Raw genomic sequence first — 114,452 nt, forward strand, 5'->3', positions numbered from 1 at the left:
CACGGCCGTAGGCCAATGGATGGCTCCGCAACCGATTGTTCCATCCCTGATGTTCGCTGCACGTCAGCGCAGCCGCCGTACGACCAAAGTACTACCGCCGATTCGTCCTGTGCCAATTGACCCTGTCGTGGGCAAGCAGGACTCTTTGTCTGTCTTTCCGGGAGAGAGCACCTCATGAAAGGGTTTTCCAAACTGGGCTGGGCGGTACTCGCTCTGCTCGGCGCGTTCTGTCTGGGCACCGTGGCGCTGCGCCGCGGCGAACACATCAATGCCCTGTGGATCGTCGTCGCGGCGGTGTCGCTGTACCTCGTCGCCTATCGCTTCTACAGCCTGTTCATCGCCAACAAGGTGATGCAGCTGGATCCGACCCGGGCCACCCCGGCGGTGATCAACAACGATGGCCTGGACTACGTTCCGACCAACAAGCACGTGCTGTTCGGCCACCACTTCGCCGCCATTGCCGGCGCCGGCCCGCTGGTCGGCCCGGTCCTGGCCGCGCAGATGGGCTACCTGCCCGGCCTGCTGTGGCTGGTGGTGGGCGTGGTGTTGGCCGGTGCGGTGCAGGACTTCATGGTCCTGTTCCTGTCCAGCCGCCGCAATGGCCGCTCGCTGGGTGACCTGGTAAGAGAAGAGATGGGCCAGGTGCCCGGCACCATCGCGCTGTTCGGTGCGTTCCTGATCATGATCATCATCCTGGCAGTGCTGGCGATGGTGGTGGTCAAGGCGCTGGCCGAAAGCCCGTGGGGCATGTTCACGGTGATCGCGACGATGCCCATCGCGATCCTGATGGGCGTGTACATGCGCTACATCCGCCCCGGCAAGATCGGCGAGATCTCGGTGGTTGGCCTGATCCTGCTGCTGGCCGCGATCTGGTACGGCGGCAAGGTCGCCGCCGATCCGGTCTGGGGCCCGGCCTTCACCTTCACCGGCACCCAGATCACCTGGATGCTGATCGGCTACGGCTTCGTCGCCTCGGTGCTGCCGGTGTGGCTGCTGCTGGCCCCGCGTGATTACCTGTCGACCTTCCTCAAGATCGGCACCATCATCGCGCTGGCCATCGGCATCCTGGTGGTGATGCCGGAACTGAAGATGCCGGCGCTGACCCAGTTCGCCGCCAGCGGCGACGGCCCGGTGTGGAAGGGCGGCATGTTCCCGTTCCTGTTCATCACCATCGCCTGTGGCGCGGTCTCCGGTTTCCATGCACTGATTTCCTCCGGCACCACGCCGAAGCTGCTGGCCAATGAAGCGCACATGCGCTACATCGGCTACGGCGGCATGCTGATGGAATCGTTCGTCGCGGTGATGGCGCTGGTGGCGGCCTCGATCATCGATCCGGGCATCTATTTCGCGATGAACAGCCCGGCGGCGGTGATCGGTGCCGATGCGGCCTCGGCCGCGCACTACATCACCAACACCTGGGGCTTCACCATCACCCCCGAGCAGCTGACCGCGACTGCGGCGGCGATCGGTGAACCGACCATCCTGCATCGTGCAGGTGGCGCGCCAACACTTGCGGTAGGCATCGCGCAGATCCTGCACGAAGCGATTCCCAGTGGCAGCGACGCGATGATGGCGTTCTGGTACCACTTCGCGATCCTGTTCGAAGCGCTGTTCATCCTCACCGCGGTGGACGCCGGTACCCGTGCGGGCCGCTTCATGCTGCAGGACCTGCTGGGCAACTTCGTGCCGGCCCTGAAGAAGACCGAATCGTGGACCGCCAACATCATCGGTACCGCCGGCTGCGTGGCGCTGTGGGGCTACCTGCTCTACACCGGCGTGGTCGATCCGTTCGGCGGCATCCAGACGCTGTGGCCGCTGTTCGGCATCTCGAACCAGATGCTGGCCGGCATCGCATTGATGCTGGGCACGGTGGTGCTGTTCAAGATGAAGCGTGACCGCTATGCATGGGTGACTGCGGTACCGGCGGTGTGGCTGCTGATCTGCACCACCTACGCCGGCTTCATCAAGATCTTCGACAGCAATCCGGCACAGGGCTTCCTGGCACAGGCACACAAGTTCCAGGCCGCGCTCGCCAGCGACACCATCACTGCACCGGCCAAGTCGGTGGCGCAGATGAAGCAGATCGTGGTCAACGCCTACGTCAACACCGGCCTGACCGCGCTGTTCCTGCTGGTGGTGGGCGCGGTGCTGGTGTATTCGATCAAGACCATCCTGGCGGCCCGCCGCAATCCGCAGCGCACTGACCGCGAGACCCCGTACGTGGCGCTGAAGCCGCATGAAATGGTGGATCAGTGATGAGTACCCAACTGGTTCCCGCCGGCCAGTACCAGGCGCACCGCCGCATCTGGCGGCGCCTGGTGCAGACCGCACGACTGTGCTGTGGCATTCCTGATTACGACAACTACGTCCGGCACATGCTGGAAAAACATCCGGACCAGGAGCCGATGGACTACAAGACGTTCTTCCGCGAGCGCCAGGAAGCGCGTTATGGCGGACGCAACGGTGGCCGCTGCTGTTGAGGGTCCGGTTCAACAGCGCTCGAATGACGTTGAGTGGATCCACGCCATGCGTGGATGAAGCCTGGCAGATATCGAGTTGAGTCCGGGGTCGGATCCGTTTCCTCCGGGAAACGGATCTGACCCCTTCCTTGTTCATGGATACCCATGAAATGCATCCACGCATGGCGTGGATCTACGGAAGCATGACGCCAGGGCGGTCCGAACTCAGCCGGTGGCCATCCACTTCAGGATCAGGCCGGTGACGTAGGCCAGGCCCGTGCCGGTGGCATAACCCACCGTACCCAGCAGCACGCCCACCGGCGCCAGCGTCGGATGGAACGCCGCCGCCACCACAGGGGCCGAAGCGGCTGCGCCGATGTTGCCCTGCGAACCAATGGCGAAGAAGAACAGCGGCGCGCGCAGCAGCTTGGCCACCACCCACAGCACCAGCACGTGCGTGGCCATCCAGATCGCGCCGAGCAGGAACAGCCACGGCCGATCCAGCAGCGACAGCAGGTTCATCTGCATGCCGATGCAGGCGATCAGGAAGTACAGGAACACCGTGCCCAGCCGCGAAGCGCCTGCCGCTTCCAGCCGGCGCGCACGGGTGAAGCTCAGGCCCAGGCCCATCGCCGTGGACAGCAGGATCACCCAGACGAACTGGCTGTCGAGGCTGAACTGGCTGGCCCAGCTGACATTGGCCTTGAACCAGCCTGCCAGCGGCGCGGCGATGGCATGGGCCAGGCCAACGCCGCCCAGTGCCACGCCAACGATCACCATCAGGTCGGTCATGCTGGGAATGCGCGCGTTCTGCGCCTCGTAGGCACTGATGCGCGCCTTCATCTCGTCGATGGCACGGGTGTCGGCACCATTGCGGGTGTCGATCTGCTGTGCGCGGTTGGCCAGGAACAGCAGGATCGCCATCCACAGGCTGGCACAGGCCACGTCAACCACCGCGAACTGGCCGAAGGTGGTGGCATCGGTGCCGAACACCTCGCGCATGGCGACCATGTTGGCGCCGCCACCGATCCAGCTGCCGGCCAGCGCCGCCATGCCGGCCCAGGTATCACCGGCCACGGTTTCCGGATGGATCAGCTTCATCAGCTGGAACGAAACGATGGCGCCGAGCATGATGCCGGCGGTACCGGCACAGAACACGATCAGCAGTTTCGGGCCGAGCTTGATGACGCCTTTCAGGTCGATCGACAGGGTCAGCAGGACCAGCGCGGCCGGCAGCAGCACGTCACGCGCGACCGGGTTGTACAGCGAGGTGTTGTGGCCATCGATGACACCGGCGGTGTTGTAGACGGCGGGGATGAAATAGCACAGCAGCAGGGCCGGCACCCAGGCGAAGATCTTCTTCAGCAGCGGGGTTGGACCACTGGCGGCCCAGAAGATCAGGGCCAGGGTGGCGGCAATCAGGCCCAGTCCAACGATGTCGTTGCTGATCAGGGCAGTAGCGGGTTCGGTCGGCATGGGATCCTCTGTCGATCGAAAGAGCGGAGAAAAAAAAGCGCCGCATAAGGCGGCGCAGATCGAGATTAACATTGTCTTCACGCCCGGTCATGCTGCAGTGCCGACACCCCCCATCCCGTCAGGGAGCCCACTCATGCAGCTTGGTGCCTTTTCGGTCAGCCTCTCGGTGAAGGATCTCGCGGCCTCCCGTGCCTTCTACGAAGCCCTGGGCTTCTCGGTCACCGGCGGCGATCCGGCACAGAACTGGCTGGTGATGCGCAGCAACGGCACGGTGATCGGGCTGTTCCAGGGCATGTTCGAGGGCAACCTGCTGACCTTCAACCCCGGCTGGGACCAGCACAAGCAGGAACTCCCCCACTTCCAGGATGTGCGTGAGCTGCAGGCAGAGCTGGATACCAGGGGCATCGAACTGGCGGTCCGCACCGATCCTGATGGCCAGGGTACGGGCTATCTGCAGTTGGCCGATCCCGACGGCAACGTGATCCTGATCGACCAGCACGTGGCGCGACCGAACGGGCGTTGAAGCGGACAGCCATTGCCTGGGTGGGCGTCGACCTTGGTCGACGAACGGCATGCCAACCAAGGTTGGCATCTACCAGAGCACGCCCAGCCACCGCCGGGGCATGCCAACCAAGGTTGGCATCTACCAGAGCACGCCCAGCCACCGCCGAGGCATGCCAACCAGGGCTGGCACCTACCAGAACACGGACAGCCACCGCCTGGGTAGGCGTCGACCTTGGTCGACGAACGGCATGCCAACCAAGGTTGGCATTTACACGAACGGCCGGATCAGCGCGGTCGCGAGGCACTGAAATCGAGCGTGACACGCGTGCCACGCGGCTCGCAGGGCTGCAACTGCAGGGTCCATCCGAGGTGCTCGCACAGCCGCGCGATCAGATCCAGTCCGATGCCGCCGCCACGATCGGCGCGTTCGCCACGGGCCATCCGCGCATGGATCGCCGCGATCTCCTCCGGGCTCATGCCATGTCCCGGGTCCTGCAGGGTCAGCACCGCCGATGAACTCAGGCCCAATTCGATGTGGCCACGGCCACTGTTCTCGATGGCGTTGCGCAGCAGGTTGCCGATCGCTGCCTGCACCACCGCCAGCGGCGCGACGATGTCCACCGGTGCGGCCTGGATGCCGATGCTCAGGTCCTTGTCGCCCAGCAGGTGGCGATGGTCGTCGACGATCTCCGGCAGCAGCTGGTCCAGCGCGATGCGCTCGGCACGCGCCGCCAGTCGCGCCGGATCACGCGCCAGCACCAGCAGCAGTTCGATCAGCTGCTCCACGCTCTGCGCGGTGCGCAGTACCCGCTGCATCTGCTGGCGCGCGCGCTCGGGCAGGCCCGGTTGCTCCAGCGCCAGTTCGGCGGCACCGGTCATCACCGCGATCGGCGTGCGCAATTCGTGGCTGGCGGTGCTGATGAAGACCCGCTCGCGTTCGACGAACTGCTCGTTGCGGTCCAGGTAATCGTTCAGCGCATTGGCAATGGTGTGCAGCTCTGAGCTGCCGCGCGGGTCGACCTCGATGCGCTGCCCCTGCACGCCCGGCCTGAGCGCGGCGATGTGTTGTGCCAGCAGGCTCAGCGGACGCACCATCCGCTCCATGCCGAACGAAGCCATCAGCACGGTAACGAAGATCATGATCACCCCGGCCAGCATCACCCAGCGCGTGGCGAACTGTTCCAGGTCATGGAAGTCGGAGATGTCCAGTACCAGCGCGACCCGTCCCATCGACTGGGTTTCACGCACCATCACCGCCGTCTCGCGGCCCTTGACCATTACGCCGTCGTGCAGCCCTGGATGCAAGGTACGCAGGCTATCGGGAAGGTTGACCGCGTCGAAGCGGTACAGGCTCAGCGTGTCCGAATCCTGCCAGCGATAGTGCGGTTCGTGCTCGACATGCTCGACGATGCTGTCGAGCTCGGAGTTGAGCAGCGCGCGCCAGGCAGCATGCTCGGCGTGCTCGTGCACGTAGTTGCCGACGCTGAACACCGCGATCGACAGCAGCGCCAGATAGCCCAGCAACCACCACACCACGCGCCGGTACAACGGCCCCGGCTTACGCGCCCTCATCAGCATTCCTGCCGGCGTCGGCACCCTCCACTACCGCCAACCGGTAACCCACACGCGGCAGGGTGTGGATCAGCTTCTCGGCAAACGGACCGTCAACGCTGCGACGCAACTCGTAGACATGCGAACGCAGCAGGTCGCCATCCGGCGGCTCGTCGCCCCACAGGGCGAACTCCAGCTGCTGTCGCGTCACCGCACCCGGGCTGGCCCGCATCAGCACTTCCAGCAGTTTGCGGCAGGCCGGGTACAGGTGCAGCACCTGGCCCTCACGCTGGGCCTCCAGCGTCGCCAGGTCCAGCACCAGGTCGCCCACCTGCAGGCGCTTGCGCGGGTTGCGGCCCTGCGCACGCAGCAGCAGCGCTTCCAGCCGCACCTCCAGCTCGGGCAGGGCGAACGGCTTGGTCAGGTAGTCGTCGGCACCGGCGCGGAAACCGGCGATCTTGTCCGGCAGTTCATCGCGCGCGGTCAGCATGATCACCGGCACCTCCGACGCGTGTTCGGCACGCAGCCGGCGCAGCACTTCCGGTCCCTCCATGCGCGGCAGCATCCAGTCCAGGATCACCGCATCGTAGGGGTGGCTGCCGGCCAGGTGCAGGCCGGTGATGCCATCCGGGGCCACGTCCAGCACATGCCCGCGCGACTCGAAATAGTCGAACAGGTTGGCCACCAGCTGGCGGTTGTCCTCGATCACCAACAGACGCATGCACGAAACATCCACGGAAGTTCGTACCATGGTAGCGCCGCCCATGTCGGAATGCGGTCGTCCCGCCCCCTTCTGACGCTTTTCCCACCCCCGCCACCTCAGAATGGCCGTTTTGCTCCCGGAGCCTGCCGTGCCCGTAGCCCTGCCCCGCCGTTGGCGACTGCCCCTGTTGTGGCTGCTGATCATTGCTGCATTGGCAGCGGGCATCGGCCTTCGGCAGCCGCAGCCACCGGACGAGCCGCGCTTCGTGCTGGCCGCACGGACCATGGTCGAGAGCGGGCAATGGCTGCTGCCGCATCGTGGCAGCGAGCTGTATGCCGAGAAACCACCGGTGTTCATGTGGCTGCAGGCGGCCGCCTACGAGGTGGTCGGCAGCTGGCAATGGTCGTTCCTGCTGCCGTCATTGCTGGGCGCCCTGCTGAGTCTGTGGCTGGTGTCGGATCTGGCACGGCGGCTGTGGTCGCCGCGGCATTCCATCTATGCCCTCGCGGCGCTGTTCTGCACCCTGCAGTTCGGGCTGATGGCCAAGCGTGCGCAGATCGACATGGTGCTGGTGGGGATGACCACCGTCGCCCTGTGGGGCTTGATGCGGCACCTGTGCGAACGTCGCAACCTGCCCGCGTTGTGGCTGGCCGGTTTCGCCGCCGGTGTCGGCACGGTGACCAAGGGCGTGGGTTTCCTGCCGCTGCTGCTGGTGCTGCCCTGGTTCGGCTGGTGGCTGTACCAGCGCCGTCGCGGGCACCGTGTGGAGGGTCCGCACCCGGCAACGCTGCTGTGGTTGATCCCGGCGTTCCTGCTGGGCGTGGGCGTGTGGCTGGCGCCGCTGGGCTGGGCCCTGCTGCATACGCCCAGCGCCGAACTGCAGGCCTACGCGCACGAGCTGTTGTTCAAGCAGACCGGCACCCGCTACGCCAATGCCTGGCACCACCGGCAGCCGGCCTGGTACTACCTGCAGGTGATCCTGACCCTGTGGCTGCCGGGCAGCCTGCTGCTGCCGATGCTGTTCAAGCCCTGGTGGCGCCGCATCCTTCGTGGCGATCGCCGCCAGTGGCTGCTGCTGGGCTGGGCCGTACTGGTACTGGTGTTCTTCAGTGCCAGCCCGGGCAAGCGCGAGGTGTACCTGCTGCCGATGCTGCCGGCGATGGCACTGGCCGTGGCGCCGCTGCTGCCCGGCCTGCTGCGCCGCGTGTGCGTGCGCCGCTACCTGTTCGGCTACAGCGTGGTGCTGATGCTGGCCACCGGCGTACTCGGCGTGATGCTGATGACCGAGCACCCATGGGCGTTGGCGCAACTGCAACGCCGCGCCATGCCCGAGACGTTGCTGCCGGTGCTGGGCGATGGCCTGCTGACCTTCGCCATTGCCCTGGCCACGCTGATCGTGTGGCTGCGGGTACGCCGTGCCGCGACGCTGGTACTGCTGACCCACGGCATGCTGTGGATGCTCTACGGCCTGGTGCTGATGCCTGCACTGGACCCCTTCGCTTCGGCGTCGGCACTCATGCGCCGGGTGGGCGCGCGGATCGGACCCGACGCCGAACTGGCGCTGGTGGCCTGGCGCGAGCAGAACCTGTTGCAGGCCGACCGGCCGGTGCGCGAGTTCGGCTTCAAGCGGCCCTGGGCCGAGCAGTGGCACGACGCCGGCCCGTGGCTGGCCGAGGCACCGGGCAAGCGCTGGCTGCTGGTGCTGGACGATGCGATGAGCCCGTGCGTGGACCCGAGCAAGGTGATCGATATCGGTATTGCCAACAGGAATCGCTGGCAACTGCTTCCCGGTACCGCGTGGGACGCGGAATGCCACGCCGAACGGGCCGGCGCGACCGCTGAAGAAGACTGAACGCTGACACGTGCCGGGCAAGCATTAACCCGGCACGAACGAGCGTCCGACCCTTCTCCGACATCCAGGTGACGAGCATGGCCGCGGATTCCCGACCCGCCCGTTCCCAGCATGCCCGTCCGTCCCCTTGATTCGGTAGCGCCGCTTGCGACATCGCCACTGGCGTCAAAATTCGCCGTAACTCACCTCTGGCTGCCTGTCGCACTCGGTCTGCCCGTGTTTACGCTGCTGATGGGTTTCGGCGGCGACCAATGGGTGGCCGATCACCTGTTCCACCTTGAGGGTGGCCATTGGGCGCTACAGGACGTCTGGGTCACCCGCACGGTGGTGCACAAGGCCGGCAAGTGGCTGAGCACAGCTGCTGCGCTCGTGGCGATCCTGCTGTGCTTCCACCACTGGCGAAAGGGTCGCGATCGCACCCTGCGGTGGGCGCTGCTTTATGTCGTGATTGCCATGGCCCTGGGCACAGGTGTGATCTCCCTGCTGAAGTCGCTGGTGCCGATGGAATGCCCCTGGGACCTGCTGCGCTACGGTGGCCACCAGCCGTTCATCGGGCTTTTCACGGCACGCCCCGCAGGCATGGCCGCACAGGCCTGCTTCCCGGCCGGCCACGCCAGCGCGGGCTATGCATGGTTGTCCCTGTACTTTTTCGCCTTGCTGTGGCGCCCTTCATGGCGCTGGGCCGGGTTGTGGATCGGCCTTGGCACCGGCCTGGTATTCGGCGTGAGCCAGCAACTGCGGGGCGCGCATTTCCTTTCGCATGACGTTGCTACTGCGTTGATCTGCTGGCTGCTTTCGCTGGGCCTGTATCTGATCGTCAAACGCGTCCTGGCCCGCCGTCAGCTGGACCGTCCCCACCGCCAGGAGGCAAACGCATGAGTGCATCGGTCCAACGCCCCGCCCGCCTTCCCGCGTTGGCGAACCTTCGCCGCTGGCGGCCGCAGCTGTCCACCGAAGCACTGATCGCACTGACCAGCCTGTTCTTCGCAGTGGCCGGCAACGGCCTGTTCTGGCACAGCGCGATGGCCAGCCATCCGGGCAGCCTGCGCTACGCGCTGTCGCTGCTGCTGTTGCTGCTGGGTGCGCACGGCGTGCTGCTGGGTATCCTGGTCTGGCGCTGGAACGCCAAGGTGGTGATCAGCCTGTTGCTGCTGGTGACCGCATTCGCTGCGCATTACATGAGCCGTTACCACATCTACCTGGATGCGGACATGCTGCGCAACGTGCTGGCGACCGATCCCAAGGAAAGCCGTGAGCTGATGACCGTGTCGCTGCTGTGGCCGGTGTTGTTGCTGGCAGTGCTGCCGATGGCGGTGCTGTGGCGCGTGCAGCTGCGCCGCCGCAGCTGGGGCCGCAGCCTGCTGTGGCGCCTCGGCTTCCTGGTGGTGGCGGCGGTGACTGCGGTCGGCGGCGCGTTGATCTCGTTCCAGGACGTCTCGGCACTGATGCGCAACCAGCGCGAAGTGCGTTACCTCGCCACCCCGGCCAATGTGCTGCTGGGCATGCCGCGTGCACTGCGTGGCGACAACCCGGTACAGCGCGCACCGAAGTTGCCGATCGGTACCGATGCCAAGGCCACCCCGCGTGCCCCTGCCAGCAAACCGCGCCTGCTGGTGATCGTCATGGGCGAGACCGTGCGCGCGCAGAACTGGGGGCTCAACGGTGGCCGCAACACCACCCCGGAACTGGCGCAGGCCAGCGTGATCAATTTCCCGGACATGCACTCGTGCGGCACCAGCACCGAGGTTTCACTGCCGTGCCTGTTCTCGCCATGGGGCCGGCACGACTACGACGAGAAGAAGATCCGCGCGCACCAGTCGCTGCTGCACGTATTGAACCGTGCCGGTATCGCGCCGCTGTGGCGTGACAACCAGTCCGGCTGCAAGGGCGTGTGCGAAGGCCTGGACTTCCAGTCATTGTCCGATGCGACCACCCCGGGCCTGTGCGCTGACGGCCGCTGCATGGACGAAATCCTGCTGCAGGACCTGGCCACCCAGGTACGTGCAAAGCCGGGCGACCGGGTGGTGGTGCTGCATCAGCTGGGCAACCACGGCCCGGCCTACTTCGAGCGCTACCCGCCCGCGTTCCGCCGCTTCACCCCCACCTGCGATACCCGCGACATCGGCCGCTGCTCGCGCGAAGAGATCACCAACAGTTACGACAATGCCGTGCTGTACACCGATCACTTCCTGACCAAGACCATCGGTACGCTGCAGGGCATGCAGGACTACGACACGGCGATGATCTACCTGTCCGACCACGGCGAGTCGCTGGGCGAGAAGGGCCTGTTCCTGCATGGCGTGCCCTACGCCATCGCCCCGGCCGAGCAGACCCGGGTACCGATGACGATGTGGTTCTCACCGGGCTTTGCCAGCAGCCGCGGGCTGGACCTGCAGTGCGTGCGCAAGCGTTCGGCGGCCTATACCGATCATGACAACCTGTTCCCGTCGGTGCTGGGCCTGATGCAGGTGAAGACCTCGCTGTACGAGCGCGACCGCGACGTGTTCGCCAACTGCGAGGGTTGAGGGTTGTCCGGCAGGGCTTGCAGCCCTGCACCCGCGGTAGTGCCGGCCGCTGGCCGGCAGCCTCGACAGCAACAGCAACAGCAGAAGCTGGCTATCCGTGGGTTGGCGGGGTGGGTCCGGTTGCGGGGGACGCCGTATATACATTCCTGTAGGCTCGGTCGCGCCATCCATGGCGCTCACGCCCCCGCAACCGGACCCACCCCGCCTTCGACAGTTTTCCGCGATCTGATGGAACGGCCTTGGGGTCAGATCCGTTTTCCGGAGGAAACCGGATCTGACCCCAGATTCATTTCGATACCTGACAGATGTGTCGACCAAGGTCGACACCCACCAACAGCCGCAGCGATCTGTCAGAGGTGGGGTGTCAGCCGCATGGATGCGGCTGCCAAGCCTACAGGGACGTACTTGCGGCGTCCCCGCACTCCGACACCGCCCCGCCAAACCACGGAATACCCGCTTCTGACGTTGACGTTGCTTGAAGGCTTCGGCAGGTGCAGGGCGCAGCCCTGCCGAACCCAACCGACTTCCGCCACTTGCGGTGGCAGCGACGGCCCACTAGCCTTCGGCCGTCGTTCACCACCCAAGGACCGCCCGTGAAACACCGTCATCTCCTGCTGGCCTCGGCAATCGCCGCCGCCACGCTGGCCCTGGCCGCCTGCAAGAAGGAAGCTGCCCCAGGCACCGATACCGCCAGCAGCAGCACCCCGGCCGGCGAAACCGCCGACCAGTTCGTGGCCCGCATCAATGCCGAGTTCAAGGCCGCCTACCCGGAGATGACCTCGGCGCAGTGGCTGTCCTCCACCTACATCAACAGTGATTCGGAACGCATCGCGGCCAAGGCCAACGAGCGCTCGCTGACCCAGCTCAACAGCTGGATCGAACAGGCCTCCACGTTCGACGGCAAGCCGATGAGCGAGGACAGCAAGCGCGCGATCCACCTGCTGAAGCTGATGTCCTCGATGCCGGCACCGCGTGACCCGGCCAAGCTGGCCGAGCTGACCCAGATCGCCACCCGCATGGAAGGCAGCTACGGTGCCGGCAAGTACTGCACCGATGCCAACGATCCCAACTCCTGCCGCCAGCTGGGCGAGCTGGAGCAGGTGCTCGCGCGCAGCCGCGACTACGACAAGCAGCTCGATGCCTGGCAGGGCTGGCACAGCACCACCAAGAGCATGCGCGGCGACTACCAGAAGTTCGTCGGCCTGGTGAACGAAGGCGCCAAGGGCATGGGCTTCACCGATGCCGGCCAGATGTGGCGCAGCGGCTATGACATGCCGCCGGAACAGATCGGCCCGGAAACCGATCGCCTGTGGGAACAGGTCAAGCCGATGTACGAGCAGCTGCACTGCTACGCACGCGGCAAGCTGGACAAGACCTACGGCAAGGACAAGGCCGAAGTAGGCAACGGCCTGATCGCCGCGCACCTGCTGGGCAACATGTGGCAGCAGGACTGGTCGAATCTGTGGGACCAGCTGGAGCCGTATCCGGGTGCCGGCAGCCTGGACATCACTGCAGCGCTTGAAAAGCAGTACCAGACCAACCTGAGCGCGGCGCTGGCCAAGGCCGGCAAGGATGCCAACGTAGCGGCGCAGTACAAGGCGCAGCGCGAGGCCGAACTGCGTACCGCCAAGCAGATGACCGAGCGCGCGCAGGACTTCTACGTGTCGTTGGGCATGCCGTCGCTGCCGCAGTCGTACTGGGAGAAGACCCAGTTCATCAAGCCCGACGATCGCGACGTGGTCTGCCACGCCAGCGCCTGGGACATGAACATGGAAGGCGACGTGCGCACCAAGATGTGCATCAAGCCGAACGAAGAGAACTTCACCACCATCTACCACGAGCTGGGCCACATTTATTACGATCTGGCCTACAACCCGCTGCCGCCGCTGTTCCAGGGCGGTGCCAACGATGGCTTCCATGAAGCGATCGGCGACACCATCGTGCTGGCGATGACGCCCAAGTACCTCAGCTCGATCGGCCTGGTCGATGCACCGACCGAGAGCCGCGAGGCAGTCATCAACAACCAGATGCGCATGGCGCTGTCGGGCGTATCGTTCCTGCCGTTCGGGCTGATGATCGACCGCTGGCGCTGGGGCGTGTTCGATGGTTCGATCACCGCCGACAACTACAACAAGGCGTGGTGGGACCTGAAGGCCAAGTACCAGGGCGTGGCTCCGGCCAGCACCCGTGGCGAGGAGCTCTTCGATCCGGGCGCGAAGTACCACGTGCCGGGCAACACCCCGTACACCCGCTACTTCCTGGCGCGCATCCTGCAGTTCCAGTTCTACAAGGGCCTGTGCGACGCGTCCGGCTACAAGGGCCCGCTGCATGAGTGCACCTTCTACGGCAACAAGGAAGCCGGCCAGAAGTACTGGGCGATGCTGAGCAAGGGTGCCAGCCAGCCGTGGCAGGCCACACTGAAGGAGCTGACCGGCACCGACAAGCTCGATGCCGGCCCGATGATCGAGTACTTCACCCCGGTCAACGAGTGGCTGAAGCAGCAGAACGAAGGCCAGATGTGCGGCTGGCAGGCCAACGCGGCCCCGGCGGCAAAATGAAGAAAGGGGCGGGTCCGCGAGGATCCGTCCCTTTCCGGTAGTGCCGGCTGCCGGCCGGCAACTACGCGATGAAGACCCAACGGGCAGCCGGCCGGCGGCCGGCTCTACCGAAACAGCAGTCAAAGGCCAGATGTGCGGCTGGCAGGCCAACGCGGCCCCGGCGGCGAAATGAAAAAGGGGCGGATCCGAAAGGATCCGCCCCTTTCCGGTAGTGCCGGCCGCTGGCCGGCAACTGCACGGTGGAAATCCGTCTGGCAGCCGGCCAGCGGCCGGCTCTACCGCAACAGCGGTCAGCTGTTCTTCTTCGCGGCCATCGCTGCGGCCAGCTCGGCCTTGAATTCCTCGAAGGTCTGGCCCTTCTCCTTCGCTTCGGCCTGCGCGGCATCGCGCAGCGCATCGGAGTACATCAGGCGCACCGGCGTGCCGTTGCGCTCGTGCAGTTCACCGGCCTGCATGATCAGTGCCAGCACCTGCGCAGCACTCTCGCTGTGGCCAGCGATGCGGCCGTCCATGCCCAGCACCCATTCGCCGTCACGGCGCACGACACCGGCCAGCAGGGTGCGCTGCGCATCGCGCAGCTCGGCATGCGGTTCCACCGGCGATGCCTGCGCGGCGGCCTTGTTGGCGGCCTGCTTTTCCTGGCGACGGCGCTGGTCGCGGCGGGTCTTGGAGCTGGTGGACATGGTGCGGTACCGCTGCGAAGGGGGGCGCAAGGATAGCGCACCCCGCCCGCAGCGCTGCTTCACGCGTGCTCGATCCAGTATGGTCAGTCCAGCACCTTACCGTGCCGCCAGTAGCCCATGAAGGTGATCGCGCGGCGGTCCAGCCCGCAATCGCGCACCAGGTGGCGGCGGATCGCCATCACCGCCCCCGCCTCGCCGGCCACCCAGGCATACAGCGGCCCGGCCACGCAGGTGTCGGCCTGCTCCCAGAGGATCTGCGTATCGACGTCGATCTCCTCCAGCGCATCGCCAGCAGCCACGCTCGAGGTCGCTGACAGCCGTTCCTGGACCGCCTGCAGCAGCGGCTGGCCATAGGCGGCCTGCCCACGCGGCAACCACACCAGCTCGGCGGTGCCCGGCGCTTTCAACGGCACCGCATCGCCGGCCTGGGCCACTTCCAGCAACGCCAGCGTGCGCGGCGGATCAGGCATGGCCGCCAGCTCTTCGAGGATGCCCGCCACCGCAGGCAACGCCGTTTCATCGGCCACCAGCAGTACCTGGCCGACACCGGCCGGTGGCTTCCACTCCCAGCCTTCGCTGCTCTCGGCACAGTCGGCATCGGGGGCCAGCAACACCACGCGATCGCCCGGCCGTGCATGCATGGCCCAGCGCGAAGCGGGTCCGGTCACCCCGTGGATGACGAAATCGACATCGACCTCGCCCTGCTCGGCACGCAGCTGGCGGATGGTGTAGGTGCGCATCGGCGGGCGCTGATCGTCCGGCAGCGCCCGGTAGCGCGGGTACCAGTCCTCGCCGCTGGGGACCTGCGGCAGGTCCTGGCCGGGCAAGGGGAAGAACACCTTGATCCGCTGGTCCGGGCCTTCGGTCTTCATCCGCGCCACGTCGGCACCAGTGAACACCATGCGGTCCAGGGAAGGGGAGAGAACGCGGCGCTCCTTCAGCGCCACCTCGAACAGGCGGTAGGTCTGCTGCGCAGCCATGGGGGAACCTCATGCAACGACATCGGATTGGCTGGCTGTCGTGCACCCGTGCACCGGCTGGCTGGAGTGCCCAGCCTAGTCCGGTGGTTTCCCGTCGCAAGCGCTGCCGGCGTCGCGGCCTGCCCTACCCCTGCACGCTGCTCAGTGACCCGTGCAGACTGCCTGCGCCGCACGTTCACGCTGGTGTTCCCAGTACCAGAACACGAAACCAGCACCGAAGAACGCAGCCTGGCCCAACGCCAGGTGCAGCGGGCTGGCGCTCAGCAGCGGCGATACCACGCCGGCCACCACGGTGCTGATCATCAGCTGCACGAAGGCCTGCAGCGACGAGGCCAGGCCGCGCTGGTGCGGGTACATGTCCAGCACCGCCAGCGCCAGGATCGGGAAGATCAGCGCCATGCCCATGCCGCCCAGGAAGATCGGCAGCACCGCCCACGGCAGCACGAACTGCGGGGCCAGCGCCACGTAGCCGACGTTCAACAGCACCGACAGCGCGCACAGGCCGAAACCGATGGCGACCTGGCGGGTGGGCGTGGTGTGCCCGGCCATGCGCCCTGACAGGAACGAACCGGTGGTCATGCCGCCGATGGTGGGGATGAACAGCCAGGCGAAGCCGCCCTCGCCCAGATGCAGGTGCTGCATCACGAACACCGGCGCCGAGGAGATGTACAGGAAGATGCCACCGAAGCCGATGCTGCCGGCCAGCGCCAGGCGCAGGAAGCGCGGGTTGAAGCCGATGCGCAGGTAATCACGCATCAACGTGCGCGGCGACAACGGCACGCGCGCTTCAACCGGATGGGTCTCCGGCAGGTAGCGTGCAGTGGCCGCCAGCAGGACCAGCCCGAACACCACCAGGAACCAGAAGATCAGCGGCCAGCCGGCGCCACTGAGCAGGATCCAGCCGCCGATGATCGGTGCGATGGCCGGGGCGATGCCGAACAGCATCGACACCTGGCTCATCAGGCGCTGCGCGTCGTGGCCATGGTAGAGATCGCGGATCACCGCGCGGCCAACGATCATGCCGACACCCGCCGACAGGCCCTGCAGCGCGCGGAACGCCAGCAGCGTGGTCAGGTCGGTGGACAGCGCGCAGCCGACCGAGGCGCCGACGAACACCACCAGGCCACCGAGGATCACCCACTTGCGGCCCCAGGCATCGGACAGCGGGCCGTGCGCCAGGCTCATCAGGCCGTAGAACAGCAGGTACACGCTGATGGTCTGCTGCACCGCCACTTCGTCCACCGCCAGGCGCTGGGCCAGCTGCGGGAACGCCGGGAAGATGGTGTCGATCGAGAACGGACCGAACATGGCCAGACCGGCGAGCAGCAGGGCCATGCGGCGGGTGGAGGGAGCAACAGCGGCGGTCATGGGGAAGGCGTCCGGCAGGGCCATGCGCGGCACGCACGGCGGGCGCCGGTCCCCTTCTGCAGGGACGGCGCCAGATGAATTCGGGTATCCGCCCATCATAGGTGGGGATTGCGCCCGATGCCATGCAGCGGTGCACAAAACGCACGACTGGGCCATCGGCCATTCAGGCGCGGCGGCCATGCCTGGAGGCGGCCGGCGGGCCCGCAACGGGCTATAATCAGCGGGCAACACGGTGGGAGAAGCGGAACACCGCTGCCGAAGGCGCAACGCCCGTAATCGCTCAGGCCCGATACCACCCGTAACAGAACTCTGGAGAGACCGGTTCGATCCGGCGCCGAAGGGGCACGAAGCTGCGGTCCGCCGCGCTTTTAAACTCTCAGGCAAAAGGACAGAGGGGCGCCCCGCAGACCGCCGACCGGCGGCTTGTGCCCGTGCGTGTGCCCTTTCCTGACGGATCCTTCGCCATGTCCCAGAACACCCCTTCCCTGCGTGAGCTCGAGCACCACAATGCGTTCGTCGAGCGCCACATCGGCCCCAACGACGCCGAGATCGCGCAGATGCTCGATGTCGTCGGCCACGCGTCGCTGGATGGCATGACCGATGCCATCGTACCGGCCAAGATCAAGTCGCCGGCGCCGCTGGCGCTGCCGGAGTCGATGACCGAAGTGCAGGCACTGGCGAAGATCCGTGCGATCGCCGACAAGAACACCGTGCTGCGCAGCTTCATCGGCCAGGGTTACTACGGTACCCACACGCCGAACGTGATCCTGCGCAACATCCTGGAAAACCCGGCGTGGTACACCGCCTACACCCCGTACCAGGCGGAAATCTCGCAGGGCCGCATGGAAGCGCTGATCAACTTCCAGACCCTGTGCGCCGACCTCACCGGCATGGAAATCGCCAACGCCTCGCTGCTGGACGAAGCCACAGCCGCCGCCGAAGCGATGACCCTGGCCAAGCGTTCGGCCAAGTCGAAGTCGGACACCTTCTTCGTGCACGACGCCGTGCACCCGCAGACGCTGGAACTGCTGCGCACCCGCGCCGAGCCCATGGGCATCGTGCTGCGCGTGGGCACTCCGGCCGAAGCGCTGGAAGCGGAAGCCTTCGGCCTGCTGCTGCAGTATCCGGATACCTTCGGCCAGGTCGGCGACTACAAGGCACTGGTCGATGCCGTGCACGCGCGCGGCGGCCTGGTGGCCGTGGCCACCGACCTGCTGGCCCTGACCCTGCTGGCCGCTCCGGGCGAATGGGGCGCGGACATCGTGGTCGGCAACAGCCAGCGTTTCGGCGTGCCGTTCGGCTTCGGTGGCCCGCACGCCGCCTTCATGGCCTGCCGTGACGCCTACAAGCGCTCGATGCCGGGCCGCCTGATCGGCGTCTCGATCGACGCGCAGGGCAACCCGGCCTACCGCCTGACCCTGCAGACCCGCGAGCAGCACATCCGCCGCGAGAAGGCCACCTCCAACATCTGCACCGCACAGGTGCTGCTGGCGGTGATGGCCTCGATGTACGCCGTTTACCACGGCCCGGACGGCCTGACCCGCATCGCCCGCCGCACCCATCGCCTGGCCTCGATCCTGGCCGCCGCGCTGCGCAACGCCGGCGTGCAGGTCGGTGGTGACTTCTTCGACACCCTGCATGTCACCGGCGTGCATGCCGATGAGATCCACGCCAAGGCACGCGCCGCCGGTTACAACCTGCGCGCGATCGACAGCGACTCGGTCGGCATCAGCCTGGACGAGACCGCTACCCGCGCCGACGTGGTCGCGCTGGCCGCCGTGTTCGGTGCCTCGCTGGACGTCGACGCGCTGGATGCCAGCACCGCCGACGCGCTGCCGGCCGGCCTGCTGCGCCAGTCCGCGTTCCTGACCCACCCGGTGTTCAATACCCACCACAGCGAGCACGAGCTGCTGCGCTACCTGCGTTCGCTGGCCGACAAGGACCTGGCGATGGACCGCACGATGATCCCGCTGGGTTCGTGCACCATGAAGCTCAACGCCACCGCCGAGATGATCCCGGTGACCTGGCCGGAGTTCTCGCAGATCCACCCGCTGGTGCCGGCCGACCAGGCGCTGGGCTACAAGGAACTGATCGACACGCTGGAAGCGATGCTGGTCGAATGCACCGGCTACGACGCGGTCAGCCTGCAGCCGAACTCCGGCGCACAGGGCGAGTACGCCGGCCTGCTGGCGATCCGCGCCTACCACCGCTCGCGCGGCGAAGGCCACCGCGACATCTGCCTGATCCCCGATTCGGCGCACGGCACCAACCCGGCCTCGGCGCAGATGTGCGGCATGAAGGTGGTGGTCACCAAGACCGATGCCAACGGCAATGTCGATGTGGAAGACATCCGCCTCAACGCCGAGAAGTACAGCGACCGACTGGCCGCGATCATGATGACCTACCCGTCCACGCACGGCGTGTTCGAGGAAGAGGTGGTCGAGATCTGCGAGATCATCCACAAGCACGGCGGCCAGGTGTACACCGACGGCGCCAACATGAACGCCCTGGTCGGCGTGGCCAAGCCTGGCAAGTGGGGTTCGGACGTTTCGCACCTGAACCTGCACAAGACCTTCTGCATCCCGCACGGCGGTGGTGGTCCGGGCGTGGGCCCGTGCGCGGTCAAGGAGCACCTGGCCCCGTTCCTGCCGGGCAAGCTGGGTGACAACGGCCCGGTCGGCATGGTCAGCGCGGCCAGCTTCGGCAGTGCTTCGATCCTGCCGATCAGCTGGATGTACATCGCGATGATGGGCCGCGAAGGCCTGCGCAAGGCCACCCAGGTCGCGCAGCTCAACGCCAACTACATCGCCAAGCGCCTGGCCCCGCACTTCAAGACCCTGTACACCGGCCGCAACGGCCTGGTGGCACACGAGTGCATCCTCGACGTACGCCCGCTGGAGAAGACCAGCGGCATCGGCGCCGAGGACGTCGCCAAGCGCCTGATCGACTTCGGCTTCCACGCCCCGACCCTGAGCTTCCCGGTGGCCGGCACGCTGATGGTCGAACCGACCGAGAGCGAATCGCTGCACGAGCTGGACCGCTTCATCGACGCGATGATCCAGATCCGCGAGGAGATCACCGCGATCGAAGACGGCCGCCTGGACCGCGAGGACAACCCGCTGAAGAACGCGCCGCACACCGCCACCGCGGTGACCGCCAGCGAGTGGACCCACGCCTACCCGCGCGAACTGGCTGCCTTCCCGCTGGCCAGCCTGAAGCAGAGCAAGTACTGGCCGCCGGTGGCGCGCGTCGACAACGTGTACGGCGACAAGAACGTGATGTGCGCCTGCATCCCGGTCGATGCCTACAAGGATGATGAAGTCGAGGCTTGATTCCTCGCGGCATCGGTAAAGAGAACGGCCCGCGCAAGCGGGCCGTTTTCATGAGGGCGGGTAGACCAGGGTCCACATCCACGGTAATCCCGATCACGGGTCCGGCATCTGCCCCAGGCTCAACTGCCACGACACGCCGAAGCGATCCTGCACCCAGCCGTAGCGGTTGCTGAAGTCATAGTCGCCCACCGGCATCAGCCAGTGGCCGCCCTCGCCCAGCACGCGCGCGGCGCGCTCGAACTGCTCGGCGCCGGAGCACTCGACGAACAGCGAGATCGACGGGCTGAAGGTGAAATCGTGCACGTCCAGGCTGTCAAAGCACAGGTAGTGGGTGCCACCGAGCAGGAAGATGGCCTGTCGGACCTGCCCGGGCACGCCGGCACCGGCGCCGTCCGGATGGCGCTGCATTGCCAGTAGGCGGAAATCGGCGAAGGCCTCGGCGTACAGGGCCAGGGCGGCCTCGGCCTGGCCGGTAAACATCAGGAAGGGGCGACTGCGCAGCATGCGGTACTCCCGGTCGACGGGCCGATGACGGCCCACACGATCAGCATGGCACGGCAGATGTGCAGCCCCCGTGGTAGTGCCGGCCGCTGGCCGGCAGCTTCAGTCACGCCTCGCGCATGCGCCGGGCGATGGCGCTGCTGGCGGCGATCGTGGCAGTCAGTGCCACCATCGACAGGAACTGCAGGCGGGTGTGCGACTCGCTCAGCAGCAGGCCGAAGATCAGTGCCAGGATCGCCAGCGCACAGACGGTCAGCCACGGGAATCCGGCCATGCGGAACGGCAGGCGGGTGCCGAGGCGGTCGGCCCGGCGGCGCAGCACCAGCTGCGACACCAGCGACAGCGTCCACACCAGCAGGCAGGTGGAACCGACGATGTTCAGCAGCACCGGCAGTACCCGGTCCGGGAACAGCAGTTCCATCACCGTGGCGGCAAAGCCGAACAGCACGCTGGCCAGCACGGCGATCACCGGCACCTGGCGCGGGTCGGTCCAGCCGAGCACCGCCGGTGCCTCGCGGCGCTGCGCCAGCGAATACATCATGCGCGAGGCGCCGTAGAGGTTGGCATTGAGTGCCGACAGCAGTGCGATCACGGCGATCAGGGTGATGGCCGTACCCGCGCCCGGGATGCGGGCGATATCCAGCACCGCAGCGAACGGCGACTTCAGCGCCTCGCTGGTCCACGGCACCACGGCGATGATCACGCTCAGCGAGCCGATGTAGAACACCAGGATGCGCCAGGCCACGGTGCGGATGGCACGGGCAATGCTGCGCTCGGGATCTTCGGTTTCGGCCGCAGCGACGGCTACGATCTCGGTCCCGCCAAAGGCAAAAACGACAACCAGCAGTGCCGCGCCAATACCGGCCAGCCCCTTCGGCGCGAAGCCGCCATGCTCGGTGAAGTTGCTCAGGCCCGGCGAGGTCACCTGCGGCAGCCAGCCCATCAGCAGCGCCACGCCGATGGCGATGAAGGCCAGGATCGCCACCACCTTGAGGATGGCGAACCAGAATTCGAACTCGCCGAAGTTCTTCACTCCCAGCAGGTTGATCGCGGTGAAGAACAGCATGAAGGCCAGCGCCGCCATTGGTACCGGTATCGCCGGCCAGACCGTGGCAAGAAGCCCGGCCGCGCCTACCGCCTCGGCGGCGATCACGATCACCAGCTGCACCCACCACAGCCAGCCCACGGTGGCGCCGGCGGTGGCTCCCATGGCATCAGCGGCATAGACCGAGAACGCGCCACTGGTCGGCTTGGCCGCCGCCATCTCGCCCAGTGCGTTCATCACGATGATCACCAGCGCACCAGCGACCAGATACGACACCAGAACCGCCGGGCCGGCCGCCTGTACACCCACGCCCGAGCCGAGGAAGAGGCCGGCGCCGATGGCGCTGCCCAGGCCCATCATGATCAGCTGGCGGGGCTTGAGCGAGTGCCCGAGGCGGGACGGCGAAGCGGTCGGAATCGAGTTGGGCATCGGCAGGGCTGGCGGCGGCTACAGGGGCGACACCTTACCCTGTCCCGTGCCCACGGGGATAGGCACAGCGCAGCAGGCGGCTCAGGCCAGCGCCGGCTCGCCGACGTTGCCACCAATACGGGCCCGGTAGGCGCGCGGCGAGAAACCGGTTTCAGCCTTGAACTTGCGGGTAAAGGCGCTCTGGTCGCTGAAACCGCAGGCCTGGCCGATGCAGGCGATGCTGTCGTCACCGTGCAGCAGGTGCATGGCCATCTGGATCCGCAGTCGGGTCAGCACCTGCTGCGGGGTCATCTGGAACACCTTGCGGAAGCTGCGCTCCAGCTTCGACAGCGAGAAGCCGGTGATGTCCAGCAGGGTCTGCATGCGCACGTTCTCGGCGTAGTGCGCATTGAGGTGGGCCAGGGCCAGCCGCAGCTGCTCGTATTGGGTGCCCAGGCTGTCCTTCTGGCCGAGGTCGCGGGATATGCCGATCAGGCCCTCGATGGCCCCATCGACCACCAGCGGGCGCTTGCAGGTCAGGCACCAGCCCGGTTCGCGGTTGGCGAACAGGTGCAGCTCCATCAGGTTCTCGATCACCTCACCGGACAGCACGCGGGCGTCCTGGTCGACGTAGTCCGCGCTGAGGCCGGTCGGGTAGATTTCAGCCGCGGTACGCCCGATCACGTCCTTGCGCGCGCGCAGGCCCAGCCGCCGCAGCATGGTCTGGTTGACGTGGGTGTAACGCCCCTGAAGGTCCTTGATGAAGAACAGCACATCCGGGATGGCGTCGAACAGGGCTTCGATGTCGGCGGGCTCGACTCGCATGGGGCAAGCATACCCGAGCCTGCTTTTGCCTGTACGTTCACCTTTGCCGGACCTCGGTTTAACGGGCTCGGTTCCAGTGTCGTGGTTCTCTTTCAGATCATCCGGAGCCAACGTCAATGGCCGCCAGCAAGCCGACCGGCAAGCGCGCAACCACCCACGCTGAAAACCAACACCGGGGCAACGGTGATGAACTGCACCAGCAGGCCGGGGGCAGCCATCCGGTGATGACCACCGATCAGGGCATCCCGGTGGCGGACAACCAGAACTCCCTGCGGCAGGGAACCCGGGGGCCCACGCTGCTGGAGGACTTCATCCTGCGCGAGAAGATCACCCACTTCGATCACGAACGCATTCCCGAGCGCATCGTGCACGCACGTGGCAGCGCAGCACATGGCTACTTCGAATTGACCCGATCGCTGAAAGCGCATACCCGCGCGCGCGTCCTGACCGAAGTAGGCGTGAAGACACCCGTGTTCACCCGCTTCTCGACGGTAGCCGGTGGCGCAGGCTCGGTGGACACCCCGCGCGACGTGCGCGGCTTCGCGGTCAAGTTCTATACCAAGGAGGGCAACTGGGACCTGGTCGGCAACAACATCCCGGTGTTCTTCATCCAGGACGCCATGAAATTCCCGGACCTGGTGCACGCGGTGAAGATGGAACCGGACCGTGCCTTCCCGCAGGCGGCCACGGCCCACGACACCTTCTGGGATTTCATCTCGCTCATGCCCGAGTCGATGCACATGATCATGTGGGCAATGAGCGACCGTGCCATTCCGCGTTCGCTCCGCATGATCGAAGGCTTCGGCGTGCACAGCTTCCGCCTGCTGAACGAGGCAGGTGAGTCGACCTTCGTCAAGTTCCACTGGCGGCCGAAGCTGGGCATCCAGTCAACGGTCTGGGACGAAGCGCTGAAGCTGCAGTCGGCCGACAATGACTTCCATCGCCGTGACCTGTTCGAGGCCATCCAGCGCGGTGACTTCCCGGAATGGGAGCTGGCAGTGCAGCTGTTTACGGAAGAAGAGGCCGACGCATTCCCGTTCGATCATCTGGACCCGACCAAGATCATTCCCGAATCACTGGTGCCGTTGCAGGTCATCGGCCGCATGGTGCTGGACCGCTGGCCGGACAACTTCTTCGCCGAGACCGAGCAGGTGGCGTTCTGCCCGGCCAACGTGCCGCCCGGCATTGACTTCAGCAACGATCCGCTGCTGCAGGGGCGCCTGTTCTCCTATCTGGACACCCAGCTGCTGCGCCTGGGCGGCCCCAACTTCCACCAGATCCCGGTGAATGCTCCGAAGTGCCCGTTTTCCAATCATCAGCGCGACGGGCACATGCAGATGCAGGTGCCCAAGGGCCGGGTGGCCTACGATCCCAGCTCGCTGCAGGACGACACACCACGCGAGACCCCGAGCGGCTTCCGTAGCCACGCCACTGCGGACGACGGTCGCAAGGGGCGGACCCGCGCGGAGAGCTTCGCCGACCACTACAGCCAGGCGCGCATGTTCTTCCGCAGCCTTGAAAAGCCGGAACAGGCCCATCTGGCATCGGCGCTGGTGTTCGAGTTGTCCAAGGTGGAAACGTTGAAGGTGCGGGTGCGTACCGTCAGCCACCTGCGCAATATCGACGACTCACTGGCACAGCGAGTGGCCGACGGGTTGGCGTTGCCTGCACTGCCCGACCCGGCGCCGACCGCTACTCCAGTGCGGGACATGCCCCCCGCCCCCGAAGTGCGGGTGATTGGTCGCAACAAACCCACCCTGCAAGGGCGCTGCATCGGCATCCTGTTCGACGAAGGCTCCGACGCGCGCTTGATTGCCAGCCTGAGCAAAGCGGCCCGGAAGGCAGGTGCAAACGTGAAGCTGGTCGCACCAAAAGTGGGAGGCGCCACGCTCAGTGACGGCAGCGTACAGGCCGCCGATGGGCAACTGGCCGGCACGCCATCGGCCGTGTTCGATGCGGTGGCCGTGGTGCTGAGCGTAGAGGCATCAAAGGCGTTGTCGAAAGAGAGCGCTGCCCTTGAGTTCGTCAGCCAGGCGTGGGCGCACCTGAAGGCCATCGCCAGCGACGCGGGCGGCCAGGCGCTGCTGAAGGCGGCAAGGGTCGGCAACGACGCCGGCATCGTCGAAGCGGAAGACGCCAAGGCATTCCTGGCAGCGACCGCCACCCGCCAGTGGGCGCGCGAACCCAAGCTGCGCCTGCTGGCCTGACTACAACAACAGGAGAACTGTCATGCCCCGTGGTGACAAATCCGCATATTCCGATAAACAGAAGCGTCAGGCCGAGCACATCGAGGAAAGCGAGCGCGAGCGCGGTGCCAGCGAAGGCACGGCCGAGCGTATTGCCTGGGCTACCGTGAACAAGCAGGATGGCGGCGGCAAGCGTAGCGGCAGCGCACGCAAGGGTACGAAGAAGGCGACCCGCAAGACGGCTGCGAAGAAGGCGCCTGCCAGGAAGTCCGCTACAAAGAAGGCCACACCCAAGACGGCAGCGAAGAAGGCACCTGCGAAGAAGGCGGCGGCAAAGAAGGCACCGGCTCGCAAGACAGCCACAAAGAAGGCGACAAAGAAGACGGTGGCCAAGAAGTCCAGCACTCCCGCCTCGCGTAGCGCTGCGGCGAAGAAGGCAGCGAAAACCCGTGCGGCAAAGAAGACCGTGCGCAAGGTGGCGGCGAAGAAGGCAGCACGTACCCGCGCGCGGGGCTGAGTCCTTCGATCAGGGCGACAGCGTCCTCATCCACGCGGCAACTTCGGCTGCGGCTGCGTCAGCGCGTGCCTGCAGCAGCAGATGCGGTCCTTCCAGCGAAACATGCCGGGCATCCGGCAAAAGGGCCTGCAGTTCTGCCACACTGGGTGGCCACAGCAGGCGGTCATGGCACGCGTGCAGGCACAGCGTCGGCACGTCGATTGCCGGCAGCAATGCGCGTACGTCGACGCGCAGGGTCGCTGCGGCGCGTTGCCGCAATGTGGCCGCCGGAATCCGGGCCAGCACATCGCGCAGCATCGACAGGTGCTCGCGGGTGCGCCACCGCCCCAGCAGCAGGCGCGCAAGCAACGCCACGGGAGGCAGAGGCCAGGCCGGCGTCAGCAGGGCTGCGCTGGCTGCCGGCAATGGCACCGGCCGACGCGCAAAGGTCGCGGCAAGCACCAGTCCGCGCAGCCCGGCGGGCTGTCGCGTGGCCAGTTCAACCGCCAACGGGCCCGAGAAGGACTCGGCAAGCAGGATGAAGGGATGGCCGGGCAGCTGCGACCACAGCCGTTGGGCCAGCGTGGCGTGATCCTGCCCTCCCTGCGCAGGCAGCGTAATCGCCTGCGTCGTCAGCCCATGAGCCTGGAGTGTTGACAGAAACGGGAACGACAGCCTGCCGGAGCCATCCAGGCCGGGCAGCATCAGCACGTGCTGCGGCGTGGGTGATGCTGAATCACCGCCCGGCTTTTCCTCGCTCCCGATTCCCATGTCACCTCCTTTGCTGGCAAGCATCGCCCACATCGGCAGGCAACGGTAGCTCTGCTCCGGCTCTCCTGCTGCTTTGCCGGTCAAGGTTGAGCGATACTCCCCGCTCTGCCGCGGGACGCGGCTGCCAAGGAGAGCCTCTGATGCGATGGACCTACGCGCTGGCCATGATGGTCATGATGGTCATGATGCTGCCACTGAACAGTTCCGCCAACGATGGCTGGATAAACGGGGCAGGCAAGGCGATGCCGGAGACCGATGCCATGAAATCCAGCGGTGGCTTTGCGGCATCGCTGCTGGTCACCTCCGATGCCGACTGGCGGGCCAAGTGGGAAACCCCACCGGAGACCACTCCCGGTTTTACCCAGGCCGACGAAGTCCACCCGGGCGGTGAATTGTTCCTGCTGACATTCCTGTCCAACCCACAACTGGATGAGAACCGCGTACCCAAGGTGCACTGCGATCTGCGCATGCTGCGCCCGGACGGCAGTACCAGCATCGACGAACGCGATGTTCCCTGTTTCACCGCTGCCCTGCCCGGCCCGCCAACCCTGTTGTACATGACCAACCTGCACCTGAAGTTCGTGGCCGAGGCCAGTGATCCGAAAGGCACGTGGACTGCGCAGGTGGTGGTCAGGGATCTGCTGCGGAATGTGAGCCTGCCTCTGCAGGCTCACTTCGACGTCCGTTGAACGGAGGCATGCGGATGAAGATGCGGCGATTACTGAGCTGGACCGGTCTTGCGCTTTGCGTGGTCTACCTGCTGTTGACCGCATGGCTGGTTCACGGCGCGCAGTCGGATGCGGACCCGAAGGGGGCCTATATCCTGATGTCGCTCCCCATCACCCTGCAGTCTGCTGCATTCGATGCCATCGGCGCAGGCAGCCTGCTGTACGGCAAACCCTGGTCGACCGCGTATGCAGTACTGGTTCCGCCAACACTGCTGTTGCTGTACGCAGCTGGCTGGTTGATCGAACGCGCCGCGGGCGGCCGCTAGCCAGCGGCACCGACCGGTTGCGTGCATGCGGTGCCCTGCATGCGGGGCATCGCGATGCAGGGCGTCATCCAACATCCAGTCGCAGGTTGCTTACGCCGCCTGCGCAGGCACGATGGGCATGCGCGCGCCCTGCTCCACCTTGAACACCGCCACCGACGTGGTCAGCGCATGCGCCTGTTCTTCCAGCGCGCGGCTGGCGGCAGTGGCTTCTTCCACCAGCGCAGCGTTCTGCTGGGTCACCTGGTCCATCTGCACCACCACCTGGTTGACCTGCTCGATACCGGCGGCCTGTTCCTTGCTGGCCGCTGCGATGTCGCTCATCAGCTGGGTGGTGCGCGAACTTGCCTGGGCTACGCGCGCGATCGCGGCTTCCGATTCGACCGTCACTGCCAGGCCGCTCTTCACCTTCGCAGCGGCATCTTCGATCAGTTCCTTGATCTCCTTGGCGGCGACACCGGCACGCTGCGCGAGCGTGCGCACTTCGCTGGCAACCACGGCAAATCCACGCCCCTGCTCACCTGCACGCGCCGCTTCCACCGCAGCATTCAGCGCCAGGATATTGGTCTGGAACGCAATGCCGTCGATCACCGTGGAGATTTCCGAGATGCGTGCCGAGGACTGGTCGATCTCACCCATGACCGAGGCCATCTGTGCCATCGCCTGCTCGGTCTCGCGCACGGCGGCACCGGCCGCATGCGCTTCACTGTCGGCCTGACGCGCCAGCTCGGCGTTCTGGCGCACGGTGGAGGTCAGTTCCTCCATCGATGCGGCCGCTTCTTCCAGATTGGCTGCCTGCTGCTCGGTGCGGCGCGACAGATCATTGTTGCCGGCGGCCAGTTCCTGCGCCGCGTTGTTGATGCTGTCGGCAGCCACCTGGATGCCACGCACGATGCCGGTCAGCTGTGCGGTGGTGGTGTTGGCATCGTCGCGCATGCGTGCGAACACGCCGTCGTACTCGCCGTCCATGCGTGCGGTCAGGTCGCCGTGCGAGATCGCGCGCAGCACGTCGGAGACATCGGCGATGCTGGCCTGCGAACTGGCCATCATGCCGTTGAGATGTTCGACCATCGCCTTGAACTGGTACTGGAACGCAGCGGCATCACCACGCATGCTGAAATCACCAGCGCGTGCGGCGCGGGCCAGTTCATCGATCTGCGCGTTGATCGCCATCAGGCTCTGCTTCACCGCGGCCAACGTACGGGTCAGCGTGCCCTTCTCGCCCGGGTAGTCGGGCAGGTCGCGGCTGAGGTCGCCGATGGCGTAGCGCTGCATCACTTCGGCCATCAGCAGCTCCACCTGCACGTGCGATTCGACCAGGCTGTTGGTGGCCTGCACCATGCGACCGAAGTCACCGGGGAATGCACTGGCGTCCATGCGATAGCGGATCGCACCGGCCTCGTGCTGTTCGGCCATCTGCAGCTGCGCGCCGATCGCCGCCTGCACGCTCTGGCGCACGCTGGCCATGGCTTCACCCAGCTGAGTCAGTTCATCGCGGCCACCAAGGCGGAACTCCTGGTCCAATTGTCCCTTGGACAGGCGCTCGGCCAGGTTCACCGCGCGGGCCAGCGGACCGGTCAGGCTGCGGCCGATCATCACCGAGGCACCAATGCCCACCAGCAGCGCGACGCCGCCCAGCACCAGCAGCTGCAGCAGGCTGCGCTCACCCAGGCGGATCGCCTCGGCGGCGGCATCACGGCTTTCCTTCTCTTCGAAGTCCACGCCATCGGACAGCGCCTTGTTCCAGCCGTTTGCCGCTTCCTGCACGGGGCCCAGGGTCAGCGCTACGGCGCCCGGGTAGTCGCCCTGCTCCATCAGTTCGCTGGTCTGCTTGTTGAGCGGGCGCGCAATGGCACGCTTGGCGGCGATGGTTTCAGCGATGGCCTTGCCGTCGGCGTCGCTGGGCAGCGCCTGGTAGGCGGTCCAGCTGGCCTCGTAGCGCTTGACCAGATCGGCGATACGCTGCTCGTCGTGGCCGCGGTCATCGCCCTGGCGGATCAGCATCTCGCGGCGCACCACCATCATCTGGTTGTTGGCATCAAGCATCTGCGACAACAGGCGCACCTTGGCTACGCTGACGTCGACCACCTGCTGCATCGCGCGCTTCTGCACGACACTGGCGGTGGCGCCGGTGGCCACCACGGCGGCAACCAGCAGCAGCAACAGGCCAAAGCCCAGCCCAAGACGCCAGGCAACCCTGACGTTCCTCAAGTAGTTCATGGGGGTATCCAAAACGGGGGGATGCGCCCTTTTCGGCGGCCCGGCAGGCAATCTTGATCGCCGTCCGTCGACGGCGTCGGCCACCGTTCACCTTGGTGAGCCCCCTGCGCAGCAGCACCTGCGCGCTGGACACGGCTGCAATACCCATGGCTGCTCATGCGGGCATCAGATCCCTTTCACGGTGGCTCGGCGGCCGCTGCGGGCAAGGTGGTGGCGTGACCTGCTGGAGATCCCAATGCCCTTGCCCGTGTCCCGATCCACCCTGCTCGCTCTCTCGCTGCTTGCGTCGCCAGCCTTCGCGCAGGCGCCGCCGCCCGAACTACCCGCCCCCATTGCCGAGAAAGCCGGGCCGGATGTGGCCCAGCGCTCCGCCCTGCACGCCCAGGTGCTGCTGGATCGCGCGAATTTCTCCCCTGGCCAGATCGATGGCGAAGTGGGCAGCAACCAGCGACGCGCGGTGTCGGGTTTTCAGGCGGCGCATGGGCTGACCGTAACCGGTGAACTGGATGACGCTACCTGGAAAGCTCTGCAGGCCGATACGATCGAGCCGCTGGTCAGCTACACGCTGACTGCTGAAGATGTCGCCGGCCCGTTCCAGCCCATACCGAAAGGGCCCGCCGCCCAGGCCAAGCTCACATCGCTGGGCTACGGCAGTGTGGAAGAAGCCCTCGGCGAGCGCTTCCATGCCTCCCCTGGGCTGATGAAAGTGCTCAATCCTGGCGTGGACCTGACCAAGGCTGGCAGCCGCGTCCAGGTACCCAACATCGCACTGGCCGCATTGCCGAAGGCGGCGAAGATCGTGGTCGACAAATCCGACTCCACGCTGCAGCTGCTGGATGCGCAGGGCAAGGTGATCGCACAGGTCCCGGTGTCGTCGGGCAGCCAGCACGACCCGTTACCGATCGGCGAATGGAAGATCCTGGGCGTTTACCGCGACCCGCCGTTCCACTACAACCCGAAACTGTTCTGGGATGCCCGCAAGGGCGAAAAGAAGGCCACCCTGCCACCGGGTCCGAACAATCCGGTCGGGCGGGTCTGGATCGATCTGTCCAAGCCGCATTACGGCCTGCATGGCACGCCCGAACCCGGCCATGTGGGCAAGACCGAATCGCATGGCTGCGTGCGCATGACCAACTGGGATGCGCTGCGCGTGGCCGATGCCGTGGATACCTCGGTACCCGTGGTGATGCAGGAGTGAGCCGATGCGCCTTTCGCAACTGATCGTGCTGGGCGTTCTGCTGGGGCTGGGTGCAGGCTGGTGGCTGCACCGCGATGCGGGTGATCCGGTACCCGCCCCGCTGCCGCAAGCGCAATCGGCACTGGCAGCGGCGCCGGCGAAGGAATCTGTAGCGACACCCGCAACAGCCCCACCCGCCAACACCGCGCCGTCGGCCGCGCAGACTGCGGATGCACCATCCGGTCTGCTGCTGCCGGTGCAGGGTATCCAGGCGTCCCAGCTGCGCGATACCTTCACCGATGCCCGCAGCGAAGGACGCGTACACGATGCGATCGACATCATGGCCGATACCGGTACGCCGGTGCTGGCGGTGGCCGATGGAACGGTGGAAAAACTGTTCGACAGCGAGCGCGGCGGCTTGACGATTTACCAGTTCGAGCCCAGTGGGCGCTGGTGCTACTACTACGCGCATCTGCAGCGCTACGCCGATGGCCTGGCGGAGAAGCAGGTGATCAAGCGCGGAGAGGTGATCGGTTACGTGGGCAGCACCGGTAACGCCAGCGCCGAGGCTCCGCACCTGCACTTCGAAGTGCACGTGTTGGGCCCGGAGAAGCAGTGGTGGAAGGGCGAATCGATCAACCCGTATCCGCTACTGAAATCGGCTGCTTCGATGCCCGACGCTGCCAACGCCGCAAGGTGATGGTGAATACCGCCAAGGCAGCCCCCGGAATCAGCAGGAACAGCGCGGCCACCTTCCAGAAAAAGAACGGCCACAACCACACATAGTCCAGGTCGGTCAGCTTCAGCACGTCCATCGGCGGCAGCAGTTCCACCGAGGCCGTGCGACCGGCCAGCGCCGGGTCGACCTCCAGCACAGTCAGCCGCAGCCAGGAACGGCCGCGCGGCAGCGCATCCCCTCGGCCATAACCGAAGTACGAGGCGGCAAATCCAGCAGGTTCAACCGATTCCAGCGCGCGGGTGATGCCGGAACCCGGCACGCCCGAACGCGTTTCGGCGCGGAAGTCGGTCTGATCTGTCGGGGTTTCCACGCGCAGGCGCACCTCAGGATCGATCGCCGTGGAAGTACCGTCATCCGCGTAACGCAGGCGCAGCCGCAATTGGTCATCGATGAAGCGGTAGACCGTGACCTCGGCCGTCGCACCCGGGCTCAGCACCAGAGGCAGCACCTGCGTGCGTGAGGCCATGTGGTTGGCGATCGCGCCCAGCACCAGCACCGCGCAGGCAAGCACCCACAGGCTCCACAGCACCCACAGGGTGATCCGCACCACCGTTACGCCCTTCACGCTGACATCCGGGTCATCACGTCATTTCCCTGCTGGCCGTGCCGACACAGTAACGAAAAAGCCCCGCTTTCGCGGGGCTCTTCCTGTCACCTACGCCGGGCAGCGCCCGGCGCTACCTCAGGCGAACGGATCCTGCAGGACCATGGTGTGGTCGCGGTCCGGGCCGGTGGAGACGATGCTGATCGGGCAACCGGCCAGCTCTTCCAGCGAACGCAGGTAGGCACGTGCGGCCGGCGGCAGGTCGTCCCAGTTGGTGATGCCGTGGGTGTTCTCGCTCCAGCCCGGGAACTCCAGGTACACCGGGGTGCAGTCTTCCCAGCCCTGCGCGTCCAGCGGCGCGTACTCGGTGCGCTTGCCGTTGTATTCGTAGGCGATGCAGACCTTGAGCTTTTCCATGCCATCCAGCACGTCCAGCTTGGTGATGCACAGGCCGCTGATGCCGTTGATGGCCACGGCGCGCTTCAGCGCGACGATGTCCATCCAGCCGCAGCGACGCGGACGGCCGGTCGAGGCACCGTACTCGGCGCCGCGGTCACGGATGCCCTGGCCGACTTCGTCGTCCAGTTCGGTCGGGAACGGGCCGCCGCCGACGCGGGTGGCGTAGGCCTTGGCGATGCCCAGCACGTAGTCGATCGAATCGGCGCCGACGCCGGAACCGGCCAGTGCACCACCGACGGTGGTGTTGGAGCTGGTGACGTACGGGTAGGTGCCGTGGTCGATGTCCAGCAGCGCACCCTGCGCGCCTTCGAACAGCACGCGCTTACCCTGCTTGCGCAGGTCGTGCAGGATGCCGGCCACGTCGGACTTCATCGGCTGCACGTATTCGCCGAAGGCCAGCGCTTCGTCGAAGGTCTTCTGGAAATCGACCGCATCGGTGTTCAGATACTTGGTCAGCACGAAGTTGTGGTAATCCAGCGCGGTGCGCAGCAGTTCTTCCAGCTGCTTCGGGTAGTGCAGGTCGGCGATGCGGATGCCGCGACGCGCCACCTTGTCTTCGTAGGCCGGGCCGATGCCACGGCCGGTGGTGCCGATCGCCTTGCCGCCGGCAGCGCGCTCGCGCGCCTGGTCCAGGGCGATGTGGTACGGCATGATCAGCGGCGCGGCCGGGGAGATCTTCAGGCGCGAACGCACTTCCACGCCGGAGGCTTCCAGCTCGGCGATTTCCTTCTGCAGCGCGGCCGGCGAGATCACCACGCCGTTGCCGATCAGGCACAGCGCATCGTCACGCAGGATGCCCGACGGGATCAGGTGCAGGACGGTCTTCTTACCGTTGATGACCAGGGTGTGGCCGGCATTGTGGCCGCCCTGGAAGCGCACGACGGCGCCGATTTCCTCAGTGAGCAGATCGACGATCTTGCCCTTGCCTTCATCGCCCCACTGGGCACCCAACACTACGACAGACTGACCCATGACGGGCTCCTCATATGTTGCGGCCATCGGGGCCGCGGACGGTTGAACCGTGGCGGGGCTGGCCAGCACCTGGAGGGCGGCTCCAAACGGGGAGCAGCCGGCGATGGAAGGCCCAGACACGGAAAAAGCCGAACGGGGAGGCCCGTCCGGCTTTTGTGCATTATCCGGGTTTCCGGGGTCGGGTGCCACCTTTCCGACGGACGGCTTCACCGGCCGGTCAGCCGCCCCGCCCGGTCGTGTCGGCCGTTGGCCGGCAATGCCAACCAAGGTTGGCATCTACCAGAGCCGGGCCACGCATGCACCGGCCGGTCAGGCGCTTCCCGGTCGTGCCGGCCGCTGGCCGGCAATGCCAACCAAGGTTGGCATCTACCAGAGCCGGGTCACGCATGTACCGGCCGGTCAGGTGCCTCCCGGTAGTGCCGGCCGCTGGCCGGCAATGCCAACCAAGGTTGGCAGCTACCAGAGCCGGGCCACGCATGTACCGGCCGGTCAGGCACTACCCTTTCAATGCCGCGCCCACCACAGCAGGCTCAGGCCGGCCAGCAGCACCAGCCCGCCGAAGCTGCGCAGGGCCGGGCTGGGCAGGTCCAGCAGGCGCTCGGCCATGCGCTTCCAGGCGAACGGGGCGACGAACAGGAACAGGCCTTCCAGCACCGCCACCAGGCAGACGGCGGCGAACAGATCTTTCATGGGGGACTCCGGAAAAAGCACGGGGCCCGGCATCTGGCCGGGCCCCGTGGGGTACTGCCCTGCGACCTCAGCGGTCGTTCTTCAGGTACTGCAGGAACGGGTCGTTCTTGTCGAGCACGATCACGCCGTTGCCGTCGGTCATGGAGCCACGGTAGGCCTCCAGGCTGCGGTAGAACGCATAGAACGACGGGTCGGCCGAGCCGGCCTTGCCATAGATGCGCGCCGCATCGGCGTCGCCTTCACCGCGCAGGCGCTGTGCATCACGCTCTGCCTCAGCGATCAGCACGGTGCTGTCACGGTCGGCCTGGGCGCGGATGGTCAACGACTGCTCCTCGCCCTCCGCACGCAGCTTGGCCGCTTCCTGCTTGCGCTGGGCGCGCATGCGCTCGTACACGTCATTGATCACCTGGCTGTCGGTGGGCAGGTCCACCTGCTTGATGCGCAGGTCGATCATCTGCATGCCGAGGCCGGCCACCGCTTCGTTGATCCCCTTCAGCTGCTCGGCGATCAGCTCGCTGCGGTCGCCGGAGACCAGCTGCTGCAGGGTGCGCGAGTTGATCTGGTTGCGCAGCGAGTCGGTGATGATCGGTGCCAGGCGGGCATTGGCGATGCGCGGATCGCCACCGGTGGCACGGAAGTAGTCACCCACGTTGGAGATGTAGCCGATGGCGAAGAAGTCGACGCTGACGTCCTTCTGCTCGGCGGTGAAGTAACGCGCCGGGGCGGTGTCGAGCACCTGGAAGCGGCGGTCGAAGACCTTCACCGTTTCCACCACCGGCACCTTGAAGTGCAGGCCCGGCTTGATGTCCGAACGCACCACCTTGCCCAGGTTCAGCACCATGGCGGTCTGGTCCTCACGGACCACGTACACCGAGCCAAGCAGGCCCAGCACCACCGCCACGATCACGGCGATCCAGATAGGACTCTTCATCGGCTGCCCTCCTCACGGCCGCTCGGTCGCCCGGTCGGGCGGCCCACCGGCCGGCCCGGATCACGGGAAGCTTCCGCCGCTGCACCCGGCAGCGACGGCATCACCACCTCCGGATTGGTCACTCCCGGCGGGGCCGAGGTGGTGGGACGGGTATCGCCGGTCATCGGCACGTAGATCAGCTGGCGGCCATCGCCACCGATCACCTTGCGGTTCTCGCTCAGCACCTGCTGCACGGTCTCCAGCCACAGGCGCTTGCGGGTCACTTCCGGGGCGTCCTTGTACTGGGCCTGCAACAGGCTGAAGCGCTGCGCGTCACCCTCGGCCTTGGAGACCACGGCCTGCTTGTAGCCTTCGGCGGTGGTACGGGCGCGCGAGGCCTGGCCTCGGGCTTCCGGCACGACCTTGGCGGCATAAGCCTGGGCTTCGTTGATCAGGCGTTCCTTGACCTGCTGCGCACCGTTGACCTCGTCGAAGGCCGGCTTCACTTCTTCCGGCGGACGGGCGTCCTGCAGGGTCAGGCCGGTCACGGTCAGGCCGGTCTTGAACGCCTTCAGCAGCGCCTGCAGGCGCTCCTCGGCGGCCACGGCCAGCGGGCCACGGTTGTTCAGTACCGCGTTGAGGTCGGCACGGCCGACTTCCTCGCGCACCGCGCTCTGCGCCGACTGCTCCAGCACCTGGTTGGCATCGACCGTGCCGAACAGGTACTGCTGCGGGTCGTCGATGCGGTACTGGACGTTCAGCGAGACGTTGACAATGTTCTCGTCACGGGTCAGTACCGGCACCTGGATCGAGAAGGTCTTGATCTCGGTGGCATTGACCTTGGTGACCGATTCGATCGGCCACGGCAGCTTGAAGTTCGGGCCGGGCTGCAGGATGCGCGAGAACTGGCCGAAGCGCAGCACCACGCCACGCTGCTGTTCGCCGATCAGCTGGAAGCTGGAGAACAGCACCAGCAACACCACGGCTGCAACCACCCAACGCATGATGCCACCGTCGAACAGGTCCTTCAGCGGCCCGGGCAGTCCGCCCCAGCCACCACCATTGCCACCGCCGCGCGACCCGAAGGGCCCGCGTCGATTGTCCTCGGGGCCTTGTCCGCCCTTGTTGCCGCCGGGTGTATTCCAGGCCATGCACGCTCCATCAAGATTTGGGCTGCGGCGCGGGCCCTTCCCGCACCACCAGCCGTGAAACCATCACCGATCATACAAGATGGGGCGGATCGGCAGGATCGAAAGGGGGGCAACGGGGTAAGGTGGCGTTTTCCTCGAAGTCAGGCAACGCCGATGGCCCCCACCACCCCGTTCACCGCCTTCCGCATCGAAAACGACGACGCCGGCTACCGCAGCGGCCTGGCCCAGCTCACTGTCGACGACCTCAACCCCGGCCAGGTGCTGATCCGCGCCCAGTGGTCTTCAGTCAACTACAAGGACGCGCTGGCGGGCACCGGCAAGGGCAGGATCCTGCGCCGCTTCCCGCTGGTCGGCGGCATCGACGTAGCCGGTACCGTGGTCGCCAGCACCGACCCGGCCTGGCGTGAAGGCGATGCGGTACTGGCCACCGGCTGCGGCCTCAGCGAGACCCGCGATGGCGGCTACAGCCAGTATGTGCGGCTGGAGTCGAGCGCGGTGATCGCGCTGCCGGCCGGGCTGAGTGCCCGCGAGGCAATGGTGCTGGGCACCGCCGGCTTCACGGCGGCGCTGGCGCTGCTGCGCCTGCAGGACAACCGGCAGACCCCGGAGCTCGGCCCGCTGGCGGTCACCGGCGCCAGCGGCGGTGTGGGCGCGCTGGCGCTGTCCATCTTCAGCCGTGCCGGCTATACCGTGCACGCGGTCAGTGGCAAGCCGGAGCAGTCCGACTTCCTGCACGGCATCGGTGCCGCCGAGGTGCTGCCACGCTCGGCGTTGGCCGATACCGGCCCACTGCAGTCGGCCCGCTTCGGCGGGGGCCTCGACAATGCCGGAGGCGACATGCTTGCCAGCCTGCTGGCGCAGACCGTGCCCTACGGCAGCGTGGTCAGTGCCGGCCTGGCCGCCAGTCCGACGCTGGACATGACGGTGATGCCGTTCATCCTGCGCGGCGTGTCACTGCTGGGCGTGTCCTCGGCCAATGCACCGCGCGGGCTGCGCGAAGAAGTGTGGTCGCGGCTGGGCAGTGACTGGAAGCCGCAGCAGCTGGACCGCATCTGCACCGCCGAAGTCGGCCTCGATGGCCTTCCTGCCGTGTTCGAACGGATGCTGGCCGGCGATTCGCTGGGCCGCACCGTGGTGCGGATCGACTGAACGTCGCAGGCAGGCGACGGACGGCAGATGCGCCCCTCCCGCCAGTAATGGGCCCGCACTACACTGCGGGCATTACATGGGGAACAACATGGCACGCATTCTGATCGTCGACGACTCACCGTCGCAGCTGTTGGGGATACAGCGCATCGTCGAGAAGCTCGGGCACCAGATCCTGACCGCCACCGATGGCGCCGCCGGGGTCGAAACCGCCAAGGCCGAGCTGCCCGACCTGGTCCTGATGGACGTGGTGATGCCGAACCTCAACGGTTTCCAGGCCACGCGCACCCTCGCCCGCGACGAGGCGACCCGGCATATTCCGGTGATCCTGGTGACCACCAAGGACCAGGACACCGACCGCATGTGGGGCATGCGCCAGGGCGCCAAGGCCTACATCACCAAGCCGTTCTCGGAAGACGAGCTGTCCGAGGTGCTGGAACGGGTGTTCGCCGGGCAGGGCTGAGACACGCGCGGTAGTGCCGGCCGCTGGCCGGCAACCACGCATCACCGTCCCGGGCAATGAAGTTGCCGGCCAGCGGCCGGCACTACCTTCAAATGGTCTCGCCGAAGGCCTTGGCCAGGTTCCGGTACGCCTTCTTCTGCGCCTCGTCAGTCGCGGCCGGGGCCACGATCTCGATCTCGACGATCTGGTCGCCCTCCGGATTGCCTGGCAGCCCACGGCCACGCAGGCGCAGCTTGCGGCCAGCATCGGAATCGGCCGGAATCTTCAATTCCACCGCTCCACCCAGGGTCGGCACGCTGATGCTCGTACCCAGCGCGGCCTGCCACGGCGTGACCGGCAGCGTGTAGAGGATGTTGCGGCCATCGACCTCGAACTGCGGGTGGGCGGCGTATTCCACTTCCAGCAGGAGGTTGCCGCCATGGTTGCCCTGCCCGGCCAGCCGGATCACCTGGCCTGGGCGGATGCCCTTGGGCACGCGCACGTCCAGCTGCTTGCCGTTGACGGTGATGCGCAGGCTGTCGCCGCTGTAGGCCGCTTCCAGCGGAACCGACAGCTTGGCGCGGGTGTCGCGGTTGGGCGCGTGGCCCTGGCTGCTGAAGCCCGGCCCCGGACCAGCGCCACCACCGCCACGCTGGCGCGCGAACAGGCTCTCGAAGAAGTCGCTGAAGCCGCCATTGGGGCCGCCACCGCCGAATACTTCCTCGAAATTGAAACCGCCAGCACCACCATAGTTCGGCGGCACGTTGAACTCCTCGCCCGGGCGATAGCCCTGCGCGCGCAGCTGGTCGTAGGCCGCGCGCTTTTCCGGATCGCGCAGCGCCTCGTAGGCCTCGTTGACCGCTTTGAACTTGTCTTCGGCCCCGGCCTCCTTGCTGACGTCCGGGTGGTACTTGCGTGCCAGCCGGCGGTAGGCGGTCTTGATCTCCGCCTCGCCCGCGCTCGGTTCCACCCCCAGGGTGGCGTAGTAATCCTTGAATTCCATCCAGCTACCTCGATCTGCTTCGGCCGCGCCGGTGGCGCCGCCCCGGGTTCATTCTACGCGCCGGCATGCTACGCCGCCCCTCGTGCGGCCACGGTGAGGCCGACTGATCCTGCGCAATGCGACTGCCATCCCCATGCGCCACGCTGTGGCTGGAAGCCCCCGCCGCAAAGCCTGAAGATGGGGCCTGCACACGGGTTTTCCAATGTCTTGACGCCCCTGTCCCATCCGGCCCACTAGCCTGCCCCAGCAAGGAGTTCCCCATGACCATCCATGTCGGCGACCGCATTCCGGAAGTGACCCTCAAGCGCATCCGCGAGGGCATCGAAACGCTCGATACGCATTCGCTGTTCGACGCACGCAAGGTGGTGCTGTTCGCCGTGCCCGGCGCGTTCACCCCGACCTGCTCGGCGCGCCACCTGCCCGGCTACGTCGAGAAGTTCCAGGCGTTCCGCCAGCGCGGCATCGACGTCTACTGCATGGCCGTCAACGACCCGTTCGTGATGAAGGCATGGGCCGCCGACCAGAGCGTGCCCGAGGGCCTGCTGATGCTGTCCGACGGCAATGCCGAACTGACCCGCGCGCTCGGCCTGGAGCTCGACGCCAGCGCCTCGGGCATGGGCATCCGCTCGCGGCGCTTCGCGCTGTACGTGGTCGATGGCGTGGTGCGTGCGGCCTGGATCGAGCAGCCGGGCCAGTTCGAGGTGTCTTCGGCCGAATACGTGCTGGAGCACCTGCCTACCTGATTCCCCACCGCAAGAGGAAACGGCCAGCCATGTCCACCAAGCCAGCCAAAGCCGCAAAGCCCGCCGCCAGGGTTCCCGGCATCAGCGACCGCAAGACCCTGCGCGAACGCGCCCGGCGCAACATCGAAGACGGTGCGATCACCGACAGCTACAGCGCCGACCGCAAGGTCGTGATCAAGCTGCTCAACGATGCACTGGCCACCGAGTACGTATGCGTGCTGCGCTACTACCGGCACTACTTCATGGCCAAGGGCATGCTGGCCGACGCGGTGAAAGGCGAATTCCTCGAACATGCACAGCAGGAACAGGCGCACGCCGGCAAGCTGGCCGAGCGCATCGTCCAGCTCGGCGGCGAGCCGGACTTCAACCCCGACACGCTGACCGCGCGCTCGCATGCCGAGTACAAGGAAGGCAGCGACCTGCGCGACATGGTGCGCGAGAACCTGGTGGCCGAACGCATCGCCATCGACAGCTACCGCGAGATGATCAACTTCATCGGCGACCGCGATACCACCACCAAGCGCATCCTTGAAGAGATACTGGCGCAGGAAGAGGAACACGCCGACGAATTCGCCGACCTGCTGGATGGGTGGATCGGGGAATAGCGGCCCCGCATACGCCTTGGTAGATGCCCACCTTGGTGGGCGCATTTATCGCGTGCCAACCAAGGTTGGCACCTACCAGAGCACTGCGGTGTCGTTGGCGTTGGACCGCGCGCCGACCAAGGTCGGCATCTAGCGGAGAACGTTGAACCGCACCTGCGTCCACGCGCCATCGGCCGCCAGCGCGGTCAGGGTGTGTGCGCCCGGCTCGGCGAACTCGCGCTGCATCAACTGCGCGCCACGGGTCTGCGCGATCCAACGGCCATCCAGCAGCCAGTCCACCGCCTGCTCGCTGCCCAGCGCGCGCAGCTGCAGGCGCACGCCATGTTCGGCATTGGGTGCACGCGCCAGTGCAGCGCCATCATTGAGGCCATCGATGTGCAGGGCCACGCTGGCCTCACGCCCGTCGTCGCGGCAATCCGGCGACAACGCCGGCAACTGCGAGGCAGCGCGCGTGGCCTTGGGCAACCACGGTGACAACAACGCCGGCCAGCGCGCGATCTCGCGTGTCACCTCCTCGTGTGACGCACGGCAATCGGCCGACACACGCAGTCCGGTCCGCGCGTCTGCCAAGTAACGCTGCCGCCCCGGCTGCCAGCGCCGCGCCTCGCGCTCGGGGAAGGTCGGTGGTGCCGCGCCGTCCAGCAGATAGGCCGACATCCGCCGCTGGCACAGTGCCGTCGGCAGGCCTTCGGCGCGTTCGCCGGTGGGCCAGCAGATATCTTCCTGGCTGACACTTGCCGGCATCGGTGCAGCAGCCGAATCCCCGCGCTGGCGCGGCAGGCTGTCCACCACTTCGAACATCAGCGGCAGCGCGGTCACCGCGCCGTACTGGCCCGGTAGCGGTGTGCCGTCCGGCCGGCCCACCCACACGCCCACGGTGTAGTGGCGCGTGCTGCCGATCGCCCACGCATCGCGGTACCCGTAACTGGTGCCGGTCTTCCACGCCACGCGCGGGCGGCCACCGACATCGAAGGTGCCGACGCTGTAGCCCGGGCGAGGGTTCGATTCCAGCATCTCGCGCACGATCCAGCTTGCGCCCGGCGAGGCCAGGCGCCGCTCGATCATCGGTTCGTCATCGGTGTAGCGCACGCGTCCGGCAATGCCGTTGCGGTTGAGCGCGGCGAACGCACCGACCAGATCTTCCAGCCGCGCACCGGTGCCGCCCAGAATCAAAGACAGGTTGGGCGTGCTGCCCGGCGGGAAACGCAGCTGGATGCCGGAGTGCGACAGGCGCGCGGCGAAGCGCGCGGCCCCGACCCGCTGCAGCAGGTCCACCGAGGGCACATTGAGTGACAGCCGCAATGCACTGGAGGCACCAATCGGCCCATTGAAGGCCATGTCGAAGTTGCCGGGCCGGTAGCTACCGAAACTCTGCGGCGCATCGACCAGCAGGCTTTCCGAATGGATCAGGCCATCGTCCAGCGCCATCGCATACAGGAACGGCTTGAGCGTGGAGCCCGGCGAGCGCCAGGCCTGCACCATGTCGACGTGGCCGAGCCGCTGGCGGTCACCAAAGGACAACGTACCGACGTAGGCACGCGCCTGCAGAGTCTGGTTGTCGACCACCAGCAAGGCCGCCGAAGTACGCTCGGGCAGTGTCGAGAAATAGCTCGCCACGCGTTCTTCCAGCGTGCGCTGCAGGCCGATGTCGATGCTGCTCTGGATGCGCGCCTGGCCCGGATGCGCCGAATGCAGGCGCTGCGCCAGCAGCGCGGCGTGCAACGGAGGTCGCAGCGAGCGTGCCACCACGTTCTCGATGCGCGCATCCTGCACTTCCTCCGGCGTCCACGCGCCCAGTTCGGCCATGCGTGACAGCACCTTGTCACGCGCTTTCTGCGCGGCTTCCGGGTGGCGGTCCGGGCGCAGCCGGCTCGGTGCCTGTGGCAGTACCGCCAGCAAGGCGGCCTCGGCATGTGACAGCTGCGCCGCCGGCTTGCCCAGATAGGCCCAGCTGGCCGCTTCCACGCCCTCGATGGTGCCACCGTAGGGCGCGCGCTCCAGATACAGGGCCAGGATCTGCCGCTTGCTCAGGTGAACTTCCAGCTGCACCGCGCGCAGCATCTGCTTGAGCTTTCCCCAGGGCGTGCGCGTATGCGGATCGAGGATGCGTGCGACCTGCATGGTCAGGGTCGAGCCACCGGACACGATGCGACCACCGCGCAGCAGCTGGCCGCTGGCCCGCAGGATCGCCAGCGGGTTGATGCCCGGATGGCGCCAGAACCAGCGGTCTTCATAGGTCAGCAACGCCTGCAAGTACAGCGGTGAGACGCTGTCGATCGAGGCCGGATAGCGCCACACGCCCTCGGCATCGGCAAACGCGCGCAATGGCGTGCCGTCGGCAGCCACCACCAGGGTGCTGGTATCGCGTTGCTTCGGCAGCGGCGGCGGGAAGGCGAAATCCAGCACCAGCAGCAGTGCCAGCGTGGCCGCCGTACCCCAGCGCAGCCACGGCCACAGTGGCTGCAGCCGGCGGCGCAGGGCCGCCCGCCGGGTCGTCATCGTGTTCGTCATTGCAGCGTGCCGCATTGGAGCTTGCCAGCTGGACGGGCCGCGCCGTCGCGGCCCATCCGTGGGATCAAGGCTGTACCACCGTGATCGTGGTCGGGTTGCTGCGGCCAACGCCACGCAGCTGCGGCCGGTACATGTCCTCCACCAGCGGCGGCGGCACCGAGTAGGTACCCGGGGTCACCGCACGCACCAGGTAGAACACGTTGGCCTTGCTGCCACGCGAGAGCTTCAGCGCGGCCACGTAGCGGTCGTCGCGGAATTCCTCGTGCTTGGTATCGGCGGCTTCACCCCGGTCGCTGATGGTGATGCCATCGACCACCACGTCGGCCCACTGCTTGGCATCGCCCAGGTTGAAGTTCTCGATCTCCAGGCCGGCCGGCAGCAGGTCGGTCAGCAGTGCATCGGGCATCGTGGTGTCGGCAGTGACGGTGACGCGCACGATCAGGGCTTCGCCTTCCTTCAGCGGCCGCGGCGACCACGGCTTGCCATCGGTGCCGTAGTAGCTGCGCTCGACGCCCAGCACGCTGTTGTCCGGCGCCGGCGCGCTGCGCGGAATACCGGCCACGTCGATGCTGGCGAACATCGGCGGCTGGCCCTGCGGGGTGAAGCGCACGCCGCTGGCGAGTTCATTTGCACTGAAGTTGCGGCCGAACAGCTTGCGTTCGCCGATGGCTTCGGTGTTGCCACCGATCACCAGTTCACCGGCCACCAGCGCCTTCTGGTTGGCGGCCAGTGCCTTGCCAAGGCGGGCAATCGCTACCTGTTCCTGCGTGCTCAGCCACATCCAGCCGGCATTGCGGCGCGCATCCAGGCCACGGCCGAGGTCAACCGCACGTGCATCCCAGGCCGGCTTGGCCAGCTTGTTTTCGTGGGTCAGCGCGATCATCAGCGCGTCATCACGGATCGCACTGCCGTAGTCGCCGAAGTAAGACGGGCGTTCGCTGCTGGACTTGGCGAAAGCCGCCGCCAGCGCGGCCTGGCCGCGCTTGGCATCGCCCTGCAACGACAGCGCCACGCCCAGGTGGACCAGCGACAGGCCGCCGACCGCCTTGCTGCGCTCGTTGTCGTACAGCGTGCGCAGGGTACCCAGCGGCGCACGGTTGACCCTGGCCAGCACGTAGCCCGAGTACGCCTGGTTGGCGAACTTCAGCTTCTCGCGGTCGTCCTGGCCATAGAACTGGTTGCCACCGGACAGCAGATCCTCGCTGAGGCGGTTGAGCGCCTTCTGCAGCACGTTGTCGGGCACCGCAAAACCGGCGTCCTTGGCATCGAGCAGGAACTCGGTGATGTACGGGGTCAGCCACGGGTTCACGTAGCCGTCGTCACCCCACATCGAGAAGTTGCCATTAGCCACCTGCATCGACGCCAAGCGGCCAAACGCACCTTCCATGCGCTCGCGACGGGTCTTGGCATCCAGGCCGTCGGCACCGAGCATCGACGAAGTGGCCTGGTCCAGGATCAGTGCGGCGTAGCCCTTGCTGGTGGTCTGCTCGGCACAGCCATACGGGTAGTTCAATGCACCCTGCAGCGCACTGGCGAACGGGATCGGCGGCAGCGGGCTGACCAGCAGGCGGGCATTCACCGACTCGGCCATCAGGCCATCGGTCAGGCTGTTATCGAGGCTGACCGCGGCCAACGGATCAAGCGTGCGCACCTGCGAACGCAGCACCTGCGGCCACGCCGCACGCACCGGCAGGTCGTAACGGCGATCGGCCTTGAAGCCGTTGCCGTCCACCCGCACCCGCACCTTGGCCACGCTGTGGCCCTCGCGTGCCGAAAGCGGGAAGCTCAACGTGGTCTTGGCGTCGGCATTCAACTGCACGCTGCGGCTGCCTTCGCCCAGGTTCAGCGGGCCCTCGCTTTCCACCTTCACGTTGAACTGGCCCGGCTTGCCGGTGAAGTTCTGCACATCCAGGGTCACGGTGCTGCGGTCGCCCGGAGCGAGCACGCGCGGCATGCTGGCTTCGGCGAGGATCGGCGCACGCACAACGGTTTCCACGTCGCGCTTGCCGTACTGGTCATCGCTGTAGACCAGTGCCGACACCCGCAGGGTACCGTTGAAGTCCGGCACCTTCAGGCGGATGCGGGCGATGCCCTTGGCATCGAGCTGCACCGGGCCAGAGAACAGGTCCACGGTCTGCACGCGCGCGGTCGGGCGCTTGGCCTGCGGCAACGCCTGCAGCGCCATGTCGCCACCGAACTTCAGCTTGCCGGCACCGCCGTCAAAGCTCTCGATCACCCGGCTGTAGATGTCGTAGGCATCAATGCCGAGACGACGCTGGGCGAAGAAGTGCGCACCGGCATCGGGCACCGGGAAGCGGGTGATGTTGAGGATGCCCACGTCCACCGCCGAGACCGTGACGTGCGCCATTTTGCCGGCCAGCTGCGGTGCGCTGACCGTCACCGGCAGGTCCTGTTCCGGTCGCATCTGCTTGGGCGCTGCCAGGCCGACGGCCACGGTGCGCCCCTTGCGATCCATCGGTACGTGCACCACGCCCACCGCACGGGCCGGGGTGATCTTGCTCGGCGCACTGCCGCCGCGGAACACCAGCGCGGTGATGTAGACGTCGTGGCGCTCCCAGTCAGCGGTGACCGGAATCTTGAAGGTCGAACCCGGCTTGGCGTCGATGTCCTGCACGTACAGCATGCGGTCGGTCTCGACCATCAGGATGCCCTTGCCGGCGTGCGGCGGGGTCACCGTCACCTCTAGCGTGTCGCCTGCCTTGTAGCCGGTCTTGTCCAGGCCCAGCTTGATCTTGTCAGGGCGCGCGTCCAGGCCGCGGTTGTCATCACCCCAGCTCCAGCCGGCGCGGAACGGGTAACGGCTGGTCAGGCCGGTGGACGGGTCGAACACGTCCACCCGGTACTCGCCCCACTCCACCGGGAAATCGAAGGCGACCGCACTGCTGCCGGCATCGACGGTGCGGGTTTCCTTGTTCTCGAAACGGCGGGTGAAATCGTAGTCCCAGCGGTTGTCGTTGAAGGTCCAGTGGTAGTCGCGCAGCTCGCGCACCAGGGTGATCTTCAGGCCCTTGGCCGGCTGCGGCGTACCAGCAGCATCCACGCGCATCAATTCGAAGCGCGCGTTGCCGTTGGAATCGGCACCGTCCTCCGGGTTGAACAGCGGGCGTACACCGACCAGGGCGTTGGCCGGCCACATCACCCGCTTCAGGGTACGGGTGACCGTGCGGCCACCGGTTTCATACAGGCTGCCGGACAGCACTACGGCAATCGGCGCCTTGGCCTTGGCTGCCTCTTCCGGCAACGCGACGTCCTCACGCAGCTGGCCGTTGCCCGGCAGCGTGGTATCGATCACGTCCTTGGCCTCGCGCGGCAGCTGCAGGGTCGGGTCACCGAAGAAATAGCCCGGCAGGCCCTCCACCGGCTTCTGTTCGGCGGCCACCGCCATACGTGCCGTGAAGCGGTTGCCATCGGCCGGCGCGCCATACAGATAGGCACCATTGGCCTGCAGGCGCAGGTCCTCACCCGGCTTCAGCGTCTTCTGCGCGCTGTCCAGGTCCAGCTTCATGCGTTCCGGCAGGAACTCCTCGATGCGCAGGGTCATGCCCTGGATCGCTTCCTTGCTGGCCGGGTCGGTGCGGAATTCGACCTGCCAGCGCCCGGTCGGCGCCTCGGCGGGGATCACCTGCTCGAAGTTGATGTAGCCCTGCTCGCCCGGCTGCAGGCGGGTCTCGCGGAAGGTCTTGCCGTCGGGCTGCTTCAGGCGCAGGAACACCGGCTGAGCCTTGACCGGCTTGCCATCGTTGTCGCGCAGCAGTGCGGACAGGCGCACGGTTTCGCCCGGGCGATACAGGTCGCGCCCGGACCAGGCATAGACGTCGAACCAGGCATTGTCACGGCCGGCCACGGCGAATTCGCTCAGGTCCAGCGCCGGCTGGTTGAACGGCAGGAAGCTGGTGTCCTTGCCCGTGCTGGCGACCAGCACGTGAGTGGCATCCAGCGTGTAGTTCAGCAGCGCATTGCCGTTGCCGTCGGTGCTGCCCTTCAGCACCACTTCGCCCTTGGCATCCAGCACGCGCAGGTCGATGCCCTTCAGCGGCGCGCCGTCCTTGAGGCCGGCGGTGTGCACGAACAGCTTGTCCTTGTAGGCACGGGTATGCAGGCCGATGTCGCTGACCGAGAAGAACGCGGTATCGAACTCGCCTTCGTAGTCACCGGTGCGCTTGAGCAGGGCAAAGTACAGGCCCGGCTCCTGCAGTTCCTTGATGTCCTGGGTCGGCAGGTAGGTCAGCACCCGCTCGTTCTTCTTGCCCCCCAGGATGAAACGGTTGACGTAGACCGGCTCGGCCAGCTTGTTGATCGGGCTGCGCTCGTAGTCGCTGCTCAGCTCCCAGCTGCCACGGCGGCCGCCGCGCTGGTACTGGCTGAAGAAGGTCGGCAGGTCCTTCTCGCGCACGCGCAGGAACTCGACGTCGACCTCCGGCACGTTCACCGAGACCACCGGCAGGCCACGGCTGTCCTTGGCCGGCAGCACGCTGCCCTGCGAGGCGAAGCCAACCACCGGCCTCAGCTCGCCGCTGAACACCTTCTGCTTCAGTTCCTTGCCCAGCCGGCTGCCATCGGCGGCCAGCAGGTCCGGCGAGACCACCAGGCTGAACTCCTTGCCGGCCTCGACGAACGGGTAACGCAGGGTCAGGCCGTCATCGGACAGCGTCCAGCTGCTGTCGTCGGTGCCGACCTTCTCTTCGAAGCGCACCAGCTTGTCGAAATCCTGGGTGCCGACCAGTGGGCGCGAGAACTCCAGCGCCAGCGACAGGCCGTCATTCTTCTGGTCCGGGTAGGCGCGCAGCAGGGTGAATTCCTTCACCTGCTCGGCTTTGGTGGTGATCGCCTCACCACTGGCCTTGGGCAGCTGCCCGCCGTCGTTGCGGCAGCCGGCCAGGCCCAGCAACAGGCCTCCTGCCAGTACCGCCGCCGCCCATCCCCACCGCTTCCGCCGTGCCGGACCGCTCATGTCGTCACTCCTTGATCGAGGCGGCCATTATAGGCAGGCCGCGTCAAGGTGTTGACGCGAATTCGGCAATTGCCCGGGCGGGTAGTGCCGGCCGCTGGCCGGCGGAACCGGTAGCCGCCAACCTCGGTTGGCGATAGCCGTGGCAACCAAGGTTGGCACCTACCCAAGTGCCCCTCCCCCGCCGCGCCAGGCACAGGCCGATGCCGGCAACCTGTCTGGCTTGGGATCGGGCGCTCCCCCAATCGTGGCGCGCAATGTCCCGGCGGAGAGAAGGCCGAAGTCGCCCCAAAGTGACGGGTTCAACCCTCGATTGAGCGACTTCCCAATCGGCCTTCAGTCGCCGCTGTAGCATCGGCATCAGGCCTTCTGAACAGCAGTGAACATTGCAATGACACGAGTACGCATGATTCAGGATCCAGCGACCGGTAAGGTCTGGGGTACGCGATGTGACCGAGGTACTGTCGAAGTCACCTCCGGAAGCCCCGGGAAGCTGAAGTCACAGTTGAAAGACTTCCCGAGTCCCGACGAGGCACTGAAATGGGCCATCAAACAGGAGTGGTCGCGGCTGAAAAAGGGCTTCGTACTCGTGAACCCTGCTGCTGCCGCAGGCGAACCCTGCATGCATCGTTACATTGGCGGGGGGTACACGGGAGCCCTGATGATTGCGGGTTGCAATGGGAAGCTGGCGACCAATCAGCACCAGGACGAAGACACGCATGGTGCGGCAACCGACATGTTGCTGCTCATTGGTGAAGACGCTGAGATCATCCATGGTTGGCGATCAAGCAAGACGGACCTTGCCTGGTCGGCACTACCTACGGATGACCGGACAGGATTCCTGATTCGATTCGACTCTGGAATCTACCTTTGGACTTCAGATGGCAGTCCTCCCCAGCGGATCAGCGATGCATCCGTACTGTCATCGCCCTTCCTGACAAGGTCCAACGGGCATGCCGCATGGCATGACGGTGAGCAGGTAACGGTAATGAGACTCGACGATGGAAGGCACATCATGCAGCTGGCGCGCTCCCCTGCGATGGTTGGCGGGCATTCCGAGCAGATGATGGGCACGCTCTCAGCGGATGCCACGATGCTTGCCTGCTGTGCCAATCCGGGTGAGATCGAGTACATCGATGTCGCCCAGGCCAAGACCGTGCGCCGACATCAGGCTGATTTTGAAATGATCGTCAAGATGGAGTGGAGCGCGGATGGGCGCTGGTTGTTGGCGTTGGAAGAGTATGGACGGTGGCGCCTGCTGTGCCTGGACGCGGCAACAGGCGAATCCCGCCCCGGGTGGCCGGAGTTCGCTGACATGACACGAACTGACTTTGCACTGGATAGCGATAGCAAGCGACTCGCCATCCTGCACCGTGGACATATTGCCCTTCACGACTTCACGGATATGAGGGAAATTCGACGCTTTCCCGTCGATCATGTGGTGCGTACCGCGCATATTGCATGGACGGGAGACAATGCCATTTCGGTACGCACCGACTATGGATGCCTTTCCACATATGCGATCTGATCCGGCTTAGTCTATCGCTATCGCGGGATTACACTATCTCTGAGGAACCTCTGCAGACTGCAGCGTGGACCAAAGCATCCCGGTAGATGCCAACCCTGGTTGGCGTCGGCCGTGCCAACCAAGGTTGGCACCTACCAAAGCAGGTGCAGCCACGTGCCCGGCGAGCAGGCGTGGTGTCAGATCCACCAAAGCGTTGCTACACCGGCAGGTACAGGTCCACGTAGTCGGTCACCGGCATTGCCGCCAGGGCCACCGGGTCCAGCGATGCGGCCAGGATGCGCTGCTGCTGGCTGGTCGGGAAGCGGTGGGCCAGGTGCCGGCGGAATTTGTCCATCAGCAGTGGAATGCCCTCCTCACGTCGGCGCGCGTGGCCCAGCGGGTATTCCACCAGTACCTCGGGCAGCTCGGTGCCATCGGTGAAGCGCACGCTCAGGCCGTTGGCGATGCTGCGCTTTTCCGGGTCCAGGTAATCGGCGCTGAGCTGCGGGTCTTCATGGCAGGTCATCTTCGCGCGCAGTGCGTCGATTCGCGGGTCGGCGGCAACGTCGTCCTCGTAATCCTCGGCCGTCAACCGCCCGTGCAGCAGCGCGATGGCGACCATGTACTGCACGCAGTGGTCGCGGTCGGCCGGGTTATGCAGTGGGCCCTGCTTGTCGATGATGCGGATGCAGGCTTCCTGGGTCCGGATCGCAATGTGCGCGATGTCCTCGACCCGCCGCCCCATCGCACGCAACTGCTGGTGCAGCATGACCGCGGCCTCCACTGCGGTCTGGCCGTGGAACTCGGCCGGGTAGCTGATCTTGAACAGCACGTTCTCCATCACATAGCTGCCCAACGGTCGCCCCAGCGTCAGTGCCTGACCGCGCATGGACACGGCCTCGAAGCCCCAGGTTGGCGCGCTGAGCACGCTGGGATAGCCCATCTCACCACTGGCCGCCATCAAGGCCAGGCGCACGCCACGACTGGTCGCATCGCCGGCCGCCCAGCTCTTGCGCGTGCCGGTGTTGGGAGCGTGCCGGTAGGTGCGCAGCGCTTGGCCATCGACCCAGACCAGCGACAGCGCATTGAGCATGCGCTCGCGGTCCAGCCCGAGAAGTTGGGCGACCACGGCAGTGGTGGCCACCTTGACCAGCACCACGTGGTCGAGCCCCACCCGGTTGAAGGAGTTCTGCAGCGCCAGCACGCCCTGGATCTCGTGCGCCTTGATCATCGCCAGCAGCACATCGTGCACGGTCGGCGGCGGACGACGCAGGGCCTGCGCGTTGCGCCCCAGCCAATCGCAGACGGCAAGGATGCCGCCCAGGTTGTCCGACGGATGGCCCCATTCGGCCGCCAGCCAGGTGTCGTTGAAATCCAGCCAACGCACCATTGCGCCGAGGTTGAAGGCGGCCTGCACCGGGTCCAGCACGTAGTGCGTGCCCGGCACGCGCGCGCCGTTGACCACGCTGATGCCCGGCACCAGTGGACCGAGCAGCTTGCTGCAGGCCGGGAAAGAAAGTGCCTCCAGTCCGCACCCAAGCGTATCGAGCAGGCAGTGGTGCGCGGTCTGGAACGCCAGCGGTGAGTCGATGCGTGCGTCGCGCACGTAATCGACGATGTCCACCAGCAGCGCATCCCACGCTGCACGCTCGTTGGATGGGGTGTGGCTGTCGGACATCGTCGATCTCCTCTTCAGAAAAGCAGGTCAGGCCGCGCATCCCGGTAGTCGCCAACCTTGGTTGGCGCTGGACATTGCCCGGGCGGTGCCAATGCCATGCCAACCAAGGTTGGCATCTACCGAAGCATGTGATGCCAGCGCCGACCGGCTGGTTACTCGGCCGGCACCCGCACCTTGCCTTCCATCAGCACACGGGCGCTGCGGCTCATGATGGCCTTGGTCACCGTCCACTGGCCGTCAACGAGGCCGGCCTGCGCGCCCACGCGCAGCGTGCCGGAGGGATGACCGAAGGTCACCGCCTCCCGCTCGCCACCACCCGCCGCACGATTGACCAGGGTGCCTGGAATCGCTGCTGCGGTGCCGATCGCCACGGCGGCAGTTCCCATCATCGCGTGGTGCAGCTTGCCCATCGACAGCGCACGCGCATGCAGGTCGATCGCCGACGCCGGAATGGCCTTGCCGCTGGACGAAACGTAGTCCTGTGCCGGCGCCACGAAGGCCACCTTCGGCGTGTGCTGGCGGGTCGCCGCGTCTTCCAGGCTCTTGATCAGCCCCATGCGCAAGGCGCCGTAGGCGCGGATGGCCTCGAACTTCTGCAGCGCGGCCTTGTCTTCGTTGATCGCCGGCTGCAGCTCGGTGCCGCTGTAGCCCAGGTCGACGGCGTTGAGAAAGATGGTCGGGATGCCGGCGGTGATCATCGTCACCTCGAAGCTACCCACGCCGGGCACTTCCAGGGTATCGACCAGATTGCCGGTCGGGAACATCGCGCCCGCATCGCCGTCATCGGACGGATCGATGAATTCCAGCTGGATCTCGGCCGCCGGGAAGGTCACGCCGTCCAGCTCGAAATCGCCGATCTCCTGCACTTCGCCATCGCGCATCGGCACGTGGGCGATGATGGTCTTGCCGATGTTGGCCTGCCAGATGCGTACGGTGCACAGGCCGTCACGCGGTACCCGGGTCGGATCGATCAGTCCGTTGGCGATTGCGAACGGACCCACCGCAGTGCTGAGATTGCCGCAGTTGCCGCTCCAATCGACGAAGGCGGTGTCGATCGCCACCTGACCGTACAGATAGTTGACATCGTGATCCGGCACAGAGGCAGTGGAGATGATCACGCACTTGCTGGTGCTGGAGGTGGCGCCCCCCATGCCATCGGTCTGCTTGCCATACGGATCGGGCGAACCGATCACGCGCATCAGCAGCGCGTCACGCGCGGCGCCCGGCACCTGCGCGGCCTCGGGCAGGTCCTGCAGGCGGAAGAACACGCCCTTGCTGGTGCCGCCGCGCATGTAGGTGGCGGGAATTCGGAGTTGCGGAAGAAAATTCATCGTCGGATCCAAGCGTTTGGATTTCAGGAAATGTCTTGCATCAGTGCGTCAAGGCCACGATCAACGCACCACACCCGCATGACGTCCACGCGGTCCGGCAGATCGAGGTAGTAGACGAGATAGCGTTCAACGCCCGGAACCTGCATGAAGCGCAAGAGTGCCGGCAACTGTGCGGCGAGGTCGGCATGGCGGACGGAACCTGACGCAGGGAACATCGCAATACGTTGAAGCGTGGCCTCCAACTCGGCGAGAAAGCGCCGACCCAGCACCAGCCCCCCCCTGCCGTGCGAACCATAGCGCGGCATCGGCTGCGTCGGCTTCGGCCCTGGGCCTCCATTCAATCGCCTTCACGCTCCATCCTTTCGGTCAGTTCGCGACGCATACGCTCAAATGTGTCGGCTGTCACCGGGACGCCAGGCCCGGAAGCCAGCCCTTCGGCAATCAGCTGCTTGAGCAGTTCTTCGGCCTTGCTGCGCTGGCGCTGGCGGATCAGATCACGCACATAATCCGACGTGCTGGAGTAGCCGCCTTCGCGCACTTCCTCGTCCACGAACTGCTTGAGCGGGTCGGTCAGCGAAATGTTCATGGTGGCCATGAGACTCTCCATTGGCAGTTTTTGCCAAGTCAGTGTGCGCCCCACCCTCGAGTCGGACAAGCCCGCCCCCGGGCCTCCGGGGGCAGGCATTCAGTCGGCTATCACGCCACCCTGGCGCCTTCCAGGAAGTCCTGGGCGAAGCGCTGCAGCACGCCGCCGGCTTCGTAGATCGCCACTTCCTCATCGCTGTCCAAGCGGCAGGTAACCGGCACCGTGACGTCCTGGCCGTCGCGGCGATGGATGACCAGGGTCAGCTCGGCACGCGGGGTGCGCTCACCGATCACGTCGAAGGTCTCGGTGCCATCGATACCCAGGGTCAGGCGGGTGGTGCCCGGCTTGAACTCCAGCGGCAGCACGCCCATGCCGATCAGGTTGGTACGGTGAATCCGTTCGAAGCCTTCGGCCGCGATCGCTTCCACGCCGGCCAGGCGCACGCCCTTGGCGGCCCAGTCACGCGAGCTGCCCTGGCCGTAGTCGGCACCGGCGATGATGATCAGCGGCTGCTTGCGGTCCATGTAGGTCTCGATCGCTTCCCACATGCGCATCACCTTGCCTTCCGGCTCCACGCGCGCCAGCGAGCCCTGCTTCACGCTGCCATCGTCGTTGCGCACCATCTCGTTGAACAGCTTCGGATTGGCGAACGTAGCGCGCTGCGCGGTCAGGTGGTCACCGCGGTGGGTCGCGTAGGAATTGAAGTCCTCTTCCGGCAGGCCCATCTTCGCCAGGTACTCACCGGCGGCACTGGACGCCAGGATCGCGTTGGACGGCGACAGGTGGTCGGTGGTGATGTTGTCCGGCAGCACCGCCAATGCGCGCATGCCAGACAGCGTACGCTCACCGGCCAGCGCGCCTTCCCAGTACGGCGGACGACGGATGTAGGTGCTCTGCGGGCGCCAGTCGTACAGCGGGCTGACCGCCGCACCGTGCTCCACGCGCACGTTGAACATCGGGTTGTAGACGCGGCGGAACTGCTCCGGCTTCACCGAGGCCTTCACCACCGCGTCGATCTCGGCGTCGCTCGGCCAGATGTCCTTCAGGCGCACCTCGTTGCCGTCGGTGTCCACGCCCAGCACGTCCTTCTCGATATCGAAGCGCACGGTGCCGGCGATGGCATAGGCGATCACCAGCGGCGGCGAAGCCAGGAAGGCCTGCTTCGCATACGGGTGGATGCGGCCATCGAAGTTGCGGTTGCCCGACAACACGGCGGTGGAATACAGGTCGCGGTCGATGATTTCCTGCTGGATCTTCGGGTCCAGCGCGCCACTCATGCCGTTGCAGGTGGTGCAGGCGAAGGCGACGATGCCGAAGCCGAGCTTTTCCAAGTCCGGCAGCAGGCCGGCCTCTTCCAGGTACAGCTGCACCGCCTTCGAACCCGGCGCCAGCGACGACTTCACCCACGGCTTGCGCAGCAGGCCACGCTCGTTGGCCTTGCGCGCCAGCAGTGCGGCGGCGATCACGTTGCGCGGATTGGACGTATTGGTGCAGCTGGTGATGGCGGCGATGATCACCGCGCCGTCGGGCATCAGCCCCTGCGCCTGCTCGGCCTTGCCCGCTTCCAGCTTGGCTTCGTCGGCGATGCCGCGCTCGGCCAGTTCGGCCACCGGCAGGCGGCGATGCGGATTGCTCGGCCCGGCCATGTTGCGCACCACGGTCGACAGATCGAAGCGCAGCACGCGCTCGTATTGTGCGGTGGCCAGGTCATCGGCCCAGAGGCCGGTGGTACGGGCGTAGTTCTCCACCAGCGCCACCTGCGATTCCTCGCGGCCGGTCAGGCGCAGGTAATCGATGGTCTGCCCGTCGATGTAGAACATCGCGGCGGTCGCGCCGTACTCCGGGCACATGTTGGAAATGGTGGCGCGGTCACCGATGGTCAGTGCCGCGGCACCCTCGCCGAAGAATTCAAGCCAGGCGCCCACCACGCGTTCCTTGCGCAGGAACTCGGTCAATGCCAGCACCACGTCGGTCGCAGTGATGCCGGGCTGCGGCTTGCCGGTCAGCTCGACGCCGATGATGTCCGGCAGGCGCATCCATGAGGCGCGGCCCAGCATCACGTTCTCCGCTTCCAGGCCGCCCACGCCGATCGCGATCACGCCCAGCGCGTCCACGTGCGGGGTGTGGCTGTCGGTGCCCACGCAGGTGTCCGGGAAGGCGACGCCGTCCTGCACGTAGACCACCGGCGACATCTTCTCCAGGTTGATCTGGTGCATGATGCCGTTGCCCGGCGGAATCACGTCCACGTTCTCGAAGGCCAGCTTGGTCCAGTCGATGAAGTGGAAACGGTCTTCGTTGCGGCGATCTTCGATGGCGCGGTTCTTCTCGAACGCCTGCGGATCGAAACCACCGCACTCCACCGCCAGCGAGTGATCGACGATCAGCTGCACCGGCACCACCGGATTCACCTTGGCCGGGTCGCCACCCTTGTCAGCGATCGCATCGCGCAGGCCGGCCAGGTCCACCAGCGCGGTCTGGCCGAGGATGTCGTGGCAGACCACGCGCGCCGGGAACCACGGGAAGTCGAGGTCGCGGCGGCGCTCGATCAGCTGCTTCAGCGAATCGCTGAGCGTGGCCGGATCGCAGCGACGCACCAGGTTCTCGGCCAGCACGCGCGAGGTGTACGGCAGGGTGGCATAGGCGCCAGGCTGGATCGCATCGACAGCGGCGCGCGCGTCGAAATAGTCCAGCGTGCTGCCGGGGAGGTTCTTGCGGTAATCGGTATTCATGGGCTGGCGGAGTGCTTGAGGCGGGCCGGGTGCCGGCGGTGCGGCGGCGAAAGCATCCGGCCGGCACGGGGCCGGCCGGATGGGTACAGCAGGGGGATCAGACGCGCTTGTCGATGGCGACGAAGTCGCGGTCTTCCGGACCGATGTAGTTGGCGCTCGGGCGGATGATCTTGCCGTCGATGCGCTGCTCGACGATGTGCGCGCTCCAGCCGGCGGTGCGGGCGATCACGAACAGCGGGGTGAACATCGCGGTCGGCACGCCCATCATGTGGTAGCTGACGGCACTGAACCAGTCCAGGTTCGGGAACATCTTCTTGATGTCCCACATCACCGATTCCAGGCGCTCGGCGATGTCGTACATCTTCATGCTGGACTGTTCTTCGGACAGCTCGCGGGCCACGTCCTTGATCACCTTGTTGCGCGGATCGGAGACGGTGTAGACCGGGTGGCCGAAACCGATCACCACTTCCTTGCGCTCGACGCGAGCCTTGATGTCTTCCTCAGCTTCATCCGGGTTGTCGTAGCGCTTCTGCACTTCGAACGCCACTTCGTTGGCGCCGCCGTGCTTCGGGCCGCGCAGCGCGCCGATGCCACCGCAGATCGCGCTGTACATGTCGCTGCCGGTACCGGCGATGACGCGGCAGGTGAAGGTCGAGGCGTTGAACTCGTGCTCGGCGTACAGGATCAGCGAGGTGTGCATCGCCTTCACCCACGATTCCTGCGGCTTCTCGCCGTGCAGCAGGTGCAGGAAGTGGCCACCGATCGAGTCATCGTCGGTTTCCACGTCGATGGCGCGGCCGTTGTGGCTCCAGTGGTACCAGTACAGCAGCATCGAACCGAGGCAGGCCATCAGCTTGTCGGCGATGTCGCGCGCGCCCGGATGGTTGTGGTCGTCCTTCTCCGGCGCCACGCAGCCGAGCACGGACACGCCGGTGCGCATCACGTCCATCGGGTGTGCCGACGGCGGCAGTTCTTCCAGCGCCGCCTTCACTGCTGCCGGAATGCCGCGCAGCGACTTCAGCTTGGCCTTGTACGAAACCAGCTCGGCGCGGGTCGGCAGCTTGCCGTGCACCAGCAGGTAGGCGATTTCCTCGAACTCGCTGGTGTTGGCCAGGTCCAGGATGTCGTAGCCACGGTAGTGCAGATCGTTGCCACTACGGCCCACGCTGCACAGCGCGGTGTTGCCGGCGGCGGTGCCGGACAGGGCGACGGACTTCTTCGGCTTGAAGGTCGGGGTTGCGGTCGTATCGTTCATGTTTCCCTCCGAAAACTTGATGGTGCAGGGTACTGCTTATTTCTTGGCGGCGAACAGTGCATCGAGCTGTTGCTCGAACGCGTGGTAGCCGATGCGGTCGTAGAGTTCTTCGCGGGTCTGCATGGTGTCCACCACGTTGCGCTGGTGGCCATCGCGGCGCACCGCCTGGTAGACGTTCTCGGCGGCCTTGTTGGCGGCACGGAACGCCGACAGCGGGAACAGCTGGATCGCGACGCCTGCCGAGGCCAGTTCATCGCGGCTGAACAGCGGGGTGGCGCCGAATTCGGTGATGTTGGCCAGCACCGGCACCTTCACCGCGTCGACGAAGCGGCGGTAGGTGTCCAGGTCGTAGGCAGCCTCGGCGAAGATGCCATCGGCACCGGCCTCGACACAGGCGATGGCGCGCTCGATAGCCTTGTCCACGCCGTCCACCTGGATGGCGTCGGTGCGCGCGATCAGGAAGAAGTCCGGATCGGTCTTGGCATCGGCGGCCGCCTTCACCCGGTCGACCATTTCACCCTGCGAGACGATCTCCTTGCCCGGGCGGTGACCGCAACGCTTGGCGCCGACCTGGTCCTCGATGTGGCAGGCGGCCGCGCTGGCCTTGATCAGCGATTTCACGGTGCGCGCGATGTTGAACGCGCTCGGGCCAAAGCCGGTGTCGATGTCGACCATCAGCGGCAGATCGCAGACATCGGTGATGCGGCGCACGTCCACCAGCACGTCTTCCAGGGTATTGATGCCCAGGTCCGGCAGGCCCAGCGAGCCCGCGGCAACGCCGCCGCCCGACAGGTAGATGGCACGGAAGCCGGCGCGCTTGGCCAGCAGGGCGTGGTTGGCGTTGATCGCGCCGATCACCTGCAGCGGCGATTCGGCAGCCAGCGCCTCACGGAAGCGGGCACCGGCGGAGAAAGGGGCGGAAGCGGTCATGCGGCAATCCAGGTTGAAGAACGGATGGGTAGGCGCAAGCACCATGCCAAGCTGCAAGCGATTGATTTCACGGGGATGACCGACACGCAACCGCGAAACAAATGAAACATTGAAACAGATGTATCATGAAATACCCCGTCTGAACCCGCCGCCATGTACCTGCCCCGCTCGCCCCTGCGCCATGCCGATGCCGACCCCGGCCGCCCGGTGATCTGGACGGTCAGCGTCTCGCGGCTGACCGGCCTGCTCGGCGACGTCATTCCCGAGTTCGACCGCCGCGCGCGCATCGAACAGATCAACCTCGGCTTCGAGGAAGCGGTGGAGGTGATCGGCCAGCGCCTGCGCCGCGAGCATTGCGATGTGGTGATTGCCGGCGGCTCCAACGCCGCCTGGCTGCGCGGCCGGTTGGAGCTGCCACTGGTGCCGATCCAGGCCAACGGCTTCGACCTGATGGAAGCACTGGCCCGTGCCCGCCGCATCGCCAGCCGCATCGGCCTGGTCACCCACGCCAGCGACGTGCCGGTGTTCAGCAACTTCCAGCAGAGTTTCGGCCTGGATATCGAGCATCGCCGTTTCGTCACCCGCGAGGACGCGCGCGACTGCATCGCCGATCTGCGCGCCAACGGCATCGAAGTGATCGTCGGCACCGGGATGGCCATCGACCACGCCGAACAGGCCGGCCTGCCCGGCGTGCTGCTGTATTCGGCCGACTCGGTGCGGCAGGCGTTCGAACATGCGCTGGAACTGACCCAGACCCTGGCACGTTCCAGTGGCAATCGGCCTAGCCCACGCCGGCGCCCGGCAGCGCGTGCCGATGCGCATGAACTGCTCGGCGACAGCGACGCGATGGCGCGGGTGCGCGCGCAGATCGCGCTCTACGCCCCACATGACAGCACCGTGCTGGTCAGCGGCGAAACCGGCACCGGCAAGGAACTGGTCGCGCGGCAGCTGCACGCCGCCAGCGGCCGCCGTGGACGCTTCGTGGCACTGAACTGCGGCGCGATCAGCGAATCGCTGCTGGAGGCGGAACTGTTCGGTTACAGCGACGGCGCCTTCACCGGCGCACGCCGTGGCGGCCGTGTCGGCCTGGTCGAAGCCGCAGACGGCGGTACGCTGTTCCTGGATGAGATCGGCGAACTGCCGCTACCGCTGCAGACCCGCCTGCTGCGCGTGCTGGAAGAACGCGAGGTACTGCGTGTCGGCGCCACCGAACCGACCCCGGTGGACCTGCGCGTGGTGGCCGCCACCCTGCAGTCGCTGGAACAGCGCGCGGCAGCCGGCAGCTTCCGGCGCGACCTGTATTACCGCCTGGCCGCGCTGCGCATCGCCCTTCCGCCGCTGCGTGCGCGGCGCGCGGATATCCCCTTGCTGGCACAGCACTTCTTCCGCCAGCTGCGCGGCATCGATGCCCCCCTGGATGAGGATGCGCTGGCGATACTGACCGCCGCCAGGTGGCCAGGCAACGTGCGCGAACTGCGCAATCTGGTGGATCGTCTGCGCATCCACTGGCAGCCGGGCGAAGGGCTGATCGATGCGGCGCGCCTGCTGCAGCTGGCGCCCGAACTTGTGAATGAGGGCATTGCAGCATTGCCGGTGGAAAGCAACGGCAAGCGCCCACCGCGTGCGCAGTTGGAAACGCTGTTGCAGGAACACCGCAATGATCGCGAGGGGATGGCGCAGGCGCTGGGCGTCTCACGCACCACGCTATGGCGCTGGCTGCGCGCGGAGGGGTTGTAACCACTCGTTGCCTGGTGGGTGCGAACCTTGGTTCGCACCGCTCTTCCGTCAAGCATCTCATCCACGCATGGCGTGGATCTACCTGGCCAGCAGCAGCTCGATTTCCTCCACCTGCACCACCGGCACCTGCCACGGGTGATGCGGCACGATGCCCTGTTCGAAGATGCGCTGCAGCCGCTGCGGATTCCGAGGCAGGCAGAATTCCAGGCGCACGCTGTCGACCACTTCGGTGCGGCCCGCCTCACCCTGCACGGGCGACGCACCCACGCGCGGGCGGAACTGCTCGAACCCCGGCGCCGACCACCACATCCCGTGCTCGTAGTCGCCGGCCGCCAGCGCGTCCACCGCGAGGATGCCCTGCTTCACTGCATCCAGTGCTGCCGACGGCACGAACACCACCACACGGTACAGCGGCAGGCGTTGCATCAGGTTGCCTTACGGATACAGCAGGCGCTTGCTCCAGCGCCCTTCGGCACCAGCTTCATAGCACCAGCGTTCGTGCAGGCGGAACTGCGCGCCGTACCAGAACTCGATGCGGTCAGGCACCACGCGCAGGCCGCTCCAGCCCTCCGGGCGCGGCACGTCCTTGCCCTCGAAGCGGGCTTCGATCTCGGCCACGCGCGCGTCGAATTCCTCGCGCGTCGCCAGCGTCTTCGACTGCTGCGAGGCCCAGGCGCCGATCTGGCTCATGCGCGGGCGGCTGGCGAAATAGGCGTCGGCCTCGGCATCGGCAACCTGCTCGACACGGCCTTCGATGCGCACCTGGATGCCGGCCTCGCGCAGGCTGCGCCACAGGAACAGCAGCGCGGCCTGCGGATTGGCCTGCAGCTCCTGGCCCTTGTGGCTGTCCAGGTGGGTATAGAAGACGAAGCCACGCTCGTCGAAGGCCTTCAGCAGCACGGTACGCGCCGAGGGACGGCCCTGCGTATCGGCGGTGGCCACGGTCATCGCATTCGGCTCGACCTCGCGGCTCTGCTTGGCCTCGTCGAACAGGCCGGCAAACGTGGACAGGGCTTCGGCGTACAGGTCGCTCATGATTGCGTTCTTCTCACACGGATTGGGCTATTGTGGCTGCATGGCCGCTGCTGCGTATATGCCCCAGGTGAAAGGATTCCCCGAAACATTGGCCGAACAGGCGCTGGATGATGCGCTGGGCAGCGGCGCAGCGGTTTCAGTATTGGCGATCAGCGGCCTGCAGGGGAGCGGCAAATCGACGCTGGCCGCGCAGGTGGTGGCGCGCGCCCAGGCACGCGGCCTGAACGCGGCCACGCTGTCGATCGATGACGTCTACCTCACCCGCGTGCAGCGACAGCGACTGGCCCGCCAGGTGCATCCGCTGCTGATCACCCGCGGGCCGCCCGGCACCCACGACCTGCCGCTGGCCCACGCCGTGCTGGACGCGGTGGCCGCACGCCAGCCCTTCGCGATGCCACGATTCGACAAGCTGGCCGATGAACGCCTGCCCGAGGCTCAGTGGCCGCAGCTGCAGCAGCCATTGGACCTGCTGGTGTTCGAAGGCTGGTTCCTCGGCACACCGGCGCAGGATGACAACGCACTGGACAGCCCGCTGAACGCACTGGAGCGCGAGGCCGACGCCGATGGCCGTTGGCGCCGCTGGTGCAACCAGGCGCTGGCCCGCGACTACCCGGCGTTGTGGCAGCGCTGCGACCGCCTGTGGTTCCTGCAGCCGCCGGATTTCTCGGTGGTACCACGCTGGCGCTGGCAGCAGGAGCAGAACCTGCAGGCCGCGCAGCCGGGCCGGCACGGCATGAGCCGGCCTCAGCTGGAACGCTTTGTGCAGTACTACGAGCGGGTCAGCCGGCAGGCACTGCGCGCCCTGCCCGCCCTGGCCGACCACGTGGTGGTGCTGGACGGCCAGCGCCAGGTGCAGGACGTACGCTGAGCGCGCCTATTCCACCAGGAAGGTTACACGCAGGTTGACCCGCCATTCGGTGATTTCGCCGCTGCCATTGGTGACCACCTTGGTCTCGTTCACCCAGGCGCCCTGGATGCCCTTGACCGTCTCGGAGACCTTCTTCAGACCGCTGCGCACGGCGTCCTCCACGCTCTTCGGCGAGGAGGCGGTGATTTCGATGACCTTGGCGACCGTCATGGCCTGTACTCCGGCTGGCGCGGGAGACCCCGCAGGAACGCCTACCCTGACGTGAAGAACGTAAAGGCAAGGGCACGGAGGTGTTAGCATCAGAAGGCATGAATCCTGCTCCGAACCTGATCCTGATCGGCCCGATGGGCGCCGGTAAAACCTGCATCGGCCGCCGCTTGGCCGAGCGCTTCACGCTGGACTTCGTCGATGTCGACCAGGCCATCGTCGATGCCGCCGGCGCCAGCATCCCGACCATCTTCGAGCACTCGGGTGAAACCGGCTTCCGCAGCCATGAGCGCGAAGCCTTGGCCCGTGTGCTGGAAGGCCGCGGCCAGCTGGTTTCCACTGGTGGAGGCGCCGTACTCGATCCGGATAACCGCGCCCTGATTGCCCAGCGCGGCTTCGTGGTCTACCTGCGGGTCAGCGTGGCCGCGCAGCTGGAACGCCTGGCCCGCGACAAAGGCAGGCCACTGCTGCAGCGCCCGGACCGCGAGCAGGTGCTGCACGATCTGGCTGCTCACCGCGACCCGCTGTACCGCGAACTGGCCGACCTCACCCTCGATACCGACCCGTACACCGCTGCCGACGCGACCGCCCACCTGGTGGTCAAGCTGGCCACGCAATGGCAGCGCCAGGACCTGACCGCATGACTTCCCCCGCCCTGCTGCAGGTCGCCGTTGGCGGCGACCGCCCCTACTCCATCACCATCGGCGCTGGTGCCCAGACCGACGGCACCGCGTTGGCCTCGCATGTGCGCGGCCGCCACGTGCTGCTGCTCAGCGACAGCGAAGTGGCTCCGCGCTACCTGGCAGCCGTGAAGCAGACGCTGCTGGCCGCACGCCCCGACCTGATCGTCGGCGAGCACGTGCTGGCCGCCGGCGAAGCCTCCAAGACCCTGGCCGAATTCGGCCACGCGATCGAAGCGCTGGCCGCGCTCGGCGCCACCCGGGATGCCTGCGTGTTCGCCCTCGGTGGCGGCGTGGTCGGTGATCTCGCCGGTTTTGCCGCGGCCTGCTGGATGCGCGGCGTGGACTGCGTGCAGCTTCCGACCACCCTGTTGGCGATGGTCGATTCGTCGGTGGGCGGCAAGACCGCGGTCGACATTCCGGCCGGCAAGAACCTGGTCGGCGCATTCCATCCGCCGCGCGCGGTCATTGCCGATACCCGCGTGCTGGCCACCCTGCCACCGCGCGAGCTGCGCGCCGGCCTGGCCGAAGTGGTGAAGTACGGCGCGCTGGGCGACGCGGTGTTCTTCGAATGGCTGCAGCAGCATGCCGATGCACTGCTGGCCGGCGAGGATGCGGTACTGTCCGAAGCCATCGCGCGCAGCTGCCGGCACAAGGCCGCCATCGTCGAGCGTGATCCGTTCGAGAAGGGCGAGCGTGCCCTGCTCAACCTCGGCCATACCTTCGGCCATGCCATCGAGACCGAACAGGGCTACTCGGCCCCGGGCCGCGAAGCACTGAACCACGGCGAAGCGGTGGCGGTGGGCATGGTGCTGGCGGCAACACTGTCCACCGACCTGGGCCTGGCCGACGATGCCGACCGCGCGCGCCTGCAGGCCCTGCTGGAACGCCTCGGCCTGCCGGTGGCGATCCCCGCAGGACTGGATCCGCAGGCCCTGCTCGGCCGCATGCGGCTGGACAAGAAGAACGTGGCCGGCCGCCTGCGCCTGGTGCTGTGGCGTGGCATGGGCCGCGCCGAAGTGGTGCCGGACGTGGATGAGGCAGCGGTGCTGAAGGTGCTGTCGGTCCGGTAGTGCCGGCCGCTGGCCGGCAATCCTGCCGCGCAGCCTGGTAGTGCCGGCCGCTGGCCGGCTTCCCCGCTCATGACGTTGCCGGCCAACGGCCGGCACCACCGCGTTGCGGCCGGGGTCACCCTGGCCCCGCTACAATCGGCGCCATGCACGTCTACCTGCAACATCCCGACGCCGGTGCGCAGGCACCGCGCTTCCTGCGCCTGAGCCTGCAGCCGGATCTCTTCGGCGGCTGGGAACTGCTGCGCGAGAGCGGCCGCGTCGGCAGCCGCTCGCAGCTGCGGCGCGAGCTGTTCCTGCAGGCCGACGAAGCCCGCCATGCCTTCGAGAAGGCCCGCGATGCCGAACTGCATCGCGGTTTCCAGATCCTCTCGCACGGCGACTGACGCCGCTGCCAACTTTCGTCCAAGGAATGCCCATCGTGACCAGCCCTCTCCGCAACGATCGCCTGCTGCGCGCCCTGCGCCGCGAACCGGTGGACTGCACCCCCGTCTGGCTGATGCGCCAGGCCGGACGCTACCTGCCGGAATACCGCGCGACCCGAGCCAAGGCCGGCAGCTTCCTGGCCATGGCCAAGAATCCGGAGATTGCCTGCGAGGTTACCCTGCAGCCGCTGCGCCGCTTCCCGCTGGATGCGGCCATCCTGTTCTCGGACATCCTCACCATTCCCGATGCGATGGGCCTGGAGCTGTACTTCGTCGAAGGCGAAGGCCCGAAGTTCCGCCACCCGGTGCGTGATGAAGCGGCCATCGCCAGGCTGGCGGTGCCGGACATGGAACAGCACCTGGGCTACGTGATGGACGCGGTGCGCCTGATCCGCCGTGAGCTGGACGGCCAGGTGCCGCTGATCGGTTTCTCCGGCAGCCCGTGGACGCTGGCCTGCTACATGGTGGAAGGCGGCGGCAGCAAGGACTTCGCGCGGATCAAGGCGATGGCACTGAACCATCCGCAGGCCCTGCACCGCCTGCTGGAGGTCACCACCGAGGCGGTGATCGCCTATCTCGGCGCGCAGCGCGCGGCCGGTGCACAGGCGCTGCAGGTATTCGATACCTGGGGTGGCGTGCTGTCGCCGTCGATGTACCGCGAGTTCTCGCTGCGCTACCTGCAGCGGATTGCCGAGGGCCTGGAGCGCGGCGAAGGCAACGAGCGCACCCCACTGATCCTGTTCGGCAAGGGCACCGGCCTGCATCTGGAAGCGCTGTCGCAGACCGGTGCCGATGCGCTGGGCCTGGACTGGACGCTGGACCTGGACGAGGCGATGCGCCGCACCGGCGGCCGCGTCGCCCTGCAGGGCAACCTCGACCCGACCACGCTGTACGCCTCGCCGGATGCAATCACCGCCGCAGCAGCACGCGTGCTCGACACCTATGCCGCCGGCAACGGCGGTTCGCGCGAGGGCCATGTGTTCAACCTCGGCCACGGCATGTCGCCGGACATGGACCCGGCGCACGTGCAGGTGCTGGTCGACGCGGTGCACGCGCACAGCCAGCGCTGAGCATTGCGCATGCGGTTGCGGCGCGATGTTGATCGCGCCGTGACCCGCAGTGCGCGATCATGGCGTCCCCCACGCTGCACCGGCCACACCCCATGTCTACATCGCCATCGACCTACAACCGCCAGCGCCCCCTGCTGTGGCTGGTTTCGTTGGCGATCTTCATGCAGATGCTGGACTCGACCATCGTCAACACGGCCTTGCCGGCGATGGCGGCCAGCCTGGGCGAGAGCCCGCTGCAGATGCAGTCGGTGGTGTTCAGCTACGCGCTGGCAGTGGCCACCTTCATCCCCGCCTCCGGCTGGATCGCCGACCGCTACGGCACCCGCCGTACCTTCCTGGTGGCGATCATCCTGTTCACCCTCGGCTCGCTGGCCTGCGCGCTGGCCCAGCACCTGCACCAGCTGGTCGGTGCGCGCGTGCTGCAGGGTATCGGCGGTGCGATGCTGCTGCCGGTCGGCCGCCTGGCAGTGATGCGTTCGGTGCCACGCGAGGATTTCCTGCGCGCGATGAGCTTCATCGCCATCCCCGCGCTGGTCGGCCCGTTGATCGGCCCGACGTTGGGTGGCTGGCTGGTCGAGATCGCGTCGTGGCACTGGGTGTTCCTGATCAACCTGCCGATCGGCGTGATCGGTTTCATCGCCGCGATGAAGATCATGCCCGACCACTACGCCAGCCATCGCACCCGTTTCGACCTGCGCGGCTACATCATGCTGGCCTTTGCGATGGTGGTGCTGTCGCTGGCGCTGGACGGCATCTCCGGGCTCGGAACGCCACATGCGCTGGTGATGCTGATGACCGTGGCCGGCCTGGCCGCACTGGTCGGTTACTGGCTGCATGCCGCCAACTCCACCGCGCCCTTGTTCTCGCTGGCCCTGTTCCGCGTGCCCAGCTACCGCATCGGCATCCTTGGCAACCTGTTCTCGCGCATCGGCAGCAGCGCCATGCCGATGCTGATCCCGTTGCTGCTGCAGGTCGGCCTGGGCCTTGGCCCGATGAACGCCGGCCTGATGATGGTGCCGGTGGCGGCGGCCGGCATGGTGTCGAAGAAGCTGGCGGTGAAGCTGGTCGAGCGCTACGGCTACCGCCGCGTGCTGATGGTCAACACTGTGCTGGTGGGCCTGGCGATGGCCAGCTTCATCCTGATGACACCCGGCCAGCACCTGGCCTGGCGCCTGCTGCAGCTGGCCTTCTTCGGTGCGGTCAATTCCCTGCAGTTCACCGTGATGAACACCGTGACGCTGCGTGATCTGGACCGCGAATTCGCCAGTTCCGGCAACAGCCTGCTGTCGATGGTGATGATGCTCGCCGCCGGTTTCGGTGCCGCGGCGGCCGGCAGCCTGCTGGCCGCGTTCGGCAATCACCTGGACAGCAACAGCGCCACCGCGGCACTGCATGCGACGTTCCTGTGCGTGGGCGCGATCACCCTGACCTCGACGATGATCTTCTGGCAGCTGCCGGACACCAAGCCGGAGCCACGGCAGGTCGAGCACGTCGCGGAGTGAGGGGGTTCGGCAGGGTTGCACCCTGCACCCGCAGAGGCCCAACCCGAAGCAACAGCAACAGCAACAGCGAGCATTCCGTGGGATGGCGGGGCAGTGTGGGCTTGCAGGACACGCCGTAAACCCGTCCATGGGGGCTCGATGGCGCCATCCATGGCGCCAACGGTCCTGCAAGCCCACACCGCCCCACCTCTGACAGGTTCACGCGGCTGTGGGTAACGGCGACTGTTGGAACGCGCGGTTGTTGGTAGGTGTCGACCTTGGTCGACACATCTGTCAGATATCGAATTCCAGATTGGGGTCAGAGCCCGTTGCGCGCCAACGGGATCCGACCCCGTGCTCCGACAGATCGCGGAAAACTGTCGAAGGCGGGGTGGGTTCGGTTGTGGGGGCGTGAGCCGCATGGGCCCGAGGCATGCCTCGGGCGAGTTGGGCAGGAGGCCCAACCCCGGTCTTGCCGTGTGCGCAGGACAGCGCACACGAGCAAGCGGCGACCGAGCTTACATGGACGTACTTGCAGCGTCCCCCGCAACCGGACCCACCCCGCCATCCCACGGATTGCACGCTTTTGACGTTGACGTTGCTTCTGCAGGTGCAGGGCTGCAAGCCCTGCAATAATCCCTACCTTCCCATCACCCTGGCAATCGCTTCCACCAACAGTTCCCCGGTCACCGGCTTGCGCAGGAAGCCACCGATGCCGGCCGCCTCCACCTGCTGCTGCAGGTCCGGGTCGGTACGTGCGGTCACCGCCAGCAGTGGCAGCATGTAGCCCTGGTTGCGCAGATGCTGGGCCAGCTCGAAGCCGCTCAGGCCCGGCAGGTCGAGATCCAGCAGGCCGACGTCGAAATCACCGGCACTGATCTCACGCAGTGCCGCCAGCGCATGGCCCGCATGTACCACCTCGTGCCCGCGCGCACTCAGCAGCCCGCGCACCACATCGGCCACAGTCGCGTCGTCCTCCACCAGCAGTACCCGCAATGGCGGCATGTTGGCCGCGTCCTCGCGGTGCGTTTCACCATCTGCTTCGGCATCGGCATCGACCACCATCGGCAACGGCAACGTCACGCCGAAGCAGGTGCCGCGACCAAGCTGGCTCTCCACCTGGATCCGCCCCTGCATCGCATGCGCCAGTTCGCGGCAGATCGCCAGGCCCAGGCCACTGCCGCCGTACTGCGCCGCGGTACGTGCACCATCGGCCTGCTCGAAGCGGCGGAACAGGCGTTGCTGTTGCTCCTGGCTGATGCCGGGGCCGGTGTCGCGCACTTCGAAATGCAGAGATCGCAGCTCGGCGTCGCTGCGCGCGTGCAGGGTGATGGTGCCGCGGCTGGTGAACTTGACCGCATTCGAGAGCAGGTTCAGCAGGATCTGCCGTACCCGCATCGCGTCGCCGGTGGCCTGCAGGCCGGGCGGCAACTGGTTGTCGAGGGTGAAGCGCAGGCCCTTCTGTGCAGCCAACGGGCCCATCAGCGCCGCCAGGTCCTGCAGCAGGCAGCTCAGCGCGAACGGCTTGGACTGCAACTCCAGACGGCCCGATTCGATCCGCGCCAGGTCCAGCGCATCGTTGACCAGATGCAGCAGGTGCTCGCCGGCGTGGCGGATTGATTGTGTATAGCCGCGCTGCTGCGGATCCAGCGGTGAGGACAGCAGCAGCTCGCTCATGCCGAGCACACCGGTCATCGGCGTGCGGATCTCATGACCAAGGTTGGCCAGGAAGCGGGTCTTGGCCGCCGACGCCTGCTCGGCCAGCTCCTGCTTGTGCAGCGCCAGCTGATAGGCGTGGCGACGCTGCAGGCGGCGACGGTACAGCCAGGCGAACCAGCTGGTCAGCAGCAGCGCGAACGAGGCCAGCACCAGCAGGCCGGACAGGCTGCGCCACCACGGTGGCTGCACGCGGAATTCCAGGCTCTGCACCCGTGACCAGACATGGTCGGCCGACCGCGCCTGCACTTCCAGCCGATAGCTGCCCGGTGCCAGCCGCGAGAACAGGCGCTCACCGGCCGGTCCCACTTCCACCCAGTCCGGGTCATAGCCGGCCAACCGGTAACGATAGGTATTGGACGCCGAATCGGCGAACGACAACAGGCGCGCGACGATGCGCAGATCGCGGTCGCCATCGGCGATCTGCAACGGCGTGTCGTGGGTGAGGTCCAGCACCTGCTCGTTGCGGCGCACCTCCACCCGCTCGATCACCAGCGGCGCACGCCGCATCGAGGGCCGCACCTGCTCCGGGTCGAACACCACCACACCGGCCGGCGTACCCGCCACCAGATGGCCGTCTCCCGACATCACCAGCGTGTGCTCGCGGAATTCCTGGCTCGGCAGGCCGTCATGCACGCCATACAGGCGCACGCTCTGGCCATCGGCGCCGATGCGCACCAGGCCACGCGCGCTGGTTGCCCACGCCACCCCCTGCGCATCGACCACCAGCCCCGAAGCGGAGATCGCCGGGTAGCCCTGCTCGGCACCGATCACGGCCTGCCGCTCCAGCCGGCCCTGGCTCCAGCGGTAGCGCGACAGGCGGCCATCCTCGGACAGCCAGACCTGGCCATCGCTGCCCACGTGCAGTGCATGGATCGCGGTCGCCGGTGCGCCCGGCACCGGCTGGAAGCGCTCGCTTTCCGGCAGCCACTGCAGCAGGCCTCGGCTGCTGGCCAGCCAGATATGGTCCTGCGGCCCGCATTCCACATCGAGATTGAGCTGGCCCTGCTGCAATCCGCGCTGGCCATTGTCCAGCTGGCGCCGCAGGCGCCCATCCAGATCGCGCTGCTGAAGACCCGACGGCAGCATCAGCCAGAGGCTGTCACCATCACAGGTCATCATCGATTCGATGACCCCTTCCATGGTCGCGTCGGCGCCGGCATCCCGGCCCCAGCGGCGCAGATCACGCCGCTTCGGGTCGTAGCGCAGCAGCGCGTCGTTGGAGCCGATCCAGACCTGGCCGCGGCGATCCTCGCGCACCGAGGTCAGCCAGTGCATGCCGTTGACCCAGGTGCGGTGCTGTTCGATGCGGCCGGTCTTCGGATCGAAGCGGTCCAGCGCGCCGTGGCTGCCGACCGTCCAGATGCCGCCGTTGCTGGACGGGCTGGTACCCAGCACGAAGGCATTGCGCAGCGAGCGCGGGTCGTCCTCCAGCCGCGACAGCACCGAGAACTGCCACCAGCGCGGCAGCAGGTGCCACAGGCCGGCGTTGGTGCTGGGCAGCCAGATGCCCCCCTCGCGATCCTCGTAGGCGCCGGTCCAGTTCGGGCGTACCGGGCCACGCGCCACCGCGCTGTACAGCGGCACGGCCTGGTACTGACCATCGACCGCGCGGCCAAGGCCGGTGCGGGTGTCCAGCCAGTGCCCGCCCTGCTCGTCGCGCAGCATCATGCCCAGCACCTGTTCGCCTTCGGGCAGCTTCCAGGACGGTGCCTCGAAACGACCATCGGGACGACGCACGATGGCACCGGCCATCGTGCTGATCCAGAGGCTGCCATCGGGCTCGGCCGTCAGGCCATTGATCAGCAGGCTGGGAACGATGCCGGCACCAACCCGTTCAAAGTCCGTGCCGGTCCAGCGCGCGACGCCATGCTTGGTGCCTATCCACAGGCTGCCATCGACCAGGGTTGCCAGATAGGGCACCGATGCGGCCGGCAGGCTGCGTGGGTTGTTCGCTTCGGGCAGGAAGCGCTGCAGCCGGTCCTGGTTGTCCAGGCGGTACAGACCACCTTCGTGGGTGCCGAACCAGACCGAACCATCCGGCGTGGTGGCCAGGCTCCAGACCGTGTTGGTGCCCATCAACGGCTGGCTGCTGCGGTCGTAGAAATGCAGCTGGCGGCGATCGGCCGACATCCGTACCAGACCGGCGTTCTCGGTGCCGATCCAGAGCTGGTTGCGGGCATCGACCAGCACCGTCCAGATGCGGTTGTCGCGCAGGCCGTCTTCCGAGCGCCAGATCCGGTAGTTGCGCCCGTCGTAGCGGGCCAGACCGTCGTTGGTGGCGATCCAGAGGTAACCGTAACGATCCTCGGCCATGCGGTTCACGGTATTGGACGGCAAGCCGTCGAACACCGTCACCTGGCGCGGGCTCGGTGGCACCGGCTGCGCCGCAGCGGGCGACAGGCAGCACAGGAGGACCAGCAGCAGCATCGCCGCCCGCAGATACACCACCGATTGCCTCCTCACGCTGCTTCTGATGATTCCCGCACTACGGGCGTCGGCATGGTAAACCGAAAGTCGCGCCGTTCACGCCCGGCGCTGGCGCATTCAAAGGGCGGTTTGTCGTTTTGCGCGCGCCTGGGCAATGGCAGTCACCAGCATGTCACCGGTCACCGGCTTGCGCAGGAAGCCATCGAACCCGGCCGCCAGGACCTGGGTCTCGGCGTAGGCATCGGAGCGCGCGGTGACCGCCACCAAGGGGAGTTCATAGCCCATGGTACGCAGCTGGCGAGCGATGGCGGTGCCGTCCAGCGCGGGCAGATCGAGATCGAGCAGGCCCACGTCAAAACCATCGGTGGCAATCTCCGAAAGCGCGCCCAGGCCATGCAGCACGTGCACCACGTCGTGGCCACGGCCACGCAGCAGGCCGGCGATGACCTCGGCCACGGTCGCGTCATCTTCCACCAGCAGGATGCGCAGCGGCGGCAGCACCGGCAGCACCGGCGACTCGCCCGGCGCATTGGCGGCCTGCCGGATCCAGGGCAGCGGCAACCACACCCGGAATCGCGCGCCCTTGCCCGGCTGGCTGTCCACTTCGATGCGTCCGTTCATGGCCACGGCCAGCTCCTGGCAGATCGCCAGGCCCAACCCGCTGCCGCCATAGCGCGACGCGGTGCGCGGGCCGTCCGCCTGTTCGAAGCGATGGAACAGGCGGTCCTGCTGTTCGGCGTTGATGCCCGGGCCGGTGTCATGCACTTCGAAGCAGAGTCCGCCACCGTTCTCTTCCAGGCGCACGGCCAGGCCGACGTGCCCGCGCTCGGTGAACTTGATTGCATTGCCCAGCAGGTTGAGCAGGATCTGCCGCACCCGCATCTCGTCGCCGCTGACGCTGATCGGCCCCAGCGGATCGCCCCCACGCTGGAACCCCAGGTTGCGCTGCTTCGCCATCGGCTCCATCAACGCCTGCACCTGGTCCAGCAGGCCCGCCAGATCGAACGGGCGCAGGTCCAGCTCCAGCCGGCCGGCCTCGATGCGGGCCAGATCCAGCGCGTCATTGACCAGCCGCAGCAGGTGGCTGCCAGCCTGCTGGATCGAGCCTGCATAGCTGCGCTGCACCGCATCCAGCGGGGTGGCCAGCAGCAACTCGCTCATGCCGAGCACACCGGTCATCGGCGTACGCACCTCATGGCCCAGCGTGGCCAGGAACCGGCTCTTGGCCTGGGAGGCCTGCTCTGCCAGTTGCTGCTTGTGCACGGTCAACTGCCATTGCTGGCGGCGGCGCAGGCGCGCACGGATCGACCACACCAGGATAAGCAGCAGCAGCGAGCCGATCAGCAGGTAGCCGAAGATCGCCATGCCGCTGCGCCACCAGGGTGGCAGCACCTTCACCTGCAACCGCTGTGAAGGCGTCCACGTGCCACTGGCCGTTGCCGCCTGGACTTCAATGACGTAGCTGCCGGTCGGCAGCCGCGACAGCGTGCGCTGGCCGTCACCGCCCTGCTCCACCCAGTTCTGGTCGTAGCCCTGCACCCGGAAGCGGTAACGGTTGCCCTGCGGATTGGCATAGGAAAGCAGTCGCGCATCGATCTGCAGATCACGATCATCCGGCCCCAGCAACAGCGTGCCGGTGGTCGGCAGCGGTTGCCAGCCGCGGGCATCATCACGCCGCACGCGGACCTCGGCGATCACCAGCGACGACGGCGGCAGCACCGCATCGGCAGCATTCACATCGAACACGACCAGGCCGGTCTGGGCCACCGCGAGCACGCGACCATCGGCATTCACCGCCGGCGGCCTGCTGGTGAACTCGGCGTCGGGCAGGCCATCGCGCTCGTTGAACTGCTGCAGGCGGCGCGTCTTCGGGTCCCACCGCAGCAGGCCACGTGGCGTGGTCGCCCACAGGCGGCCGTCTTCGGCCAGCGCCAGTCCGCCCATGCTGACCGAGGGTACGCCAGCACTGCCATCGATGCGCTGGATCAGGCGCAGGCTCATGCCATCCCATTGGAAGCGTTCCAGCGCCCCCTGCCGGGCCAGCCACAGCTGCTGCGGATCCACCCACACCAGATCGTAGATCAACCCGCGCGAAACGCCCGGCACCGCTTCGAAGCGCCCGGCCTGTTCACGCCAGATCCCCATGTCGCCCATCACCCAGGCCTTGCCCTGTGCATCAAAGCGGATCTGCTCAACCGGTGAATCGGCGGTCTTGCGGAGATCCTCCAGAGGGTAACTACGCAGCACGCGGCCATCGGCGCTGCGCTGCTGCAGGCCCAGGTTCATCACCGACAGCCAGACCGTGCCATCGGGGGCCTGCCGCATCAGATCGATGCGCTGGCGCAGATCGGCTCCCCCATCGATATGCCAATCGTGCAGCGCACGGGTGGCCGGGTCGTACACGCTGATGCGGCCGGCACGCCCCAGCCACAGGCGCCCGTCCGGCCGCGGCAGCACCGACCACACCGCCCCGCTGCCGATCTCGCGATCGCTGGCCAGCAACTTCAGTACTCCCTGCGCGTCCAGCTGGTACACGCCATGCGCTGAGCCGACGTAGTAATTCCGGCCATCACTGGCTGCACTCAGCAGGTACTGGCTGTCCAGCGGCTTGCCGTCAAGCTGGTTCCAGATCGAAAACCGGCGCCAGTCCGGCGGCAGGTAGGCCAGGCCCTGGGTCAGCAGCGCCACCCACAATCCGCCCTCATGGTCCTGCATCAGATCAAGCACACCGCTCTGGGCAGTGAGGAAGCCACTGCCGCGGTCGCCGTCGAGCCGCCGCAGCATGCTGGCATCTCCACGCAACAGGCCATCGGAGGTGCCCGCCCAGTAACCGCCCTGGCGATCGGCCAGCACCAGTGCCGAACGCAGGTGTGCACTGTCGGCCCAGCGCGGACGGCTGACCCGGTCCTGCGCGTCGATACGGTAGAGGCCGTCATTCTGGCTGCCGGCCCAGACCGAGCCATCGGGGTCGCGGCTCAGCCGCAATACACTAAGCGCCCCCAGTTCGCGCGGCGCGACAGCCTCGAATCCAGTCCCGTTCCAGCGCGCAATGCCCGCCTCGGTGCCGATCCACAGTCGCCCCTGCGCGTCGACGAGGCTGCTGTAGATGGTATTGCTGGGCAACCCGCCAGGACGGGCCGGATCATGCTCGAAGAAGCGCAGGCTGCCGTCTTCACCGAAACGGCATACGCCATGGCCACTGGTGCCGATCCACAGTGCATCCTCGGCGTAGGCCAGCGTCCAGAACTGGCTCATGCAGGGGCCGTTGACCGCATCGAAGGTCTTGAAGCGTTCGCGGTCGGCATCCAGCCGTGCCACGCCCTTGCCATTGATGCCGACCCAGACGCGGTCCAGGGGATCGACCAGCAGGGTCTCGATCTCGTTGCCGGGCAGCGAGCCCGGCTGCTCCGGATCATGTTCCCAGACCCGCAGGTTGCCGCCGTCATAGCGCACCAGGCCACCATCGGTGGCCGCCCAGATATGGCCCTGGCGGTCCTCGGCCAGCGCCAGCACCATGCGCGAGGGCATGCCTTCAGCTGCACCGAAACGGCGCAGGCGCGGTGTTTCCGCCATGTCGAGGGCCGTGGCCGCCGTGGCGAACGCCATCAGCAGCAGCCCCATTCCCGCGATGCCTCGGCACCACAGGCGCCAACCGCTCGTCATCCTGAACCCCCTGTCCTGTCCCGATTGTCACACAGGGCCGGGTTCATGGCTGCAACAGGCTGTTTCCACCGGTGGCCCCACCACGAACTGTTGCAGCCATGCACGCAACGTTGGCAGGGGGCTGTGCGTATGATCGCAACGTCCCCCTTCCGGAGCCCGCCATCGATGCGTCCCTGCCTGGCCCTGCTGCCGATGCTGCTCGCCACCGGCCCCGCCTGGGCGGATGCAGATACCTATCGCCTCGATCCGGTGCATACGCGTGTGCTGTTCACCATCGACCACGCGGGTTACTCGCAGGCGATGGGGACGGTCTCCGGCAGTGAGGGCCGCCTGCAGTTCGATCCCGACAACTGGCGCGAGGCCACACTGGATGTCGAGGTCCCCGTGTCGCGATTGGACCTAGGTGATGCCAAATGGAACCAGGCCACGCTGGCCCGCAGCCTGCTCGACGGCGTGCGTTTCCCCAGCGCGCGCTTCGTCTCCAGCCGGGTCGAACCGATCGATGCCAGGCGCGCCCACGTGATCGGTACCCTGACCCTGCGCGGCGTCAGCCAGGAAGTCACCCTGGACGTGACCCTCAACGCCATCAAGCGCTACCCCCTCCCCCCGTTCCGACGCACCGCCGGTTTTTCCGCCAGCACCACGCTGAGCCGGCGCGCGTTCGGCATCACCGCCTGGCCGGGCGTCATCGGTGATGCAGTACAGCTGAGGATCGAGGCTGAAGCCACCCTCGACCGCAGCGACGCCCCGGGAACTCCCGCTCCCGTTCCGCACTCCGACCCCAAGACGGCCCGCTAGAGGACCTTTCATGACCGCCAAGAACACCCCCGCCGCCTGGGGGAGTGTCAGCCAGATCCTGCATTGGTTGATCGCACTGCTGATCCTCGCCCTGGGCGTGGTCGGCCTGACCATGGGCGAACTGCCCAAAACGCCCAAGTACTTCTGGGTCTACACCGCACACAAGTCGATCGGCATCACCGTACTGGCACTGGTGCTGTTCCGCCTCGGCTGGCGCCTGTACGCCGGCGCCCCCAAGCCGGTGCCGGGCGTGCCCAGCTGGCAGGAGCGCATCGCAAGCGCCACCCACGTGCTGTTGTATGTGCTGATGTTCGCCATCCCGCTGTCGGGCTGGCTGTACGACTCGGCCAGTGGCCTGCGCCCGTTCCGCTGGTTCGGCCTGGTTGATGTGCCCAAGCTGAGTGGCCCGGATCCGCAGGTCGTCGCGGTGTCCCACGCCATCCACGAATACGGCTTCTGGCTGTTGATCGCGGTGGTGCTGGCCCATGCCGGCGCTGCCTTCTACCACCACCTGTTCCAGCGCGATGCAACGTTGTCCCGCATGTTGCCGCGCGGCTGGCTCGCCTCCCCTCAGAAGGACTGATCGATGAACCTGAAACTGACCACTCCGGCCGCCGTGGCCGCCGCCCTGGCCGGCATGCTGGCCACCGCCCCGGCGCTCGCCGCGGACTACGCGCAGGCCCCCGGCGCCGGCTCGATCCTGGTGTTCGCCACCAAGTACGACGGCGAAGTGTTCACCGGCAGCTTTCCGGGCTTTGCCACCAAGCTCAGCTTCGACCCGGCCAACCCGGCCGCCGGTTCGCTGGACGTGGTGATTCCGCTGGCCGGTGCCAAGAGCGGCAACAGCGACCGCGACTCGACCCTGCAGACCGCCGACTTCTTCAACGTCGGCAAGTTCGCCACTGCGCGTTACACCGCCAAGGGCTTCCGTGCGGTGGGCAACGACCAGTTCGCCGCCGACGGCACGCTGGAGCTGCGCGGCGTCAGCAAGCCGGTCACCCTCACCTTCACCTGGAAGCCGGGCACCCAGCCGGTGTTGACCGGCAAGGCCACCGTCAAGCGCCTGGACTTCGGCGTCGGCAGCGGTGACTGGGCCGACACCAAGACCATCCCGGACGAAACCGCGATCAGCACGATCGTGAAGTTCGACGCGAAATGATCAACGGGCCGGGGCACCGCCCCGGCCATCATCTCCGGTAGTGCCGGCCGCTGGCCGGCAACCTCACCGATGCGGGCAGGTGCCGGCCAGCGGCCGGCACTACCGTTCGACGGCCAGCCAGGCTTGAACCGCAGCCGCGTCGAACGGCCAGTCCAGCTCACGGTCGCCGCGCTCGTCGCGCAGCACCGGCACCCGCGCGCCGTAGCGCGATTCCAGCGCTGGCTGGTCATCCAGGAACACCGATTCGAATTCCGGCGCCCGGGCCTTGGCCAGCTCGGCCAGCGCCATGTCGCACAGGTGGCAGTCGTCACGCTGGAACAGAGTCAACACCGGCAGGGTCCCCTTGGTGGAAATGCTGCGCCGCAGCCATTGAAGTGCGGCGTGAACCGCTAGAATAGCGGTCTCTTCCGGTACCCGCAGTACGGCAACCATGGCTGTCAGCACGTTCGACGTTTTCAAGATCGGCATTGGCCCGAGCTCCTCGCACACCGTCGGGCCGATGAAGGCCGCCGAGCGATTCATCCACCGCTGGCTGCTCGACCCGGGCCGCCTGCACGAGGTCGCGCGCATCCGCGCCGATGTCTATGGCTCGCTGGCGCTGACCGGCCGCGGCCATGGTACCGACAAGGCGATCCTGCTCGGCCTGGAAGGGCAGCGGCCGAACCTGATCGACCCGGACATCATCCCGGCCACGCTGGAGCGCATCCGCAGCAGCAAGCGCATCCAGCTGATGGGCCAGCACGAGATCGCCTTCGACGAAAAGCGCGACCTCGGCATGAACAAGCGCCAGAAGCTGCCGTACCACACCAACGGCATGCGCTTCACCGCGTACAACGCCGAGGACGAAGTAATTGCCACCCGCGATTACTACTCGGTCGGTGGCGGCTTCGTGGTCAACCAGGACGACGCGGCCGATGACCGCATCGTGCCCGACGAGACCCCGCTGCCCTACCCGTTCAAGAGCGGCGACGAGCTGCTGGCGCAGACCGCACGCAGCGGCCTGAGCATCGCCCAGTTGATGTTCGAGAACGAGAAGTGCTGGCGCAGCGAAGACGAGATCCGCGCCAACCTGCGCGAGATCTGGAGCGCGATGCAGTCGTGCGTCGCGCGTGGCATCCGCGAGGAAGGCGTGCTGCCGGGTGGCCTGAAGGTCGGCCGTCGCGCACCGGCGCTGTACCGTGAGCTGTCGTCGAAGCCGGAAGCGGCGATGCGCGATCCGCTGACCACGCTGGACTGGGTCAACCTGTACGCACTGGCGGTGAACGAAGAAAACGCCGCCGGTGGTCGCGTGGTGACCGCGCCGACCAACGGTGCAGCCGGCGTGCTGCCGGCGGTGCTGCATTACTTCGACCGTTTCTGCCCGGGCGCCAACGAGCAGCGTGTGTTCGACTTCCTGCTGACCTCGGCGGCGATCGGCATCCTGTACAAGGAAAACGCTTCGATTTCCGGTGCCGAAGTGGGCTGCCAGGGCGAAGTGGGCGTGGCCTGCTCGATGGCGGCCGGCGGCCTGGTCGCGGCGCTGGGCGGCAACCCGAGTCAGATCGAGAATGCTGCGGAAATCGGCATGGAACACAACCTGGGCCTGACCTGCGACCCGATTGGTGGACTGGTGCAGATTCCGTGCATCGAGCGCAATGCGATGGGTGCGGTGAAGGCGATCAATGCCTCGCGCATGGCGATGCGCGGCGACGGCAAGCACAAGGTGTCGCTGGACAAGGTGATCAAGACCATGCGCGATACCGGCCGCGACATGCAGGACAAATACAAGGAAACCAGCCGCGGTGGCCTGGCGGTGAACGTCATCGAGTGCTGATGGCCGCAGCCAGGCATGGCCTGGCTCTACCCTGCAGCCGGGCATGAGCCCGGCTCAACATCGGACGACACCGTCACCGCGTTCCGGTTAGGCTCGGGGCTCCCCTACCCCGGATTGGCCCCATGCGCGTGATCGCTGCCGCCCTGCTTGCCTGCCTTCCACTGCCTGCGCTGGCCGCGCCCACCTACGGGCCGCGGCTGGAGGGTTTCGACTACGGCTATCCGGTGAAGATCTTCGCACTGGAGTCGCAGCGGCAGCCACTGGAAATGGCCTATCTGGTGCCCAAACGCCGCGCCATCGGCGTGGTGGTGCTGCTGCACGGCAAGAATTTCTGCGCAGCTACCTGGCAGCAGACCATCGCGCCGCTGCTGAACGCCGGCTACCGGGTGATCGCCCCGGACCAGGTGGGCTTCTGCAAATCCAGCAAGCCCGAGCGCTACCAGTATTCGTTCGCGCAGCTGGCCGCCAACACCCATGCCCTGCTGCAACAGCTGCAGCTGGGTGATGTACCGGTGCACCTGGTCGGTCATTCGATGGGCGGCATGCTGGCGGTGCGCTACGCGCTGATGTTCCCGCAGGACCTGCGCAGCCTGTCACTGGTCAATCCAATCGGGCTGGAAGACTGGAAGGCGCTGGGTGTTCCCTGGCGCAGCGTGGACACGTGGTACGCCGGCGAAATGAACATCAGCTATGACAGCATCCGCCGCTACCAGCTGGACGTGTACTACGACGGCAAATGGAAGCCGGCGTATGAACCGTGGGCGCGGATGCAGTCGGGCATGTATGAAGGCCCGGGCAAGCAGGTCGTTGCGTGGAGCCAGGCACTGGCATCGGACATGGTGTTCAACCAGCCGGTGGTCTACGAACTGAAGAATCTGCAGGTGCCGACCACGTTGTTCATCGGCCAGAAGGACCGCACCGCGATCGGCCGTGACCTGGCGTCGCCTGCGGTGAAGGCGACGCTGGGCAATTATCCGGTGCTGGGCAAGTCGGCGGCCGCGACGATTCCCGGCGCGACGCTGCTCGAGTTCGCCGAACTGGGCCATTCGCCACAGGTGCAGGACCCGAAGCAGTTCAACAACGCGTTGCTGAAGGCGTTGAAGTCCCGCTGACCAGCAGGCGTGCTCCTGTCGAGCCGAGCATGGGCTTGGCTCGACAGGAACGCTGCGATCAGCCGACGATCCGCAGCACGTCATCCAGCAACGCGGCGGCGGTGACTTCCGCGCCCGCGCCCGGCCCCTGGATCAATAACGGCTGGCGGTGATAGCGATCGCTGTGGATGGCCACGCGGTTGTCGGTGCCTGCACCCTGCGCCAAGGGGTGATCGGCCGGCAACTCGCGCAGGCCTACCTGCGCACCCTCGCCATCAACGCGGCCGACGAAACGCAGCACACGACCATTGTCGCGTGCCTGCTGCCAGCGCGCCTGCAGCGGCGCATCCAGCTGCTCGAGCGCAGCCACCGCATCCTCCAGCGGCAGCGCTGCCAGCGCTTCAGGCACCAGTGAATCCACCTGCACCTGCGAAGCATCCAGCGCCAGCCCGCTGCTGCGCGCCAGGATCAGCAGCTTGCGGCGCACGTCCTCGCCGGACAGATCCAGACGCGGGTCCGGTTCGGTATAACCGGCCGCCAGCGCCTCGCGCACCGCCGCCGAGAACGGCGATTGGCCGTCATAGCGATGGAACAGCCACGCCAGCGAGCCGGACAGCACGCCCTCGATGGCGTGGATGTGGTCGCCACCGGCTACCAGCGCGCGCAGGCTGCTCAGCAACGGCAGGCCGGCACCGACGGTGGCGCTGTCGCCATAGCGTGCGCCACTGTCTGCGCAGCTCTCGGCGATGGCCGTGGCACGTGCCAGCTGCGCACCGCGGCCCAGCTTGTTGGCGGTGACCACGTGCACCCCACGCGCCAGCCACTGCACGTGACGTGCGGCCACATCTTCGCTGGCAGTGGCATCGACCACCACGTCACCCCGTTCCAGCCCTTCGGCGCTCGCCCATGGCGGTGAGCTGAGACCGTCACGCGGTGCGCGTCGTGCCAGCTCCAGCGGCAACGCCAGATCACGGTCGATCGCCAGTGCGGTGCGCGAATTGGCCAGCCACTGCACGCTGGGCAGTTCCAACCCGCGTGCCTGCAACGCCTGGTAGCGCTGCACGAAGGCAGAGCCCACCGTGCCGGTGCCGAGCAGCGCCAGGCGTCCCACGCCCAGCGCAGGAATGTCAGCGGCGAGCGCGCTCATGCATCCACCACCTGTTTGCGGCGCGCAGCCGCATCGATCACGGCTTCGGCGCGCTGCAGCGCTGCGCCGAGATCAGCCAGCAGGTCACGCTCGGCCTCGATGCCGACCGACAGGCGCAGCAGGCCTTCGCTGATGCCGGCGGCCGCGCGCGCTTCAGCGGTCATCGCCGCATGGGTCATGGTGGCCGGGTGCGCGATCAGGCTTTCGACGCCACCCAGCGATTCGGCCAGGGTGAAGCAGCGCAGGCCATCGACGAAGGCACGCACTGCGGCATGTGGATCATCGCCTTCGCAGTCGGCCAGTTCGAACGACAGCATCGCGCCGAAGCCGCTTTGCTGGCGCGCGGCGATGGCGTGGCCCGGGTGATCGGCCAGGCCCGGGTAATACACCGCGCCGACCGCCGGATGCTGGTCCAGCAGGGCAACGATCGACGCGGTGTTCTCCTGGTGCACGCGCAGGCGCGCATCCAGCGTGCGCAGGCCGCGCAGGGTCAGGAACGCATCGAACGGCGAGCCGGTCAGGCCCAGCGCGTTGCCCCACCACACCAGCTGCTCGTGCAGCGCCGGATCGCGCGCGACCACCGCCCCACCGACCACATCGCTGTGGCCATTGATGTACTTGGTGGTGGAATGCAGCACCAGGTCGGCACCGAACGACAGCGGCTGCTGCAGTGCCGGCGACAGGAAGGTGTTGTCGACTACCACCAGTGCACCGGCCTTGTGCGCGGCCTCGATGACGAAGCGCAGGTCGGTGATGCGCAGCAGCGGGTTGGACGGGGTTTCCACCAGCACCAGCTTCGGCTGCGTGGCCAGCGCCTGCGCCAGTGCGCGCGGATCGGTCAGGTCGGCGGTGACCAGTTCGAAGTGGCCCTTTTTCGCCAGCGCATTGAACAGGCGCCAGCTGCCGCCGTATGCATCGTGCGGCACCACCAGGGTGTCGCCCGGCTGCAGCAGCGCGTTCAGCACCAGGTTGATCGCGCCCATGCCGGTGGCGGTGATGACGCCGCCGGCGCCGCCCTCCAGTTCCGCCAGCGCCTCGCCGAGCAGGTCACGGGTCGGGTTGCCACTGCGCGTGTAGTCGTACTGGCGCTTGTTGCCGAAGCCTTCAAAGCTGAAGTTCGACGACAGCACGATCGGCGGCGTGACCGCACCATGCGCGGTGTCCCGATCGATGCCGGCACGGACGGCGGCAGTGGTGCGACTACAGGACGGCTCGTTTGCGTGCAGGCTCATGCGGACTCTCCAGAATTGCGGAAGGCGGTGGCGAGGATCGCGTCGATGCGATCGGTTTCTTTGAGGAAGGCGTCGTGGCCGTAGGGCGAGCGCAGCACGCGCAGACTGCCGCGCGGGCCCAGCCCTTCGACCAGACCGACCAGGTCGGCCAGCGGCACCAGGCGGTCACCCTCCACCGCGACAACTACGGTGGGCGGCAGGATCGCGGTGGGGTCGACGCGGTGCAGGTCGATCGATTCGGACAGGCGCAGGTAAGCGGTCACCGGCGTGCGCGCGACGTACTGCGCACCGGCCGCATCGAGATAATCTTCGGCGGCCACGCGCACACGGCCATTGATCACTTCCGGTGCGGCGTCGAAGCGCTCGCCGAACTCTTCCGGGGTGCGGTAGCTGAGCATGGCGAACTGCCGGGCCAACGCCAGACCGTGGTCTTCGCCGCACTGCAGCTGGCCCAACGCGACCGCGCGGCGCTGCAATGCGCGCCAGGCGGCGGCATACGGATGCGGGCGATGCGCGCCACTGGCCAGCACCAGCTGGCGCACGCGTGCACGGTGGCGGATCGCGAACTGCTGGCCGACCAGCGCCCCGTAGGAGTAGCCCACGAACGCCTTCAGCGTGCGGATGCCGAGATGGTCCAGCAGCAGCGCCAGTGCATCGGCCTGGTCGGCGGTATCGATCGGCACATCCAGTGCACCATCGGCGCCGATGAAGTCGAAGGCCAGTACACGCAGCTGCTGCGGATCCAGCGCGCGCCCGCTGCCGACCAGGTCTTCGGCCCAGCCCTTCTCGCTGAACTGTGCATTGGACGCCACGTGGCGATGGGCGGAAATGCCACCGGCCAGCACCACCACCGGCGCATTGGCCGGGCCGACCCACTCATAGCGCAGGCGCACCGGGCTGGGGCCGGCGTGACGCATCGACAGCACCGCGGCGAACTCACCGCGCTCGGCATGCACGCGGTCTTCGACCGGCACGCTGACGGGGACAAAGGGTTCGGGGCGAAGCGCGGTACTGGCGGCGAAGCTCATGGCGGGATCCGGTTGGGGAATCGGCCATCGAGCCTTCGCGGGGCCCGCGTTCGAGATGCACGTGGGGTGCATGGTTCGAACCATCTTTCGGTGGACGCCACGGTCCCCGCAGGATTTGGCACCTACGCAGACGCTTTCGCATCCGCGGGCTGCCCCGGCTTCAAAGGGCCTGTCCCTCTGCCGGTCTCGATGGTGGAGCCACGATGCCAGCCCTTTCCGGCACTGTCAATCCCTTCATGCGGATAAAGCGATGAATATTTTCAACGTGACTATGCGAAGGCGGTCGCGGTCGTCCTGTTCAGGATCGGCTACAGTCCCGGCGGTCCCTACCCTCTGGAACCACTGATGCTGCGCCTGCCCCTGATCTGCCTGCTGATGTCCCTGCTGGCGAGCACGACGGCCAGCGCCGGTGACTGGCGCCAAGGCTGGGGACTGGTTTCCCCCGCCCCCCCAACCACCCACGCTGGCAGTGCCGAGGGCGCCGCCCCCATGGCCCGGCTGCGCCTGCAGCCGGTCGGCACGCAATGGCAGGCCCGGATCGACAATGGGCTGGCAGGACCGCTGCAGATCGAACTGCGCGCTGCACCCGGACGCCCGGTCGAAGGGCTGCCGCTGCAATCGCTGATCCAGGGCGACAGCAGTCTGGTGGTCGGCCACCTGCCCGCCCCGCTCGATGGCCGCACGCTGGATCTGCGCCTGCAGTCGGTGCCGGGCAACCCGGCCGCACAGGCCGAAGATGTCGCCTATCGCCTGCCGTTCGATGCGGCCCGTCCGCGCGTGGACCAGGCGCCGCAGGGCCGGTTCAGCCACGATGACGAGGAGAACCGCGACGCGGTGGACTTCGCGCTGCCGGAGGGCACGCTGGTGCTGGCCGCGCGCGAGGGCACGGTGATGCAGATCCAGGATGGCTTCCGTGGCAACGGCCAGGACCGCGAACGTGATGGTGCCCGCGCCAACTTCATCCGTGTGCTGCACAGCGACGGCAGCATGGCGCTGTACGGCCACCTGCAGGCCGGCGGCATGCGCGTGCGTCGCGGCCAGGCGGTGGGGACCGGGCAGCCGCTCGGCCTGTCCGGCAACAGCGGCTTCAGCAGCGCGCCGCACCTGCACTTCGTGGTGCAGGTCAACCGCGGCATGGGCCTGCGCTCGGTGCCGGCACGCATCTTCGCCGAGCAGGGCCAACTGCAGTTCGCCCGCCAGGGCGAGGTCGAGGGCGGCATCGGGCGCTGAACGGCCCCGGCCGGTATAATCGGGCGCTTATCTCTTTGAAAAGCGCCCCGGGCGGGCGCCACTGCCATGTCCGAAGTCGCCAACGAAGCGTCGCGTCGCCGCACCTTCGCCATCATCTCCCACCCTGACGCCGGCAAGACCACGCTGACCGAAAAGCTGCTGCTGTTCGGAGGCGCGATCCAGATGGCCGGTTCGGTCAAGGGCCGCAAGGCCGCCCGCCACGCCACCTCCGACTGGATGGCGCTGGAAAAGGAGCGCGGCATCTCCGTCACCTCCTCGGTGATGCAGTTCCCGTACGAAGGCAAGATCGTCAACCTGCTCGACACCCCCGGCCACGCCGACTTCGGCGAAGACACCTACCGCGTGCTGACCGCGGTGGACTCGGCGCTGATGGTGATCGACGTGGCCAAGGGCGTGGAAGAGCGCACCATCAAGCTGATGGAAGTGTGCCGCCTGCGCGACACCCCGATCATGACCTTCATCAACAAGCTCGACCGCGAGGGCAAGGACCCGATCGAGCTGCTGGATGAAGTGGAAACCGTGCTGGGCATCCAGTGCGCGCCGGTGACCTGGCCGATCGGCATGGGCCAGCGCCTGAAGGGCGTGGTCCACCTGCTGACCGGCGAAGTGCACCTGTACGAACCGGGCCGCAACTTCACCCGCCAGGACTCGACCATCTTCCCGTCCATCGATGCGCCCGGCCTGGCCGAGAAGATCGGTGCACAGATGCTGGCCGACCTGCGCGACGAACTGGAACTGGTGCAGGGCGCCAGCCATCCGTTCGACCTGGACGCCTACCGCGCGGGCAAGCAGACCCCGGTGTTCTTCGGCTCCGGCGTGAACAACTTCGGTGTGCAGCCGCTGCTGGACTTCTTCGTCGAACATGCCCCGTCGCCGCAGGCGCGTTCCACCACCGGCCGCGAGATCGCCCCGGAAGAGAACAAACTGACCGGCTTCGTGTTCAAGATCCAGGCCAACATGGACCCGCAGCACCGTGACCGCGTGGCGTTCATGCGGGTCTGCTCGGGCCGCTTCAGCGCCGGCATGAAGACCTTCCACGTGCGCACCGGCAAGGAAATGAAGCTGGCCAACGCGCTGACCTTCATGGCCAGCGACCGCGAGATCGCCGCCGAGGCGTGGCCGGGCGATGTGATCGGAATCCACAACCACGGCACCATTTCCATCGGCGATACCTTCACCGAAGGCGAAGCAGTCACCTTCACCGGCATCCCCAACTTCGCCCCGGAACTGTTCCGCCGCGCCCGCCTGCGCGATCCGCTCAAGCTCAAGCAGCTGCAGAAGGGCCTGGCCCAGCTGTCCGAGGAAGGTGCGACCCAGTTCTTCCGCCCGCTGACCAGCAACGACCTGATCCTGGGTGCGGTCGGCGTGCTGCAGTTCGACGTGGCCGCCTACCGCCTGAAGGACGAGTACGGCGTGGAAGCCACCTTCGAGCCGGTCAGCGTGACCACTGCGCGTTGGGTCCACTGCAGCAACGAGAAGAAGCTGGAAGAGTTCCGCGAGAAGAATGCGCTGAACCTGGCGCTGGATGCAGCCGGCCACCTGGTCTACCTGGCACCGACCCGGGTCAACCTGCAGCTGGCGCAGGAACGCTCGCCGGACGTGCGCTTCTCGGCCACCCGCGAAGCGGCGCATACGGTTTCGGTGGGCTGATGCCAGCGGGCCGGATCCCTTTCCGCAAGGAAAGGGCTCTGCCCCCGGCCGTCGCGGGTGGTTCATCCACGCATGGCGTGGATCTACCGCTCACGGATTCATCGGCGCAACGCAGGGATTCACCCACCATACGGTGACGGGCGTGCACACGGCGGCCATCGCGGCGATGATAGGGGGACGCGGGTCCCCCTCCCCGTGAACGATGCCCATGCCCATGTCCACGACGTCCATTGCTTCGATCCGTGAAGAAATCGCCAGCGCCCTGACCCATGGCCTGGGCGCGGTGTTCGCCCTGGCAGCCAGCGCGGTGCTGATCACCCTGGCTGCGATCTACGGCGACGGCTGGCAGCTGGCCAGTGCGATCGTATTCGGTATCGCGCTGTTGCTGCTGTACACCGCCTCCACCCTGTATCACGCCATCCAGCATCCGGTCGCCAAGGGCCGCTTGAAGGTGTTCGACCACTGCGCGATCTACGTGCTGATCGCGGGCACCTATACCCCGTTCACCCTGATCGGCCTGCGTGGTCCGTGGGGCTGGGGCCTGTTCACCGCGATCTGGGCGCTGGCGCTGGGCGGCGTGGTGTTCAAGCTGTTCTACACTGGCCGCTTCAAGGTGCTCTCAACGGTGATCTACATCGCCATGGGCTGGCTGGTGGTCGTGGCGATCAAGCCGATGTGGGCTTCGATCGACGGCGGCACCCTCACCTGGCTGTTCGCCGGCGGCCTGTCGTACACGCTGGGGACCTACTTCTACCACCGTGAATCGATCCCGTATTCGCATGCGATCTGGCACCTGTTCGTGATCGGTGGCAGCGTCTGCCACTTCGTCGCAGTCACCATGCAGGTGCTGTAAACCAGCGTTCGAACGCGGCGTGTGCACACCACGCACATGGACGCTTCGCGCCCTGTCCACGAAGAGGGGGCAACCATGGCGGCGTGAATGCTGCCGCCTCCCCTGCCGCAAAGCGCACGACCCGCTGGCGCCTCCGCCGCCCCGGCCCACGAGGCCGGCGCTGGCTCACGATCCTGATCTTCCTGCTGGCGGCACTCCTGCTGCTGATCGCGCTGTGGGACTGGAACTGGTTCAAGGGGCCGGTTGAGCGTGCGGTGCAGGCACGCACCGGCCGCGCGCTGCACATCGGGAACCTTGATGTCGACCTCGGCCGCACCAGTACGATCCGCGCCGATGCGATCACCTTCGCCAATGCCAGCTGGGCGAAGCAACCCGATATGGCCACCGCAGACCGCGTCGAGATCGACGTGCGGGTGTGGCCCCTGCTGCGTGGCAGCGTGCAGCTGCCCGAAGTACGCCTGACCCGGCCGGACGTGCTGCTGGAAACCGCCCCGCGCAAGGGCGAACCGGGCAATTGGGATTTCCTCGGTGGCAGCGCCGGTGGGACCAGCCCGCAGCTCAAACGGTTGCGCATCGATGACGGTCGCCTGCAGTTCCTCGACGCGCTCGGCCGTACCGATATCCGCGTGGACGTGCGCAGCGGCCAGCCGAAACAGGCCGATGCGGCGCCACCGCTGCTGGTACAGGGCAAGGGACACTGGCAGGGCAATCCGTTCACCCTGCGTGGCGGCACGGAATCACCGCTGGAGCTGACCGACAGCGACCATCCGTTCCGCATCCATCTCGATGGCCGAGCAGGCGCCACCCACGCGGTAGCCAGTGGCACGCTGACCAATCCCTTCCAGCTGCGCGTGTTCGATCTGCAGTTTGCGCTCAGCGGCCAGGACCTCGCCGACCTCTATCCGCTGCTCGGCATTGCCATTCCGCCGTCGCCGCCCTATGCGTTGAACGGCCGGCTCAAGCGTGACCACAACGTCTGGCGCTACGACGCCTTCACCGGCAAGGTCGGTGACAGCGACCTCGGCGGCAATCTGCAGTTCGAAGTGGGCGGTGCGCGGCCGCGGCTGACCGCCACGCTGGAATCCAAGCGCCTGGACTTCGATGACCTTGCCGGCTTCGTCGGTGCCCCACCGAAAACCGGCGGCGGCGAAACCGCCAACGCCGAACAGAAGGCCGAGGCCGCACGGGTTGCCGCCCGCGCACGCGTGCTGCCCGACACGCCCTACAACCTCGGCAAGCTGCGCGCGATGGATGCCGACGTGCGCTGGAAGGCCCACCGCATCAACGCGCCATCGCTGCCGCTGGACGACATGGACGCGCACCTGTTGCTGGATGACGGCGTACTGCGGCTGGACCCGCTGAACTTCGGCGTGGCCGGAGGCGATATCCGCAGCACGATCCGCATGGACGCGCGCCGTCCGCAGATCAGCACCGCCCTGAAGGCCAGTGTGCGCGGTGTGCAGCTCGGCCAGCTGTTTCCGGACGCGAAACTGGCCGAGCAGGCCAAGGGCGGCATCGGCGGCGAGGTGGACCTGAGCGGCCGCGGCAACTCGATCGCCGCGATGCTCGGCAGCAGCAGTGGCAAGGTCGGCCTGGCGATGGGCCGCGGCCATGTCGGCAACCTGGTGATGGAACTGGCAGGGCTGGACATCACCGAATCGCTGAAATTCCTGGTGACCGGCGACAAACAGATTCCCCTGCGCTGCGCCTTCGCCGACTTCGGCGTGCGCGACGGCCTGATGACCAGCCAGGCGCTGGCGGTGGACACCACCGATACGATCCTCATCGGCGAAGGCACGGTCAGCCTGCGCGACGAGACCCTGGACCTGCTGCTGAAACCGCGCCCGAAGGACAAGAGCATCCTGGTACTGCGCTCTCCACTGCACATCAGTGGCACGTTCAAGGACCCGTCGTTCCGCCCGGACTTCAAGGCGTTGGGGATTCGTGGCGCGGTGGCCCTGGCGCTGGGCAGCATCGCGCCGCCAGCGGCATTGCTGGCGACCATCGAACTGGGGCCGGGGAAGGATGCCGACTGCGGTGGGCAATATGCGAAGTAGGTTTACAGCGTTGTTCGCGGCGCCTCTTTTCCCGCGCGTAGAGCCGGAGCAAGGCGACAGGCAGGACACGCCGTAAATACGTCCCTGTAGCAACTGTGTTGCTGGAGAGTCTCAGGCCCGTCAGGTAAACGGGCACGGTAGTGCCGGCCGCTGGCCGGCAGCCTTTGGTCTTTCACCCTGGCTCGCCTCAGGCGGGGACTAGCCCGCTTTCAGCGTCGCGCACACGGGCGTTGAGGATGACCAGCATCTTCCGCATCACTGCCACGATGGCCACCTTGCCTTCCTTGCCGCGGGCTCGTAGCGACTGGTAAAAATCGCGCAGCCGAGGTTCATGCCGCATGGCCGACATTGCCGCCATGTAGAGCACTTGCCGGATTTCGGCTCTTCCACCGTGGATGCTTCGTTTTCCTCTCATCGTGCCGCTGTCGTGGGACATCGGGGCTACCCCGACCAGGCTGGCGATGCGCTTGCCAGTGATCCTGCCAAGCTCTGGCAGATAGCTGGCTAGAACTGCCTGCAGCACAGGCCCTACGCCCTTCATCGACTTCAGCATCTTCAGTTGAGGCTGCTGACCAACCTGCTCGACGATCTGCTTGCCCAGACGCTCAACCAACGTTTGTAGGCGGGTGATGTTGCCCTGCAGTAGTCGGCGCAGTTCACGATCAAGCACCATTTCCTGCTGCTGCCGCGCGATGGTCAGGGCGTCCATCGCCTGCCGACGTGCCCGAACGAACTCCCGCATCTTCTGCTGCCAAGACTGCAGCGGCTGATAGGGAGGCAGCTTCACCAGGGCGGCCATCTGCGCCAACGCGTAGGCATCCAAACGGTCGGTTTTGGCAATCTGACCCAACCCCTGAGCCAGTTTCCGGGCGCGCAAGGCATTGGCACGGGCCACCGGATGACCGGCCTTGTGCAGGAAATCCAGCACCGGCTGCTCATAGCCACCCGTGGCTTCAAGCACGATCTGGCGGGTCGGACGCTTCTTCAGCCAAACATCCAGCTCAGAAAACCCGGAGCGGTTGTTGCTGACCTGCAGGGTTTCTCCGTCCGTCGTACCGATATCCAGCTGACGCTTGCTGACATCAATCCCGATCCCGTTCATCACCTGACTCCGTATAGTCTGGAAGGGTCGAGAGCTCCCCCGCTTGCCCAGTCTTATCGCTTCGAGTGGTCGCTCCAGCAACTGTTCGGGCGGATCAAGGGAGATTCCGGCGTGGGCGCCAAGCTACATGGCGATCGTCGCGATCCTGGTTACGGACCGTCGAGATCTAGGCTCGCACGGCGGCCCACGCCGGCTCTCGACGCCTACGCTGCCAGATTCCGATCAGATAAGGCTCGGTCGGCGCATCCATGCGCCTCACGGTCCTGCCTGCCGCCTTGCTCCGGCTCCGGACAGGTTCCTGCGCGCGCGGAACGAGAGCGAAATTCAAAGTCAAAAGAAGAAAGCAAATTCAAAAGCTGTTGCCAACCAAGGTTGGCAGCTACCAAAGGCGAGCCACCGCGCATGTATGCACCGCGCTCGCAGGAACGTGTCCAAGGGCGGAGGGCATGGGCGTGCAGGACCGTTGGCGCCATGGATGGCGCCAACGAGCCCCCATGGATGGGTTTACGGCGTGTCCTGCACGACCATGCCCTCCGCCCTCCGACGTAGCAGGAAGGCGCTGCTTTGGCTTTGGCTTTGGCTTTGGCTTTGGCTTTGGCTTTGGCTTTGGCTTTGAGCTTCGAAAAGCGGGCCGGCGGGCCGCAGGCCCGCCAGCGAACAACTCACCCTGCCACGATGTACTGCTGCAGCTGATCCAGCTCGCGCCGCTGCGCATCGATCACCGACTTCACCAGGTCGCCGATGGAAATCACCCCCAGCACCTGTGCCCCCTCCACCACTGGCAGGTGGCGGATGCGGTAGTCGGTCACCAGCTGCAGGCAGTGCTCCACCTGCTCGCCCGGCGAGACCGTCACCACCTTCGCCGTCATGATCTCGGCCACCGCCGTATCCCGCGACGAACGATCACGCAGCACGATCTTGCGCGCGTAGTCGCGCTCCGAAAGGATCCCGACCAGCCGCGGACCGTCCATCACCAGCACCGCGCCAATGCCCTTTTCCGCCATCAACCGGATCGCATCGATCACCGCCGCATCCGGCGCGACCGCATGTACTTCAGGAGACTTGCCGTCCAACAGTTGCCGTACCGTGGTCATCTGCCTGCCCTCCGAGGGTGGGTTGCAGGGCCGAGTCTGCCACGGCGGATGCTAGCCAGGCGTCAACCAGGTACAACGGGCGCTGCTTGGATTCCTCGTACAGCCGTCCCAGGTACTCGCCGATCAGGCCCAGCGCGATCAACTGCACCCCGCCCAGGAACAGGATCACCGCCATCATCGTCGGCCAACCCGCCACCCGGTCACCGTACAGGGCCGCCTTGGCAATCACCCACACGCCGAATACGAAGGCCACCGCCGCCGTTGCCAGGCCCATGTAGGTCGCCGCCCGCAGGGGAACGGTCGAGAACCCGGTGATGCCCTCCAAGGCGAAATTCCACAGCCGCCACAGGCTGAACTTGCTGGATCCGGCCACCCGCGCGTGACGGTGGTAGGGCACAGCAATACGCTTGAATCCGACCCAGCTGAAAAGGCCCTTCATGAAGCGGTGGCGTTCACGCATCTCGCGCAGCGCACTCAGCGCGCGTGGCGACAACAGGCGGAAGTCACCGGTGTCGGCAGGGATCGGCGTGCGTGACAGGCGACCGATCACCCGATAGAACGCCGCCGCCGTGGCGCGCTTGATCCAGGCTTCGCCATCGCGGGCCATGCGCGTGCCATAGACGTTGTCATGGCCCTCGCGCCAGCGCGCAACGAACTGCGGCACCAGTTCCGGCGGGTCCTGGCCATCGGCATCCAGGATCATCGCCGCGCCGTCGCGCACCAGATCCAGGCCGGCAGTCAGCGCGGCCTCCTTGCCGAAATTGCGCGACAGCTTCAACGCCGATACGCGCGCGTCGTCCTGCGCCAATCCTGCGATCACCTGCCAGGTACCGTCGTGGCTGCCATCGTCCACATACAGGATGTGGCCATCGATGTCGGGCATTCCGTCCAGCACCGCACACAGGCGGGGATGCAGGCACGGCAGCGCCTGCTCCTCGTTGTAGGCGGCGATGACGAAAGTAAGGCGTTCGCGGTTCATGCCCGGATTGTACGTTGCCTGCAGGTGCATGGCCTGCCGCCCCGAGGGCAGGTGTCCTCAGTCTTCCGACAGGTAAGCCGCGCCGCCCAGCTGCCGGGCCTGGCGCTGGATCCATGCCGCACGCCGCTGCACATACGGCCCCGGTGCCGCCGCGTTGTAGCGCCGCGGTGCCGGCAGCACCGCCGCCAACCGCGCGCTCTCGGCCGGGGTCAACCTGGCCGCATCCTTGCCCCAGAACGTCTGCGCCGCTGCCTGCGCGCCATACACGCCATCGCCGAACTCGGCGATGTTGGCGTACATCTCCAGGATGCGCTCCTTCGGCCACAGTGCTTCGATCAGCACCGTGTACCAGACTTCCAGGCCTTTGCGTACCCAGCTGCGGCCCTGCCAGAGGAACAGATTCTTGGCGACCTGCTGGCTGATCGTGCTGGCCCCCCGCAGGCGTCCGCCCTTGGCGTTGTGGTCGCGGGCCTTCTCGATGGCCTGCAGGTCGAAGCCATTGTGGTCGGGGAAGCGCTGGTCCTCCGCGGCCACCAGTGAGATCGGCAGGCTCGCTGCCATCTGGTCCAGGTCGCACCACTGGTAATGCAGGCGATAGGACCAGTCGGCCTCCCCCAATGCCTCGCCATAGCGCCACAGCATGACCGTGGATACCGGCGGGTCGATGAACCGCAGCACCAGTACCTGCAGGCAGCTGAAAGCGGCCAGCAGCAGCGGCAGCCAGAGCAGCCGTTTCCAGCGCCAGCGCCTGCGGCGCGGGACTTCCGCGATGGCCTCCACCTTGTGCTGCTCTCCCCCTGCCCCCATTACTGGTGCATCCTTCTTCTATCCGGTTGTCGGCGCATTATCCGGCAACCGCCCTCGTTTACGCGCGATGTGAGCCGATGACCGCCAACCCCGATTCCCTGATCCGCTTCCTGCTTCCCGACGCTGGCGTCCGTGGCGTCCACGTGCGCCTGCAGGCTACCTGGCAGGAGATCCTGTCCCACGCCGAGTACCCGGATACCGCCGCCGAACTGCTCGGCGAGGCCTGCGTGGCCTCGGCGCTGTTCACCGGCCACACCAAGATCGATGGCCGCCTTTCGATCCAGCTGCGCAGCAGCACCGCGCTGCGCACCCTGTTTGCCGAGTGCACCGCCGCCGGTACCCTGCGCGGCATCGCCCAGCTCAGCGACGGCGCCGATGCGCCGCGCGACCTGTCCAGCCTGGGTGATGACGCCCTGCTCGCGATCACCATCGAGAACCCGGGCCTGGACCCGCGCGAGCCGCAGCGCTACCAGAGCCTGGTCGCGCTGACCGCACCGGAGCTGGACGAGGCCTTCGAGGACTACTTCCGCCAGTCCGAACAACTGCCGACCCGCCTGCTGCTGGCCGCCGACCGCAACGGCGCCGCCGGCCTGCTGCTGCAGAAGCTGCCGGGTGACGAGGGTGACGAAGACGGCTGGGCGCGTGCCAGCGCCCTGTTCGAGACCCTGGGCAAAGCCGAGCTGCTGGCGACCCCGGCCGAGCAGCTGCTGCACCGCCTGTTCCACGAAGAGAAGCCGGAACTGATGGGCGGCAAGCCGCTGTCCTTCGCCTGCTCCTGTTCCCGCGAGCGGGTCGCGTCGATGCTGCAGTCGCTGGGCGAGGACGAGGCCCGTGCCGCAGCCGCAGACACCGGCGCCGTCGAGGTCCGTTGCGAATTCTGCGGGCGGGAGTATCACTTTCCTTTGACGGAGTTCGGCATACTGTTCCACGGTGCCGAGGGGACTGTACCGGCGCCTGAACGGCTTCAGTAAACGGCTTGTCTTGCATCTGGGGGGATCAAGGCTTGTTAAGAATTCATAAACACCCTAGGATCAAGTTCCCGTCTCCGCGGGAACTTCCGTTGTCCGTCCCTGTCTGAACTGGTCCGATGCGTACCTTCCTGCGTCTACCGCTGGCCCTGCTGATCGCCCTTGGCGCGATCACGGGCGTGCACGCGCAGAGCAAGGACACCCGGACCGTGCTGCCGGTATGGAACAAGGGCAGCGGCAAGGTCGAGGCCCTGCTGTACCTGGAGCCCACCGGTGAACAGGCCGCCGGCGCCCGCTGGCACTTCGGCCGTAACTCGCTGGATGCAGCCTTCGGCCTGTCCTCCGGCGATTCGCTGGGCCTGCTCTGCAACAGCAGCAGCGGGACCAGCATGAGCGGCCTGGCCAGTCACTGCATGCTGGCCAGCCTGGGTGACGACGACGACCTCAACAGCCGCCGCTTCACCGGTACCGCTGCGCTGAACCGCGGCAGCAGCCGTCTCGGCATCACCGCCGGCACCGGCCGTGAAACGCTGCCGGCGTGGCTGTCCGGCCCGAACAAGACCCCCTCGCTGCGCGCCGAGCAGAACGACCTGACCGTATTCGCGCAGAAGAACATCGGCCGCGAGGGTTTTGTCTCGATCGCCGGTACCTACGCCAAGGCCCGCCTGGTACCGCTGGCCGATGCCGCACCGTCCATCGTCGACCGCTGGGACAGCAAGAGCCTGAGCATCGGCGCCGGCTACGGCAACTTCACCGGCAGCATCATCGGCCGCGTGATCGACGTGCCGGGCAAGCCCGGCAAGTGGGAGGGCCTGGGCATCGGCCTGACCTGGCGTACCCCGTGGTCTGGCCAACTTACCGTTGGCGCCGAGAACGTGATCAGCCGCGGCAAGAATCCGTTCTCCCCGCGCAATGAAAGCAATGACGACGGCACCGTGCCGTATGTGCGTTACGAACAGGATCTCTGACCCCACCTCCTGGGTCTTCCTGCAGTGACTTCTCCCGGGCGCCGAAAGGCGCCCGTTGCGTATGCGCGTTCGTGATACACGCAGAGCGCTTTTCGACGAATTGGATACCGCGCAATTCACGTCGACACACTGCGATACACATCAACGGAAACTTTTTTCGTCACTTTGCGCTAACAAACGAGACAGAGTGATGTCACCTGCGATTCAACCCCTTGATTTCGTGCATCAATTTTCATTTTCACCAAAATCATAGACTTGATTAACGCAGCTTTAATTCTTGGCGAACGCCCGCTACTATCGGCTCAGCCTCGCGATTTGGGAGCGCTTTTCGCTCCCCCGCCGGGCATTAACCCAGCCAAGATTTCTTGGAGAGAGAGAGCCAATGAATTTCCAGTCCAACAAGCTGCGCGATGCCGTTCTGGTCGCGCTCGTTGCCGGTGTGGCGTCCACTGCCACTGCCCAGGCCCAGGAAGCGACCAACCTTGACCGCATCTCGGTCACCGGTTCGCGCATCAAGAGCACCGACATCGAAACCTCGCAGCCGGTCCTGAGCCTGACCCGCGCCGACATCGACAAGCAGGGCGTGACTTCGGTCGCCGACATCCTGCAGCGCGTTGCCGCCAACGGTGCCGCCCTGAACCGTACCTACAACAACGGCGGTGACGGTTCGGCCGGCGTCAGCCTGCGCAACCTGGGTTCCGAGCGCACCCTGGTACTGGTCAATGGCCGTCGCTGGACCACCGGCCTGGATGGCAGCGTCGACCTGAACACCATCCCGACCGCGATGATCGAGCGCATCGACATCCTGAAGGACGGCGCATCGACCATCTACGGTTCGGACGCGATCGCCGGCGTGGTGAACATCATCACCAAGCAGAACTTCGATGGCGCGGAAGCCAACTTCTACAAGGGCCAGTACAGCGCCGGTGACGGCGACCGCGAAGCGGCCGACTTCACTCTGGGCACCACCACTGACCGCGCTTCGCTGGTGCTGGGCGTCTCCTACGTCAACGAAAAGGCCGTGATGGCCGGCGATCGCAAGATCTCCGCCGGTGGCCCGCCGTTCTTCAGCGGCCAGAGCAGCACCGGTATTCCGGGTTCGTATCTGCGTAACGACGAGCGTTACATCATCCTCAACGGCGTGGAAACGCCGTTCGATCCCAATGTTCACGGCTACAACACCGCGCCGGACAACTACCTGCTGACCCCCAACGAGCGCACCTCGCTGTTCGCGGTGGGTTCTTACAACGTTACCGACAACATCACCTTCCGCACCGAGGCGATGTACAACGAACGCAAGTCAGAACAGCTGCTGGCTGCCATGCCGGTCACCGGCCAGCGCCTCAGCGCGGGCAGCATGTACAATCCGTACGGCGTTGACCTGACTGGCGTCGCGCGCCGCTTCAACGAAACCGGTGGACGTTCGTTCAACCAGAACGTCAAGAACTGGCACTTCTACGGTGGTTTCGAGGGCTTCTTCGAATTCGCCGACCGTAATTTCGACTGGGATGTCGGCTACCGCTACGACAAGACCGACCAGAACGATCTGACCTACGGTCTGTTCAACAAGCAGCGTCTGGCCGAGGCATATGGTCCCTCGGCGATCCGCGATGGCAAGGCAGTGTGCCTCAACTCCGCTGGCGCAATCATTCCGGGCTGCGCCCCGATCAATCCGCTGGGTGGGATGGGTTCGATCTCGCAGGAGGCACTGGATTACACCTCGTTCACCGCGCATGACTCCGCCAGCCTGGTGTCCAAGGGTTATTACGCCAACATCTCCGGCGAAATCGTGCAGCTGCCGGCGGGTGCATTGGGCTTCGCAGCTGGTTACGAATATCGCAAGGAAACCGGTCAGTTCGATCCGGACGCCTTCATCGCCTCTGGCCTGAGCACCGGCAACGGAGCATCGCCCACCAAGGGTAGCTATGACCTGGACGAGTTCTTCCTGGAACTGTCGATCCCGGTGCTGGCTGACCTGCCGGGCGCCAAGCTGCTCGACTTCAGCGCGGCAACCCGCTACTCGAAGTACAGCAACTTCGGCAACACCACCAACAACAAGTTCGGTTTCCGCTGGAAGCCGATCGACGACCTGATGGTGCGTGGTAACTACTCGGAAGGCTTCCGCGCCCCGAGCATCAACAACCTGTATCGCGGTGATGCTGACTCGTTCGAGAGCTACATCGATCCGTGCTCCTCAACGTCTGGTCGCCGTACCGGCGCTATCGCGGCACAATGTGCGGCAGAGGGCGTGCCGATCGGCTTCGTTCAGCCGGGCGCTGGTAGTGGTGCGAAGCAGACTCCTGAGCCGTTCACCTGGCAGGCCAACCCGAACCTGAAGCCGGAAACCTCGACCAGCAAGACGCTGGGCCTGGTGTGGAGCCCGAGCTTCGTGCAGGGTCTGAACGTGACCCTGGACTGGTGGCAGATCAAGATCGAGGACGCCATCACCCGTCCGGCCATCCAGGACATCATGGATCGTTGCTATGGCGGCACCGCGCAGGAGCAGGCAGCCAACTGCGGCCTGATCACGCGTGACCCGAACTACGGCAGCACCAACCAACGTTACACCATCACCAACGTCAACATGCCGCTGCAGAACCTGGCGTCGTACAAGGTGGAAGGTTGGGATCTGGGCATCCTGTACAAGTTGCCGGAAACTTCGATCGGCCAGTTCACCATCACTCTGGACGGCACCTACCTGTCCAAGTGGGATACCAAGTCGACTCAGGATGCTCCGATCGAGGGTCGCCAGGGACGCTATCTCGACCAGGATCCGTACTGGCGCATCCGTTCCAATCTGTATGTGGACTGGTCCTACGGGGACTTCGGGGTCAACTACGGCATTCGTTACAAGTCCGGCATGACCGAACCGTGCCCGTTTGATCCAGTCAAGGAACCGGAAACCTTCGCATACTGCTCTGATGGCGCGAAGGGAACGAACCACATTGGTGCCACGACCTACCACGACATCCAGTTCCGCTACAACACGCCGTGGAAGGGCACCATCATGGTCGGCCTGAACAACGCGTGGGACAAGAGCCCGCCGGTTTCGTACTACACCTCGTACAACATGTTCGACCCGCAGTACGACTTGCCGGGCCGCTACATGTACATGCAGTACAAGCAGAAGTTCTGATCGATCCACTGATCAGCTGATGCAGCAACGGCCCCGCAAGGGGCCGTTGTTTCTTTATGCCTGCCAGATTGCGGCAGCACCAACGGAAAAGGCCGCGGCATTGCCGCGGCCTTTCTGCATTCAACGCAGCAACGACGCTCAACCGTTCGGAATCAGCGTCTCGATGAGATGCTCGACATAGGCCTCGAAATCCTCGCGCGCCTGCTTGGGCTGCTGCAGCTGCAGCGACAGCTGGAGGAAGCCGACATAGGCCGCGTAGGCCAGGCGTGCGCGGTGGCGCGCATCGGTCGAGCTGAGCCCTGCCTGGCGGAACGAGGCGATCAGATAGTCGAGGCGGCGCTGCGACACGCGGTCGATCACCGGACGCACCATCGGATGGTCCAGTGCCTTCAGCAGCTCGCTGTAGATGATGTGCGGCTGCACTTCATGCGCCACCATCTGGAACAGCTGGCGCAGGCGCACGCGCGGGTCCGGTACGTCTTCCAGGCTGCCGAACACCTGTTCCTGTTCGAACAGTTCCCAGCGTTCCAGCGCGGCCTGCAGCAAGGCGTCACGCGAGGGGAAATGCCAATAGAAACTGCCCTTGGTCACGCCGAGGCGCCGCGCCAGCGGTTCCACCGCAACGGCGCCTACGCCTTGTTCAGCAATCAGGTCGAGGGCCGCCTGGGCCCAGTCTTCGGCACTCAGGCGGCTGTTGCGGCCGGCGCGCGGTTCGCCGGCGGAAGCGTCAGGTTGATTCATGGGCTGATTTAACCATACGCCGGGGTTCGTTGCAGTACGCCGTTGCGGGCGAAACCGTCAAAGGGCCCTCCTGCAGGGCTGCCGCACCGCACCATACGATGCAGTATTGACTTCCCTCACAAGCGATCCATACTAGCAAGTATGGTTACGTCCCCTACTCCCGCTGCGTTCCATGACCTGCACCTGGAGGCGGCCCATGGTGCCCGCCTCGCCGCCACTGCCAGCGACCACGGTCGTCGTGGCCGGGTGCTGTTCGCGCACGGTTTCGGCCAGACCCGTCACGCCTGGAATGCCACCGCGCGTGCCCTGTCTGCAGCCGGCCTGCAGACGCTGGCTTATGACGCACGTGGTCACGGCGATTCGGATTGGAATGCCGTCGACCTGCCCTATCACGGCGAACAGTTCGCCGATGACCTGATCGTGCTGGCCGGTGAACAGCCGCGCCCGCCGGTGCTGGTTGCGGCCTCGATGGGGGGCCTGTTCGGCCTGCTGGCCGAGTCGCGCTGGCCGGGCCTGTTCTCGGCGATGGTGCTGGTCGACATCACCCCGCGCTGGGATACCGCCGGTGTCGAGCGCATCCTCGCCTTCATGACCGCCCATCCCGACGGCTTCGCCTCGCTGAGCCAGGCCGCCGACGTGATCTCGGCCTACATGCCGCACCGTCCGCGCAAATCCGAGCAGTCGCTGCGCGCGCTGCTGCGCGAAGACGGTCACGGCCGCTGGCGCTGGCACTGGGATCCGCGCCTGGTGGTCGAACTGGCCCGCGACAGCGAACAGCACCAGGACGCACTGGCCGAAGCCGCGCGCCAGGTGAAGTGCCCGCTGCTGCTGGTCAGCGGCGGTCGCAGCGACCTGGTCACGCCGCAGACCGTGGCCGAATTCCTGGCGTTGGCGCCGCACGCGCGTCATGTACAGCTGCCGCAGGCCACGCACATGGTCGCCGGCGATGACAACGACGCCTTTACCGCTACTGTGTTGGACTATCTGGACGTGTTGCCCGCAGCAGACGCTGCGGCTTCGTCCGCCACAAACGAGCACGTCACCGGAGCACGCTCATGAGCATCGTTCTTCCCTTCCTCGCCCTGCTGCTGGCAGGCGCGTTCGTCGCCTACCACCGCATGCGGCTGGTTACCTGGACGCTGATCAGCGTGGCCCTGCTGGCCGCCTGCTGGTTCATTCCCTACGTCAACCAGACCGCCACGATCGTCGCAGCCGCTGTATTGGCCGTCATCGCCGTGCCGCTGCTGCTGCCGTTCATCCGCAAGCCGCTGCTGACCGGCCCGATGATGAAGGTGTTCCGCAAGGTGCTGCCGCCACTGTCGCAGACCGAGCGCATCGCGCTGGAAACCGGCTCGGTCGGTTTCGAGGGTGAACTGTTCACCGGTGATCCGGACTGGAACATCCTGCTCAACTATCCCAAGCCGCAGCTGACCGCCGAAGAACAGGCCTTCCTCGATGGCCCGGTGGAAGAGCTGTGCGCCATGGTCAACGACTGGGAAATCACCCACGTCCACGCCGACCTGCCGCCGGAACTGTGGGCCTTCATCAAGAAGAACAAGTTCTTCGGCATGATCATCCCGAAGGAGTACGGCGGCCTGGGCTTCTCTGCGCTGGCCCACCACAAGGTGATCCAGAAGCTGGCGTCGGTGTCTTCGGTGGTCAGCTCCACCGTCGGCGTGCCCAACTCGCTGGGCCCGGGTGAACTACTGGTGCATTACGGCACCCAGGAACAGAAGGACCAGTATCTGCCGCGCTTGGCCGATGGCCGCGAAGTGCCGTGCTTCGGCCTGACCGGTCCGTTCGCCGGCTCCGACGCCACCTCGATTCCGGACTACGGCATCGTCTGCAAGGGCGAGTGGAACGGCGAGCAGGTGCTCGGCGTCAAGCTGACCTTCGACAAGCGCTACATCACCCTGGCCCCGGTCGCTTCGCTGATCGGCCTGGCCTTCCGCATGTACGATCCGGATGGCCTGATCGGCGATACCCGCGACATCGGCATCACCCTGGGCCTGCTGCCGCGCGACACCGCCGGCGTTGAAATCGGCCGTCGCCACTTCCCGCTGAACTCGACGTTCCAGAACGGTCCGATCCGCGGCAAGGACGTGTTCATTCCGCTGACCCAGCTGATCGGTGGCGCTGCCATGGCCGGCAAGGGCTGGAACATGCTCAACGAGTGCCTGGCCGTGGGCCGCTCGATCACCCTGCCGTCCACCGCCAGTGGTGGTGCCAAGGCCGGTGCCGCGGTGACCGGCGCCTATGCGCGCATCCGCAAGCAGTTCGGCCTGTCGGTCGGCCGCTTCGAAGGCGTGGAAGAAGCGCTGGCCCGCATCGGCGGCAAGGCGTACAAGATCAGCGCACTGTCGCAGGCCACTGCGGCGGCGGTTGACCGTGGTGACGTGCCGTCGGTGCCGTCGGCGATCGCCAAGTACCACTGCACCAACATGAGCCGCGAAGTGATCTCGGACATGATGGACGTGATCGGCGGCAAGGGCATCATCCTGGGGCCGCGCAACTTCGCCGGCCGCAGCTGGCAGGCCGCGCCGATCGCGATCACCGTGGAAGGCGCCAACATCATGACCCGCAGCCTGCTGATCTTCGGCCAGGGTGCGATCCTCTGCCACCCGTGGGTGCTGAAGGAAATGAAGGCTGCGCAGGATCCGGATACCCGTGCCGGTCTGCAGGAGTTCGATCGCAGCCTGTTCGGCCACATCCGCTATGGCCTCTCCAATGCCGTGCGTTCGTTCTGGTTCGGCCTGACCGGTGCACGCTTCGGTGCTGCCCCGGGTGACGCCTACACCCGCCGCTACTTCCGCAAGCTGGACCGTTACTCGGCCAACCTGGCGCTGATGGCCGACATCTCGATGATGACCCTCGGCGGCAAGCTGAAGTTCAAGGAATCGCTGTCCGGCCGCCTGGGCGATGTGCTGAGCCACGTCTACATGACCAGCGCGATGCTCAAGCGCTACCACGACGAAGGCGCACCGCAGGCCGACCAGCCGCTGCTGGCCTGGGCCTTCCATGACAGCGTGCACAAGATCGAAGAATCGCTGTCGGCCGCGCTGCGCAACTTCCCGATCCGTCCGATCGGTTGGCTGATGTGGGCGTTGATCTTCCCGCTGGGCCGTCGTGCCGAGGCCCCCGGCGACCGCCTGAGCCGCCGTGTTGCCGCTCTGCTGATGGCACCGAACGAAGCCCGCGACCGTCTGGCCAGCGGCGTGTTCCTGACCCCGTGCGAGAACAACCCGGGCGGCCGTATCAACAGCTACCTGAGCAAGGCGATCATGGCCGAGCCGGTGGAGCGCAAGTTCCTGAAGGCGCTGAAGAGCAAGGGCATCGAAGCGCTGGACTTCAAGAGCCAGTTGGACGAGGCCGTGGCCGAAGGCGTGATCACCCAGGACGAGCGCAGCCTGCTGGAAGAACTGCGTACGCTGACCCTGGACACCATCACCGTGGACGACTTCGACACCCACGAACTGCGCGCGGCCAGCTACTACGACCGCCAGCACAAGGACCCGCATTCGCAGGCGGCCTGATCGCCCGCGACACGCGTTGCCACGACGGCGGGCCTTGGCCCGCCGTCGCTTTATCCGCCGACCGGAACGTCAACCATGTCCACGCCCCTGCTCTCGCTTTACCACCGCCTGCAGCGCTGGCCTGCCGGCAACTGGCTGTTCTCACGCGCGGTGTGCTTCAAGGCGCCCTACTTCGCCAGCATCGCGCCCACCATCACCGCACTGGAGCCAGGCCGCTGCGAAGGCGTGATCCGCCAGCACCGCCGCATCAACAACCACATCGGCACGGTACATGCGATCGCGATGTGCAACCTGGCCGAGCTGGTCGGCGGGGTGATGGTGGACGCCAGCCTGCCGGCAGAGATGCGCTGGATCCCCAAGGGCATGGAAGTGAAATACCAGGCCAAGGCCTTGGGCACGTTGAAGGCCGTGGCGACGCCAATGTTGTCCATCGTCAGTGCTGCGGACGGCTACGACCTGCCCGTGAAGGTCAGCGTGACCGATGCGGCAGGGACCGAGGTGTTCCATGCGACCATCGCAATGTGGGTATCGCCGCGCCCTCCGCGCACAGGCTGATCAACCATGACGACCGCTGAACTGCTTGTGCGCCTGGCAGGCATTCACAGCCTGGGGTTTGCCGCCTTCCATCTGGCGTTCTGGCGGCTGTTCGGCTGGAAACGCGAGCTCGCCCAGCTCGGCACGGTCAACCGCGCGATCATGCAGATCCTCAATCTGCGCGTGATCTATGTGTTCCTGGGAATGGGGCTGATCGCGCTGATCTTTGCCCCGGACCTGGTCGGCACTCGTCTGGGGTTGGTCCTGCTGGGTTTCATGGCGGTGTTCTGGGTGGGCCGCGCGCTTGAACAATTCGTCTTCCTGCGCATCAACGACTGGCGCGTACACCTGCTGACGGGCCTGTTCGTGCTGGGTGCGGCGCTGCATGCCGTGCCAATGTGGCTGGGCTTCATGCACGCCATCAGCCGCTGAGCGGCGGCGCCTGCCAGCACGCGCCCACGTCAGAGCGCTCGCGACACCAGCGCCAGAATGGCCGGTACGGCCTGGATCATGAAAATGCGCCGGCTCACGCTGTACGCGCCATAGCACCCCGCCACCACCACGCAGGCCAGCGAGAACGTCACCAGCACCGGCTGATCGATCACCAGCCCCACCACGATGCCCGCCGCCAGAAAGCCGTTGTACAGGCCCTGGTTGGCCGCCAGCACGCGCGTGGTCTCAGCCTTCTCTGGCGTGTTGCGGAAGGTCTTCAGGCCCAGCGGGCGCGTCCACAGGAACATTTCCAGCACCAGGAAATAGACGTGCAGCAGGGCGACCAGCAGGGTCAGGGCGAGGGCGATCCAGTACATGGGCGGTTCCTTGGATAGATGGGTGGGGTGATGGGGTCAGAGCCTCTCCGTGGGAGAGGGAGCCGACCCCGCGCGGCTCAGCGGTCGCGCGGCAGCTTCTTTTCTTCGCGCAGCACATCGAATGCGGCGGCGGTCATGCACGCGGCAACCACCACGCCGCCGATGAACACCACGTGTGAACCAAACAACGACAAGCCCTTGTGCACCCACGCAAAGCTCAGGTCCGCGCCGCGGTACACCACGGTATCGATGGCCGCACCGGCCTTGTAGCGCCACTGCCGGTCCACGCGGGTATAGATGGTTTCGCGTGCCGGCTTGGCCAATGCGAACTCGCTGGCGCGGGTCATCACCTGCACCACTGCGACCATCAACGGCATGGGTGAAGCGGCAAGCACCGAAAAGCCGATCAGGATCGCAAAACCAGGGATCAACAGGGCCGGCGCGATACCGTGGCGCGACAGCAGCCAGCGGGTCAGGCCGAGCTGCATCAGCAGCGCCAGTGCGTTCACCGCCAGGTCGATACGCGAGAAGAAGGCCGTGGCAGCGCCTGCATCGTTGAACGCCGCACGCACGATGCTGGCCTGCTGGTTGTACAGCAGGGTGCCCACGCCCACACCGAACACCACCATGATCGCCAGCCAGCGCAGCAACGGCTCACGCACGATCAGTTTCAGACCGTCCAGCACGCTGCCCCCCATCGGCTGCTCGCCGGATACCAGCTGCTGCTCCTGCTCACGCAGCACCGCCCAGTGCCGTAGTCGCCAGATGCTCAACAGGCAGATGGCGAGGAATCCGGCCGAGACCAGCATCAGGTTGGCGATGCCCACACGCTGCACCAGGGCACCGGTGATGATCGGCCCGAGAAAGGCACCGATGGTGCCGGCCGCGCCGATGTAACCGTAGAAGGCTCGTGCCTGCGCGTTGGAAAACACATCGGCCATGAAGCTCCAGAACACCGCCACCGCGAACAGGTTGAAGACGGTGATCCAGAAAAAGAACGCCATGCCGCGGCCCGGCACACCGCTGTCGAACAGTACGTAGAAACCCAGCAGGGTGACGATGAAGAACCCATACACCGCCGGCAGGAACACCCGCCGTGGGAAGCGGCTGACCAGCCAGCCGTACACCGGCTGCAGCACCAGCATGATCACGAACACGCAGGAGAACAGGAACTGCAGGACGAAATCCTTCAGCGCGATGCCATGACTGGCGAACCAGCCGATCAGCATCGGCGGGAACACCGTTTCCAGGTCGGCCGAGGCGGCCATCGCCTCCCGCACCGGGCGCAGCACGTAGTAGCCGCTGAGCAGGCAGAAGAAGTACAGGAACGACCACCACAGCGCCGGCGACTCACGCAGTGCCGCCGTCAGCCCACGCAACGGCCCCTTGCCCTTCACCGCGCTCACGCGGTGTCCCTCGCCAGAAGACGGCGGTTGGACAGCGGCATGGCAGGCTCCGGGGCGGTGAAGCGCGTACGTTAGCCAATGCACTGCAACATCGCCAGCAGCAGCCTCGCAGAAGGCCGCAACGCAGTGTCACGGCCCCGCCCGGACGACACGTTCCGACACATGCTTTCGGGGCGTCAAAATCCCAACTTTTTCAACGAGATGCGCATTCATCTTCGCTTTGTTTGTGCACAAGGGAAAAGCGGCGCTAGAATCGCCATCAGCAGTCGCGCACGGGTCTCCACGATGAAAAAGAACAGCCTGCGTCGTCCGATCCGTTCGGCGGCCACCGGTTTGCTGGGCATGTTGATGCCCGTTGCCTTGTCCACCACCGCGCAGACCCCGCCGCCATTGCCGCCGATGCCGGCCAACATCGAATCCGCCGCCACCGCCGTCGCCCACACCCAGCCCGCCGCTTACCGCACCGGCCTGGTGCCGCAGGTGCAGCTGCCGGCGGCCGGCTTCAACGTGGCCAACATCGAATCGATGGCGCAGCAACTCACCTATGGCGAGCGTGTGCCCGGCATGGCCGTGGCCATCGTGCAGGGTGGCCGCGTACTCAGCGCGCGTGGTTATGGCGTTACCGATGTCAACAACCCGCTGCCGGTCGACGCCCACACCGTGTTCCGCCTGGCATCGCTGTCCAAGGCCTTCGCCGGCACCATGGCCGGACTGCTGGTGAACGATGGCACGCTGCGCTGGGACAGCAAGGTCACCGACTATGTGCCGGGCTTCCGCCTGAACTCTCCGGAAGCGACCGATCGCCTGACCGTGGCCGACGTGCTCAGCCACCGCGTCGGCCTGCCGTACAACGCCTACGACCGCGACATCGAAGGCAACGCCGAGTACTACGCACTCACCCAGAAGCTGGCCAATACCAGCCTGAAGTGCCTGCCGGGCGACTGCTACGCCTACCAGAACGTGGCCTTCAGCCTGATCGGCGACGTGGTCTATGCCGCCTCGGGGAGCTTCTACGAGCAGTCGGTCGAGCGCCGCATCTTCAAGCCGCTGGGCATGAACGATGCCAGCCTCGGCCTGGCCGGCATCCAGGCCAGCTCGCGCTGGGCGCGTCCGCACGTGCGCAGCCGCAATGGCTGGGTGTCGCTGACACCGAAGCCGACCTACTACCGCGTCGCCCCGGCCGCCGGCGTCAACGCCAGCGCCAGCGACATGGCGCAGTGGCTGCTGGCCCACACCGGCCATCGCCCGGACGTGCTGCCGGCACCGCTGCTGGCCACCCTGCATTCGAGCCTGATCAACACCCCGGGCGAAATGCGTTCGGGCTGGCGCCGCGAGCGCCTGCATTCGGCCGGCTACGCACTGGGCTGGCGCACCTTCGACTACGCCGGCCACGATGTGGTGTTCCATGCCGGTGCCGTGCAGGGCTATCGCGGCCTGGTCGCGCTGGTGCCGGAACGCGATCTCGGCATCGCCATCATGTGGAACGGCGAAAGCGGCCTGCCCAGCGGCCTGCTGCCGACGGTGCTCGATTCCGCGCTCGGCCTGCCGACGCAGCGCTGGCTGGACGTGGACACCGACTTCGGCAGCGACAACCTGATGGCCGAAGGCGCGAGCCCGGCGCAGCAGGACAAGCGCAAGGGCAAGGGTGCTTCGAGCAACCGTGCGGTGGCCTCGCCGCGCTGAGTTGGCGGGCTTCACCGTGTGTGCGAAGGGCGGCCTGCGGGTCGCCCTCTTTATTGGCAGTTGTAGAGCAAAGCAATCGAGCAGTGCTCGACTCTACAAACGGAAGGCTAATGCGCGAAGTAGTGCATGCCGCCATCCACCGGAATCACCGCGCCGGTGATGTAGCCGGCCAAGGGCGAGGCCAGAAAGGCCACCAGCGGCGCCACCTCCTCCGGATCACCAAAACGCCCGATCGGAATGTTGCGTTCGATGAACTCACGCCGGCTTTCCTCGGTTGGATGCAGGCGGTCCCGGATCTGAGCACTGTTGATGCGTCCCGGCGCGATTGCATTGACCGTGATGCCCTGTGAGGCCAGCGCCGACGACAGCCCTTTGCTCCACAGATGCAACGCCGCCTTCGCCGCCGTGGCAGCATTCACCGCGCGCGGTTCCATTGAACCGCTGAGGTTGATCACCCGCCCCCAGCCCTGCGCCTGCATCGCCGGCAGCAGTGCCTGGGTCAGGCGTCGTGCCGAAGAGAAGTTCAAGGCCATGGCTTCCTCCCAGACATCATCCCCCGCATCCACCGTGGTCGGCCGGCCTCCTCCAGCCGCATTGACGAGGATGTCGACACGCGTCAGTGCCGCCGAGGCTGCATCCGCAATGTGGCGTACCTGCTCCGCATCGGTGAGGTCGCCCAGCAGGACGATCGGTGCCGGCGCGCCTGCAGATTCGATCTCCGCCGCCAGTGCATGCAGCGGCTCGGCACGCCGTGCGCTGATCGCAATGCGTACTCCCTGGGCCGCCAGCAGCCTGGCCACACCGGCACCGATGCCACTGCCCGCCCCGGTGACCAGCGCGGTACGCCCTTCAAGCCCCAGATCCATGATGTTCTCCCAATCCGCCAGCCGGTACATCCGGCCCGTGCAGTACATGCTGTTTGATCACCCCTGATTGATAAACTCCGCGCAGGTTTCAGCATTCAACACCCGGGGTGTCAGATGAATCTGCTGGAGAGCATGCAGGTCTACGTGCTGATCGTGGACAAGGGCAGCCTCAGCGCTGCGGCGGCGGCGATGGATATCTCGGCGACGATGGCCGGCAAGCACCTGCGTGCGCTGGAAGCACGGCTGGGAATGCAGCTGTTGAGCCGTACTACCCGGCGCCAGCACATGACGCCCTTCGGCGAGGACTACTACACCCGCTGCCGGGAGATCCTGCGGCTGGTGGAAGAAACGGACGCACAGGCGCAGCACCAGCAGCTGGCACCGGCGGGCACGTTGCGCATCAGTGCGCCGGTGATCTTCGGCACTCACGCACTGGTACCGGCACTGGCCGAATACATGGCGCGCCATCCGGATGTCCGGGTCGAAGTCACGCTGAGCGACCGCGTGGTCGACCTCGCCGAGGAGGGTTTCGAAGCGGCGCTGCGCATCGGCACGCTGGCCGACAGCAGCATGCTGGTGGCGCGTGCGCTGGCACCGTATCGCTTGATGATGTGCGCATCGCCGGCGTACCTGGCCAGGCATGGCACGCCTCGCAGCCTGCGCGACCTCGCCCTGCATCAGTGCCTGTCCTTCGAACCGAGCGCACTCGCACAGTGGCTGCAGGCCGACGCTGGCGAACTCGAGCGTGTGCCCGGCGGCCGGCTGCAGATCAACAACGGCGAAGCGCTGCGCACGGCAGCGCTGCACGGGCTGGGCATCGTGCTGCAGTCGGCACTGCTGCTGGCTGCCGACATCGACACCGGACGCCTGGTGCAGCTGTTCCCTGAGTTCGGCCAGACCGGTCGGCCGATGCACGTGGTCTACGCCCACGATCGCTACCACTCGACCCGCCTGCGCAGCTTCCTGGACTTCCTGGTAGAGCGCTTTCCACCGGCGCCGCACCGCTAGCGTCGACTGTCAGAAAAGCAGTCGAGCACGGCTCGACCCTGCAAACGGCCCATAAAAAAACCCCCTCCCCGCTGGGCAGTCAGGGAAGGGGGTTTCAGGATGCGGCTATCGGGAAGTACTTAGATCAGCGGCGCCGGGGTTGCCGGCAGAGCGACCGGAGCGGCCTTCTTCTTGCGGGCGGCCGGCTTGCGCTTGGCAACCTTCTTCGCTGCCTTCTTCGGGGCAGCCTTCTTGGTCGCCTTCTTCGCGGTCTTCTTTACTGCCTTCTTGGCGGTCTTCTTGACAGCCTTCTTGGCAGTGGCCTTCTTCGCGACCTTCTTGGCCGGCTTGCGGGCCGTTGCCTTCTTGGCAGTCTTCTTGGCGGCCTTCTTGGCTACCTTCTTGACGGCCTTCTTCGCGGTCTTCTTGACGGCCTTCTTGGCAGTGGACTTCTTGGCTACCTTCTTCGCCGCCTTCTTCACTGCCTTCTTCGCAGTGGTCTTCTTGGCGACCTTCTTCGCAGCCTTCTTCACTGCCTTCTTGGCGGTCGCCTTCTTCGCGACCTTCTTCACTGCCTTCTTGGCAGCGGCCTTCTTCGCGACCTTCTTCACCGCTTTCTTGGCGGCGGGCTTCTTCTTCGCAGCTTTCTTGGTTGCCATGGGATGGCTCCTCGTCAGTGATAGGGAGTTGAAACGCCCAGGTGGATCAAACCCGCGGATGCTGCGTGCGGGGACCGCCGGCGCGTCAGGCGCGCCGTTACGGATGCGGCAATGCCCGCCTCGATCGGCGGAGCGGACATCGGAACGGGAGTTGCCTTGCATTTCTCCGGGGGAAGCGGGGCCATGTCCACCGTCATCAGGGTCGCGGTGGTCTTGAAGGGGCTGCTTCGCATCGGACGATTGATTCTGCGCACTCGGTTGGGCAGGCAAGGTCTGCTGAGGCGAAACCTAATCACGGTTTTTTTTACTGTCAACAACCCCCGCGAAAAATTTTCACATCCGCGCCATCCCGGACGCCGCCCTCGCCACCGCCGTGCGCGCCCTGCAACGACCATTGAAGCGGCGCGCACGCGCGCCGCATACGACGAAGTCGATGCGCTCTCTGAACAAAAAACACTTGAAATAAGCACTCTGCGCAGATAGGCACATGTTCCGGACAACAGCGCACGTGCATCGCCGATGGTCACCGGCACCGTCGCCAACGCCAGCACAACGGGGCCGCAACGGGGGGCGAAAAGTTTTCACATTCGATCGCTTCGGCGCGGGGCGGAAACGCGGATTTGCGCAAAACTGCGCACGCTGATCGGCACCGTTCGTCTGTCGGCTGATGCCGCGCCGAGGGTGCAGAGCGAACCCGCCGTCATGAGTCCGACGCACTCGCCAAAACAAAAACGGCCACCCGAAGGTGGCCGTTCCAGAACCCGGAAGTGACGACTCAGTGGTCGTCGTTTTCCAGGGCTTCGGCATACGCGTCCGGATCCAGCAGTTCGTTGACCTCTTCAGCGTTGGTCAGTTCAACCACGAACATCCAGCCTTCGCCGTAGGCATCTTCATTGATGGTTTCCGGCTTGTCGGACAGCGCCGAGTTGACCTCGACGACCTTGCCGCTGATCGGGCTGTAGACGTCCGAGGCGGCCTTCACCGACTCGACAACGGCGATCTGCTCGCCAGCCTTTGCGTCGGCGCCGACTTCCGGCAGTTCGACGTAGACCAGGTCACCCAGCAGGCCCTGGGCGTGGTCGGAAATACCGACGGTGACACGGCCGTTGCCTTCGACACGGGCCCACTCATGGGACTTGAGGAACTTGAGGTCGCCGGGGATCTCGCTCATGGGACTGCTCCAGAGATATGCAGGGGTGGAAAAAACGGGGCTAGTGTAACCAACCGGCCGCCACTGCTGTCAGTGACGATCGGCAGTTTCGGATCAGGCGTCGGCGAGCACGCCGGGCTGGGCCTGGCCTTCGCGCACGAACGGGAACTTGACCACGCGCACCGGCACCTGCCGGCCACGGATGTCGACGGTGACCTCGCCCAGTTCACCGGCCGGTACACGGGCGAAGGCGATGCCCTTGGCCAGGGTCGGCGAGAAGGTGCCGGACAGGATCTCGCCCTGGCCGCCGGCGGTGGTCACCGCCTGACCATGGCGCAGCACGCCCTTCTCGTCCATCACCAGACCGATCATCTGGCGGGCGGTGCCGGCAGCCTTCTGCGCTTCCAGCACCTCGCGGCCGATGAAGTCGCGGCCTTCGTCCAGCGACACGGTCCAGGCCAGCGCCGCTTCGTACGGGCTGATCTCTTCGTCCATGTCCTGGCCGTACAGGTTCATGCCGGCTTCCAGGCGCAGCGTGTCGCGTGCGCCGAGGCCCGCCGGCTTCACGCCCGCCGCCAGCAGGCGGTTCCAGAACGCGACCACGGCGTCCTGCGGCAGCAGGATTTCGAAGCCGTCTTCGCCGGTGTAACCGGTACGGGCGACAAACAGTTCGACGCCGTCATCGGACTGCACCTGCAGGGCGGCGAAACGGCCCAGCTTGGCCAGCGCTGCGCGATCGCTTTCGCGGGCCAGGCCGATGACGATGTCGCGCGCCTGCGGGCCCTGCACGGCGAGGATGGCCAGGTCCGGGCGCTGCTCGACGGTGACGCCGAACGGTGCAGCCTGCTCGCGCAGCCAAGCCAGGTCCTTCTCGCGGGTGGAGGCATTGACCACCATGCGGAAGAAATCGTCGCCCAGGTAGTAGACGATCAGGTCGTCGATGACGCCGCCGCGCGGATTCAGCATGCACGAGTACAGCGCCTTGCCGGTCACCTTCAGCTTGTCGACCGAGTTGGCCAGCAGGCGGCGCAGGAACGGCTTGACCTGGTCACCGCGCAGGTCGACCACGGTCATGTGGCTGACGTCGAACACACCCGACTCGCGACGAACGAGGTGGTGCTCGTCGAGCTGCGAGCCGTAGTGGATGGGCATGTCCCAACCCCCGAAATCGACCATCTTGGCGCCAAGGGCGCGGTGGGTATCGTTGAGCAGCGTCTTCTGGGTCATGACCGGGTCCGGCAGCAGAGGAAACAAGAATCCCCATTATCCCAGATCGGTCGCCCGCAGGTCGCGCCGCAGCGCAGCGGGGTGTTTGGCCGGCCTGCGGCCGGCGCCGCTTTCTACAGCTGGAGCGCAAAGCCTGAGTTCATCGGCTCTGGATTGACTCGGCCTGGGCGGGTCGGAGCGAGTGCTTTTGCTCTTTGCTCTTTTTCTTTTTCCGTGGGCTGGACGCGCACGGAAACTGTCGGGGGCCGGGCGGGTTGGGTTCGCGGGACCGTTGGCGCCATGGATGACGCCATCGAGCCCCCATGGGTGAGGGCGCTTTGCTTGCGAAGCACTGCTTCGCAAGCGACCGAACGCGCAGCCGCCAGCGGCTGGGCCGGACCGCGGAGCGGGGTCTACGGCGTGTCCCGCGAACCCAACCCGCCCGACCCAGACACATGAACCACCTTCCGCGACCACCCACGAGGGGCTCCGCCGTTGGCTGGGAACCCCTAGGCCACCGCTTCGACCAGCAGCGTGCTGCCCTGCACCGCCACCACCCGTACCCACGTACCTGCAGGCAGCTCCGGACCGCTCACCTGCCAGGACGCATCGTCAATGCTGACCCGTCCCTGGCCACCGACGATGGCCTGCTGCAGTACCACCTCCCGGCCGACCAGCTGCTCGGCACGGCGGTTAAGCAACGGCGCATCGCTGGGCCGTGCCCGCGGCCTCCCCCAGCGCCGGTAGCACTGGATCGAGACCACACTCAGCAGGACGAAAGCGATCACCTGCCACAACAGTGGAATGTCGCTGAACACCGCAACCAGTACGAACACTGCCGCCGCGCCAATGCCGATCCACAGCATGAACGCACCCGGCGCCAGCGCTTCGGCAGCGAACAGCAGCAGCGCCAGCGCGCCCCAACCGACGACTTCCCAGCGCATGTCAGCCTCCGAGCGGCGGCGGCCGCTTGCCGGCGGCCTTGTTGTCCTGGCTGGCCAGCGCCTGCTTCGCCAGTTCGGCCACGCCCGCGATCGAACCGATCACGCCACTGGCCTCCATCGGCATCAGCACCAGCTTCTGGTTCGGCGAACTGGCCAGCTCCTTGAACGCTTCCACGTACTTCTGCGCAACAAAGTAGTTGATCGCCTGCACGTCGCCCTCGGCAATCGCCGCCGACACCACCTTGGTCGCCATCGCTTCGGCCTCGGCCAGGCGCTCGCGCGCCTCGGCATCGCGGAACGCGGCTTCGCGGCGGCCTTCGGCCTCCAGCACGGTGGCCTGCTTCTCGCCATCGGCGCGCAGGATCTCCGACTGCCGTGAACCCTCTGCCTCGAGGATCTGCGCGCGCTTTTCGCGCTCGGCCTTCATCTGCCGCGCCATCGCATCCAGCAGATCGCGCGGCGGCTGGATGTCACGGATCTCGATGCGGTTGACCTTCACGCCCCAGGGATTGGTGGCATGGTCGACCACGCTCAGCAGCTGGGCATTGATCACCTCGCGCTGGCTGAGCGATTCATCCAGATCCATCGAACCGATCACGGTACGGATGTTGGTCTGCACCAGGGCGATCATCGCCACTTCCAGGTTGGCCACCTCATAGGCGGCCTTGGCGGCATCCAGTACCTGGAAGAACACCACGCCGTCCACGCGCACGGCGGCGTTGTCCTTGGTGATCACTTCCTGGCTGGGCACGTCCAGCACCTGCTCCATCATGTTCACCTTGCGCCCCACCCCGTACACGATCGGGATCAGGAAATGCAGGCCGGGGGTCATGGTGTGCGTGTAGCGCCCGAAGCGCTCGACGGTCCACTCGTAGCCCTGGGGCACCATCCGTACTGCCTTGAACAGGATCACCACGGCCACGAAGGCCAGTACCACGGTAAAGAACATGGTCGGGAACATCTTGCTTTCCTTATCTATGACGTCCAGGCCCCAGCATAGCGCGTGAAGGCCACATTCACAGCGGAGCTACCAGGGCACGCGCCCGCGCAGGATGTCGGCGAACATCACCCAGTCGCCCATGAACGAGTACAGCGGGTGCTGGAAGGTGGCCGGGCGGTTCTTCTCGAAGAAGAAATGGCCGACCCAGGCGAAGCTGTAACCGCAGAACAGGGCGGCCAGCAACAGCACCGGCTGCCCGCGCAGGATCGCTGCAACGACCAGCAGCAGCACGCCGCAGCTGCCGACGAAGTGCAGCCGGCGCGATACCGGGTGGCGGTGCTCGCTGAGATAGAACGGATAGAACTCGCGGAAGTTGGCGAAGCGGGGCATGTGCGTGCTCCGGGGGCCGTGGTCACCGCCATCATGCGCCTTCCTGGGAGGGAAAGCGGCCTGGACGGCGTGGCCGATTCTGACAAGGCAGTGCATGATCCGGTGGCGCTGCCTTTGTAGAGGCGAGCCATGCTCGACTGGCCCTCCCAGTTGCAGTCGAGCATGGCTCGACGCTACATAAGAGCGGAAGCCGTCGAGCCTGGCTCGACGCTACAAAAGCGGAAGCCGTCGAGCATGGCTCGACGCTACACCGGGGGCGTGCGCGGCCCGAACATGATCACCGCCATGCCGGCCAGGCACAGGGCTGCGCCGAACAGGTCCCAGCGGCTGGGGCGGATGCCATCGACCAGCCACAGCCAGAACAGCGCGGTGCCGATGTAGACACCACCGTAGGCCGCATAGACCCGGCCACTGGCGGTCGGGTGCAGGGTCAGCAGCCAGGCGAACAGGGCCAGGCTGGCGGCAGCCGGCAGCAGCAGCCACACGCTGCCGCCCTTGCGCAGCCACAACCACGGCAGGTAGCAGCCGACAATTTCGGCCAGCGCGGTCAGCAGGAACAGCGCGAGCGTCTTCACGCCTTCTCCGCCGCCTTGGCGTGCTGCCACAGTGCTTCCTGCGCATCCAGGTCCATCGACGCCAGCGCTCCACCCTGGGCGTCAGCCTGCGCTTCCATCGCACGGAAGCGGCGTTCGAACTTGTGGTTGGCCCCGCGCAGCGCCGCACCCAGATCGATATCGGCGTGGCGTGCCAGGTTGGCGCAGACGAACAGCAGGTCGCCCAGCTCTTCCTGCAGGCGCGCTTTGTTGCCGGCAATATCGCCGCGCTCGAACTCCTCGCGCAGCTCCTGCAGTTCCTCCGCCGCCTTGTCCAGCACCGGCAACGGGCCCGGCCAGTCGAAACCGACCTTGGCCGCGCGCGACTGCAGCTTCACCGCTCGCTGCCATTCGGGCAGGCCACGCGAGATGCCGGCCAATGCGGAGGTGTCCTGCTCGCCCTTGGCGGCACGCTCGGCACGCTTGATCGCATCCCAGTTACGCGTCACCCCGTCGGCGTCATCGACGCTGACATCGGCGAACACGTGCGGGTGGCGGCGCTGCATCTTGTCGCTGATCGCGCGTGCGACCTCGGCGAAGGCAAAGGCGCCCTGCTCCTCGGCCATGCGTGCATGGAACACCACCTGCAGCAGCAGGTCGCCCAGCTCATCGCAGAGATCATCGAGGTCGCCACGGTCGATCGCATCGGCCACCTCGTAGGCTTCCTCAATGGTGTACGGCGCGATGGTCGCGAAGTTCTGTTCCAGGTCCCAGGGGCAGCCGCCCTGCGGATCGCGCAGGCGCGCCATGATCGCCAGCAGGCGTTCCAGTTCGTTGCTGGCTGCACTGCCGGCGATGGGGGTGTCATGCGCGCTCATGCGGCCTCCAGGGTCAGTCGGATAACCAGTCGCGCCACGGCAGGCTGGTGTCACCAAGGGCAATGAAATCACCGTTCAACAGGGTCTCGCGGCGGTTGTAGCGGAACGGCTTGCCGGTCGCTGCCGACAGTACCGCACCGCCGGCGGCGTGCAGTACGCACTGGCCG

General features: G+C 66.4%; 97 protein-coding genes and 2 riboswitches (1 of these 99 cut by a window edge). Of the genes, 45 read left to right on the forward strand and 52 right to left on the reverse strand.

Annotation, left to right across the window (positions count from 1 at the left end; all coding sequences use genetic code 11):
* The first annotated feature begins 174 nt into the window (after positions 1-174).
* Complete coding sequence (locus tag ACMZ91_RS12560) at positions 175-2,256, forward strand: carbon starvation CstA family protein (protein WP_414577590.1); 2,082 nt, start codon at positions 175-177, stop codon at positions 2,254-2,256.
* The gene (locus tag ACMZ91_RS12565; protein WP_005410613.1) at positions 2,256-2,480 is read left to right on the forward strand and encodes a YbdD/YjiX family protein; all 225 of its coding nucleotides are present in this window, start codon (positions 2,256-2,258) and stop codon (positions 2,478-2,480) included. Before ACMZ91_RS12560 ends, ACMZ91_RS12565 begins: the two co-directional genes overlap by 1 nt.
* Positions 2,481-2,684: 204 nt before the next feature.
* On the opposite strand, the gene ACMZ91_RS12570 is transcribed toward ACMZ91_RS12565, so the two are convergent.
* Positions 2,685-3,935, reverse strand: coding sequence for a DUF819 family protein (locus ACMZ91_RS12570; RefSeq protein ID WP_049421249.1), 1,251 nt, complete (start codon positions 3,933-3,935; stop codon positions 2,685-2,687).
* 133 nt (positions 3,936-4,068) lie between these two features.
* On the opposite strand from ACMZ91_RS12570, the gene ACMZ91_RS12575 reads away from it, so the two are divergent.
* Complete coding sequence (locus ACMZ91_RS12575) at positions 4,069-4,458, forward strand: VOC family protein (RefSeq protein WP_049401346.1); 390 nt, start codon at positions 4,069-4,071, stop codon at positions 4,456-4,458.
* A 266-nt stretch (positions 4,459-4,724) separates the two neighbouring features.
* Here the strand turns inward: ACMZ91_RS12575 and ACMZ91_RS12580 are convergent, their stop codons facing one another.
* On the reverse strand, positions 4,725-6,011 hold the full coding sequence (locus ACMZ91_RS12580) for a sensor histidine kinase (protein WP_149909210.1): 1,287 nt from the start codon (positions 6,009-6,011) through the stop codon (positions 4,725-4,727).
* Complete coding sequence (locus tag ACMZ91_RS12585; protein ID WP_032129861.1) at positions 5,998-6,711, reverse strand: response regulator transcription factor; 714 nt, start codon at positions 6,709-6,711, stop codon at positions 5,998-6,000. Before ACMZ91_RS12585 ends, ACMZ91_RS12580 begins: the two co-directional genes overlap by 14 nt.
* Positions 6,712-6,841: 130 nt before the next feature.
* On the opposite strand from ACMZ91_RS12585, the gene ACMZ91_RS12590 reads away from it, so the two are divergent.
* The 4 genes from ACMZ91_RS12590 to ACMZ91_RS12605 all read left to right on the forward strand — a co-directional run bounded on the left by ACMZ91_RS12590 (position 6,842) and on the right by ACMZ91_RS12605 (position 13,628).
* Positions 6,842-8,545 (forward strand): ArnT family glycosyltransferase, encoded by a 1,704-nt coding sequence (locus ACMZ91_RS12590; protein ID WP_197655961.1) that lies wholly within the window; start codon positions 6,842-6,844, stop codon positions 8,543-8,545.
* A gap of 111 nt (positions 8,546-8,656) precedes the next feature.
* Positions 8,657-9,424, forward strand: a complete 768-nt coding sequence (locus tag ACMZ91_RS12595; protein ID WP_414577592.1) for a phosphatase PAP2 family protein — start codon at positions 8,657-8,659, stop codon at positions 9,422-9,424.
* Entirely contained in the window at positions 9,421-11,070 is a 1,650-nt protein-coding gene (locus ACMZ91_RS12600; protein ID WP_414577594.1) for a phosphoethanolamine transferase, read from the forward strand. Before ACMZ91_RS12595 ends, ACMZ91_RS12600 begins: the two co-directional genes overlap by 4 nt.
* 593 nt (positions 11,071-11,663) lie before the next feature.
* Positions 11,664-13,628, forward strand: a complete 1,965-nt coding sequence (locus ACMZ91_RS12605) for a M2 family metallopeptidase (RefSeq protein ID WP_414578649.1) — start codon at positions 11,664-11,666, stop codon at positions 13,626-13,628.
* A gap of 290 nt (positions 13,629-13,918) precedes the next feature.
* Here the strand turns inward: ACMZ91_RS12605 and ACMZ91_RS12610 are convergent, their stop codons facing one another.
* From ACMZ91_RS12610 to ACMZ91_RS12620, 3 genes are all read right to left on the reverse strand, one after another.
* Positions 13,919-14,311 carry a hypothetical protein gene (locus ACMZ91_RS12610; RefSeq protein ID WP_008265644.1) on the reverse strand — a complete coding sequence of 131 codons (393 nt, stop codon included), beginning with the start codon at positions 14,309-14,311 and terminating at the stop codon, positions 13,919-13,921.
* 83 nt (positions 14,312-14,394) lie between these two features.
* Complete coding sequence (locus tag ACMZ91_RS12615) at positions 14,395-15,291, reverse strand: siderophore-interacting protein (RefSeq protein WP_317218251.1); 897 nt, start codon at positions 15,289-15,291, stop codon at positions 14,395-14,397.
* A 141-nt stretch (positions 15,292-15,432) separates the two neighbouring features.
* On the reverse strand, positions 15,433-16,659 hold the full coding sequence (locus ACMZ91_RS12620) for a multidrug effflux MFS transporter (RefSeq protein ID WP_049421272.1): 1,227 nt from the start codon (positions 16,657-16,659) through the stop codon (positions 15,433-15,435).
* Between the two features lie 299 nt (positions 16,660-16,958).
* Positions 16,959-17,061: riboswitch (glycine riboswitch) on the forward strand.
* 62 nt (positions 17,062-17,123) lie between these two features.
* Here ACMZ91_RS12620 and gcvP point away from each other — a divergent pair.
* Complete coding sequence (gene gcvP, locus ACMZ91_RS12625; RefSeq protein WP_414577496.1) at positions 17,124-19,991, forward strand: aminomethyl-transferring glycine dehydrogenase; 2,868 nt, start codon at positions 17,124-17,126, stop codon at positions 19,989-19,991.
* Between the two features lie 93 nt (positions 19,992-20,084).
* Here gcvP and ACMZ91_RS12630 read toward each other — a convergent pair whose 3' ends face one another.
* The 3 genes from ACMZ91_RS12630 to ACMZ91_RS12640 all read right to left on the reverse strand — a co-directional run bounded on the left by ACMZ91_RS12630 (position 20,085) and on the right by ACMZ91_RS12640 (position 22,770).
* Positions 20,085-20,495 (reverse strand): VOC family protein, encoded by a 411-nt coding sequence (locus ACMZ91_RS12630; RefSeq protein WP_005410627.1) that lies wholly within the window; start codon positions 20,493-20,495, stop codon positions 20,085-20,087.
* A gap of 103 nt (positions 20,496-20,598) precedes the next feature.
* On the reverse strand, positions 20,599-21,966 hold the full coding sequence (locus tag ACMZ91_RS12635) for an amino acid permease (protein ID WP_134951366.1): 1,368 nt from the start codon (positions 21,964-21,966) through the stop codon (positions 20,599-20,601).
* An 81-nt stretch (positions 21,967-22,047) separates the two neighbouring features.
* Positions 22,048-22,770 carry an AraC family transcriptional regulator gene (locus ACMZ91_RS12640; protein WP_032127825.1) on the reverse strand — a complete coding sequence of 241 codons (723 nt, stop codon included), beginning with the start codon at positions 22,768-22,770 and terminating at the stop codon, positions 22,048-22,050.
* 116 nt (positions 22,771-22,886) lie between these two features.
* Here ACMZ91_RS12640 and ACMZ91_RS12645 point away from each other — a divergent pair, with 116 nt between their 5' ends.
* Together ACMZ91_RS12645 and ACMZ91_RS12650 are read left to right on the forward strand one after the other, a co-directional pair.
* Positions 22,887-24,977 (forward strand): catalase, encoded by a 2,091-nt coding sequence (locus ACMZ91_RS12645; protein WP_134951365.1) that lies wholly within the window; start codon positions 22,887-22,889, stop codon positions 24,975-24,977.
* Between the two features lie 22 nt (positions 24,978-24,999).
* Positions 25,000-25,473 (forward strand): hypothetical protein, encoded by a 474-nt coding sequence (locus ACMZ91_RS12650; RefSeq protein WP_049463124.1) that lies wholly within the window; start codon positions 25,000-25,002, stop codon positions 25,471-25,473.
* Between the two features lie 9 nt (positions 25,474-25,482).
* Here the strand turns inward: ACMZ91_RS12650 and ACMZ91_RS12655 are convergent, their stop codons facing one another.
* Complete coding sequence (locus ACMZ91_RS12655) at positions 25,483-26,223, reverse strand: alpha/beta fold hydrolase (RefSeq protein WP_049463123.1); 741 nt, start codon at positions 26,221-26,223, stop codon at positions 25,483-25,485.
* A gap of 140 nt (positions 26,224-26,363) precedes the next feature.
* Here ACMZ91_RS12655 and ACMZ91_RS12660 point away from each other — a divergent pair, with 140 nt between their 5' ends.
* Positions 26,364-26,912 (forward strand): hypothetical protein, encoded by a 549-nt coding sequence (locus ACMZ91_RS12660; RefSeq protein ID WP_049463122.1) that lies wholly within the window; start codon positions 26,364-26,366, stop codon positions 26,910-26,912.
* A gap of 14 nt (positions 26,913-26,926) precedes the next feature.
* Positions 26,927-27,217, forward strand: a complete 291-nt coding sequence (locus tag ACMZ91_RS12665; protein WP_414577493.1) for a hypothetical protein — start codon at positions 26,927-26,929, stop codon at positions 27,215-27,217.
* Between the two features lie 90 nt (positions 27,218-27,307).
* Here the strand turns inward: ACMZ91_RS12665 and ACMZ91_RS12670 are convergent, their stop codons facing one another.
* Positions 27,308-29,434: a methyl-accepting chemotaxis protein gene (locus ACMZ91_RS12670; RefSeq protein WP_414577491.1), complete on the reverse strand. Its 2,127-nt coding sequence runs from the start codon at positions 29,432-29,434 to the stop codon at positions 27,308-27,310.
* Between the two features lie 235 nt (positions 29,435-29,669).
* Between ACMZ91_RS12670 and ACMZ91_RS12675 the strand changes: the two genes are divergently transcribed.
* The gene (locus tag ACMZ91_RS12675) at positions 29,670-30,632 is read left to right on the forward strand and encodes a L,D-transpeptidase family protein (protein ID WP_414577489.1); all 963 of its coding nucleotides are present in this window, start codon (positions 29,670-29,672) and stop codon (positions 30,630-30,632) included.
* Between the two features lie 4 nt (positions 30,633-30,636).
* Complete coding sequence (locus ACMZ91_RS12680) at positions 30,637-31,311, forward strand: M23 family metallopeptidase (protein ID WP_414577487.1); 675 nt, start codon at positions 30,637-30,639, stop codon at positions 31,309-31,311.
* Here ACMZ91_RS12680 and ACMZ91_RS12685 read toward each other — a convergent pair.
* From ACMZ91_RS12685 to hflK, 5 genes are all read right to left on the reverse strand, one after another.
* Positions 31,247-31,915 carry a hypothetical protein gene (locus tag ACMZ91_RS12685; RefSeq protein WP_414577485.1) on the reverse strand — a complete coding sequence of 223 codons (669 nt, stop codon included), beginning with the start codon at positions 31,913-31,915 and terminating at the stop codon, positions 31,247-31,249. The genes ACMZ91_RS12680 and ACMZ91_RS12685 overlap by 65 nt on opposite strands.
* 117 nt (positions 31,916-32,032) lie before the next feature.
* The gene (locus tag ACMZ91_RS12690; protein WP_014038120.1) at positions 32,033-33,325 is read right to left on the reverse strand and encodes an adenylosuccinate synthase; all 1,293 of its coding nucleotides are present in this window, start codon (positions 33,323-33,325) and stop codon (positions 32,033-32,035) included.
* A gap of 504 nt (positions 33,326-33,829) precedes the next feature.
* A complete protein-coding gene (locus ACMZ91_RS12695; protein ID WP_005410640.1) occupies positions 33,830-34,015 on the reverse strand; it encodes a DUF2065 domain-containing protein in 186 nt (61 codons plus the stop codon).
* 67 nt (positions 34,016-34,082) lie between these two features.
* Positions 34,083-34,946 (reverse strand): protease modulator HflC, encoded by an 864-nt coding sequence (gene hflC / locus ACMZ91_RS12700; protein ID WP_010482785.1) that lies wholly within the window; start codon positions 34,944-34,946, stop codon positions 34,083-34,085.
* Positions 34,943-36,076 carry an FtsH protease activity modulator HflK gene (hflK, locus tag ACMZ91_RS12705; protein WP_049401370.1) on the reverse strand — a complete coding sequence of 378 codons (1,134 nt, stop codon included), beginning with the start codon at positions 36,074-36,076 and terminating at the stop codon, positions 34,943-34,945. The genes hflC and hflK overlap by 4 nt, the downstream gene beginning before the upstream one ends.
* Positions 36,077-36,229: 153 nt before the next feature.
* Between hflK and ACMZ91_RS12710 the strand changes: the two genes are divergently transcribed.
* Together ACMZ91_RS12710 and pilH are read left to right on the forward strand one after the other, a co-directional pair.
* A complete protein-coding gene (locus tag ACMZ91_RS12710) occupies positions 36,230-37,225 on the forward strand; it encodes a YhdH/YhfP family quinone oxidoreductase (protein WP_414577095.1) in 996 nt (331 codons plus the stop codon).
* An 88-nt stretch (positions 37,226-37,313) separates the two neighbouring features.
* Positions 37,314-37,685 (forward strand): twitching motility response regulator PilH, encoded by a 372-nt coding sequence (pilH, locus tag ACMZ91_RS12715; RefSeq protein WP_005410644.1) that lies wholly within the window; start codon positions 37,314-37,316, stop codon positions 37,683-37,685.
* 88 nt (positions 37,686-37,773) lie between these two features.
* On the opposite strand, the gene ACMZ91_RS12720 is transcribed toward pilH, so the two are convergent.
* Entirely contained in the window at positions 37,774-38,667 is an 894-nt protein-coding gene (locus tag ACMZ91_RS12720; RefSeq protein ID WP_032127817.1) for a DnaJ C-terminal domain-containing protein, read from the reverse strand.
* A 260-nt stretch (positions 38,668-38,927) separates the two neighbouring features.
* Between ACMZ91_RS12720 and ACMZ91_RS12725 the strand changes: the two genes are divergently transcribed.
* Positions 38,928-39,410: a peroxiredoxin gene (locus ACMZ91_RS12725; RefSeq protein ID WP_414577093.1), complete on the forward strand. Its 483-nt coding sequence runs from the start codon at positions 38,928-38,930 to the stop codon at positions 39,408-39,410.
* 29 nt (positions 39,411-39,439) lie between these two features.
* Complete coding sequence (locus tag ACMZ91_RS12730; protein WP_414577091.1) at positions 39,440-40,015, forward strand: ferritin-like domain-containing protein; 576 nt, start codon at positions 39,440-39,442, stop codon at positions 40,013-40,015.
* 129 nt (positions 40,016-40,144) lie between these two features.
* On the opposite strand, the gene pbpC is transcribed toward ACMZ91_RS12730, so the two are convergent.
* Positions 40,145-42,526, reverse strand: a complete 2,382-nt coding sequence (gene pbpC, locus ACMZ91_RS12735) for a penicillin-binding protein 1C (protein ID WP_414577089.1) — start codon at positions 42,524-42,526, stop codon at positions 40,145-40,147.
* A gap of 64 nt (positions 42,527-42,590) precedes the next feature.
* Positions 42,591-47,498 (reverse strand): alpha-2-macroglobulin family protein, encoded by a 4,908-nt coding sequence (locus ACMZ91_RS12740; protein WP_414577087.1) that lies wholly within the window; start codon positions 47,496-47,498, stop codon positions 42,591-42,593.
* 502 nt (positions 47,499-48,000) lie between these two features.
* Here ACMZ91_RS12740 and ACMZ91_RS12745 point away from each other — a divergent pair.
* A complete protein-coding gene (locus ACMZ91_RS12745; protein WP_049463112.1) occupies positions 48,001-49,023 on the forward strand; it encodes a WD40 repeat domain-containing protein in 1,023 nt (340 codons plus the stop codon).
* Between the two features lie 196 nt (positions 49,024-49,219).
* On the opposite strand, the gene ACMZ91_RS12750 is transcribed toward ACMZ91_RS12745, so the two are convergent.
* The 7 genes from ACMZ91_RS12750 to prpB all read right to left on the reverse strand — a co-directional run bounded on the left by ACMZ91_RS12750 (position 49,220) and on the right by prpB (position 57,511).
* Positions 49,220-50,680, reverse strand: a complete 1,461-nt coding sequence (locus tag ACMZ91_RS12750; RefSeq protein ID WP_414577085.1) for a bifunctional 2-methylcitrate dehydratase/aconitate hydratase — start codon at positions 50,678-50,680, stop codon at positions 49,220-49,222.
* Positions 50,681-50,832: 152 nt separating this feature from the next.
* Complete coding sequence (gene prpF / locus ACMZ91_RS12755) at positions 50,833-52,011, reverse strand: 2-methylaconitate cis-trans isomerase PrpF (protein WP_414577083.1); 1,179 nt, start codon at positions 52,009-52,011, stop codon at positions 50,833-50,835.
* 23 nt (positions 52,012-52,034) lie between these two features.
* Positions 52,035-52,316, reverse strand: coding sequence for a type II toxin-antitoxin system RelE/ParE family toxin (locus ACMZ91_RS12760; RefSeq protein WP_414577081.1), 282 nt, complete (start codon positions 52,314-52,316; stop codon positions 52,035-52,037).
* A 32-nt stretch (positions 52,317-52,348) separates the two neighbouring features.
* Positions 52,349-52,606, reverse strand: coding sequence for a type II toxin-antitoxin system ParD family antitoxin (locus ACMZ91_RS12765; RefSeq protein WP_019338677.1), 258 nt, complete (start codon positions 52,604-52,606; stop codon positions 52,349-52,351).
* Positions 52,607-52,707: 101 nt separating this feature from the next.
* Positions 52,708-55,326: a Fe/S-dependent 2-methylisocitrate dehydratase AcnD gene (gene acnD / locus ACMZ91_RS12770; RefSeq protein ID WP_414577079.1), complete on the reverse strand. Its 2,619-nt coding sequence runs from the start codon at positions 55,324-55,326 to the stop codon at positions 52,708-52,710.
* Positions 55,327-55,423: 97 nt separating this feature from the next.
* The gene (gene prpC, locus ACMZ91_RS12775) at positions 55,424-56,581 is read right to left on the reverse strand and encodes a bifunctional 2-methylcitrate synthase/citrate synthase (RefSeq protein ID WP_014038133.1); all 1,158 of its coding nucleotides are present in this window, start codon (positions 56,579-56,581) and stop codon (positions 55,424-55,426) included.
* 36 nt (positions 56,582-56,617) lie between these two features.
* Positions 56,618-57,511 carry a methylisocitrate lyase gene (gene prpB, locus ACMZ91_RS12780; protein WP_277778663.1) on the reverse strand — a complete coding sequence of 298 codons (894 nt, stop codon included), beginning with the start codon at positions 57,509-57,511 and terminating at the stop codon, positions 56,618-56,620.
* A 153-nt stretch (positions 57,512-57,664) separates the two neighbouring features.
* Here prpB and prpR point away from each other — a divergent pair, with 153 nt between their 5' ends.
* A complete protein-coding gene (prpR, locus tag ACMZ91_RS12785; RefSeq protein WP_277778662.1) occupies positions 57,665-59,248 on the forward strand; it encodes a propionate catabolism operon regulatory protein PrpR in 1,584 nt (527 codons plus the stop codon).
* Between the two features lie 78 nt (positions 59,249-59,326).
* Here prpR and ACMZ91_RS12790 read toward each other — a convergent pair whose 3' ends face one another.
* Together ACMZ91_RS12790 and pdxH are read right to left on the reverse strand one after the other, a co-directional pair.
* Positions 59,327-59,674: a YqfO family protein gene (locus ACMZ91_RS12790; protein ID WP_125895329.1), complete on the reverse strand. Its 348-nt coding sequence runs from the start codon at positions 59,672-59,674 to the stop codon at positions 59,327-59,329.
* A 9-nt stretch (positions 59,675-59,683) separates the two neighbouring features.
* Positions 59,684-60,283 (reverse strand): pyridoxamine 5'-phosphate oxidase, encoded by a 600-nt coding sequence (gene pdxH, locus ACMZ91_RS12795; protein WP_277778660.1) that lies wholly within the window; start codon positions 60,281-60,283, stop codon positions 59,684-59,686.
* Positions 60,284-60,323: 40 nt separating this feature from the next.
* Here pdxH and ACMZ91_RS12800 point away from each other — a divergent pair, with 40 nt between their 5' ends.
* On the forward strand, positions 60,324-61,151 hold the full coding sequence (locus ACMZ91_RS12800) for a kinase (RefSeq protein WP_414577075.1): 828 nt from the start codon (positions 60,324-60,326) through the stop codon (positions 61,149-61,151).
* Between the two features lie 6 nt (positions 61,152-61,157).
* Here ACMZ91_RS12800 and ACMZ91_RS12805 read toward each other — a convergent pair whose 3' ends face one another.
* Complete coding sequence (locus ACMZ91_RS12805) at positions 61,158-61,361, reverse strand: dodecin family protein (RefSeq protein WP_005410663.1); 204 nt, start codon at positions 61,359-61,361, stop codon at positions 61,158-61,160.
* A 98-nt stretch (positions 61,362-61,459) separates the two neighbouring features.
* On the opposite strand from ACMZ91_RS12805, the gene ACMZ91_RS12810 reads away from it, so the two are divergent.
* The 5 genes from ACMZ91_RS12810 to mdtD all read left to right on the forward strand — a co-directional run bounded on the left by ACMZ91_RS12810 (position 61,460) and on the right by mdtD (position 66,105).
* Positions 61,460-62,002 (forward strand): shikimate kinase, encoded by a 543-nt coding sequence (locus ACMZ91_RS12810; protein WP_032127802.1) that lies wholly within the window; start codon positions 61,460-61,462, stop codon positions 62,000-62,002.
* Positions 61,999-63,111: a 3-dehydroquinate synthase gene (aroB, locus tag ACMZ91_RS12815; protein WP_277778658.1), complete on the forward strand. Its 1,113-nt coding sequence runs from the start codon at positions 61,999-62,001 to the stop codon at positions 63,109-63,111. The genes ACMZ91_RS12810 and aroB overlap by 4 nt, the downstream gene beginning before the upstream one ends.
* 143 nt (positions 63,112-63,254) lie before the next feature.
* Positions 63,255-63,494, forward strand: a complete 240-nt coding sequence (locus ACMZ91_RS12820) for a WGR domain-containing protein (protein ID WP_032127800.1) — start codon at positions 63,255-63,257, stop codon at positions 63,492-63,494.
* Between the two features lie 26 nt (positions 63,495-63,520).
* Positions 63,521-64,603: a uroporphyrinogen decarboxylase gene (gene hemE, locus ACMZ91_RS12825; protein WP_049461198.1), complete on the forward strand. Its 1,083-nt coding sequence runs from the start codon at positions 63,521-63,523 to the stop codon at positions 64,601-64,603.
* Positions 64,604-64,695: 92 nt separating this feature from the next.
* Positions 64,696-66,105 (forward strand): multidrug transporter subunit MdtD, encoded by a 1,410-nt coding sequence (mdtD, locus tag ACMZ91_RS12830; RefSeq protein WP_010482759.1) that lies wholly within the window; start codon positions 64,696-64,698, stop codon positions 66,103-66,105.
* Positions 66,106-66,723: 618 nt separating this feature from the next.
* Here the strand turns inward: mdtD and ACMZ91_RS12835 are convergent.
* Both ACMZ91_RS12835 and ACMZ91_RS12840 read right to left on the reverse strand, forming a co-directional pair.
* Positions 66,724-70,251 (reverse strand): hybrid sensor histidine kinase/response regulator, encoded by a 3,528-nt coding sequence (locus ACMZ91_RS12835; protein WP_414577073.1) that lies wholly within the window; start codon positions 70,249-70,251, stop codon positions 66,724-66,726.
* Between the two features lie 96 nt (positions 70,252-70,347).
* Positions 70,348-73,893, reverse strand: coding sequence for a hybrid sensor histidine kinase/response regulator (locus ACMZ91_RS12840; RefSeq protein WP_414577071.1), 3,546 nt, complete (start codon positions 73,891-73,893; stop codon positions 70,348-70,350).
* A gap of 165 nt (positions 73,894-74,058) precedes the next feature.
* On the opposite strand from ACMZ91_RS12840, the gene ACMZ91_RS12845 reads away from it, so the two are divergent.
* Genes ACMZ91_RS12845 through ACMZ91_RS12855 form a run of 3 tightly spaced genes read left to right on the forward strand, consistent with a single transcriptional unit; the run spans position 74,059 to position 75,850 of the window.
* On the forward strand, positions 74,059-74,691 hold the full coding sequence (locus ACMZ91_RS12845; protein WP_414577069.1) for a YceI family protein: 633 nt from the start codon (positions 74,059-74,061) through the stop codon (positions 74,689-74,691).
* A 10-nt stretch (positions 74,692-74,701) separates the two neighbouring features.
* On the forward strand, positions 74,702-75,274 hold the full coding sequence (locus tag ACMZ91_RS12850) for a cytochrome b (protein ID WP_005410672.1): 573 nt from the start codon (positions 74,702-74,704) through the stop codon (positions 75,272-75,274).
* A 3-nt stretch (positions 75,275-75,277) separates the two neighbouring features.
* Positions 75,278-75,850 carry a YceI family protein gene (locus ACMZ91_RS12855; RefSeq protein ID WP_010482754.1) on the forward strand — a complete coding sequence of 191 codons (573 nt, stop codon included), beginning with the start codon at positions 75,278-75,280 and terminating at the stop codon, positions 75,848-75,850.
* Positions 75,851-75,949: 99 nt separating this feature from the next.
* Here the strand turns inward: ACMZ91_RS12855 and ACMZ91_RS12860 are convergent, their stop codons facing one another.
* Complete coding sequence (locus ACMZ91_RS12860) at positions 75,950-76,180, reverse strand: glutaredoxin family protein (protein ID WP_032127830.1); 231 nt, start codon at positions 76,178-76,180, stop codon at positions 75,950-75,952.
* Between the two features lie 100 nt (positions 76,181-76,280).
* Here ACMZ91_RS12860 and ACMZ91_RS12865 point away from each other — a divergent pair, with 100 nt between their 5' ends.
* Together ACMZ91_RS12865 and ACMZ91_RS12870 are read left to right on the forward strand one after the other, a co-directional pair.
* Positions 76,281-77,663, forward strand: coding sequence for an L-serine ammonia-lyase (locus ACMZ91_RS12865; protein ID WP_024956918.1), 1,383 nt, complete (start codon positions 76,281-76,283; stop codon positions 77,661-77,663).
* Positions 77,664-77,785: 122 nt separating this feature from the next.
* A complete protein-coding gene (locus ACMZ91_RS12870; protein ID WP_414577067.1) occupies positions 77,786-78,775 on the forward strand; it encodes an alpha/beta fold hydrolase in 990 nt (329 codons plus the stop codon).
* Between the two features lie 58 nt (positions 78,776-78,833).
* Here the strand turns inward: ACMZ91_RS12870 and ACMZ91_RS12875 are convergent, their stop codons facing one another.
* The 3 genes from ACMZ91_RS12875 to metX are packed head-to-tail and all read right to left on the reverse strand — an operon-like array spanning position 78,834 to position 82,161.
* A complete protein-coding gene (locus ACMZ91_RS12875) occupies positions 78,834-79,901 on the reverse strand; it encodes a homoserine dehydrogenase family protein (protein ID WP_049420952.1) in 1,068 nt (355 codons plus the stop codon).
* Entirely contained in the window at positions 79,898-81,133 is a 1,236-nt protein-coding gene (locus ACMZ91_RS12880; RefSeq protein ID WP_032127792.1) for an O-succinylhomoserine (thiol)-lyase, read from the reverse strand. The genes ACMZ91_RS12875 and ACMZ91_RS12880 overlap by 4 nt, the downstream gene beginning before the upstream one ends.
* A complete protein-coding gene (gene metX / locus ACMZ91_RS12885) occupies positions 81,130-82,161 on the reverse strand; it encodes a homoserine O-succinyltransferase MetX (RefSeq protein ID WP_049461931.1) in 1,032 nt (343 codons plus the stop codon). The genes ACMZ91_RS12880 and metX overlap by 4 nt, the downstream gene beginning before the upstream one ends.
* 77 nt (positions 82,162-82,238) lie before the next feature.
* Positions 82,239-82,357: riboswitch (SAM riboswitch) on the reverse strand.
* 149 nt (positions 82,358-82,506) lie between these two features.
* On the opposite strand from metX, the gene ACMZ91_RS12890 reads away from it, so the two are divergent.
* The 4 genes from ACMZ91_RS12890 to ACMZ91_RS12905 all read left to right on the forward strand — a co-directional run bounded on the left by ACMZ91_RS12890 (position 82,507) and on the right by ACMZ91_RS12905 (position 87,972).
* Complete coding sequence (locus tag ACMZ91_RS12890) at positions 82,507-83,391, forward strand: M23 family metallopeptidase (protein ID WP_277778655.1); 885 nt, start codon at positions 82,507-82,509, stop codon at positions 83,389-83,391.
* A gap of 66 nt (positions 83,392-83,457) precedes the next feature.
* Entirely contained in the window at positions 83,458-85,062 is a 1,605-nt protein-coding gene (locus ACMZ91_RS12895) for a peptide chain release factor 3 (RefSeq protein WP_014038155.1), read from the forward strand.
* A 214-nt stretch (positions 85,063-85,276) separates the two neighbouring features.
* Complete coding sequence (gene trhA, locus ACMZ91_RS12900) at positions 85,277-85,915, forward strand: PAQR family membrane homeostasis protein TrhA (protein ID WP_005410682.1); 639 nt, start codon at positions 85,277-85,279, stop codon at positions 85,913-85,915.
* Between the two features lie 83 nt (positions 85,916-85,998).
* Positions 85,999-87,972 carry an AsmA family protein gene (locus ACMZ91_RS12905; protein WP_414577064.1) on the forward strand — a complete coding sequence of 658 codons (1,974 nt, stop codon included), beginning with the start codon at positions 85,999-86,001 and terminating at the stop codon, positions 87,970-87,972.
* Positions 87,973-88,159: 187 nt separating this feature from the next.
* Here the strand turns inward: ACMZ91_RS12905 and ACMZ91_RS12910 are convergent, their stop codons facing one another.
* The 4 genes from ACMZ91_RS12910 to mtgA form a co-directional block, all read right to left on the reverse strand.
* Positions 88,160-89,074: an IS110 family RNA-guided transposase gene (locus tag ACMZ91_RS12910; protein WP_107314970.1), complete on the reverse strand. Its 915-nt coding sequence runs from the start codon at positions 89,072-89,074 to the stop codon at positions 88,160-88,162.
* A gap of 662 nt (positions 89,075-89,736) precedes the next feature.
* Complete coding sequence (locus ACMZ91_RS12915) at positions 89,737-90,168, reverse strand: CBS domain-containing protein (protein WP_019336409.1); 432 nt, start codon at positions 90,166-90,168, stop codon at positions 89,737-89,739.
* The gene (locus ACMZ91_RS12920; protein ID WP_049401430.1) at positions 90,128-91,147 is read right to left on the reverse strand and encodes a glycosyltransferase family 2 protein; all 1,020 of its coding nucleotides are present in this window, start codon (positions 91,145-91,147) and stop codon (positions 90,128-90,130) included. Before ACMZ91_RS12920 ends, ACMZ91_RS12915 begins: the two co-directional genes overlap by 41 nt.
* A gap of 57 nt (positions 91,148-91,204) precedes the next feature.
* Complete coding sequence (gene mtgA / locus ACMZ91_RS12925; protein WP_049463535.1) at positions 91,205-91,954, reverse strand: monofunctional biosynthetic peptidoglycan transglycosylase; 750 nt, start codon at positions 91,952-91,954, stop codon at positions 91,205-91,207.
* 77 nt (positions 91,955-92,031) lie between these two features.
* Between mtgA and hslO the strand changes: the two genes are divergently transcribed.
* From hslO to ACMZ91_RS12940, 3 genes are all read left to right on the forward strand, one after another.
* On the forward strand, positions 92,032-92,925 hold the full coding sequence (hslO, locus tag ACMZ91_RS12930) for an Hsp33 family molecular chaperone HslO (protein ID WP_032130068.1): 894 nt from the start codon (positions 92,032-92,034) through the stop codon (positions 92,923-92,925).
* Between the two features lie 116 nt (positions 92,926-93,041).
* Positions 93,042-93,890: an XOO1806 family protein gene (locus tag ACMZ91_RS12935; RefSeq protein ID WP_049420960.1), complete on the forward strand. Its 849-nt coding sequence runs from the start codon at positions 93,042-93,044 to the stop codon at positions 93,888-93,890.
* Positions 93,891-94,272: 382 nt separating this feature from the next.
* A complete protein-coding gene (locus tag ACMZ91_RS12940; protein WP_049401415.1) occupies positions 94,273-97,026 on the forward strand; it encodes a TonB-dependent receptor plug domain-containing protein in 2,754 nt (917 codons plus the stop codon).
* 138 nt (positions 97,027-97,164) lie between these two features.
* Here ACMZ91_RS12940 and ACMZ91_RS12945 read toward each other — a convergent pair whose 3' ends face one another.
* On the reverse strand, positions 97,165-97,767 hold the full coding sequence (locus tag ACMZ91_RS12945; RefSeq protein ID WP_006464233.1) for a TetR/AcrR family transcriptional regulator: 603 nt from the start codon (positions 97,765-97,767) through the stop codon (positions 97,165-97,167).
* Positions 97,768-97,908: 141 nt separating this feature from the next.
* On the opposite strand from ACMZ91_RS12945, the gene ACMZ91_RS12950 reads away from it, so the two are divergent.
* From ACMZ91_RS12950 to ACMZ91_RS12965, 4 genes are all read left to right on the forward strand, one after another.
* Positions 97,909-98,826: an alpha/beta fold hydrolase gene (locus tag ACMZ91_RS12950; RefSeq protein WP_414577062.1), complete on the forward strand. Its 918-nt coding sequence runs from the start codon at positions 97,909-97,911 to the stop codon at positions 98,824-98,826.
* On the forward strand, positions 98,823-101,300 hold the full coding sequence (locus ACMZ91_RS12955; protein WP_071228206.1) for an acyl-CoA dehydrogenase: 2,478 nt from the start codon (positions 98,823-98,825) through the stop codon (positions 101,298-101,300). The genes ACMZ91_RS12950 and ACMZ91_RS12955 overlap by 4 nt, the downstream gene beginning before the upstream one ends.
* A 75-nt stretch (positions 101,301-101,375) precedes the next feature.
* The gene (locus ACMZ91_RS12960; protein ID WP_049463538.1) at positions 101,376-101,855 is read left to right on the forward strand and encodes a hotdog fold domain-containing protein; all 480 of its coding nucleotides are present in this window, start codon (positions 101,376-101,378) and stop codon (positions 101,853-101,855) included.
* 27 nt (positions 101,856-101,882) lie between these two features.
* On the forward strand, positions 101,883-102,266 hold the full coding sequence (locus ACMZ91_RS12965; RefSeq protein WP_277778652.1) for a hypothetical protein: 384 nt from the start codon (positions 101,883-101,885) through the stop codon (positions 102,264-102,266).
* A 29-nt stretch (positions 102,267-102,295) separates the two neighbouring features.
* On the opposite strand, the gene ACMZ91_RS12970 is transcribed toward ACMZ91_RS12965, so the two are convergent.
* Positions 102,296-102,643: a DUF1304 domain-containing protein gene (locus ACMZ91_RS12970; protein ID WP_049463540.1), complete on the reverse strand. Its 348-nt coding sequence runs from the start codon at positions 102,641-102,643 to the stop codon at positions 102,296-102,298.
* A gap of 77 nt (positions 102,644-102,720) precedes the next feature.
* Positions 102,721-104,049, reverse strand: coding sequence for an NTP/NDP exchange transporter (locus ACMZ91_RS12975; RefSeq protein WP_414577059.1), 1,329 nt, complete (start codon positions 104,047-104,049; stop codon positions 102,721-102,723).
* A 285-nt stretch (positions 104,050-104,334) separates the two neighbouring features.
* Here ACMZ91_RS12975 and ACMZ91_RS12980 point away from each other — a divergent pair, with 285 nt between their 5' ends.
* On the forward strand, positions 104,335-105,732 hold the full coding sequence (locus tag ACMZ91_RS12980; RefSeq protein ID WP_032130059.1) for a serine hydrolase domain-containing protein: 1,398 nt from the start codon (positions 104,335-104,337) through the stop codon (positions 105,730-105,732).
* Positions 105,733-105,839: 107 nt separating this feature from the next.
* On the opposite strand, the gene ACMZ91_RS12985 is transcribed toward ACMZ91_RS12980, so the two are convergent.
* The gene (locus ACMZ91_RS12985) at positions 105,840-106,598 is read right to left on the reverse strand and encodes an SDR family NAD(P)-dependent oxidoreductase (RefSeq protein ID WP_049400632.1); all 759 of its coding nucleotides are present in this window, start codon (positions 106,596-106,598) and stop codon (positions 105,840-105,842) included.
* A 114-nt stretch (positions 106,599-106,712) separates the two neighbouring features.
* On the opposite strand from ACMZ91_RS12985, the gene ACMZ91_RS12990 reads away from it, so the two are divergent.
* On the forward strand, positions 106,713-107,606 hold the full coding sequence (locus ACMZ91_RS12990; RefSeq protein WP_049463542.1) for a LysR family transcriptional regulator: 894 nt from the start codon (positions 106,713-106,715) through the stop codon (positions 107,604-107,606).
* Positions 107,607-107,725: 119 nt separating this feature from the next.
* Here the strand turns inward: ACMZ91_RS12990 and ACMZ91_RS12995 are convergent, their stop codons facing one another.
* On the reverse strand, positions 107,726-108,244 hold the full coding sequence (locus tag ACMZ91_RS12995) for a hypothetical protein (protein ID WP_049422153.1): 519 nt from the start codon (positions 108,242-108,244) through the stop codon (positions 107,726-107,728).
* 183 nt (positions 108,245-108,427) lie between these two features.
* Between ACMZ91_RS12995 and ACMZ91_RS13000 the strand changes: the two genes are divergently transcribed.
* On the forward strand, positions 108,428-108,727 hold the full coding sequence (locus tag ACMZ91_RS13000) for a hypothetical protein (RefSeq protein ID WP_125895567.1): 300 nt from the start codon (positions 108,428-108,430) through the stop codon (positions 108,725-108,727).
* Positions 108,728-109,019: 292 nt separating this feature from the next.
* Here ACMZ91_RS13000 and gcvH read toward each other — a convergent pair whose 3' ends face one another.
* The 8 genes from gcvH to cysQ all read right to left on the reverse strand — a co-directional run.
* Positions 109,020-109,415 carry a glycine cleavage system protein GcvH gene (gene gcvH / locus ACMZ91_RS13005; protein ID WP_005410701.1) on the reverse strand — a complete coding sequence of 132 codons (396 nt, stop codon included), beginning with the start codon at positions 109,413-109,415 and terminating at the stop codon, positions 109,020-109,022.
* Positions 109,416-109,508: 93 nt separating this feature from the next.
* Entirely contained in the window at positions 109,509-110,621 is a 1,113-nt protein-coding gene (gene gcvT, locus ACMZ91_RS13010; RefSeq protein ID WP_125895566.1) for a glycine cleavage system aminomethyltransferase GcvT, read from the reverse strand.
* Positions 110,622-111,109: 488 nt separating this feature from the next.
* Positions 111,110-111,544: an NfeD family protein gene (locus ACMZ91_RS13015; RefSeq protein WP_125895565.1), complete on the reverse strand. Its 435-nt coding sequence runs from the start codon at positions 111,542-111,544 to the stop codon at positions 111,110-111,112.
* Position 111,545: 1 nt separating this feature from the next.
* The gene (locus ACMZ91_RS13020; protein ID WP_005410704.1) at positions 111,546-112,505 is read right to left on the reverse strand and encodes an SPFH domain-containing protein; all 960 of its coding nucleotides are present in this window, start codon (positions 112,503-112,505) and stop codon (positions 111,546-111,548) included.
* A 66-nt stretch (positions 112,506-112,571) separates the two neighbouring features.
* Positions 112,572-112,874, reverse strand: coding sequence for an Mpo1-like protein (locus ACMZ91_RS13025; RefSeq protein ID WP_049463548.1), 303 nt, complete (start codon positions 112,872-112,874; stop codon positions 112,572-112,574).
* Positions 112,875-113,119: 245 nt separating this feature from the next.
* Positions 113,120-113,449: a YnfA family protein gene (locus ACMZ91_RS13030; protein WP_032130110.1), complete on the reverse strand. Its 330-nt coding sequence runs from the start codon at positions 113,447-113,449 to the stop codon at positions 113,120-113,122.
* The gene (mazG, locus tag ACMZ91_RS13035) at positions 113,446-114,285 is read right to left on the reverse strand and encodes a nucleoside triphosphate pyrophosphohydrolase (RefSeq protein ID WP_049422149.1); all 840 of its coding nucleotides are present in this window, start codon (positions 114,283-114,285) and stop codon (positions 113,446-113,448) included. Before mazG ends, ACMZ91_RS13030 begins: the two co-directional genes overlap by 4 nt.
* Before the next feature lie 13 nt (positions 114,286-114,298).
* Positions 114,299-114,452 carry the final stretch of a 3'(2'),5'-bisphosphate nucleotidase CysQ gene (cysQ, locus tag ACMZ91_RS13040; protein ID WP_032130106.1) on the reverse strand. It continues 650 nt past the right edge of the window, so 154 of the gene's 804 nt are visible here — the last part of the coding sequence; the start codon falls outside the window, past its right edge — the gene reads right to left on this strand; the stop codon is at positions 114,299-114,301.

Origin of the sequence: Stenotrophomonas sp. FR024 (assembly GCF_047500745.2) — a bacterium.
Taxonomy (GTDB): Bacteria; Pseudomonadota; Gammaproteobacteria; order Xanthomonadales; family Xanthomonadaceae; genus Stenotrophomonas; species Stenotrophomonas maltophilia_A.

Excerpts from the sequence above, each read along its gene's own strand:
- ACMZ91_RS12560 (WP_414577590.1), top strand. The coding sequence starts at position 175 with ATGAAAGGGTTTTCCAAACTGGGCTGGGCGGTACTCGCTCTGCTCGGC.
- ACMZ91_RS12565 (WP_005410613.1), top strand. The coding sequence starts at position 2,256 with ATGAGTACCCAACTGGTTCCCGCCGGCCAGTACCAGGCGCACCGCCGC.
- ACMZ91_RS12570 (WP_049421249.1), bottom strand. The coding sequence starts at position 3,935 with ATGCCGACCGAACCCGCTACTGCCCTGATCAGCAACGACATCGTTGGA.
- ACMZ91_RS12575 (WP_049401346.1), top strand. The coding sequence starts at position 4,069 with ATGCAGCTTGGTGCCTTTTCGGTCAGCCTCTCGGTGAAGGATCTCGCG.
- ACMZ91_RS12580 (WP_149909210.1), bottom strand. The coding sequence starts at position 6,011 with ATGAGGGCGCGTAAGCCGGGGCCGTTGTACCGGCGCGTGGTGTGGTGG.
- ACMZ91_RS12585 (WP_032129861.1), bottom strand. The coding sequence starts at position 6,711 with ATGCGTCTGTTGGTGATCGAGGACAACCGCCAGCTGGTGGCCAACCTG.
- ACMZ91_RS12595 (WP_414577592.1), top strand. The coding sequence starts at position 8,657 with ATGCCCGTCCGTCCCCTTGATTCGGTAGCGCCGCTTGCGACATCGCCA.
- ACMZ91_RS12600 (WP_414577594.1), top strand. The coding sequence starts at position 9,421 with ATGAGTGCATCGGTCCAACGCCCCGCCCGCCTTCCCGCGTTGGCGAAC.
- ACMZ91_RS12610 (WP_008265644.1), bottom strand. The coding sequence starts at position 14,311 with ATGTCCACCAGCTCCAAGACCCGCCGCGACCAGCGCCGTCGCCAGGAA.
- ACMZ91_RS12615 (WP_317218251.1), bottom strand. The coding sequence starts at position 15,291 with ATGGCTGCGCAGCAGACCTACCGCCTGTTCGAGGTGGCGCTGAAGGAG.
- ACMZ91_RS12620 (WP_049421272.1), bottom strand. The coding sequence starts at position 16,659 with ATGACCGCCGCTGTTGCTCCCTCCACCCGCCGCATGGCCCTGCTGCTC.
- gcvP (WP_414577496.1), top strand. The coding sequence starts at position 17,124 with ATGTCCCAGAACACCCCTTCCCTGCGTGAGCTCGAGCACCACAATGCG.
- ACMZ91_RS12630 (WP_005410627.1), bottom strand. The coding sequence starts at position 20,495 with ATGCTGCGCAGTCGCCCCTTCCTGATGTTTACCGGCCAGGCCGAGGCC.
- ACMZ91_RS12635 (WP_134951366.1), bottom strand. The coding sequence starts at position 21,966 with ATGCCCAACTCGATTCCGACCGCTTCGCCGTCCCGCCTCGGGCACTCG.
- ACMZ91_RS12640 (WP_032127825.1), bottom strand. The coding sequence starts at position 22,770 with ATGCGAGTCGAGCCCGCCGACATCGAAGCCCTGTTCGACGCCATCCCG.
- ACMZ91_RS12645 (WP_134951365.1), top strand. The coding sequence starts at position 22,887 with ATGGCCGCCAGCAAGCCGACCGGCAAGCGCGCAACCACCCACGCTGAA.
- ACMZ91_RS12650 (WP_049463124.1), top strand. The coding sequence starts at position 25,000 with ATGCCCCGTGGTGACAAATCCGCATATTCCGATAAACAGAAGCGTCAG.
- ACMZ91_RS12655 (WP_049463123.1), bottom strand. The coding sequence starts at position 26,223 with ATGGGAATCGGGAGCGAGGAAAAGCCGGGCGGTGATTCAGCATCACCC.
- ACMZ91_RS12660 (WP_049463122.1), top strand. The coding sequence starts at position 26,364 with ATGCGATGGACCTACGCGCTGGCCATGATGGTCATGATGGTCATGATG.
- ACMZ91_RS12665 (WP_414577493.1), top strand. The coding sequence starts at position 26,927 with ATGAAGATGCGGCGATTACTGAGCTGGACCGGTCTTGCGCTTTGCGTG.
- ACMZ91_RS12670 (WP_414577491.1), bottom strand. The coding sequence starts at position 29,434 with ATGAACTACTTGAGGAACGTCAGGGTTGCCTGGCGTCTTGGGCTGGGC.
- ACMZ91_RS12675 (WP_414577489.1), top strand. The coding sequence starts at position 29,670 with ATGCCCTTGCCCGTGTCCCGATCCACCCTGCTCGCTCTCTCGCTGCTT.
- ACMZ91_RS12680 (WP_414577487.1), top strand. The coding sequence starts at position 30,637 with ATGCGCCTTTCGCAACTGATCGTGCTGGGCGTTCTGCTGGGGCTGGGT.
- ACMZ91_RS12690 (WP_014038120.1), bottom strand. The coding sequence starts at position 33,325 with ATGGGTCAGTCTGTCGTAGTGTTGGGTGCCCAGTGGGGCGATGAAGGC.
- ACMZ91_RS12695 (WP_005410640.1), bottom strand. The coding sequence starts at position 34,015 with ATGAAAGATCTGTTCGCCGCCGTCTGCCTGGTGGCGGTGCTGGAAGGC.
- hflC (WP_010482785.1), bottom strand. The coding sequence starts at position 34,946 with ATGAAGAGTCCTATCTGGATCGCCGTGATCGTGGCGGTGGTGCTGGGC.
- hflK (WP_049401370.1), bottom strand. The coding sequence starts at position 36,076 with ATGGCCTGGAATACACCCGGCGGCAACAAGGGCGGACAAGGCCCCGAG.
- ACMZ91_RS12710 (WP_414577095.1), top strand. The coding sequence starts at position 36,230 with ATGGCCCCCACCACCCCGTTCACCGCCTTCCGCATCGAAAACGACGAC.
- pilH (WP_005410644.1), top strand. The coding sequence starts at position 37,314 with ATGGCACGCATTCTGATCGTCGACGACTCACCGTCGCAGCTGTTGGGG.
- ACMZ91_RS12720 (WP_032127817.1), bottom strand. The coding sequence starts at position 38,667 with ATGGAATTCAAGGATTACTACGCCACCCTGGGGGTGGAACCGAGCGCG.
- ACMZ91_RS12725 (WP_414577093.1), top strand. The coding sequence starts at position 38,928 with ATGACCATCCATGTCGGCGACCGCATTCCGGAAGTGACCCTCAAGCGC.
- ACMZ91_RS12730 (WP_414577091.1), top strand. The coding sequence starts at position 39,440 with ATGTCCACCAAGCCAGCCAAAGCCGCAAAGCCCGCCGCCAGGGTTCCC.
- pbpC (WP_414577089.1), bottom strand. The coding sequence starts at position 42,526 with ATGACGAACACGATGACGACCCGGCGGGCGGCCCTGCGCCGCCGGCTG.
- ACMZ91_RS12740 (WP_414577087.1), bottom strand. The coding sequence starts at position 47,498 with ATGAGCGGTCCGGCACGGCGGAAGCGGTGGGGATGGGCGGCGGCGGTA.
- ACMZ91_RS12750 (WP_414577085.1), bottom strand. The coding sequence starts at position 50,680 with ATGTCCGACAGCCACACCCCATCCAACGAGCGTGCAGCGTGGGATGCG.
- prpF (WP_414577083.1), bottom strand. The coding sequence starts at position 52,011 with ATGAATTTTCTTCCGCAACTCCGAATTCCCGCCACCTACATGCGCGGC.
- ACMZ91_RS12760 (WP_414577081.1), bottom strand. The coding sequence starts at position 52,316 with ATGCCGCGCTATGGTTCGCACGGCAGGGGGGGGCTGGTGCTGGGTCGG.
- ACMZ91_RS12765 (WP_019338677.1), bottom strand. The coding sequence starts at position 52,606 with ATGGCCACCATGAACATTTCGCTGACCGACCCGCTCAAGCAGTTCGTG.
- acnD (WP_414577079.1), bottom strand. The coding sequence starts at position 55,326 with ATGAATACCGATTACCGCAAGAACCTCCCCGGCAGCACGCTGGACTAT.
- prpC (WP_014038133.1), bottom strand. The coding sequence starts at position 56,581 with ATGAACGATACGACCGCAACCCCGACCTTCAAGCCGAAGAAGTCCGTC.
- prpB (WP_277778663.1), bottom strand. The coding sequence starts at position 57,511 with ATGACCGCTTCCGCCCCTTTCTCCGCCGGTGCCCGCTTCCGTGAGGCG.
- prpR (WP_277778662.1), top strand. The coding sequence starts at position 57,665 with ATGTACCTGCCCCGCTCGCCCCTGCGCCATGCCGATGCCGACCCCGGC.
- ACMZ91_RS12790 (WP_125895329.1), bottom strand. The coding sequence starts at position 59,674 with ATGCAACGCCTGCCGCTGTACCGTGTGGTGGTGTTCGTGCCGTCGGCA.
- pdxH (WP_277778660.1), bottom strand. The coding sequence starts at position 60,283 with ATGAGCGACCTGTACGCCGAAGCCCTGTCCACGTTTGCCGGCCTGTTC.
- ACMZ91_RS12800 (WP_414577075.1), top strand. The coding sequence starts at position 60,324 with ATGGCCGCTGCTGCGTATATGCCCCAGGTGAAAGGATTCCCCGAAACA.
- ACMZ91_RS12805 (WP_005410663.1), bottom strand. The coding sequence starts at position 61,361 with ATGACGGTCGCCAAGGTCATCGAAATCACCGCCTCCTCGCCGAAGAGC.
- ACMZ91_RS12810 (WP_032127802.1), top strand. The coding sequence starts at position 61,460 with ATGAATCCTGCTCCGAACCTGATCCTGATCGGCCCGATGGGCGCCGGT.
- aroB (WP_277778658.1), top strand. The coding sequence starts at position 61,999 with ATGACTTCCCCCGCCCTGCTGCAGGTCGCCGTTGGCGGCGACCGCCCC.
- ACMZ91_RS12820 (WP_032127800.1), top strand. The coding sequence starts at position 63,255 with ATGCACGTCTACCTGCAACATCCCGACGCCGGTGCGCAGGCACCGCGC.
- hemE (WP_049461198.1), top strand. The coding sequence starts at position 63,521 with ATGCCCATCGTGACCAGCCCTCTCCGCAACGATCGCCTGCTGCGCGCC.
- mdtD (WP_010482759.1), top strand. The coding sequence starts at position 64,696 with ATGTCTACATCGCCATCGACCTACAACCGCCAGCGCCCCCTGCTGTGG.
- ACMZ91_RS12840 (WP_414577071.1), bottom strand. The coding sequence starts at position 73,893 with ATGACGAGCGGTTGGCGCCTGTGGTGCCGAGGCATCGCGGGAATGGGG.
- ACMZ91_RS12845 (WP_414577069.1), top strand. The coding sequence starts at position 74,059 with ATGCGTCCCTGCCTGGCCCTGCTGCCGATGCTGCTCGCCACCGGCCCC.
- ACMZ91_RS12850 (WP_005410672.1), top strand. The coding sequence starts at position 74,702 with ATGACCGCCAAGAACACCCCCGCCGCCTGGGGGAGTGTCAGCCAGATC.
- ACMZ91_RS12855 (WP_010482754.1), top strand. The coding sequence starts at position 75,278 with ATGAACCTGAAACTGACCACTCCGGCCGCCGTGGCCGCCGCCCTGGCC.
- ACMZ91_RS12865 (WP_024956918.1), top strand. The coding sequence starts at position 76,281 with ATGGCTGTCAGCACGTTCGACGTTTTCAAGATCGGCATTGGCCCGAGC.
- ACMZ91_RS12870 (WP_414577067.1), top strand. The coding sequence starts at position 77,786 with ATGCGCGTGATCGCTGCCGCCCTGCTTGCCTGCCTTCCACTGCCTGCG.
- ACMZ91_RS12875 (WP_049420952.1), bottom strand. The coding sequence starts at position 79,901 with ATGAGCGCGCTCGCCGCTGACATTCCTGCGCTGGGCGTGGGACGCCTG.
- ACMZ91_RS12880 (WP_032127792.1), bottom strand. The coding sequence starts at position 81,133 with ATGAGCCTGCACGCAAACGAGCCGTCCTGTAGTCGCACCACTGCCGCC.
- metX (WP_049461931.1), bottom strand. The coding sequence starts at position 82,161 with ATGAGCTTCGCCGCCAGTACCGCGCTTCGCCCCGAACCCTTTGTCCCC.
- ACMZ91_RS12890 (WP_277778655.1), top strand. The coding sequence starts at position 82,507 with ATGCTGCGCCTGCCCCTGATCTGCCTGCTGATGTCCCTGCTGGCGAGC.
- ACMZ91_RS12895 (WP_014038155.1), top strand. The coding sequence starts at position 83,458 with ATGTCCGAAGTCGCCAACGAAGCGTCGCGTCGCCGCACCTTCGCCATC.
- trhA (WP_005410682.1), top strand. The coding sequence starts at position 85,277 with ATGTCCACGACGTCCATTGCTTCGATCCGTGAAGAAATCGCCAGCGCC.
- ACMZ91_RS12910 (WP_107314970.1), bottom strand. The coding sequence starts at position 89,074 with ATGAACGGGATCGGGATTGATGTCAGCAAGCGTCAGCTGGATATCGGT.
- ACMZ91_RS12915 (WP_019336409.1), bottom strand. The coding sequence starts at position 90,168 with ATGACCACGGTACGGCAACTGTTGGACGGCAAGTCTCCTGAAGTACAT.
- ACMZ91_RS12920 (WP_049401430.1), bottom strand. The coding sequence starts at position 91,147 with ATGAACCGCGAACGCCTTACTTTCGTCATCGCCGCCTACAACGAGGAG.
- mtgA (WP_049463535.1), bottom strand. The coding sequence starts at position 91,954 with ATGGGGGCAGGGGGAGAGCAGCACAAGGTGGAGGCCATCGCGGAAGTC.
- hslO (WP_032130068.1), top strand. The coding sequence starts at position 92,032 with ATGACCGCCAACCCCGATTCCCTGATCCGCTTCCTGCTTCCCGACGCT.
- ACMZ91_RS12935 (WP_049420960.1), top strand. The coding sequence starts at position 93,042 with ATGCGTACCTTCCTGCGTCTACCGCTGGCCCTGCTGATCGCCCTTGGC.
- ACMZ91_RS12940 (WP_049401415.1), top strand. The coding sequence starts at position 94,273 with ATGAATTTCCAGTCCAACAAGCTGCGCGATGCCGTTCTGGTCGCGCTC.
- ACMZ91_RS12945 (WP_006464233.1), bottom strand. The coding sequence starts at position 97,767 with ATGAATCAACCTGACGCTTCCGCCGGCGAACCGCGCGCCGGCCGCAAC.
- ACMZ91_RS12950 (WP_414577062.1), top strand. The coding sequence starts at position 97,909 with ATGGTTACGTCCCCTACTCCCGCTGCGTTCCATGACCTGCACCTGGAG.
- ACMZ91_RS12955 (WP_071228206.1), top strand. The coding sequence starts at position 98,823 with ATGAGCATCGTTCTTCCCTTCCTCGCCCTGCTGCTGGCAGGCGCGTTC.
- ACMZ91_RS12960 (WP_049463538.1), top strand. The coding sequence starts at position 101,376 with ATGTCCACGCCCCTGCTCTCGCTTTACCACCGCCTGCAGCGCTGGCCT.
- ACMZ91_RS12970 (WP_049463540.1), bottom strand. The coding sequence starts at position 102,643 with ATGTACTGGATCGCCCTCGCCCTGACCCTGCTGGTCGCCCTGCTGCAC.
- ACMZ91_RS12980 (WP_032130059.1), top strand. The coding sequence starts at position 104,335 with ATGAAAAAGAACAGCCTGCGTCGTCCGATCCGTTCGGCGGCCACCGGT.
- ACMZ91_RS12985 (WP_049400632.1), bottom strand. The coding sequence starts at position 106,598 with ATGGATCTGGGGCTTGAAGGGCGTACCGCGCTGGTCACCGGGGCGGGC.
- ACMZ91_RS12990 (WP_049463542.1), top strand. The coding sequence starts at position 106,713 with ATGAATCTGCTGGAGAGCATGCAGGTCTACGTGCTGATCGTGGACAAG.
- ACMZ91_RS12995 (WP_049422153.1), bottom strand. The coding sequence starts at position 108,244 with ATGGCAACCAAGAAAGCTGCGAAGAAGAAGCCCGCCGCCAAGAAAGCG.
- ACMZ91_RS13000 (WP_125895567.1), top strand. The coding sequence starts at position 108,428 with ATGTCCACCGTCATCAGGGTCGCGGTGGTCTTGAAGGGGCTGCTTCGC.
- gcvH (WP_005410701.1), bottom strand. The coding sequence starts at position 109,415 with ATGAGCGAGATCCCCGGCGACCTCAAGTTCCTCAAGTCCCATGAGTGG.
- gcvT (WP_125895566.1), bottom strand. The coding sequence starts at position 110,621 with ATGACCCAGAAGACGCTGCTCAACGATACCCACCGCGCCCTTGGCGCC.
- ACMZ91_RS13015 (WP_125895565.1), bottom strand. The coding sequence starts at position 111,544 with ATGCGCTGGGAAGTCGTCGGTTGGGGCGCGCTGGCGCTGCTGCTGTTC.
- ACMZ91_RS13020 (WP_005410704.1), bottom strand. The coding sequence starts at position 112,505 with ATGTTCCCGACCATGTTCTTTACCGTGGTACTGGCCTTCGTGGCCGTG.
- ACMZ91_RS13025 (WP_049463548.1), bottom strand. The coding sequence starts at position 112,874 with ATGCCCCGCTTCGCCAACTTCCGCGAGTTCTATCCGTTCTATCTCAGC.
- mazG (WP_049422149.1), bottom strand. The coding sequence starts at position 114,285 with ATGAGCGCGCATGACACCCCCATCGCCGGCAGTGCAGCCAGCAACGAA.